Source organism: Methylomagnum ishizawai, assembly GCF_019670005.1.
Taxonomy (GTDB): Bacteria; Pseudomonadota; Gammaproteobacteria; order Methylococcales; family Methylococcaceae; genus Methylomagnum; species Methylomagnum ishizawai.
In genome coordinates this window covers 2,793,153-2,905,890 of record NZ_AP019783.1, presented here as the reverse complement: position 1 = coordinate 2,905,890, position 112,738 = coordinate 2,793,153, and the positions used below count along the sequence as shown (strand labels likewise).

114 protein-coding genes, 2 tRNA genes and 2 pseudogenes (2 of these 118 only partly in view) are annotated in these 112,738 nt (G+C 63.0%); 76 read left to right on the top strand and 42 right to left on the bottom strand.

From position 1 onward, the window contains the following. Both K5658_RS13230 and K5658_RS13225 read right to left on the bottom strand, forming a co-directional pair. Positions 1-201: the start of an ATP-binding protein gene (locus tag K5658_RS13230; protein WP_221063600.1), read on the bottom strand. It extends 1,155 nt beyond the left edge of the window; only the first 201 of its 1,356 coding nucleotides appear in the window; it begins with the start codon at positions 199-201; its stop codon lies beyond the left edge, outside the window. After that, on the bottom strand, positions 201-878 hold the full coding sequence (locus K5658_RS13225) for a response regulator transcription factor (protein ID WP_221063599.1): 678 nt from the start codon (positions 876-878) through the stop codon (positions 201-203). Before K5658_RS13225 ends, K5658_RS13230 begins: the two co-directional genes overlap by 1 nt. 176 nt (positions 879-1,054) lie before the next feature. Between K5658_RS13225 and K5658_RS13220 the strand changes: the two genes are divergently transcribed. Then, positions 1,055-2,659, top strand: coding sequence for a glycosyltransferase family 2 protein (locus K5658_RS13220; RefSeq protein WP_221063598.1), 1,605 nt, complete (start codon positions 1,055-1,057; stop codon positions 2,657-2,659). 11 nt (positions 2,660-2,670) lie between these two features. On the opposite strand, the gene K5658_RS13215 is transcribed toward K5658_RS13220, so the two are convergent. After that, entirely contained in the window at positions 2,671-3,093 is a 423-nt protein-coding gene (locus K5658_RS13215; protein ID WP_221063597.1) for a glycine zipper 2TM domain-containing protein, read from the bottom strand. Between the two features lie 286 nt (positions 3,094-3,379). Here K5658_RS13215 and K5658_RS13210 point away from each other — a divergent pair, with 286 nt between their 5' ends. Further along, complete coding sequence (locus K5658_RS13210; protein ID WP_221063596.1) at positions 3,380-4,615, top strand: amidohydrolase family protein; 1,236 nt, start codon at positions 3,380-3,382, stop codon at positions 4,613-4,615. A 149-nt stretch (positions 4,616-4,764) separates the two neighbouring features. On the opposite strand, the gene K5658_RS13205 is transcribed toward K5658_RS13210, so the two are convergent. The 4 genes from K5658_RS13205 to K5658_RS13190 form a co-directional block, all read right to left on the bottom strand. Continuing rightward, on the bottom strand, positions 4,765-7,554 hold the full coding sequence (locus K5658_RS13205) for an Hsp70 family protein (RefSeq protein ID WP_221063595.1): 2,790 nt from the start codon (positions 7,552-7,554) through the stop codon (positions 4,765-4,767). A gap of 227 nt (positions 7,555-7,781) precedes the next feature. After that, positions 7,782-10,883, bottom strand: coding sequence for an efflux RND transporter permease subunit (locus K5658_RS13200; protein ID WP_221063594.1), 3,102 nt, complete (start codon positions 10,881-10,883; stop codon positions 7,782-7,784). A 13-nt stretch (positions 10,884-10,896) separates the two neighbouring features. Beyond that, complete coding sequence (locus tag K5658_RS13195) at positions 10,897-11,955, bottom strand: efflux RND transporter periplasmic adaptor subunit (protein ID WP_221063593.1); 1,059 nt, start codon at positions 11,953-11,955, stop codon at positions 10,897-10,899. Between the two features lie 82 nt (positions 11,956-12,037). Continuing rightward, a complete protein-coding gene (locus K5658_RS13190; protein WP_221063592.1) occupies positions 12,038-12,601 on the bottom strand; it encodes a protoglobin domain-containing protein in 564 nt (187 codons plus the stop codon). 546 nt (positions 12,602-13,147) lie between these two features. On the opposite strand from K5658_RS13190, the gene K5658_RS13185 reads away from it, so the two are divergent. Beyond that, positions 13,148-14,728 (top strand): GMC oxidoreductase, encoded by a 1,581-nt coding sequence (locus K5658_RS13185; RefSeq protein WP_221063591.1) that lies wholly within the window; start codon positions 13,148-13,150, stop codon positions 14,726-14,728. 211 nt (positions 14,729-14,939) lie between these two features. Then, positions 14,940-15,455 carry an EF-hand domain-containing protein gene (locus K5658_RS13180; RefSeq protein WP_221063590.1) on the top strand — a complete coding sequence of 172 codons (516 nt, stop codon included), beginning with the start codon at positions 14,940-14,942 and terminating at the stop codon, positions 15,453-15,455. On the opposite strand, the gene K5658_RS13175 is transcribed toward K5658_RS13180, so the two are convergent. The 7 genes from K5658_RS13175 to K5658_RS13145 are packed head-to-tail and all read right to left on the bottom strand — an operon-like array spanning position 15,448 to position 20,173. Continuing rightward, positions 15,448-16,287 (bottom strand): F0F1 ATP synthase subunit gamma, encoded by an 840-nt coding sequence (locus tag K5658_RS13175; protein WP_221063589.1) that lies wholly within the window; start codon positions 16,285-16,287, stop codon positions 15,448-15,450. The two genes, K5658_RS13180 and K5658_RS13175, sit on opposite strands and share 8 nt — an antisense overlap. After that, positions 16,284-17,777, bottom strand: a complete 1,494-nt coding sequence (locus K5658_RS13170; protein ID WP_221063588.1) for a F0F1 ATP synthase subunit alpha — start codon at positions 17,775-17,777, stop codon at positions 16,284-16,286. The genes K5658_RS13175 and K5658_RS13170 overlap by 4 nt, the downstream gene beginning before the upstream one ends. Further along, positions 17,764-18,519 carry a F0F1 ATP synthase subunit delta gene (locus tag K5658_RS13165; RefSeq protein ID WP_221063587.1) on the bottom strand — a complete coding sequence of 252 codons (756 nt, stop codon included), beginning with the start codon at positions 18,517-18,519 and terminating at the stop codon, positions 17,764-17,766. The genes K5658_RS13170 and K5658_RS13165 overlap by 14 nt, the downstream gene beginning before the upstream one ends. A 16-nt stretch (positions 18,520-18,535) precedes the next feature. Then, positions 18,536-18,802, bottom strand: coding sequence for a F0F1 ATP synthase subunit C (locus K5658_RS13160; protein WP_085214484.1), 267 nt, complete (start codon positions 18,800-18,802; stop codon positions 18,536-18,538). Beyond that, on the bottom strand, positions 18,803-19,495 hold the full coding sequence (locus K5658_RS13155; protein ID WP_221063586.1) for a F0F1 ATP synthase subunit A: 693 nt from the start codon (positions 19,493-19,495) through the stop codon (positions 18,803-18,805). It abuts the gene before it with no gap. A gap of 3 nt (positions 19,496-19,498) precedes the next feature. Next, complete coding sequence (locus tag K5658_RS13150) at positions 19,499-19,771, bottom strand: AtpZ/AtpI family protein (protein WP_221063585.1); 273 nt, start codon at positions 19,769-19,771, stop codon at positions 19,499-19,501. Between the two features lie 3 nt (positions 19,772-19,774). Next, complete coding sequence (locus K5658_RS13145) at positions 19,775-20,173, bottom strand: F0F1 ATP synthase subunit delta/epsilon (protein ID WP_221063584.1); 399 nt, start codon at positions 20,171-20,173, stop codon at positions 19,775-19,777. A gap of 118 nt (positions 20,174-20,291) precedes the next feature. On the opposite strand from K5658_RS13145, the gene K5658_RS13140 reads away from it, so the two are divergent. From K5658_RS13140 to K5658_RS13115, 6 genes and pseudogenes are all read left to right on the top strand, one after another. Then, positions 20,292-21,491 carry a class I SAM-dependent rRNA methyltransferase gene (locus K5658_RS13140; RefSeq protein ID WP_221063583.1) on the top strand — a complete coding sequence of 400 codons (1,200 nt, stop codon included), beginning with the start codon at positions 20,292-20,294 and terminating at the stop codon, positions 21,489-21,491. A gap of 477 nt (positions 21,492-21,968) precedes the next feature. Continuing rightward, a complete protein-coding gene (locus K5658_RS13135) occupies positions 21,969-23,024 on the top strand; it encodes a transposase (protein WP_221063582.1) in 1,056 nt (351 codons plus the stop codon). Between the two features lie 860 nt (positions 23,025-23,884). Then, positions 23,885-25,461 (top strand): annotated as a pseudogene (locus tag K5658_RS13130) (IS3 family transposase). 58 nt (positions 25,462-25,519) lie between these two features. Continuing rightward, positions 25,520-26,098 carry an IS66 family transposase gene (locus K5658_RS13125; protein ID WP_221063581.1) on the top strand — a complete coding sequence of 193 codons (579 nt, stop codon included), beginning with the start codon at positions 25,520-25,522 and terminating at the stop codon, positions 26,096-26,098. Positions 26,099-26,306: 208 nt separating this feature from the next. Next, a complete protein-coding gene (locus tag K5658_RS13120) occupies positions 26,307-26,558 on the top strand; it encodes a hypothetical protein (RefSeq protein ID WP_221063580.1) in 252 nt (83 codons plus the stop codon). A gap of 83 nt (positions 26,559-26,641) precedes the next feature. Then, positions 26,642-27,838, top strand: a complete 1,197-nt coding sequence (locus K5658_RS13115; protein ID WP_221063579.1) for a transposase — start codon at positions 26,642-26,644, stop codon at positions 27,836-27,838. A gap of 347 nt (positions 27,839-28,185) precedes the next feature. Here K5658_RS13115 and K5658_RS13110 read toward each other — a convergent pair whose 3' ends face one another. After that, on the bottom strand, positions 28,186-28,497 hold the full coding sequence (locus tag K5658_RS13110) for a hypothetical protein (RefSeq protein WP_221063578.1): 312 nt from the start codon (positions 28,495-28,497) through the stop codon (positions 28,186-28,188). Positions 28,498-28,706: 209 nt separating this feature from the next. Between K5658_RS13110 and K5658_RS13105 the strand changes: the two genes are divergently transcribed. Genes K5658_RS13105 through K5658_RS13090 form a run of 4 tightly spaced genes read left to right on the top strand, consistent with a single transcriptional unit; the run spans position 28,707 to position 30,680 of the window. Next, entirely contained in the window at positions 28,707-29,381 is a 675-nt protein-coding gene (locus K5658_RS13105) for an AAA family ATPase (RefSeq protein WP_221063577.1), read from the top strand. Continuing rightward, positions 29,362-29,742: a hypothetical protein gene (locus K5658_RS13100; RefSeq protein ID WP_221063576.1), complete on the top strand. Its 381-nt coding sequence runs from the start codon at positions 29,362-29,364 to the stop codon at positions 29,740-29,742. Before K5658_RS13105 ends, K5658_RS13100 begins: the two co-directional genes overlap by 20 nt. Before the next feature lie 42 nt (positions 29,743-29,784). Beyond that, positions 29,785-30,270 carry a helix-turn-helix domain-containing protein gene (locus K5658_RS13095; RefSeq protein ID WP_221063575.1) on the top strand — a complete coding sequence of 162 codons (486 nt, stop codon included), beginning with the start codon at positions 29,785-29,787 and terminating at the stop codon, positions 30,268-30,270. A gap of 29 nt (positions 30,271-30,299) precedes the next feature. After that, a complete protein-coding gene (locus K5658_RS13090; protein ID WP_221063574.1) occupies positions 30,300-30,680 on the top strand; it encodes a transposase family protein in 381 nt (126 codons plus the stop codon). Between the two features lie 386 nt (positions 30,681-31,066). On the opposite strand, the gene K5658_RS13085 is transcribed toward K5658_RS13090, so the two are convergent. The 4 genes from K5658_RS13085 to K5658_RS13070 form a co-directional block, all read right to left on the bottom strand. Then, positions 31,067-32,230 carry a hypothetical protein gene (locus K5658_RS13085; RefSeq protein ID WP_221063573.1) on the bottom strand — a complete coding sequence of 388 codons (1,164 nt, stop codon included), beginning with the start codon at positions 32,228-32,230 and terminating at the stop codon, positions 31,067-31,069. Then, positions 32,214-32,609: a hypothetical protein gene (locus K5658_RS13080; RefSeq protein ID WP_221063572.1), complete on the bottom strand. Its 396-nt coding sequence runs from the start codon at positions 32,607-32,609 to the stop codon at positions 32,214-32,216. The genes K5658_RS13085 and K5658_RS13080 overlap by 17 nt, the downstream gene beginning before the upstream one ends. Before the next feature lie 293 nt (positions 32,610-32,902). Beyond that, positions 32,903-32,978: transfer RNA gene (locus K5658_RS13075), tRNA-Thr, on the bottom strand. Between the two features lie 83 nt (positions 32,979-33,061). Next, on the bottom strand, positions 33,062-34,072 hold the full coding sequence (locus tag K5658_RS13070) for a GGDEF domain-containing protein (RefSeq protein ID WP_221063571.1): 1,011 nt from the start codon (positions 34,070-34,072) through the stop codon (positions 33,062-33,064). A gap of 207 nt (positions 34,073-34,279) precedes the next feature. Between K5658_RS13070 and K5658_RS13065 the strand changes: the two genes are divergently transcribed. Both K5658_RS13065 and K5658_RS13060 read left to right on the top strand, forming a co-directional pair. Continuing rightward, positions 34,280-34,834, top strand: coding sequence for a DOMON-like domain-containing protein (locus K5658_RS13065; protein WP_221063570.1), 555 nt, complete (start codon positions 34,280-34,282; stop codon positions 34,832-34,834). Positions 34,835-34,852: 18 nt separating this feature from the next. After that, positions 34,853-36,058 carry an exo-beta-N-acetylmuramidase NamZ family protein gene (locus K5658_RS13060; protein ID WP_221063569.1) on the top strand — a complete coding sequence of 402 codons (1,206 nt, stop codon included), beginning with the start codon at positions 34,853-34,855 and terminating at the stop codon, positions 36,056-36,058. 21 nt (positions 36,059-36,079) lie between these two features. Here the strand turns inward: K5658_RS13060 and K5658_RS13055 are convergent, their stop codons facing one another. From K5658_RS13055 to K5658_RS13040, 4 genes are all read right to left on the bottom strand, one after another. Continuing rightward, positions 36,080-36,727: an SPOR domain-containing protein gene (locus tag K5658_RS13055; RefSeq protein ID WP_221063568.1), complete on the bottom strand. Its 648-nt coding sequence runs from the start codon at positions 36,725-36,727 to the stop codon at positions 36,080-36,082. A gap of 14 nt (positions 36,728-36,741) precedes the next feature. After that, positions 36,742-38,502 carry an arginine--tRNA ligase gene (argS, locus tag K5658_RS13050; RefSeq protein ID WP_221063567.1) on the bottom strand — a complete coding sequence of 587 codons (1,761 nt, stop codon included), beginning with the start codon at positions 38,500-38,502 and terminating at the stop codon, positions 36,742-36,744. A gap of 319 nt (positions 38,503-38,821) precedes the next feature. Continuing rightward, complete coding sequence (locus K5658_RS13045; protein ID WP_221063566.1) at positions 38,822-41,689, bottom strand: tetratricopeptide repeat protein; 2,868 nt, start codon at positions 41,687-41,689, stop codon at positions 38,822-38,824. A gap of 367 nt (positions 41,690-42,056) precedes the next feature. After that, complete coding sequence (locus K5658_RS13040; RefSeq protein WP_221063565.1) at positions 42,057-43,994, bottom strand: LamG-like jellyroll fold domain-containing protein; 1,938 nt, start codon at positions 43,992-43,994, stop codon at positions 42,057-42,059. 444 nt (positions 43,995-44,438) lie between these two features. Between K5658_RS13040 and K5658_RS13035 the strand changes: the two genes are divergently transcribed. From K5658_RS13035 to K5658_RS23575, 8 genes are all read left to right on the top strand, one after another. Continuing rightward, a complete protein-coding gene (locus K5658_RS13035) occupies positions 44,439-45,095 on the top strand; it encodes a riboflavin synthase (RefSeq protein WP_221063564.1) in 657 nt (218 codons plus the stop codon). 78 nt (positions 45,096-45,173) lie between these two features. Then, positions 45,174-46,286 carry a bifunctional 3,4-dihydroxy-2-butanone-4-phosphate synthase/GTP cyclohydrolase II gene (ribBA, locus tag K5658_RS13030; protein WP_221063563.1) on the top strand — a complete coding sequence of 371 codons (1,113 nt, stop codon included), beginning with the start codon at positions 45,174-45,176 and terminating at the stop codon, positions 46,284-46,286. Between the two features lie 60 nt (positions 46,287-46,346). After that, positions 46,347-46,826, top strand: coding sequence for a 6,7-dimethyl-8-ribityllumazine synthase (ribH, locus tag K5658_RS13025; protein ID WP_085213172.1), 480 nt, complete (start codon positions 46,347-46,349; stop codon positions 46,824-46,826). Next, positions 46,823-47,428 carry a transcription antitermination factor NusB gene (gene nusB, locus K5658_RS13020; RefSeq protein WP_221063562.1) on the top strand — a complete coding sequence of 202 codons (606 nt, stop codon included), beginning with the start codon at positions 46,823-46,825 and terminating at the stop codon, positions 47,426-47,428. The genes ribH and nusB overlap by 4 nt, the downstream gene beginning before the upstream one ends. Continuing rightward, positions 47,428-48,390: a thiamine-phosphate kinase gene (gene thiL / locus K5658_RS13015; protein WP_221063561.1), complete on the top strand. Its 963-nt coding sequence runs from the start codon at positions 47,428-47,430 to the stop codon at positions 48,388-48,390. Before nusB ends, thiL begins: the two co-directional genes overlap by 1 nt. Then, positions 48,368-48,892, top strand: coding sequence for a phosphatidylglycerophosphatase A family protein (locus K5658_RS13010; protein ID WP_221063560.1), 525 nt, complete (start codon positions 48,368-48,370; stop codon positions 48,890-48,892). Before thiL ends, K5658_RS13010 begins: the two co-directional genes overlap by 23 nt. Positions 48,893-48,968: 76 nt before the next feature. After that, positions 48,969-49,045, top strand: a tRNA-Met gene (locus K5658_RS13005). Positions 49,046-49,259: 214 nt separating this feature from the next. Next, positions 49,260-49,475: a hypothetical protein gene (locus tag K5658_RS23575; RefSeq protein ID WP_246628441.1), complete on the top strand. Its 216-nt coding sequence runs from the start codon at positions 49,260-49,262 to the stop codon at positions 49,473-49,475. 69 nt (positions 49,476-49,544) lie between these two features. Here the strand turns inward: K5658_RS23575 and K5658_RS24190 are convergent. The 10 genes and pseudogenes from K5658_RS24190 to K5658_RS12945 all read right to left on the bottom strand — a co-directional run. Beyond that, positions 49,545-50,672 (bottom strand): annotated as a pseudogene (locus K5658_RS24190) (recombinase family protein); the annotation flags it as partial. A gap of 94 nt (positions 50,673-50,766) precedes the next feature. Further along, positions 50,767-50,985 carry a hypothetical protein gene (locus K5658_RS12985; protein ID WP_221063558.1) on the bottom strand — a complete coding sequence of 73 codons (219 nt, stop codon included), beginning with the start codon at positions 50,983-50,985 and terminating at the stop codon, positions 50,767-50,769. Continuing rightward, the gene (locus K5658_RS12980; RefSeq protein WP_221063557.1) at positions 50,982-51,863 is read right to left on the bottom strand and encodes a DUF488 family protein; all 882 of its coding nucleotides are present in this window, start codon (positions 51,861-51,863) and stop codon (positions 50,982-50,984) included. Before K5658_RS12980 ends, K5658_RS12985 begins: the two co-directional genes overlap by 4 nt. After that, positions 51,860-52,780 (bottom strand): recombination-associated protein RdgC, encoded by a 921-nt coding sequence (gene rdgC, locus K5658_RS12975; protein WP_221063556.1) that lies wholly within the window; start codon positions 52,778-52,780, stop codon positions 51,860-51,862. Before rdgC ends, K5658_RS12980 begins: the two co-directional genes overlap by 4 nt. A gap of 47 nt (positions 52,781-52,827) precedes the next feature. Then, positions 52,828-54,036 carry a hypothetical protein gene (locus K5658_RS12970; RefSeq protein ID WP_221063555.1) on the bottom strand — a complete coding sequence of 403 codons (1,209 nt, stop codon included), beginning with the start codon at positions 54,034-54,036 and terminating at the stop codon, positions 52,828-52,830. A gap of 126 nt (positions 54,037-54,162) precedes the next feature. After that, positions 54,163-55,839, bottom strand: a complete 1,677-nt coding sequence (locus tag K5658_RS12965) for a DEAD/DEAH box helicase (protein ID WP_221063554.1) — start codon at positions 55,837-55,839, stop codon at positions 54,163-54,165. A gap of 75 nt (positions 55,840-55,914) precedes the next feature. Continuing rightward, positions 55,915-56,583 carry a DUF669 domain-containing protein gene (locus K5658_RS12960; protein ID WP_221063553.1) on the bottom strand — a complete coding sequence of 223 codons (669 nt, stop codon included), beginning with the start codon at positions 56,581-56,583 and terminating at the stop codon, positions 55,915-55,917. 93 nt (positions 56,584-56,676) lie between these two features. Further along, a complete protein-coding gene (locus K5658_RS12955; RefSeq protein WP_221063552.1) occupies positions 56,677-57,510 on the bottom strand; it encodes an ATP-binding protein in 834 nt (277 codons plus the stop codon). Continuing rightward, on the bottom strand, positions 57,507-57,716 hold the full coding sequence (locus K5658_RS12950; protein WP_221063551.1) for a hypothetical protein: 210 nt from the start codon (positions 57,714-57,716) through the stop codon (positions 57,507-57,509). The genes K5658_RS12955 and K5658_RS12950 overlap by 4 nt, the downstream gene beginning before the upstream one ends. Positions 57,717-57,776: 60 nt before the next feature. Next, positions 57,777-58,253: a hypothetical protein gene (locus K5658_RS12945; RefSeq protein ID WP_221063550.1), complete on the bottom strand. Its 477-nt coding sequence runs from the start codon at positions 58,251-58,253 to the stop codon at positions 57,777-57,779. A gap of 249 nt (positions 58,254-58,502) precedes the next feature. Between K5658_RS12945 and K5658_RS12940 the strand changes: the two genes are divergently transcribed. After that, on the top strand, positions 58,503-58,727 hold the full coding sequence (locus K5658_RS12940) for a DUF4197 domain-containing protein (protein ID WP_221063549.1): 225 nt from the start codon (positions 58,503-58,505) through the stop codon (positions 58,725-58,727). Continuing rightward, positions 58,724-58,930 (top strand): hypothetical protein, encoded by a 207-nt coding sequence (locus K5658_RS12935; RefSeq protein ID WP_221063548.1) that lies wholly within the window; start codon positions 58,724-58,726, stop codon positions 58,928-58,930. Before K5658_RS12940 ends, K5658_RS12935 begins: the two co-directional genes overlap by 4 nt. Here the strand turns inward: K5658_RS12935 and K5658_RS12930 are convergent. The 5 genes from K5658_RS12930 to K5658_RS12910 all read right to left on the bottom strand — a co-directional run bounded on the left by K5658_RS12930 (position 58,904) and on the right by K5658_RS12910 (position 60,962). Next, entirely contained in the window at positions 58,904-59,101 is a 198-nt protein-coding gene (locus K5658_RS12930; protein ID WP_221063547.1) for a hypothetical protein, read from the bottom strand. The genes K5658_RS12935 and K5658_RS12930 overlap by 27 nt on opposite strands. A 59-nt stretch (positions 59,102-59,160) precedes the next feature. Further along, positions 59,161-59,604, bottom strand: a complete 444-nt coding sequence (locus K5658_RS12925) for a hypothetical protein (RefSeq protein ID WP_221063546.1) — start codon at positions 59,602-59,604, stop codon at positions 59,161-59,163. A gap of 148 nt (positions 59,605-59,752) precedes the next feature. Next, complete coding sequence (locus tag K5658_RS24185; RefSeq protein WP_425515853.1) at positions 59,753-59,953, bottom strand: ECs_2282 family putative zinc-binding protein; 201 nt, start codon at positions 59,951-59,953, stop codon at positions 59,753-59,755. A 75-nt stretch (positions 59,954-60,028) separates the two neighbouring features. Then, the gene (locus tag K5658_RS12915; RefSeq protein ID WP_221063544.1) at positions 60,029-60,412 is read right to left on the bottom strand and encodes a helix-turn-helix domain-containing protein; all 384 of its coding nucleotides are present in this window, start codon (positions 60,410-60,412) and stop codon (positions 60,029-60,031) included. Positions 60,413-60,590: 178 nt separating this feature from the next. Then, complete coding sequence (locus tag K5658_RS12910) at positions 60,591-60,962, bottom strand: helix-turn-helix domain-containing protein (protein ID WP_281425889.1); 372 nt, start codon at positions 60,960-60,962, stop codon at positions 60,591-60,593. An 85-nt stretch (positions 60,963-61,047) separates the two neighbouring features. Here K5658_RS12910 and K5658_RS12905 point away from each other — a divergent pair, with 85 nt between their 5' ends. From K5658_RS12905 to K5658_RS12770, 28 genes are all read left to right on the top strand, one after another. After that, the gene (locus K5658_RS12905) at positions 61,048-61,281 is read left to right on the top strand and encodes a transcriptional regulator (RefSeq protein WP_221063542.1); all 234 of its coding nucleotides are present in this window, start codon (positions 61,048-61,050) and stop codon (positions 61,279-61,281) included. A gap of 11 nt (positions 61,282-61,292) precedes the next feature. Beyond that, on the top strand, positions 61,293-61,454 hold the full coding sequence (locus K5658_RS12900) for a hypothetical protein (RefSeq protein ID WP_221063541.1): 162 nt from the start codon (positions 61,293-61,295) through the stop codon (positions 61,452-61,454). Positions 61,455-61,581: 127 nt separating this feature from the next. Continuing rightward, positions 61,582-61,983 (top strand): hypothetical protein, encoded by a 402-nt coding sequence (locus tag K5658_RS12895; RefSeq protein ID WP_221063540.1) that lies wholly within the window; start codon positions 61,582-61,584, stop codon positions 61,981-61,983. Then, positions 61,980-62,450: an XF1762 family protein gene (locus K5658_RS12890; RefSeq protein ID WP_221063539.1), complete on the top strand. Its 471-nt coding sequence runs from the start codon at positions 61,980-61,982 to the stop codon at positions 62,448-62,450. The genes K5658_RS12895 and K5658_RS12890 overlap by 4 nt, the downstream gene beginning before the upstream one ends. A gap of 208 nt (positions 62,451-62,658) precedes the next feature. Then, positions 62,659-65,031: a bifunctional DNA primase/polymerase gene (locus K5658_RS12885; protein ID WP_221063538.1), complete on the top strand. Its 2,373-nt coding sequence runs from the start codon at positions 62,659-62,661 to the stop codon at positions 65,029-65,031. 291 nt (positions 65,032-65,322) lie between these two features. Next, a complete protein-coding gene (locus K5658_RS12880) occupies positions 65,323-65,601 on the top strand; it encodes a hypothetical protein (protein ID WP_221063537.1) in 279 nt (92 codons plus the stop codon). 60 nt (positions 65,602-65,661) lie between these two features. Further along, a complete protein-coding gene (locus tag K5658_RS12875; protein WP_221063536.1) occupies positions 65,662-66,684 on the top strand; it encodes a Rha family transcriptional regulator in 1,023 nt (340 codons plus the stop codon). A gap of 248 nt (positions 66,685-66,932) precedes the next feature. After that, entirely contained in the window at positions 66,933-68,516 is a 1,584-nt protein-coding gene (locus K5658_RS12870; protein WP_221063535.1) for an ATP-dependent DNA helicase, read from the top strand. Positions 68,517-68,562: 46 nt separating this feature from the next. Then, positions 68,563-69,894, top strand: a complete 1,332-nt coding sequence (locus K5658_RS12865; RefSeq protein WP_221063534.1) for a DNA cytosine methyltransferase — start codon at positions 68,563-68,565, stop codon at positions 69,892-69,894. 13 nt (positions 69,895-69,907) lie between these two features. Then, positions 69,908-70,351 (top strand): hypothetical protein, encoded by a 444-nt coding sequence (locus K5658_RS12860; protein ID WP_221063533.1) that lies wholly within the window; start codon positions 69,908-69,910, stop codon positions 70,349-70,351. A gap of 36 nt (positions 70,352-70,387) precedes the next feature. Then, positions 70,388-70,723: a PDDEXK family nuclease gene (locus K5658_RS12855; RefSeq protein WP_221063532.1), complete on the top strand. Its 336-nt coding sequence runs from the start codon at positions 70,388-70,390 to the stop codon at positions 70,721-70,723. 283 nt (positions 70,724-71,006) lie between these two features. Continuing rightward, positions 71,007-71,357, top strand: a complete 351-nt coding sequence (locus K5658_RS12850; protein ID WP_221063531.1) for an H-NS histone family protein — start codon at positions 71,007-71,009, stop codon at positions 71,355-71,357. Next, positions 71,354-71,623 (top strand): HU family DNA-binding protein, encoded by a 270-nt coding sequence (locus tag K5658_RS12845; RefSeq protein WP_221063530.1) that lies wholly within the window; start codon positions 71,354-71,356, stop codon positions 71,621-71,623. Before K5658_RS12850 ends, K5658_RS12845 begins: the two co-directional genes overlap by 4 nt. Beyond that, positions 71,623-72,222 carry a hypothetical protein gene (locus K5658_RS12840; protein ID WP_221063529.1) on the top strand — a complete coding sequence of 200 codons (600 nt, stop codon included), beginning with the start codon at positions 71,623-71,625 and terminating at the stop codon, positions 72,220-72,222. The genes K5658_RS12845 and K5658_RS12840 overlap by 1 nt, the downstream gene beginning before the upstream one ends. Next, positions 72,216-72,572: a hypothetical protein gene (locus K5658_RS12835; protein WP_221063528.1), complete on the top strand. Its 357-nt coding sequence runs from the start codon at positions 72,216-72,218 to the stop codon at positions 72,570-72,572. The genes K5658_RS12840 and K5658_RS12835 overlap by 7 nt, the downstream gene beginning before the upstream one ends. 15 nt (positions 72,573-72,587) lie before the next feature. Further along, positions 72,588-73,100, top strand: coding sequence for a putative metallopeptidase (locus K5658_RS12830; RefSeq protein WP_221063527.1), 513 nt, complete (start codon positions 72,588-72,590; stop codon positions 73,098-73,100). After that, entirely contained in the window at positions 73,097-73,588 is a 492-nt protein-coding gene (locus tag K5658_RS12825; protein ID WP_221063526.1) for a hypothetical protein, read from the top strand. Before K5658_RS12830 ends, K5658_RS12825 begins: the two co-directional genes overlap by 4 nt. After that, positions 73,585-75,666: a phage terminase large subunit family protein gene (locus K5658_RS12820; RefSeq protein WP_221063525.1), complete on the top strand. Its 2,082-nt coding sequence runs from the start codon at positions 73,585-73,587 to the stop codon at positions 75,664-75,666. Before K5658_RS12825 ends, K5658_RS12820 begins: the two co-directional genes overlap by 4 nt. Before the next feature lie 18 nt (positions 75,667-75,684). Beyond that, on the top strand, positions 75,685-75,936 hold the full coding sequence (locus tag K5658_RS12815; protein WP_221063524.1) for a hypothetical protein: 252 nt from the start codon (positions 75,685-75,687) through the stop codon (positions 75,934-75,936). Positions 75,937-76,151: 215 nt separating this feature from the next. Then, a complete protein-coding gene (locus K5658_RS12810; RefSeq protein ID WP_221063523.1) occupies positions 76,152-76,751 on the top strand; it encodes a BRO-N domain-containing protein in 600 nt (199 codons plus the stop codon). Between the two features lie 426 nt (positions 76,752-77,177). Further along, positions 77,178-77,570 (top strand): hypothetical protein, encoded by a 393-nt coding sequence (locus tag K5658_RS12805; protein ID WP_221063522.1) that lies wholly within the window; start codon positions 77,178-77,180, stop codon positions 77,568-77,570. A gap of 23 nt (positions 77,571-77,593) precedes the next feature. Then, complete coding sequence (locus K5658_RS12800; protein WP_221063521.1) at positions 77,594-78,238, top strand: hypothetical protein; 645 nt, start codon at positions 77,594-77,596, stop codon at positions 78,236-78,238. Between the two features lie 243 nt (positions 78,239-78,481). After that, positions 78,482-80,236, top strand: coding sequence for a phage portal protein (locus tag K5658_RS12795; protein ID WP_221063520.1), 1,755 nt, complete (start codon positions 78,482-78,484; stop codon positions 80,234-80,236). Beyond that, the gene (locus K5658_RS12790) at positions 80,233-81,813 is read left to right on the top strand and encodes a zeta toxin family protein (protein WP_221063519.1); all 1,581 of its coding nucleotides are present in this window, start codon (positions 80,233-80,235) and stop codon (positions 81,811-81,813) included. Before K5658_RS12795 ends, K5658_RS12790 begins: the two co-directional genes overlap by 4 nt. Further along, the gene (locus tag K5658_RS12785) at positions 81,743-81,937 is read left to right on the top strand and encodes a hypothetical protein (RefSeq protein ID WP_221063518.1); all 195 of its coding nucleotides are present in this window, start codon (positions 81,743-81,745) and stop codon (positions 81,935-81,937) included. Before K5658_RS12790 ends, K5658_RS12785 begins: the two co-directional genes overlap by 71 nt. 16 nt (positions 81,938-81,953) lie before the next feature. After that, positions 81,954-83,129, top strand: coding sequence for a hypothetical protein (locus K5658_RS12780; protein WP_221063517.1), 1,176 nt, complete (start codon positions 81,954-81,956; stop codon positions 83,127-83,129). After that, positions 83,126-84,508 carry a hypothetical protein gene (locus K5658_RS12775; RefSeq protein ID WP_221063516.1) on the top strand — a complete coding sequence of 461 codons (1,383 nt, stop codon included), beginning with the start codon at positions 83,126-83,128 and terminating at the stop codon, positions 84,506-84,508. Before K5658_RS12780 ends, K5658_RS12775 begins: the two co-directional genes overlap by 4 nt. Then, positions 84,505-85,212 (top strand): hypothetical protein, encoded by a 708-nt coding sequence (locus K5658_RS12770; RefSeq protein ID WP_221063515.1) that lies wholly within the window; start codon positions 84,505-84,507, stop codon positions 85,210-85,212. The genes K5658_RS12775 and K5658_RS12770 overlap by 4 nt, the downstream gene beginning before the upstream one ends. Before the next feature lie 49 nt (positions 85,213-85,261). On the opposite strand, the gene K5658_RS12765 is transcribed toward K5658_RS12770, so the two are convergent. Then, positions 85,262-85,906 (bottom strand): ORF6N domain-containing protein, encoded by a 645-nt coding sequence (locus K5658_RS12765; protein WP_246628439.1) that lies wholly within the window; start codon positions 85,904-85,906, stop codon positions 85,262-85,264. On the opposite strand from K5658_RS12765, the gene K5658_RS12760 reads away from it, so the two are divergent. Continuing rightward, entirely contained in the window at positions 85,835-86,065 is a 231-nt protein-coding gene (locus K5658_RS12760; RefSeq protein ID WP_221067063.1) for a hypothetical protein, read from the top strand. The two genes, K5658_RS12765 and K5658_RS12760, sit on opposite strands and share 72 nt — an antisense overlap. Positions 86,066-86,091: 26 nt before the next feature. On the opposite strand, the gene K5658_RS12755 is transcribed toward K5658_RS12760, so the two are convergent. Continuing rightward, the gene (locus tag K5658_RS12755; RefSeq protein WP_221063513.1) at positions 86,092-86,295 is read right to left on the bottom strand and encodes an Arc family DNA-binding protein; all 204 of its coding nucleotides are present in this window, start codon (positions 86,293-86,295) and stop codon (positions 86,092-86,094) included. A 67-nt stretch (positions 86,296-86,362) separates the two neighbouring features. Between K5658_RS12755 and K5658_RS12750 the strand changes: the two genes are divergently transcribed. Both K5658_RS12750 and K5658_RS12745 read left to right on the top strand, forming a co-directional pair. Beyond that, entirely contained in the window at positions 86,363-86,632 is a 270-nt protein-coding gene (locus K5658_RS12750) for an Arc family DNA-binding protein (protein ID WP_221063512.1), read from the top strand. 273 nt (positions 86,633-86,905) lie between these two features. Next, complete coding sequence (locus tag K5658_RS12745; protein WP_221063511.1) at positions 86,906-90,253, top strand: VPA1262 family protein; 3,348 nt, start codon at positions 86,906-86,908, stop codon at positions 90,251-90,253. A gap of 183 nt (positions 90,254-90,436) precedes the next feature. On the opposite strand, the gene K5658_RS12740 is transcribed toward K5658_RS12745, so the two are convergent. Together K5658_RS12740 and K5658_RS12735 are read right to left on the bottom strand one after the other, a co-directional pair. Then, positions 90,437-90,805 carry a helix-turn-helix domain-containing protein gene (locus K5658_RS12740; RefSeq protein ID WP_221063510.1) on the bottom strand — a complete coding sequence of 123 codons (369 nt, stop codon included), beginning with the start codon at positions 90,803-90,805 and terminating at the stop codon, positions 90,437-90,439. Then, positions 90,802-91,044, bottom strand: coding sequence for a VRR-NUC domain-containing protein (locus tag K5658_RS12735; RefSeq protein WP_221063509.1), 243 nt, complete (start codon positions 91,042-91,044; stop codon positions 90,802-90,804). The genes K5658_RS12740 and K5658_RS12735 overlap by 4 nt, the downstream gene beginning before the upstream one ends. A 61-nt stretch (positions 91,045-91,105) precedes the next feature. Here K5658_RS12735 and K5658_RS24075 point away from each other — a divergent pair, with 61 nt between their 5' ends. From K5658_RS24075 to K5658_RS12640, 19 genes are all read left to right on the top strand, one after another. Then, positions 91,106-95,947 carry an LPD1 domain-containing protein gene (locus tag K5658_RS24075; protein ID WP_221063508.1) on the top strand — a complete coding sequence of 1,614 codons (4,842 nt, stop codon included), beginning with the start codon at positions 91,106-91,108 and terminating at the stop codon, positions 95,945-95,947. A 49-nt stretch (positions 95,948-95,996) separates the two neighbouring features. Beyond that, positions 95,997-96,455 carry a hypothetical protein gene (locus K5658_RS12725; RefSeq protein ID WP_221063507.1) on the top strand — a complete coding sequence of 153 codons (459 nt, stop codon included), beginning with the start codon at positions 95,997-95,999 and terminating at the stop codon, positions 96,453-96,455. Next, positions 96,452-97,093, top strand: coding sequence for a hypothetical protein (locus tag K5658_RS12720; RefSeq protein WP_221063506.1), 642 nt, complete (start codon positions 96,452-96,454; stop codon positions 97,091-97,093). Before K5658_RS12725 ends, K5658_RS12720 begins: the two co-directional genes overlap by 4 nt. 5 nt (positions 97,094-97,098) lie before the next feature. Beyond that, on the top strand, positions 97,099-97,452 hold the full coding sequence (locus K5658_RS12715) for a hypothetical protein (RefSeq protein WP_221063505.1): 354 nt from the start codon (positions 97,099-97,101) through the stop codon (positions 97,450-97,452). A gap of 270 nt (positions 97,453-97,722) precedes the next feature. Further along, the gene (locus K5658_RS12710; protein ID WP_221063504.1) at positions 97,723-102,390 is read left to right on the top strand and encodes a helicase-related protein; all 4,668 of its coding nucleotides are present in this window, start codon (positions 97,723-97,725) and stop codon (positions 102,388-102,390) included. Positions 102,391-102,467: 77 nt separating this feature from the next. Further along, positions 102,468-102,686 carry a hypothetical protein gene (locus tag K5658_RS12705; RefSeq protein WP_221063503.1) on the top strand — a complete coding sequence of 73 codons (219 nt, stop codon included), beginning with the start codon at positions 102,468-102,470 and terminating at the stop codon, positions 102,684-102,686. Positions 102,687-102,721: 35 nt separating this feature from the next. Next, positions 102,722-103,612, top strand: a complete 891-nt coding sequence (locus tag K5658_RS12700) for a hypothetical protein (protein ID WP_221063502.1) — start codon at positions 102,722-102,724, stop codon at positions 103,610-103,612. Further along, a complete protein-coding gene (locus K5658_RS12695; RefSeq protein ID WP_221063501.1) occupies positions 103,609-104,229 on the top strand; it encodes a hypothetical protein in 621 nt (206 codons plus the stop codon). Before K5658_RS12700 ends, K5658_RS12695 begins: the two co-directional genes overlap by 4 nt. A gap of 33 nt (positions 104,230-104,262) precedes the next feature. Then, entirely contained in the window at positions 104,263-105,771 is a 1,509-nt protein-coding gene (locus K5658_RS12690; RefSeq protein ID WP_221063500.1) for a hypothetical protein, read from the top strand. Between the two features lie 76 nt (positions 105,772-105,847). Continuing rightward, complete coding sequence (locus K5658_RS12685) at positions 105,848-106,072, top strand: hypothetical protein (protein WP_221063499.1); 225 nt, start codon at positions 105,848-105,850, stop codon at positions 106,070-106,072. 11 nt (positions 106,073-106,083) lie between these two features. Beyond that, positions 106,084-106,689, top strand: a complete 606-nt coding sequence (locus K5658_RS12680) for a hypothetical protein (RefSeq protein WP_221063498.1) — start codon at positions 106,084-106,086, stop codon at positions 106,687-106,689. 19 nt (positions 106,690-106,708) lie between these two features. Then, entirely contained in the window at positions 106,709-107,476 is a 768-nt protein-coding gene (locus K5658_RS12675) for a hypothetical protein (protein WP_221063497.1), read from the top strand. 178 nt (positions 107,477-107,654) lie between these two features. Then, positions 107,655-108,383 carry a peptidoglycan-binding protein gene (locus tag K5658_RS12670; RefSeq protein WP_221063496.1) on the top strand — a complete coding sequence of 243 codons (729 nt, stop codon included), beginning with the start codon at positions 107,655-107,657 and terminating at the stop codon, positions 108,381-108,383. A 28-nt stretch (positions 108,384-108,411) separates the two neighbouring features. Then, the gene (locus K5658_RS12665) at positions 108,412-108,567 is read left to right on the top strand and encodes a hypothetical protein (protein WP_221063495.1); all 156 of its coding nucleotides are present in this window, start codon (positions 108,412-108,414) and stop codon (positions 108,565-108,567) included. 47 nt (positions 108,568-108,614) lie between these two features. Then, a complete protein-coding gene (locus tag K5658_RS12660; protein WP_221063494.1) occupies positions 108,615-109,247 on the top strand; it encodes a hypothetical protein in 633 nt (210 codons plus the stop codon). A gap of 4 nt (positions 109,248-109,251) precedes the next feature. Continuing rightward, entirely contained in the window at positions 109,252-110,094 is an 843-nt protein-coding gene (locus tag K5658_RS12655) for a hypothetical protein (RefSeq protein ID WP_221063493.1), read from the top strand. 98 nt (positions 110,095-110,192) lie between these two features. Beyond that, the gene (locus tag K5658_RS12650; protein WP_221063492.1) at positions 110,193-111,113 is read left to right on the top strand and encodes a hypothetical protein; all 921 of its coding nucleotides are present in this window, start codon (positions 110,193-110,195) and stop codon (positions 111,111-111,113) included. A gap of 14 nt (positions 111,114-111,127) precedes the next feature. Continuing rightward, positions 111,128-111,391, top strand: a complete 264-nt coding sequence (locus tag K5658_RS12645) for a hypothetical protein (RefSeq protein WP_221063491.1) — start codon at positions 111,128-111,130, stop codon at positions 111,389-111,391. 17 nt (positions 111,392-111,408) lie between these two features. After that, on the top strand, positions 111,409-112,738 hold the 5' portion of the coding sequence (locus tag K5658_RS12640; protein ID WP_221063490.1) for a hypothetical protein. It continues 662 nt past the right edge of the window; the window shows 1,330 of its 1,992 coding nt (coding positions 1-1,330); it begins with the start codon at positions 111,409-111,411; the stop codon falls past the right edge of the window.

Here is a 112,738-nt window from a genome sequence, read left to right as displayed (position 1 = left end):
CGGCAGGGTTTTGAGGGCGTCGAGGTGGTCTTTTTCGATGCTGGCCTTGAGCGGTTCGCCATAGCCGCGCAGCCGGTCGCGCATGACCGCCTCGGCGCTGTCGCCGAAGGCTTCGTCCAGCACCAAGCCCGTGAGTCCCAGGAACGCCGCCAGGGCCAGGCTGGCGAACAGCAAGGCCCGCGCTTGCAGCGAATAGCCCATCAGCCGCGGGCCAAGGTGAAGCGGTAGCCCCGGCCCCTGAGGGTTTCGATGGGCTTGAGGCGGTTGTCGGGGTCGAGCTTCTTGCGCAGCCGGGCCACGAACACTTCGATCACATTGCTATCGAGATCGAAATCCTGGTCGTAGAGATGTTCGGTCAGGGTGGTCTTGGACACCACTTCGCCGGTATGGAGCATCAGATATTCCAGCAGCTTGTATTCCTGGGCGGTGAGTTCGACCGGGTGGCCTTCGGATTCGACCCGCTGGCTCGCCAAATCCAGCGCGACGGGACCGCAGCGCAGGCTGGACTGGGCCACGCCCGCCGCCCGCCGCAGCAGCGCCTTGATCCGCGCCAGGAGTTCCTCGAACTGGAACGGCTTGACCAGATAATCGTCGGCCCCGGCGTTCAAGCCCTCGACCTTGTCTTGCCAACGGCCCTGGGCGGTGAGGATCAGGACCGGAAAGGCGATGCCCCGCGCCCGCCAGCGCCGGACCACTTCGATCCCCGGCAAGATCGGCAGGCCCAGATCGACGATGGCGAGATCGAAGGGGTATTCGGTGCCGAGATAATGGCCCTCCTGGCCGTCGGCGGCGGCGTCCACGGCGTAGCCCTGGGCTTGCAGCCCCGAGCGGAGTTGGGTGCGGAGTTCGGTTTCGTCTTCGATGATGAGGAGGCGCATGGGCGGTGGTCGGCAATGGGGAAGGAAAAACCCGGTGGGCCGGGATATGATAGATTATCCCGGCTGTTGTTATAAATGAAAACCCGGCGGCGGAGGTTTGGCCCAGGCTTCGATGAAGTAGTCGGTGGGCCTATCGCTGGCCGGTTGTATAATCGTCACCATAATAGGGGGTTGTGTTGGAAAAAGGGGTATTCGAGGGGATACATTCCCAAGGGGTGATTTATGGTTGGGTGGAGGGCTCTGGGGATGCCAAGGCACAAAAGACGATCTATCTCTACGCCGGGCAACGCTTGCTGGCAAGCGTTTCGGCGGTCCATCCCCGGCCCGATATAGAAAGCGCTGGCCGGTCCCGGCAAGCCCTGGGTTTTGGCTGGATTCCCCCGCTTAAAGTATTGGCCCAGTGGCGGCCCGGCGATAAGGTCCATGCCTATTTCGATGAACAAGGAACCCGCGAGTTGGAAAATAGCCCGGCTTGCTTGGATCAGGCCGCTATCGATGCCTTGCTGGGCAATGCCCGCGATTTGCGCTATCGGCGCTTGGCGGGACGGCTGGATGGTATTTCCCTCGACGGTAAAATCTGCGGCTGGGCGATGGACCCGGAAGAACTCGATAAGCCGGTGCCGGTATATCTCTATGTCGGTGCCCATCTTTTGGGCAAGGCCGATGCCGATATATTCCGCGAGGATTTGCGCAAGACCAAGATCGGGAATGGAAAACATGGTTTTTTCTACCAGGAATGGGCTTGGCCCCCTGCCATCGCCGTCCGCGAAGGGTTGGCCCTCCATGCCTATTTCGACCGGGAACGCCGATACGAACTGGGCACCAGTCCCCTGATACTCAAGCAGGAGGACGCCAACCGCCTGGATTGGTACCGCACCCTACAGGTCGATTTGCGCGGCAGGGATTTGCAACGGAAGCACGAGCTTCTATTCACGGCGGAACCGATCCCCTATATCGCTTGGGTATCCATGATCAAGGACGAAGAGGATATCATCGGCTTGAACCTGGATTGGCATTATGCGTTGGGATTTCGGAAATTCGTGCTGATCGATAATGGCTCCACCGATGGCAGCCGGGCGGCGGTCGAGGCATTCAAACAGCGGTTCGCCGATGCGGTGGTGATTATCATCGAAGACCCGGTGGTCGCGCATTTGCAATCGGAATTCACCACCGGGGCCTTCCGCTTGGCCTGCGCGGTCTGGCCGGAATTGCGCTGGGTATTTCCGGTGGACGCCGATGAGTTCCTCTGCCTGGAACGGCCTTTGGAGGCCATGCTGGCCGGCGTGCCCGAGGCGGTCGATGCCGTGGTTTTCCCCAAGAGTTTCTATATGCCGGTCCGGGGGGAGCCGGCGGTGGAAGGGACCCCATTGTTCGACTGGATGGGATATCGCACCCCGGTCAATCCGGTATCCGCCAAGGTGGCGCTCAGGGCCGACCCTAAATATATCATCTCCCAGGGCAACCATAGTCTCTCCGTGGCGGGGGGCGGGGCGGTGGCTTATTTGAGCGGTTATGGTTTGGGCGGGCATTATCGGGAGTTCCGAATCCGGTCCGCCGAGCATTTGCGGAAGAAAACCATCAATGGCGGCAAGGCGATCCTGGCCGCCGAGGCGCTAGGTAAGCAAGAAGTGGGCGGCAGCCATTGGATGGGTTGGTATCAGGGCTATTTGCAGAAAGGGGAGGGGTTTTTTGCCGGCCTGTTCCAATCCTGTTTCCAGGCGCGGGAAGGCATGGTGTGCGATCCCATGCCTTATCCGCCTACCCATCCCCGTCCGGACTAGCCCCGGCCCGCTCACTCGGCGGCCTCATGGCCGATGACCGTCCCCAGGACCGCGCCGCCGATGGTCGCCACCGGGTCGCCACGCCCCATTTGGTTGCCGATGGCGCCGCCGAGGATGCCGCCCGCGACCATGGGCACGGTTTCGGAGACCCGCCCATGATGGCGCGGATAGGCCATGGGCTGGCGGTAGACCGGCACTTCCCGGTAGATGACGCGGGGTGGCGGGGGCGCGTAATAGCGTTCGACGACCACCGGGGGCGGCGGATAGTAAGCCGGCGGTGGCGGGTAGTAGGCCCGGCCCCAGCCGTGGTGGTGGTGATGATGATGATGGTGGTGGTGAGGCTCGTGTTCCCAGCGCCAACCCTCGCCGTCGGCATGGGCCGTGGGAGCCGTGGCCAGGACGGCGAGGGTGGCCAGGACGATGAGTTCGCGCATGGGCTTGCTCCTTGGGTGGATGGACGGGGCATAGCTTAGGCGGAACTGGCTGAATGACGGCTGAATCCGGGGGCTGGGCAGGGGAACGCCGGGGTGTGTCTTATGGCGTATGTCCTGCCGCGATATCCGTTATATCGGAGGCCGGGACGGGGCGGATGGCCGTTGAATCCCGGCCTCCGGGGTTTGGCTTGGCGTGTGCTTAGACCCGTGTTCCGCCGGGCGGTCCCCATGATCGGCCCAGCGTTCCATCGTCGATACATCAATACACGAGTTTTAGGAGGATTCAATGGGTTCCAAGCATTGGGGGCGTGGTTTCAAGCGTTGGGCGGCGGCGGCGCTGCTGTGGCAGGGATTGGGCGGCGGGGCGGTGGCGGCGGAAAGCTGCATGATCGTGACCGCCGACCGGGTGTTCGACGGCTACGATTTGCTGATGGATACGGCGGTGTTGACGAAGGATGGGAAAGTCGCCCAGGTCGGCGCTTTCAATAGCCTCAAATCCCAGTGCGCGAAGCGGATCAGACTGGGCGATGCCACCTTGTTGCCCGGCATCATCGAATCGCACGCGCATCTGACCTATCAAAACGTCGATCCGCTGGTGGTGCTGAAGCATGGCGTCACCACCGTGCGCGACGTGGGCGGGCCGCTGTTGCCGCCGCAGGGCGGGGATGGCGCGCTCCGGCTGGTCAGCGCCGGTCCCATCATCCAGGCACCGGGCGGCTATCCGCTGAACATCTTCGGCGGGACCGGCGGGCTGGACAAGATCGGTATCGAGGTGGCTTCCACCAAGCAGGCCCGGACGGTGGTTCGGCAATTGGTGGCGGGCGGCGCGGCGGTCATCAAGATCGCGCTGGAACCGGGCGGCGAGCCGGGAGCGCCCTGGATGAACGACCATGGCGGCGGCGTCCCGGCGACCCCCTGGCCGGTGCTGGACGTGGCGACCGTGCGGGCGATCACCAGCGAGGCCCATAGGCTCGGCAAGCGGGTGGCGGCCCATGTCGGCGAGGCGGCGGGACTCAGGACCGCCATCGATGGCGGGGTCGATGAATTGGCCCATATCCCCTGCGCGGCCATCGACGAAACCACCCTGCACGACGCCGTCCATGCCGATATGCGGTTCGTGACCACCCTCGACACGCTCTCCTCCTGCGCGGGCATCTTCGCCAATGCCCACACCCTGACCCACGCCATGGAGGAACATGGATTGTACGACCGCTACATCTATGGCTCCGAGATCGGCCACGACAACGTGCCCTGGGGGGCGAACGGCGAGGAAATGCATCTCATGCTGCACCTGACCAGCGGCGATGGCATCGACTTCGCCGACGTGCTGAACGTGTTCAAGGCGGCGACCTCCAGGGCCGGCGAGAACCTCGGGATTGCCAAGCTGGGCACCCTGACGCCCGACGCGCCCGCCGATATGATCGCCGTGCGCGGCAACGCCTTCGAACGCTTCAAAATCCTGGAATACCCGGATTTGGTGATTTCCGGGGGCACGGTGGTGGTGAACAACTTCAAGAAGTGATCCGGCCCCGACCGGAACGCGACGCCCGCCGGGAAACCGCGGGCGTTTTTTGTGGGCGACCGGAGTCCGCAGGGTGGGCACGTATTCCGTGCCCACCGGGATGGCCCGGAAGCGGCGGGCATGGGTACATGCCCACCCTACGGCTGGGCCTAGCCGATCAGCTTCAAACCGGGTGGCAAGGCCTCGCCGAAAATCCGCTGCTCGTCGGCCTCGGTCAATTCCTTCACCTCGGACACCATCGCGATCCAGGATTCCGGTGCCTTGGCGGCGCGGAGCTTGTCGATCAGCCGTTGCCGGACGGCGGGGTCCAGGTCGCGTTCGCGGTCGCCGCTCATCCGGCCCAAGAGCGCCGCGGCGAAGCCGGGATGCGGTTCCTTCCTGAAATCGCGGCCCATGGTCGCCGCGAGCCAATGTTCCACCGTCGCCACCGGCACCACGTTGTGGGCGCTGCCGTGGAAGGGCACGCGGGCACCGATGCGGCCCAAGGCCCACCAGCTTTCCATGGGTTCGCTGGATTTTTCCAGCCGGTGCAGCAGCCAACCGCCGAGTTCGGCTTTGTTGGCGGCGGGCAGGCGTTCCAACACCGCCGCCAGCCGCACCATGTCCTCGTAGCCGCGCTTCTTCGCCAGGGTGGCGTTGTTGCCGCGCTTGGCGGTGTCCGGGTTGATGATCTCGGCCAGGTCGTGGAATACCGTGGTCTGCGCCGTTTCGTCCAGGCCGCCGGCGATGCGACGCCACAGGGTCCACCATTCGGCCCAGTTCTGCGGCTCGTTGACGAACTGCAAGCCCTGCCCGTAGACGGCGAACACCTGCTCCACCCGCCAATCGTCCAGCGGGTAGCCGAAGCCGGGCCGCAGGCAATAGCCCACCAGGCTGAGCCAGACCCGCTCGTGGTCGGCGCTGCGGCGGCGGTGCGGCAAACCTTCCAGCAGGGCGCCGAACAATTCCCGCAATAAAGGCGTCTCCCAATCGCCGCGACCGCCCAGACTTTTTTCCAGTTCGCCGCGCAAGCCCTTGATGGCCTTGGGATCGGCGGTCTTGGTCCTCTTGCCGAACACCAGCCGGATTTTTTCCAAGGCCTCGTCCAAGCGCGGATGGCGGCGGGCTTCCAGCACCGGCTGGGCCGCGCCCCGGCGCAGTTGGAATTCGATGTTCCAGCGCCGTTCGGGGTCGTCCACCGCCACGCATTGCAGGTCGAGGGTGCCGATTTCGGTCAGCGCGGCGGCGATGCGGACGGCTTGTTCCTTGTTACCTAAAGCGCTGTCGCGGTCGAAGGCCACGGCCAGCGGCGGGAGGTTCTGGAAGCGTTCCTCGTCGATCTCGGCCAATTCGCCCGGCTGATAGCGCATATCCCCGGCGGACGAGGCCAGATGGAACCGCACCGGCTGGCCCAGCCTTAACGAGAACGTGCGCTCGGCCAACACCACTTCGCGGCCTTCTTCGGTGCCACGCGGCAGGATGCAAACGCCGCGTTGGGCTTGGTCCGCGCCCGTATCCACCAACAGGAAATAACTGCGGGCCGAGCCGCCGCCGATGCGCTGGATGGCGTGGCCGCGCCGGGCCAAACCATAGGCCACCGCGCCATAGGCCACAGCTTGGTCGGGCCGTTCGTTGCGTAGGACTTTGGGCGCTGTGCCGCCCCATGCGGCCATTTGCTCGACGATGCGCCGCACGATGACCGGGCTGCGGAATACGCCGCCATTCAGTAGCAGGGCGTCGGGTACCGGCGTTGCGCTATCGGAACCCAGGGCTTCCGCCGCCGTGGTCCGGTGCTGGCTGAGGAAGGCGGCGAGGTGCTTGCTGATGGCGGGGTCGGCGGCGTAGGGCAGGCCGAATTCCACCACGCCGCTGCGCTTGCGGTCGGGATATTCGTGCAGCCCCACGCGGGGGAAAAAGCCGTCCAACACCAGGCGGTGGACCTCGTCGCGGTCGAGTTCGACCGAACGCGCCGCGCCGATCAGGCGGGAACCCGCGCCGAGCAGGGTGACGGTGGCGGTGTCCGGGGCGTCGTCGGCCAGGAGGCGTTCCTTGGCGAGGCGGCATTGCTCGACCAGTTGCGAGAGTTCGGCGGAGGACAGGCGTTTATCCCCGCCCAGCATCCGTTGTTCGGCGAGATGGGCGAGGGTCAGGTCGATGTTGTCGCCGCCCAGCATGAGATGGTTGCCGACCGCGATACGGGTCAGCTTGGGTTCGTCCTCGCCCGGTTCGACCTTGATGAGGGTCAGGTCGGTGGTGCCGCCGCCCACGTCGCAGACCAGCAGCAGCCGCACGCCGTCGAGTTCCTTTTTGAGGGTCTTGCGGTGTTGCCACAGCCAGTCGTAGCAGACGGCCTGGGGTTCTTCCAGCAGGCGCAGCTTGGGGAGACCGGCGAGCCGGGCGGCTTCCAGGGTCAGGGCGCGGGCGGCTTCGTCGAAGGAGGCGGGGACGGTGACGACCAGGTCTTGCCGTTCCAAGGGGGCTTCGGGGTGGCGGGAGTTCCAGGCCGAGCGGACATGGCGCAGATAGCTGGCGCTGGCGTCCACCGGGGAAATCTTGGCCACGTCTTCCGGTGCGCCCCAGGGCAGGATGGCGGCGGTGCGGTCGGCTCCGGCGTGGGATAGCCAGCTTTTGGCGCTCATGATGAGGCGGCCCCGGCTTTTGGCTCCCAGGAGCCGCGCCAGTTCGCCGACCACGGGGCGGTGGTCGGCGGGGGTTTCGGTGGGGGGCCAGGGCAGGGCGGTGTCGGTGTCCGACAGTTCGGCGGGCGCGGCGTGGTAGCGGGCCGAGGGCAGGAGCGGGCGGGCGGCGACTTGTCCGGGCTTGATGGATTGTTCGATGGGGAAGAGTTCGAGCTTGGCGGGCGTGCCGTGGGCCAGCTCCGCGTAGGCGGCCACGGTGTGGGTGGTGCCGAGGTCGATGCCGATGAGGTAGTGGGGGGCGGGGCTGGTGGGTGTGGACATAAGGAATGGGTTTGGATGGTTATTTAGGCATGGGTTACAAACCCAGTTGTCGGCGCTGCGTCAGATGTGGATATTGATCGGAAAAAGTCCTTACCAAACAATGGCATGGAAGGCTATTATCTCTTGATAAGCTCATTGCCTTTCACGTCGGGCTTTCCATATCGGTGAATTCAGAGGTGCGCGTCATCGGTCGGAAACCACGCGCCCGATTTCCGCCCGGACGCATTCTACACGCGCCGCCGCCCATCCCCCGCCTCCCCGAACCGCCCGAACCGCGCCAACACCACCGGCAACAACACCAGATTCAACACCGTCGAGGACACCAGCCCGCCGATAATCACCGCCGCCATCGGCCCCATGATCTCGCGCCCCGGATTATCGCTGTTCACCGCGATGGGCAGCATGGCGAGGGCCGTGACCAGGGCCGTCATCAGGATCGAGGGCAGGCGTTCCTGCGCGCCCCGGATGGCGGTGGCGGTATTCCAGGGATGGCCTTCCACCTCCACCAAGTGCCGGTAATGCGAGATCAGCATGATGGCGTTCCGCACCGTGATCCCGAACAGGGTCACGAAACCCACCATCGACCCCACCGACAAGGTGCCGCCCGTCCAAAGTGCCGCCGCCACCCCGCCCGCCAGCGAGAACGGCAGGTTGGCGAGGGTCAGCAGCGTCAGCCGCAAGTTCCCGAGGGCGGCCTGGATCAGCAGCAACACGCCCACGCCCGCCAACAACGCATGCAACACCAGTTCGTCCCGCGCCTGGGCCTGCTCGATGGCGGCCCCGGTGAATTCCGGGTAAATCTCCGGCGGCAGTTCCAACTCGCCCAAGGCTTTCGCCCGCAATTCCTCCATGAACGATACCACGTCGCGCCCCTCGACATGGGCGGTCACGGTCTGCACCCGCTGCCCGCCCCGGTGCAGGATGTTGTAGCGCCCGCCGACTTGCTGGATATCGGCGACCTGTCCCAGTTCCACCCACAGGCCCTCGGGGTTGCGCAAGGGGATGCGCGCCACGCTTTCGACCCGTTCCCGCGCCTCCGGTGGCAGGATGACGCTCACGTCGTAGGTCCGGTTGTCCAGGTAATAGCTGCCGACCGTCCGGCCCTGCATGGCCGTCCGCACGGCGTCGGCGGCGTCCAAGGGACGCAGGCCATGGGCGGCCAGCTTCTCCCGGTCCAGGCGGACTTGCAGGAGCGGCGTGCCGGGCGGTGAACGCACCTGCACATCGGTGGCTCCGGGCAAGGTTCGGATCAAGGCGGCGAGGCGGCGGGCCGCTGCGTCCAGTGGGTCCAGGTCGTGGCCATATAGGTTCACCACCACGGGCGAGGTATAGCCGGAAATGGTCTCGTCCACCCGCTCGGCGAGGAAGGTGTTGGCCTCGAACAGGATGCCGGGGAAGTGCTTCAATATCCGCCGCAGCCGCTCCAGCACCGCGCCTTGCTCACCGCCGGACAGGGGTTTCAGGTGGACTTCGTATTCGCTGTAATGGCTGCCATAGGTATCGGCCCCGCGCTCGGCCCGGCCCGCCCATTGCGAGACCGACACCACTTCGGGCAGTTCCGCGAACCGCCGCCGCAGTTGCCCGCCGATGCGGAGCGATTCCGCCAGGGAAGTGCCCGGCAGGCTGGCGGTGTGGACGATGTAATGCCCCTCCCGCAATTCGGGCAGGAATTCGCCGCCCAGCGTCGGCGACAGCGCCAAAGCCAGCCCGCACACCGCCAAGCCCCCCCACATCGCCCGAGCCGGATGCCGCGCCACCCCGCCGAGCAAAGCGCCATAGCGCGGTTGTAGCCAGCGGATCAGGGGCGGGGTGCCGCCCCCGGCGCGGTGTTCCAACAGGGAATAGCACAGCGCGGGCGTCACCGTGAGCGCCGTCAACAGCGACATCAAGATGGCGAGGATATAGGCATAGCCCAGGGGCGCGAACAGCCGCCCCGCCACCCCGCCCAAGCCCAGCAGCGGCAGGAACACCAAGGCCACGATGAAACTGGCGTAGACCACCGAGCCCCGCACTTCCATCGACGCGGCGTAGACCACCCGGAAGGCGGGTTTGGGCGGGTCGCGCAGGCGGTTTTCCCGCAGGCGGCGGAAGATGTTCTCGGTGTCGATGATGGCGTCGTCCACCACCTCGCCCAGGGCGATGGCCAGCCCGCCCAAGACCATGATGTTGAGGTTCACGCCCAGGGCCAGCAGCAACACCACGGCGGCGAGCAGCGACAGCGGGATCGCCACGGCGGAAATGAAGGCGGTGCGGGCATCGAACAAGAAGGCGTACAACACCAGGACCACCAGCGCCCCGCCGATCAGCAGATGCCCGGACAGGTTGCTCAAAGAACGTTCGATGTAATCCGCCGGCCGGAACAGCCGGGGGCGGAAATCGATCCCTTGCCGGGCGAACAGCGGGGCGACAGCCGCCAAGATGTTCTCTACGCCCCGCGACACGCTCAGGGTGTTGGCCCCGTATTGGCCGATGACCATGAGGACGATGGCGGGTTCGCCGTCGATGGCGGCGGCACCGATGGGCGGCTTGGCGGCGGTTTTGACGGTGGCGATATCGGCCAGGGTCACGTTGCCGCCGTCCTTGCGGGCCAAGACCACCTGCCCGAGCGCGGTGGCGTCGCTGGGCAATCCGGTCACGGCCAGGGCGATGCGCTGGTTGCCGTTCTCGACGAAGCCCGCGCCGGGCATGCCGGTGGCCTGCCGCGCCGCGTTCGCCACGTCCTCGATGCCGAGGCCGAAGCGGCGCAAACGATCCGGGTCGGGTTGGATTTGCAATTGGCGGACTTCGCCACCGAACACATTGACATCGGCCACGCCCGGCACCGCCAGCAGCCTGGGGGCCAGGGTCCAATCCACCAGGTCGCGCAATTCCATCAGGCTGTGGGTTTTGGATTTGAGTCCGAGGGTCAGCACCGTGGCCGAAGACGACGACAACGGCACGGCCACCGGCGGTCCCGTGCCGCTGGGCAATTCCCCGGCCAGGGCGGCGAGGCGTTCGCCCACCAATTGCCGGTCGCGGTAGATATCGCTGCCATCTTGGAAGATGGCCGTGACCACGGACAAGCCCTGGATGGATTCGGAGCGGAGGGTTTCGAGGCCGATCAGTCCGGCCAGATGCTTTTCGATACGCTGGGTGACCAGGGTTTCGGTTTGCTCGGCGGTGAGTCCGGGGGCTTCGGTCTGGACCACCACGCGGGGGGCGGAGAATTCCGGGAAGATATCCAGCCCGGCCCGGCTGAGGACGAAGCCGCCATAGGCCAGCAACACCAGGGCCAGGGCCAGCACCAGCCCGCGCCGATGCACGGAAAAGCGGACGATGGCGGAGAGCATCGCGGGCCGGGTCTCAGTCGTCGTCCTCGTCCGGGATGCCGCCGCGGAATTCCTCCGACAGCAAGCTCTGCGCCCCGGTCACGACGATCCTGTCGCCCGCCGCGAAGCCCCGTTCCACGAACCACGCCCCGCCATGCTCCCGGTAGCCCGCGACCTCCACCCGGCCAAAACGGCCCGGCCCGGTCTGGCGATAAACCCAAGGCTTCCCGCCCTGCCACACCACCGCCGTTAGCGGAAGCGCCACCCCGTTGAGCTGGGTGCCGGCCAAGGGTGCCCAGACCTGGACCCGCATCCCCGAACGCAAGGAGGCATCGGCGGCCTGATAGAACCAGGTTTCCCCCTGCACCAAGTCGTCGGTCTGGGTGGCGGGCGCGATTGGGTAGGCCCGCACCGCCTTGGCCCGTTCGGCGTCTTTGGCGATGAACAGCGGCGTTTCCCGCTGTGGCAGGACATAGCCCCGCGGCAGGGCGACCAGGAGCAACACCCGGCGGTGGCTCAACAACTCGTCGAACAGCGTCGAACCCTCGTCCAGGGCCAGCCGTGCCACGGCGGCCCCCCAGGCTTGCTCGGCTTGGTGGCGGATTTCGTCCAACAGGCGGAGGGCGGCCCCGGCTTTGGCGCGGTCGGATTGCCATTGCGCCTCGGCGTGGATCAACTCGCGCTCGGCGACGATGTCCTCCCGGTGCAAGGTGCCCAGGCGTTCGCGGTTGCGCCGGGCCAAGTCCAGCGCGGCGGCGGCGACTTCGGCCTCGGCCCGCGCCGCCCGGTGGCGTACCCGGAGTTCCAGTAAGGGCTGGATATCCAGCACCTTGCCATAGGCGGCGGTTTCCGGCTGGAAGGCCACGGCCCGTAGCGGCTCGACCACCAGCCCCGCAAGCTGGATTTGCCCGGCGTCCAGGTCCACCCCGCCGGTGGTCGGCGTCGCGCCACCCGCCCTGGCGGCGGGCTGGGCGGGGCCGGCCCCGTCGTCATCGTCGTCCCGGCCCCAGGCGGCGGGGTACAGGCCGACGGCCAGCGACAGGGTCAACCACGCGGCATGGCGCAGGATGTTCGGGGGAGGATCGGCGGACACGGTCGGGCGGCCTCGGGGAAAGGCCGCGCACTATAACCCAGCCTCCGGTGCCGGGACAGGGGTGGCGGGCCGATCCCGCCCGTCAGCCGCCTTTATAGGCCAGGGCCATGTTTTGATACAGCGCACGGGTGATGCCGGTGATTTTCAGGAATTTCTGCAACTGCTCCTCCATCGAGGATTGATAGGATTTTTGCATCACGATGAGGGAATATCCCAAGACCCCATTGATCGCCGCCATGGTGTCGCGGGATTGGCGATGGTCGCCGCCGTAGAGGGCGTTCAGCTTGGTGGAGAGGGCGTCCGCGATCAAGGTCATCCCCGCCGCCATGAATTCCACCGGCAAATCCACCCGGACATGGATGACACCCACCATGTACATATAGGCGGTATATTCATTGTCATAAGGTCCGGTGAATATTTTATCCAGCCAGGATAAATGGGTGTTTTTGAGGCGTTCGGTACGCCCTTGCAGGAATCTACGGGTTTCCGGGATGGCCAGCAGTTTGTCGTAGAAGGATTCGGTGACTTCGACCAAATGGGGTTTCAGCAATGCGCCCGATTCCATGACCACGCGCTCCTGTTCCGGGGTGAAATTCGCCAGCGCTTTCGCGTATTGGGTCAGTTCCGAATAATTCAAATTTTGCATAGCTCTTACTCATGTCTTATGGGTTTAATCCATCCCAGCTTTTGGCAAGCGTGGGGATCTGGGCGAATCCAGCGGGTCTATCCAGGGGTCAACGAGGGGTTGTAAGGGCGGGACGGCCAGCGCGGGTGGCTTTCCAAGCAATATCGGGTGGGATTGTTGGCGGGATTCAAGCACATTCGGTGCCATCCGCGTCGTTGAGGGGCGGGGCATTGATAGATCAAGCGTTTTGGGCTTTACGGTGGATGCCGTTGGAGCGTGATGGTGTGTCGGCTTACAGACAAAGATGCCACGATTCCAGCCTACGGTTCGCGGGCATGGGGTCCATCGGGGTGCGGCCTCGCGGCCCTTGATCCATTCCGGGTCGGACGCCGGACTCGCGGAGGGATGTTTTCCCGGAAAGAGGGCGGCAGGCCGCCAAAATCAGTGATATTCCCTATCGACGGGCCACGCGGGGGCTGCGATAACATGGCGCGGGATTCCGGGTCCATGCGGCGCGTGTTCACCGGAAATAGTCGATAACACATCCAAACGAGCAGAATAACACCCATGATGATCGATGCCAGGGATATGGACGACGATAGGCTGGTGGAAACGGATATCTGTATTATCGGGGCGGGGGCGGCGGGAATTATGATCGCCCTGGAATTCGCCCATAGCGGCATGAATATCTGTCTCTTGGAAAGCGGCGGACTACAGGTGGACAGGCGTACCCAGCGTCTACAGGCCATCCATAATGTGGGGCGCAGATATAATGGTTTGCGGTTTCTACGGCCCCGGTATTTCGGCGGGGCGACCAATCTTTGGGGCGGGCATTGCGTGCCGCTGCGGGCGCTCAATTTCGAGCGCGTGCCCTGGATTCCCTATAGTGGCTGGCCCTTCGGGATCGAGGAGATACGGCCCTATTATGCCCGCGCCCAGCGATACTTGGATTTGGGGGATAACGACCACGATCCGGCCCAGGTGGCCGGAGAACTGGGCTTGGGCTTGTTCCCGTTCGCGGCGGATAAGGTCGAGACCGTCATGTCGCGCTATATGGGCCAGACCAAATTCGATGCCCGGCGCTTCGGCAGCCATTATCGCGGGCAGATCGCGGACGCCGCCAATATCACCGCCTATATCTACGCCAATGTGGCCGCCATCAACCGGGACCGGGATGCGCCACGCATCCGGGATGTCGCGGTGCGGACCTTGACCGGTAGGCGCTTCGCGGTGCGGGCCAAGCATTATGTGCTGGCGGCGGGGGGCGTGGAAAATGCCCGGTTGTTGCTGCTCTCGAATCAAATCCAGGACAATGGGTTGGGGAACGACCATGATTTGATCGGGCGGTTTTTCATGGAGCATATCTGGTATCGCAGCGGGAAGATATTGCCCCATAACGGGCATCAGCCCTTGTGTATCTACGGGGCGCCGCAGCAATCCCGCGCCGGTTGGGTGCAATGCCATTTGGCCTTGCCCGAAGCCGTGGTCAGGCAATATCAAATTCCCGATTTCCGCGCGGAAATCACCATCAATACCCCGTCGGCATTCGATAAGCTGGTCGAATTGGCCCATGACGCCCGCAAGAACATCATGGATATCGATGCCCTCGATACCGTGGCGCTGATGGCCTTCCAGAAATACCGGAAACTGTTCAAGCAATTCGTGCAGGCCCACGCGCCGACCAAGTATCCGGTGGTCTATCGCTTATCCAATTTCGTGGAGCAAGTGCCCAATCCGGATAGCCGGATACGGCTTTCGGAACAACGGGATGCCTTGGGTTTGCGTAAAGCCACCATCGATTGGCGGATTTCGGCCTTGGATAAACAGGGGATCGGCGTGGCCCATCGCTTGATCGCCGCCGAGGTGGAGCATTCCGGGTTTGGCCGGATGGCGGTGGAAATCCCCGAGGACGAGCCGGAGATACTTTATGGCGCGAGCGGGGCCGGCCATCATATGGGCACGACGCGCATGAATGTGAATCCGCGCTGGGGCGTGGTGGATGAAAACTGCCGGATTCATGGTTTGGATAATATTTATATCGCGGGTTCTTCGGTGTTTCCGACCAGCGGTTTCGCCAATCCCACCTTGACCATTATCGCGCTGGCGCTGCGGTTGGCGGATCATTTGAAGGGGATGGCGCGGCGGTGATAGCCCCTGGATCGGGGCTTGGACCGCGCCGCCGTTGGTGGCCCGAACTGGCGGGCACCGGACCATCCGGTTAGAATCCCCCGCAACCATGCACAAGGCTGGCAGCCCCGCCATCCTCCATGATTCCGCCACAATCGGCCTTTACACTCATCCCGCCGGGCCGGCCCTCCGCATCCACCACCATCGCGCCCCAGCGATCCGAGAAACCGCCATGAACCTCCATCAACGCTTATCCGCCGGGCTGATCTTGCTGCTGTCGGTCGGCACCGTCTGCGCCAAACACCCGCCGGACACTTTCTTCCCCGCCGATTACGACACCAACCGCGACGGCACCATCACCCAGGACGAGGTCCAGGCCGGCCGGGCCTTGGAGTTCATGGGGATAGACACCGATGCCAGCGGCTATCTCGGCGTGGAGGAGGTCCAGGCTTGGCTGGAACAGCAGCAAAGCAAGCAGTTCGACCAATTGGATATCGACCACAACGGACTGCTGAGTCCCGAGGAATTCGTCGATGCCCGCACGGGCCGGGCCTTGCGCATCGCCAAGAAGACCTTCAAGTTCACCGACGCCAATACCGACGGGGCTTTGTCGCTGCCCGAATATAACGTGCTGAAGCCGGTGAACCTGGACCTGATCCGGCTGTTCAGCGTCCTCGACCTCGACGACGACGACCAGATTTCCCAGGGCGAATATTTGCAGGCGGTATCGGCGCGGAACGCTAATTGATCCCGCCCAGCCGCGCCTCCGCGCTCAATAGGATCATCTCGATTTCCTCGGTGATTTCCTCCTGCCGCAGGGCGTTGCGCGAGCGGCCCAGGTCTTCGAGTTTGCCTTGCATCCGGGCCAGCGCCCGTTCCATATGTTCCAGGCGGCGGCGGTTCTCGGCCAGCAGCGAGCCGTGGAGCAGGCAGGGCAGCTTGGCTTCCAGATAATGCCCGGTCAGCCCGGCGAAGAACTCCGCCGGGTCGAGGTTGAGCCGGGGCGGATAGGCGGGTCGGGGCGGCGGGGGCGGTGCCATCGGCAGCACCGGATACGGGACGACAACGCCTTCCGGGGCATGGGCCAGGACGCCGAGCCGGGCCCAAGCGGGCGGCCTTTCCCGCAAGGCGTGCAATTGGTCCAACAAGCGGTCCAGCATGGGCCGGACTTCCTCTGCGGTGTTGGGACCGTCCAGCCAGCCGACCAGGCGTGGGTGCCGTTCCAGCTTCCCGGCCAAGCGGCGGCCCACCACCAGCAGGCGCGGGCCGGGTTCCGGCATGGCCTCCAGCGCCGCCACCACCGCTTCGTTGAAATCCCCGCAAAACCCCCGCTCCGAGCCGATCGCAACCAACAGCCGCCCCGCGCCGCCGGTTTCCGTGGCCCCGTCCCGGAAATCGGGATGGAAGGCCAGGAAATCGGCGGCGGCGGTTTCGATGCTGGCGACCAGGGCCGATTGCCGGGCCATGTGGCGGGCGAATTTGTGGGTTTCGATGGAAGCCAGGGTTTTCATCGCGGCGAGGATGCCGGAAATTTCCATGAGCCGCGCCATGTGTTCCTCGACCTGGGCGCGGCGGCTCATGCGCCGTCCTTGCCGCCGGGGAACAGCTTCGCCAGCCAGCGGCTCCAGGCGGCGCGCTCGTCGTCCAGGCGCAGCGGCGCCGGCGCGTCGCGCAGGCCGAGTTCCAGCCGGTCCAGCGTGCGGCGGACGGCGGCGGGGTCGGGTTCCCCGAACAGGTCGGCCTGATAGGCCATCATCCAAGCCAGTTGCAGTTCGGCGGCGACCGGGGCCAGGCGTTCCTGTTTGAGGATTTCCCGGAGGATGCGGCCCTTGCGGATTTTTTCCTCCATCCCGGCGTCGAGTTTGGAGCCGAAGCGGGTGAAGGTTTCCAATTCCAGGAATTGCAGGTAATCCAGCTTCATGCGCCCGGCTTCCTCCTTGATGCGGGGATGCTGGGCTTGGCCGCCGATGCGCGAGACCGAGCGGGTGATATCGATGGCGGGTAGGAAGCCGGCGCTGAATAAACGGCGGTCCAGGTAAATCTGGCCGTCGGTGATGGAAATCAGGTTGGTGGGGATGTAGGCGGCGATTTCGCCCTGTTCGGTTTCGACCAGGGGTAGGGCGGTCAGGCTGCCGCCGCCGTGGCCGGGGGCGAGGCGGGTCGAGCGTTCCAGCAGGCGCGAGTGCAGATAGAAAATATCGCCGGGATAGGCTTCCCGGCCCGGCGGACGCCGCAGCAACAAGGAGAGTTCGCGGTAGGCGCGGGCGTGGGTGGAAAGATCGTCGTAGACCACCAGGGTATCCCGGCCCCGCCATAGCCAATGTTCGGCCACCGCGCAGCCCGCGAACGGGGCGAGGTATTTCAAGCCGGGGCTGTCGCTGGCCTCGGCCACGACCACGGTGGTGTGGTCGAGGGCGCCCTGGCGGCGCAAGAGGTCGATGACGCCGACCGTGTCGGAGCGTTTCTGGCCGATGAGGACGTAGACGCATAAAACGCCCTGGTCCTTTTGGCTCAGCACCATGTCGAGGGCCAGGGCGCTTTTCCCGGTGCCGTTGTCGCCGATGATGAGCTGGCGCTGGCCGCGTCCCAGGGGAATCAGGGCATCGACGATCTTGATGCCGCTGTGCAAAGGGCGGTTCACGAAATCCCGCGCCACGATGGGCGGGGAGGGCGGGTCCAGTTCGCGGCTTTGGCCCAGGTCCGGGGCGGGCAGTCCGTCCAAGGGGCGGCCCAAAGGATCGACGACCCGGCCCAGCAAGCCATCGCCCACGCCCAACGTGAGCCGCCGCCCGGTGGTATAGACCGGCGAGCCCGCGGCCAGCCGGGCATCCGCCCCCAACAGGATCGCGCCCAGCGCATCCCGGCCCAGATGGAACACCCAGCCCTGGCTGCCGTCTTCGAACCGCAAGAGTTCCTCCATCGCCGCCGAAGGCAAACCCCCGACCCAGGCGATGCCATCGCCCACCGCCAGCACCCGGCCTTGCTCCGACAGGCGCGGGCCGGGGCGGTAGCGGTCCACGTTCTCCGCGACCCGGTCCAGCCGGGGTGTGGGTGGATCAATCCGGTCCATGCCCGGATTCCCCGATTGTGTGGAAGAATTTCAGTTCGTCCCGCAGATTGGCCGCCAATACCCAGGCTCCGGCGTGGATGCGCAGTCCGGCCAGCACATCGGCGTCTTCCCGGAATGTGGGCTGGACCGGCCGCCCCGCCAGTTGCGCGAGCGCGGCGGTCAGCGCGGCGCGTTGCTCATCGGCCAGGGGAAAGGCGCTGACCACGTCCGGCCCGTCCCCGGCCAGCAGGGCGGCGCGGAGGGTCTCGGTTTGGTCGGCGGGCAAGCGCCCGAAATCGGCCAGCGCCAACGCGATCAAGCGGGTTTCGAGTTCCGGTCCGGCGGCGCGTTCCAACAGCTTTGTCACGAAGCGCCCGCCGAGTGCCAAGGCCCGCCGCTCCGTGGTCCGCGCCCAGTCTTGCCGCTCCCGTTCTTCCTGGGCTTGGAATTTGGCGCGGGTTTCGGCGGCTTCGTCGGCTACGCCGCGCAGCAGGCGTTCGCGCTCCTCGGCGATGCTCCGCGCCAAGCCGGCGCGGGCCTGGATTTGCTCCTCGGCCCAGGCCGCTTGCTGGTGTTCGCAAGCCTCGCGGGCGGCTTGGGCTTCGGCGCGGATGCGCTCGGCGTCGTGGAGTTGGTCCTCGATCTTGCGCTGGCGGGCGGCGATGACTTCCAGCACCGGTCCGTAGAGGAAACGCCGCAGTATCCACAGCAGGATGAGGAAGTTGAGGAATTCCAGGGCGAAGGTGGTCCAGTCGAAGTTCATGGGCGGGATACCGGACCTATTTCAGCAAATATTCGATCAAGGGATTCCTGAACAAGATAATCAACACCACCACCAGCACGTAGATCGCCAGGGATTCGATCATGGCGAGGCCGATGAACAAGGTGCGGGTGATGGCTTTCTCGGCCTCGGGCTGGCGGGCCAGGGCATCGAGCGCCTGGGCGATGGCCTTGCCCATGGCGAGCCCTGGGGCCAGGACGCCGATGGCGATGGCGAGCGCCGCGCCCACCGTGGACAGGATGACGAACCAGTGCATATCGCTCATTCAAAGCTCCTTAGCGGATGGGGGGGGCCGGGCCTGCGATTGCAAGGCCCCCGCGATATAGATCAAGGCCAACATGCCGAAAATATACGCCTGCACCAAGGCTTCCACGATATGTAGCAACAACAGCGGCACCGGGGCCAGGAAGCCCGCCACCAACAGCACCAGCAGCACCGCCAGTTCCAGGCTCATCATATTGCCGAACAAGCGCATGGCGAGGGCGAGGGTACGGGAGACCTCGCTCAATAGGTGGAAGGGCAACAGGATCGGGCTGGGCGCGAGGTAATGGCGGAAATAGCCGAGGCCGCCATCGCGGATGCCATACCAATGCACCGAGAGGAACACCAAGAGGGCGAGGGCGGCGGTTTCCGAGAGATCGGCGGTGGGCGAACCCAGGCCCGGTATCAAGCCGATCAGGTTGGCGGCGACGGTGTAGACCCACAGCGTGCCAATGAAGGGCAGGAGCCGCCGGGACGCGCTGGGCGCGACGGCGGCGATGGCGGTTTCCATCGAACCGACCGCGCCTTCCAGCAGCGTTTGCCAGCGGGAGGGCGTGTCCACGCTGAGCCGCCGGGTCGAGAGCCAAGCCCCGCCGCCGAGCAGGGCCATGATGAGCCAGGTGGTCAAAACGGTGGGGCCGATGTGCAAAGGGCCGAGGTCGAAGGCCAGGAAGGGGGCGAAGTCCAGTTGTTCCATGGCTCAATGCTCCCGGATGTACCAATACACATTGAACAGGCCGATCCCCAGCCCCGCGAGGATCAGGCCCACGGTCCAGCGCACCGAATAGCCCGCGCTCAGGGTGTCCAGCCAGCGCCCGAGATAAGCCCCCAGCACCACCGGCACCACCAACAGCAAAGCCAAAACGCCCAGGAACACGGTCTGGGCCAAAAGGGTGGGGCGTTCGCGCTCGGCCTGGGCCATGCGCCGGGCCTGGGTTTCGATGGCGCGGCGCAGTTTATCGGATTTGTCCATGGCTCAGCTCCCACGGTTCAGTTCCAAGAGTTGCCGCAACAAGGCCGTTTCCAGCCGTTCCAGGTTGCGTTTGAGTCCGGCCAGGGCTTGTTCTTCCCGCAGCATCTGCCCGGTCAGTTCGGCGCTGATCTGGGTGTAATCGGTGCCGCGCAGATAGTGGCGGGCGGCGATGGTCAGCCGGTTGTCGGCGAAGCGTAGCACGCCGCCGGGCAGGGCCAGATATTGCCAGGGTCCGCCCCGCGGGCGGTAGCGGGCCAGCCCGAACACCAGCACGGTCATGAAGCGCTCGTGCCGGGCTTCGAGGCCGAAGCTGCCGGAGGCGTCCTCGCCCACGAAGCTTGCCACGCCTTCGAGAGTTTCGGAGCGCAGGGCGCTGTGGAGGTGCAGGGTGAAGGTGTCCATCGGCTGCCGTGAATCTGGGCGGGGCCATCATCATGGCCGCTACGCCGATTTCGGACAACCGGGAACCGCCGGGCGGTGCGATAATCCCCGGTTTTCCCATCCGCCACCAGGACCGCCCATGACCGATTATCCCCGCCTGCGCCTCAAGAAAAACGAAGACCGCCGCCTCCGGGCCGGCCATGCCTGGATTTTCAGCAACGAGGTCGATATCGCCGCGACCCCGCTCAAAGCCTTCGCGGCGGGGGATTTGGCGGTGGTGGAGAACGCCAAGGGCGAATCCCTGGGGCTGGCCTATGTCAATCCCGATTCGCTGATTTCCGCCCGGCTGCTGTGCCGCGATGCCCACACGTCCATCGACCATCGGTTTTTCATCAAACGCCTGGAACGGGCGCGGGATTGGCGCGAGCGGGTCTATCCGGGGCCGTATTACCGGCTGGCCTATGGCGAGAGCGACGGCTTGCCGGGCGTGGTGATCGACCGCTTCGGCGATGTGTTCGCGGTGCAGACCAACACCGCCGGGATGGAAAAGCTGCAAGAACCCTTGCTGGCCGCGCTGGAAACGCTATTTTCGCCCCGCGCCGTGGTCTTGAAGAACACCTCCAGCCTGCGGGCCTTGGAAGGCTTGGGGAACGAAACCCGCATTCTGGCGGGGACGCTGGAAGGGCCGGTCGAAATCGTCGAGAACGGTGCCCGCTTCCGGGTCGATCCCGTCGAGGGGCAGAAGACCGGCTGGTTCTTCGACCACCGCGATAACCGGGCCAAGCTGGCGGAATTATGCCGGGGCAAACGGGTGCTGGATTTGTTCGCCTATGCCGGGGCTTGGGGCGTGCAGGCGGCTTGGGCCGGGGCGGCGCAGGTGGATTGCGTGGATGCTTCGCAGGCGGCCTTGGCGCTGGCGGCGGACAACGCCCGGCTCAACGGGGTGGCGGAGCGGATGGATTTCATCGCCGCCGATGCCTTCGAGTTCCTGAAGCAGGCCCGCGAGGAACGGCGGCATTACGATGTGGTGGTGCTGGACCCGCCCGCCTTCATCAAGCGCAAGAAGGATATGAACCCCGGTCTCGAAGCCTATCGGCGCTTGAACCAGGGCGCGATGCAGGTGTTGGCCTATGGTGGGGTGCTGGTGTCGGCGTCCTGTTCTTTCCATTTGCAGCGCGAGGTTTTGCACGATCTGTTGCGGGCCACGGCGCGGCATTTGGACCGGCACTTGGTATTGTTCGGGCGGGGCGGGCAGGCGGCGGACCATCCGGTGCATCCGGCCATCCCGGAGACCGATTATCTCAAGGCGTACTTCTGCTCGGTGGGGCAGGCGCTTTAATTTATGTTTTTAATCAATCGCTTACGTTGGCTTGTGGTAACTTCTCAAAAAGACCTGGCGAAGGGATGCCCAAAGTGCGGGGACTATGAAATGATCGGCCCATGAAAAAGCCTTCGCCGTTACCGGAAATCCCCACCGCCGACCTGAAACCCTGGGTGGTTGGCCTATTGAGGTGGTCGAGGAGTTGCGGGAACAGGTCCGGTTTCTGGAGGAGGAGAACGGTCGGTTAAGGGACGAAATCGCGGTTCTGAAGGGTGAGAAGGCGCGCCCCAATTCAAGCCGAGCCGGATGGAGCCGGAAGCGGGCGAGGACCGGAAGCCGGACGGAGAAGAGACGGGCGGGAAGCGCGCGGGTTCGGAGAAGCGGAGCAAGACGGCAGAACTGACGATCCATCGGGAAGTGAAGTGCCCGCCGCCTCATCACCTATCAATTTTCGGGTAGGCTTGAAGGCCGGAACGAATTTCGACTGACGAAGCGATGGGAACTGTAAAGAAACTGGCCGAGGAAGTAGGGCGTGGGCTGGAACAGGCCCTTCCTGGACTGCGCAAGACGGTGGTCGGGAAGCTGGCGCTGGCGGTGGGGGCGATGATCGAGGGGCGGACGCCGAACACGGTGGAGTTGGCGAACCTGCTGCCCTTGCCGACGGAGAGGCAGGACATGCGCGAGCAATGGCTGAGGCGCTTGTTGGAGAATCCGCTGCTGGGGTCGGCGGTGGTGATGGAGCCGTTCGCGCGGGCCGAACTCGCCCGGGCCGCGCGGAACGGCCAGACCGTGCAGTTGAGCCTGGACCAGACCGACCTCGGGGACCGGATGGCGGTGCTGATGGTGGGCGTGCGGGTCGGCGACCGGGCGCTGCCCTTGGCCTGGGTGGCGGGAGAGGGGCCGGCCAATATCGGTTTCGAGGGCCAGGAGCGGGTGTTGGAGCGGGTCCTGGCCTGGCTGCCGCCGGGGGCGGACGTATTGCTCTCGGCGGACCGGTTCTACCCCTCGGTGGCCTTGTTCGATGGGCTGGGCGCGCGGGGCTGGGGCTATCGGCTGCGGTTGAAAGGCAATGTGCTGGCGGACACCGGCGAAGGGGAGGAAACCACCACGGGCGGACTGGCGCGGGGCGCGGAGGAACGCTATCTGCCGGGAGTGCGGCTGTTCGCGCACGGGGTGATGACCCACGTGGGCATCCTCCACGAACCCGGCCATCCCGAGCCCTGGATCATCGCGATGGACTGCGCCCCCACGCGGGCGGCGGTGTTGGACTACGCGGCGCGCTGGTCCATCGAGCCCATGTTCTCGGATTTCAAGGGCCGGGGCTTCGGGTTGGAGGATTCGCAACTGGAACACGCCGACCGTTTGGAACGCCTGATCCTCGTCATGTCGCTGGCCATGTGGTGGTGCGTCCAGGTCGGGCGGGACGACGCCTCCAACCGCCCGACGCCGCTCGAAAAAAAGCCTGGTCGCAAACCGATGCCGGACACTGGAGCTTCAGGAAGCTCCGCCGCAGCTTGGTCTCCTGGTTCACCCGGGGCTTGCGCTACCTAAAGCGACGCCTACAAAACGACATGCCTTTGCCCGCCTTTTGCGCGGCCATGCGAAATTGATAGGTGATGAGTGCCCGCCGCAAGAGATTCCGGAGGGATCGCGGTTCAAGGGTTACGAGCCGTACGTGGTGCAGGAGTTGGAGATCGGGGCGCGGAACACGCGGTTCCTGGTGGAATGCTGGCGGACGCCGGAAGGCGGCTTGATCCGGGGGGAGTTGCCGGACTGGGTGGACGGGCATTACGGCCCCCGGCTGAGGGCGACGGCGCTGTACCTGCACCACCACGGGCGGATGACGCAGCCGCTGCTGCGGGAGATGCTGGTCGAGTTCGGGATCGACCTCTCGGCGGGGCAGGTCGACGCGCTGCTGATGCGGGGCCAGGAGGCCTTCCACGAGGAGAAGGCGGGGCTGCTGCCCGCGGGGCTTTCGGCAAGCACGGCGGTGACGGTGGACGACACCGGCGCGCGCCACCAGGGCAGGAACGGCTACGCCACCCACATCGGCAACGACTTCTTCGCCTGGTTCGGGAGCACGGAGCGGAAGAGCCGGATCAACTTCCTGCGCCTGTTGCGGGCGGGCCGCGAGGACGCCTGGCTGACCGGGGACGCGCTGGCCTACATGGAGCGGGAGGGCCTGCCCGAGGCCGCCCGGCGGGCGCTGGCCGAACACCCGGTCCGCCACTTCGGGAACCAAACCGAGTGGCAGGCCCACTTGCACGCCCTGGGCCTCCGGAGCGGGCGCCACGTCCGCATCGCCACCGAGGGATTCCTGGTGGGAAACCTCCTCCAAGACGCCCCCGGCGTCAGAATAGTTGTCGCCTCTAATTTTCCGAATGAAAGAGGAAAGAAGAGGACAATTGCCCATGATTACGACGTATTCCGCAGAGTTCAAAGAGCAAGCGCTTCGGAAGGTGTTTGCGCGTGGCCGCCGGTCGATAAAAGAGGTGGCCGAGGAACTGAACATGAACCACTTGACCTTGAAGGGCTGGATGAAAAAGAAATTACCCGAGGCGGTACGCGGCGCGGTGAAGCGGGAGAGGCGTCCCGGGGACTGGCGCCCGGAGGAACGGTTGGCGGCGTTGCAGGAGAGCCATGGCTTGGAAGGGGAAGCCCTGAACGCCTGGTGCCGGGAGCGCGGCCTGTTCGCCCACCAGCTGGACGGTTGGAAGCGGGACTTTTGCCGGGATCCAGGGGGCACGGGAGAGGCATCGACGAACGCCCGGGAACTGCGGGTCCTCAAGGAGCGCAACCAGAGCCTCGAACGGGAATTGGCGCGTAAGGACAAGGCGCTGGCGGAGGCGGCGGCGTTGCTGGTCCTTCAAAAAAAGTACCGGGCGCTCTTGGGGGGAGGGGAAGAATGACCCCGCCGCAAGAGCGCGAAACCGTGACCGCCCTGATCGACGAGGCCACCGCCGCCGGCGCGCGCCTGGAGCGGGCCTGCGGGGTGCTGGGGTTGTCCGCCCGCACCGTCCAGCGCTGGCGATCCGGGGACGGCGTCCAGGCCGACCGGCGGCCCGCGCGGGTGTACGTTCCACCCCACAAGCTGAGCGAGGCCGAGCGGGCCAAGGTGCTGGCGGTGGCCAACTCCCCCGAGTTCGGCCATTTGCCGCCGTGCCAGATCGTGCCCCGGCTGGCGGACCGGGGGGAATACCTGGCCTCGGAATCGACCTTCCACCGCATCCTCAAGGCCGAAAACCAGTTGGCGCACCGCCGGGCCGAACGGCCGGGACAGCCGCGCGGCAAGCCCAGGGCCCTGTGCGCCACGGCTCCCAATCAAGTCTACTGCTGGGACATCACCTATTTGCCCGCCGCGATCCGGGGCCAGTTCTTCTACCTCTATCTGTTCCTCGACCTGTTCAGCCGCAAGGTCGTGGGCTGGCAGGTCTACGGCGAGGAAAGCAGCGCCCTGGCCGGCGAACTCCTGCGCGACGTATGTCGGCGCGAGGGCGTGGCCCCGGGCCAGGTCGTCCTACATTCGGACAACGGCGGGCCCATGAAAGGCTCGACCATGCTCGCGACCTTGCAATCCCTCGGCGTCGCGGCGTCCTTCAGCCGGCCCGCCGTCAGCAACGACAACCCCTATGCCGAGGCGGTGTTCAAGACCCTGAAATACCGGCCCGACCATCCGGTCCGGCCGTTCGACGACCTGGCGGCGGCGCGCCGTTGGGCCGAAGGCCTGGTCCGGTGGTACAACCACGAGCACCGCCACGGCGCGATCCGCTTCGTCACCCCCGCCGAGCGGCATGCCGGCCAGGACGCCGACCTCCTGAAGCGGCGCCGAGCCGTCTATGAGGCCGCCCGCGCACGGCATCCGCAACGATGGACCGGTGGCCTCCGCAATTGGCGGCCGATCCCGGCCGTACACCTGAACCCGGAACGATCAGCCGCGCCAGCCAAGACCCAATCCGAGGTTCACGCCACGCCTCCAAAAGCGGCCTGAACCCACAACGGCGAGGCGACAACTACATTGAAATCTTCCGGACGGGCACTGGAAGCGCTTGGCCATCGTCAGCGACGACGCCGGGCAGTTCGCGGTACCGATGCTGGTCCATGGGCTGTGCTGGGTCCACGCCGAACGGATGATCCACAAGCTGATCCCCGGCGGCCCGCTCCAGCGGCAGGCCGTGGACACCGTGCGCGGGCAGGTCTGGGACCTGTACGCGGACCTCAAGCGCTACCGCCGCCAGCCGGACGAGGCCGCGAAGGCCGGACTGGCCGCCCGCTTCGACGCGATCTTCACCCAGCAGACCGGCTATGCCCGCCTGGACCTGACCCTCCAGCGAATCCGCCGCAACCGCGACGAACTGCTATTGATCCTGGACCGGCCCGACGTGCCCCTGCACACCAACGGCAGCGAACGGGATATCCGCGAACAGGTCATCCGGAAGAAGATCAGCGGCGGCACCCGCAGCGACCTGGGGCGACAATGCCGCGACACCTTCCTCAGCCTGAAGAAAACCTGCCGCAAGCTGGGCGTCTCCTTTTGGCATTATTTGCTGGACCGCATCCTGGACGGCCGGGCCATCCCCCCTTTGCCAACGCTCATCCGCCAGCGCGCCGAGGCCCTGTCGGTTTGAGGCCCGCCAGGACTTTTTGAGAAGTTACGGCTTATGATCCATGGGCCTCTCCCGGTTAGTGCCACAACCACAATGGAGCCACACTGCGCCTAGCTCGACTTTGGCCATTTTCACTTCCGCTGAAAGCGGGGGGCTGCCGCCGTAGACAATAGCCGTCCGAACGATGGCTTGGAAATGCTAGGCGATGTTGATTTTTCCCGATGAGGCGATGAAGGTTCTGGTCCTGTTCGCGCCGATGTTCACGCAGCCGGTATGGGGCCATGTCCAGGAATTGGTGGCGGGGGCGGTCCTGTGCCGTGGCCCGCGCACGGTGGCGGCGGCGTTGCGGACCCTGGGCTTGGCGGCGGAAAGGCAAACAGATCAAGGCCAAGGGCCGCTACCGGGATGCGGTGCGCTCGACGCGGGGCAAGGTGGTCAAGTGCCTGGGGTTGACTCGGAGTCAAGGGGCTTACAAGTGTAGGTTTTTGAAAAAACCGGAGGCGAGACAAAGGGTTAAGGTACATTGGTGAGTAACGACAAACACCTTGTACCGGAGGAACCGCCATGCCTCGCCCTCCAGAACTGTACCAATGGAACCGGGAGATCGCCATCCACTTTCCCGGCCTTTCGAAGCCGATGGTGATGGGCTTGGCCCTGTGGAGCCTGGGCATGGTCGTGGTCGGCGCTTGCAGCCTTTCGGCGCTGACCGACTGGTGGTCGTGTCGGCTGGGGCAGAAGGGCGACGCGGTGCGGGAGCGCCTGCGCGACGTCTACCGTGGGAAGGAGGCCAAGGCCGGGAAGGAGCGCCGCGAACTCGACGTGGAGGCGTGCCGGGCCCCCTGGCTGGGCTGGGTTTTGGAGGGCTGGGATGGAAACCAGTTGGCGGTCGCCTTGGACGCGACGAGCCTGGGGCAGCGGTTCGTGGTCCTGGCGGTCAGCGTACTTTACCGGGGCTGCGCGGTGCCGGTGGCCTGGAAGGTGCTGAGGGCGGAACGGAAGCATCCGTGGAAGCCCGAGTGGCTGGCCCTGCTGGAGCAATTCAAGGGCATCGCGCCGGCCGGCTGGACCGTCCTGGCGCTCGCGGACCGGGGACTGTACGCCAAGTGGCTGTTCGAGGGGATCCAGGCGCTGGGCTGGCACCCGATGCTGCGGGTGAACTCGGGTGGCACCTTCCGCCCCCGGGGATGGCGGCACTGGCGGCCGTTCACCCGCCTGGTGCCGAAGGTGGGCGACCGCTGGCAAGGCCGGGGGACGGCGTTCGGCGGCAAGCGGACCCGCCTGGACTGCACCCTGTTGGCCTATTGGGGGGAAGGCCACAAGGACCCCTGGCTCGTCCTGACGGACCTGCCGCCGGAAGCCGCCAACGCCTGCTGGTACGGATTGCGCGGTTGGATCGAGCAAAGCTTCAAGAAAATCAAGGGCGGCGGCTGGCAATGGCAGAACACCCGCATGGACGATCCCGAGCGGGCGGAGCGCCTCTGGTTGGCGATCGCCATCGCCACCTGGTGGCTGCTCTCGGTGGGCGGGGAGGCCGAGGCCGGAATGGCCGCCGCCACCTTCCCGGCCATTCCGGGCTCTCCCCGCCAACAGGCCCACCGCTGGCGGCTGGTGGGGATTTTCCGCCATGGCCGTTCCCTGATCCTGGCCGCCCTCTTCGAGCGCCGCGCCTTGCCGGTGGGGAAGGCCCGCCCAGAACCCTGGCCATCGGTGCCAATCCCAACCCCAGGGGCAACCGTGGCGATCCTCACGGGGGCGGTATGAATAAACCTACACCTGTAAGGAGTCAAGGGGGGGGTTGACTTTACATGATTTATTTTTGCCAGACAGCCTCTCAGGGCGGCGACGCTGTGAAAGCCTCATTCCCTTTCCTGCCGAAGCCAGTCGTCGCCTACACCTCCGGCGCTGAAACTCTGTGGGAAAGTCTCGAATGGCCGGTCTACCGCCCTGACCCTGAACAAGAGGCGCTGATTTCACTTGAAATTGAACGCCCACCCGGTTGGAACGTGAACTTGGAAAAGGCTGCGAAATTTTCTGGCAAGGTCTTCCTTGTCGATGTCGCTCTAACAGCGATGGGATTACAACGCGGTCAACCGGAAACTGATGGGGAACTACCCGTCAGCAAGAACAAAAATCCCGAACCTTGTTTCCGGGTTCGCGCTGCTGATTTGCGTCTCGCCGCCATCGCCCTGGCGCTTTGGCAGACCGCCCAGGAATTGCGCGGCAAAAACACCCAAGCCGACCGCGAAGCCCTGCGTGAGCATTTTCTCGAACAGAGAACCAAAGGCGAACCCGGCGAAGACGCCCGCCGGGTGTTCAACTCGCTGGATTGGTTTTGGCCCACCCACCTGAGCTTTTCCTATCACTACAGCGAAGAAAGGTTTCCCAGGGAGAAGAATAATCATAACCAGAACCAGCTTCACGAAAAGCTGCTTTGCCTCCTTGCCCTAGCCGATGAGGTCACCCAGCAACCCTTGAACCGTCATCGCGCCGTGATTTCCCTGGGGCCGGTCGAAGGGCTGGACCTGGAAGCCCGACTCAAGGAAGCCATGCCCTACGGTATCGCGAGCGATTCGCTCAAGGCCATAGCCGACCGGGGGGCGGGGGAAACACCACCGGCGCGGAAGCCGTCATGCGGGTGTTCAGCGAAAACCCGAACCTTGATACCACGCTGGAGGAGGTTTTCCAGACTTTGCGGGATTGGCAGGATTCCGGGCTGTTGGAAGACATCACCTTCACCATCAAGCGCCTGGGCCAAACCGATGGCGAACCCGACGACGCCCTCGTTACCTTCGACCAACTCAGCGACGGCGAGCAAATGCTGTTGGGCCGCGTAGCGCTGCTGTACCTCCTGCGCGGGCAACACGGCGCGTTGCTCTTGCTCGATGAACCGGAAACCCACTTCAACGACGTATGGAAGCGGGAAATCATCGACATGGTGGACGACGCCATCCTCAAAGAAACCGCCGCCCAGGTGGTGGTGGCGACGCATACGAGTATTGCGTTGACGGATGTTTTCTCGTCCGAAATTCTGCGCCTCGTCCGCCGCGATGGGAACGTCGAGGCCAATTCGCCTGCGTTTCCCACCTTCGGGGCCGACCCTGGCCGCATCCTGCTCCATGTGTTCGGCTCGCCGGATGTCATCGGCTCCCGCGCCGCCGAATTCCTGCGCGAAAAGCTGAGGAAGGAATGGACCCCTGAAAACCGGGAAGAACTGGAAAGGCTGGTCAACGAAATCGGCAGTGGATGGCTGAGAGCGAAACTATCGGAAATCCTCCTGAAACTCGATGCTGCACAAGATTCCTGATTCCAGTCAACGCCGTCGGCTTTTGCGGGTGGTGGTGCTTCAGCGCCGCTTGGTGCGGGCCTTGTGCGGCTTGGAAGCTGGTAGCAGCGTTAATCAAGCTTGGCTGGAATCGTTGCGGGGCTGGAAACGGCTTGACCCTGATTGGGTTCGGCGGTTTTGGGAAAATGACAATGGAAATCGGGCGCTCTGGATTAACCGGATTGCCAGCGCGTCAATCAAGGATAAACAAGCCATTCTTGCTATTGGAACAGAGCAACTACGCTTTCGTGAATTATGGCAGAATCCCCCATCCATCAGGATGAGGAAATTAAATTGGAAGGCCGAGCCTTTTCAATCATTAGACATTATTAAAAACCACTAACTTAGTTGGTATCATAAAAATAAATATTTTTAATTACGTGATATGTTTTCATACGAAACTGCAAAACAAGATGAAAGGACGTTTCTCAGCTTGACGAGTTTGACGGTCCAAGAGTTTTCTGAGCTATGCGTCTTATTCGGAAGGCATTGGAACGAGTTCACCAAGCAAAGCGAGAGGAATCCCGGCAAGGGAGGACGACCCCATGCGCTGAAAACCATGGAGGATCGCCTGCTTTTAATCCTTTTCTACCTGAAAACCTACCCGCTCCAGGAAGTCATTGCCTATTCCTTTGGTATTAGCCAGGGGGCCGCCAATATTCTGATCCATCAGTTCAGCCATATACTCAAACTTGCCTTGCAGGAAGGCGGTTTTGTCCCGCCAAGGTTAACCGATGAAATGTTGGAAAGACTCAACCAGGAACATCCTCAAGACTACGGCATAGACGGCACCGAAAGGCGTATTGTCCGGCCCTCCAACGCGGATGCGGAAAGGGGATTTTATAGCGGTAAAAAAAAGCCCACACCCTGAAGAACAACCTGGTTGCCGGTCTGGAAGATATGCAAATCAAGGGGTTGAGCGGAACCCACGAAGGGAAGAAGCATGATAAGAAAATCTGCGACGAGGAGGGTATCCTCTTGCCGGAAGGCAGCGATCTTTACCGGGACACCGGGTTTCAAGGCCACGAAATGGAAGGGGTGAATATCCATCAACCCAAGAAGAAACCGCGCGGCGGGGAACTCACGGATGAAGAAAAGGAAAACAACCGCCTGATTTCCAGTATCAGAGTCGTTGTTGAGCATGTGATCGCCGGGGTGAAACGTTGCCGGATTGTGAAGGACGTGTTCCGTAATACCTTGTCAGGATACGACGACGATGTGATGGAACTGGCCTGTGCGCTACATAACTTCAGGAGTTATCAGCGCCGCGTTTCCTACTGAGCGCCAGGAAACGGAATAATAGTCATATCGGCCTTTAGTCCGGTCATTCTTCGGCCATAGATAACCAGAATCTATGGGTTCACATCCTGATTCACAGATAGGCCATCTGATGATGGTTGAGACGTTTGCCATGCCGGATTTCAGCATGAGTTTGTGAATCTACGTAACAATTGGGTTTTTAATAATGTCTAGTCCGTAAGAAATTAATTGCCTGGGGGAAAAGAAGCAAGCTTGAGCAAGGAAGGCGTAGTCTTTCTATATGTTATGGTGCTTTGTATCAATATATAGCAGAAACTCCTTCTGCATTGAAGGATACGGTCGAGGAATGTTTAAGGAGACCCCAGTATTGATTGATTTGAGTGTATGTTTGGGCTATATCAAAAAGATCAGTTGCTTTTTATGTATGGCTTTTCAGCTTCGCGAGAAATCAAAGCCACCTCGATTTCCCCATTCTCCAAATTCTCCCGCCCCATCACGGCAATCCTCAAATCACCGCCGAACACCTCGTTAACCTCGTCATAGAGTTCCGGCAGGAAGGTGCAAAAATGCTCTTTTCCATCGTCGGTTTCCCGCAAGGTGAACGAGAAATTATCCTTGTCGAATTCCCGCACCAAGCCGCTGACCTGACAAAGCCGCTCGCGGGTAATCCGGGCTTGGCTCAAAGCACCCCGGACCTTCTTCGACGCCTCCCGCGTCAAGCGGTAGTGCCGCCGACCACCCCGGAATATCCTTCCCCTAAGCTCGACAGCCTTCACCACGCCTCGTTGAGGCGGCACCAGCTTTTCCAAGGCTTCCAGGGAAGCGATGTCCAAGCCGTGCGGCTTATCTTCAGCATCGGGAGCGGTTGCCCACTCCAAGGCTTGTTCCAGGGAGTTACCTATTTCCCCGAAACCCTTATTCCATTCATCCGCTTCGACTCCTTCGCTAATATCCCGCTGCTTTTGAATAGGCAGGCGGAAAGCCACCTCGAAACTGTTGTAGGCGAACCCTTGCGCCGGTAGGTCGTAAAACTGCCGGAAAATATTCGTCTTGCGCCCCTGTGTGCGGGCCGTATCGAAAATCTGGCTGGAAATCTTCTTGAGCGCCGTTATCGCGCCATCCACGACTTGGCGGATGACGCTGGCCGGGACTTGCCCCTCCACCAAATCATCGCCAATGGCCCGGAGCGCGAAAATGGGTTCCAATTCGGGCCATAACATCACGCCCGGTTGCGGCAGGGCATCGCCAGGAACATCGGCCAGCGTGCCTTTCCACGCCGCGACCGGAACGCCATCGTATCCGGCGTCCACTACCCAAACCCAAGGCTGGTCCAGGGCTTGCCGGACGGACAGCACGCCGCTTTTCAGCTTTTCTAGGATTCGTGGATTGGTGGGCGCGGCGACATGACGGCAAATCCCATCTTGCTCGTCGGCGAGATAAAACAGCAGTTCGCCCTGCGTGGTGTTGGCGGTGAAGATACGGGGACCGTCGAAGTCATAAAGAACCTCGTCCGGCTCGATGTCCCGGAATCCATCTATTCCGACCGATGCGCCGCTAACGGTCCAGTCCATTTAGCGCCTCCGTGAAAAAGGCGAACAATGCGGCGCGGTCCACGCCTTCACACGGCCACCACGTTGTATGCGTTGGACGCTCCTTGGCCGGGGTGAGCTGAGTCCTTCCGTGGTCGGCATTGAGTTCGCATTGCAAGATCAATTTGCCGAGTTTTGGGAAAAGCCGCGTCTGATGAACCGCATCATCCAGCGACCGCAATACCGACAACCCGGAGCGTAGGCAAGGGTCCGCGTTGGGCAAAGCGCCCCGCTCGGCGTGGGTCTTGAACTCGTCCGGGCCGGGCGGGTTGGCCTTGGCTACCCGAAAATGCGTGCCCATAGCTGATTCGGCGGTTAGCGGCGGGCAGTTGTTCGGCCAGTCTTTGGGGAATTGCGGCATAGCTTCCAATATGGTTCGGGCATAGCTGAAAACACGCGAATTATAGGTTCATGCGGATTTCTATTGACACCAGGAGCGGGAAAATAACGCGGGCTTGCTGCAATAATCGAACGGCGCGGATGGGAGATTCTTCGGCGTATGCGCAAATGAACGTTGCCATACAGGCACAAAAAAGCCCGGCGCTAAGTCGGGCTTTTTGCTGTTCCGAACCCTGGTTTTTCGTTCCAAGGTTTGACATGGGTTTGATGAGCTTCCGAAGAGTTCGGATTTTCTTTCGTAACCCTTTGATTTTATGGAGCCGGTGATAGGAATCGAACCTACGACCCGCACATTACGAATGTGCTGCTCTACCGACTGAGCTACACCGGCATCGGTTAGACAACAGATTATAGGAAACACCGCCCCTGGGCACAAGGCGGACCCGAAGGGCCGGGTCCGGACTACCCCCTCCGCTAGAAATATTCCACGGGATTCGAATCCACCAGATGCGGCTCGATAATGCCGTGTTCCACCAATTCCTCGTACAGGCACACTTGGTTGCGGCCGTTCTGCTTGGCGTAATAAAGCGCCCGGTCGGCCATGTCGAGCAGGGTGGGCGTGAGCGAATCGGGCATGATCTGGACCACCCCGACGCTGATGGTGACTTCGCCGATCTGTGGAAAGGGGTGGCCGGCCACGGAGGCGCGGAGGCGGTCGAAGGCGCTTCTCGCCCCTTCTTGGTCGGCCCCGGCGATGATCGCCACGAACTCCTCGCCGCCATAGCGGAACAACAAATCCCCGCCCCGGAAATGGCGTTGCATGAGCTGCGCGACCAGGAGCAAAACCTCGTCGCCGTAGAGGTGGCCGAAGGTATCGTTGATGCTCTTGAAGCGGTCGATATCGATGATCCCCAGCCAATACGGGGTCGCCCGGTCCGGGGTGGCGGCGGGGAGCGGGCGGTGCGGGATCAGGCCCAGGACTTTGTTGATGCTGTCCTCGAAGGTCTTGCGGTTGGGCAGCCCGGTCAGTGGGTCGCGCTGGGATTCGTCGAGCAGGGCGCAGAAGTTCTGGTAGATTTGCAAGAAGCAGGCGTACAGGCGCTTGGTGTCGTTGGCGGGCGGGTGGTCGGTAGTCACCAACAGGTAGCTATCGGCGGTCTGCGATTCGACCCCGAGGTAGACCGTCAGGAAATGGCCGTCTTCGTCGCGTCGGCTGTAGGGTTTGCGCGTGCGTTTCACCACCGGGAGCAGGTCCACGATCTCGGCCGGAAGCTCGATATCGCCGAGGTTGATCTCGTTCCGCCCTTCGCGCCGATAGTGCAGCATAGAGGTCGGATGGTCGCTCTTGTCGAGGCGGAGCAGGCTGATCGCCGTGGGCTGGGTCACTTCGCTCAGGGTTTTCAGCAGGCTGAATTCCAGGAGTTCGATATCCCGCATTCCGGTCAGCAGGGCGATTTGATCGAGCAAGCGGGGTGTATATGGCATGTTGGACGGCCCGGTTTTGGGTGGTTTTCTGATGTCGCGGGTCCGGCAGGGGGAGGTGGGGGTCCGGCGCTGATTAAATTAATAGCAGGATTTCCAGGATACTCCTGTGGATTTGTCCACACGGGGAGGGTGGGGCCGGGAGGCGCGGACCTTATACTATGCTGCCCGGCCACCGCCGCCCCGTTCCTCGCCCGGATGTTGATCGCCATGCCCGCTATCGTTTTGCAGCCCCATCCCGCCACGCCCTGTGCCGCCGTCCATCGTTGCCAGGTCCGGGCCGGGCTCGATCCTGCGGGGCGCTTGGCGCTGGAATACACGCTGGAGGGCGATATCGACGGCCTCCTTGTTCCCGCGCCCGCCGCCTTGGGCCGGACCGATGGCTTGTGGCGGCATACTTGCTGCGAGGCGTTCCTGGCCCGGCCCGGCCTCCCTGGTTATCTCGAATTCAATTTCTCGCCTTCCGGGGCCTGGGCGGCCTACCGTTTCCGGGCCTACCGCGAGGGCATGGCGCTGGCGGAACCCGCCCGGCCGCCGCTGGTCCAGGTCCGCCGCGCCGCCCATCGGTTCGTATTGAGCGCGACCGTCGAACTGCGGGGGCTGGTGCCCGAGCCCGCCGGGACGGCTTGCCGCATGGCCTTGTCCGCCGTGCTGGAGGACCGGGAGGGCGGGCTGTCCTACTGGGCCTTGGCCCATCCCCCGGGCCGGCCGGATTTCCACCACGGCCACGGTTTCGCCCTGGCCTTGTCCCCTTCCCATCCCTAGTTTGCGAGGAGAGACCCGATGCGATTCGGCATAGACCGCCTGCTCGAAGATGCCACCCTGCGCGCGCCCTTGAAGGGGCGGCGGGTGGCTTTGCTGGCCCACCCGGCCTCGGTGACGGCGGAGGGCGTCCACAGCCTGGACGCCCTGGCGGCGCTGGACGATATCCACCTGAGCGCCGCCTTCGGGCCCCAGCACGGTTTGCGCGGCGACAAGCAGGACAATATGGTCGAATCGCCCGATTTCCGCGATCCGGCCCACGGCATTCCGGTGTATAGCCTGTATGGCGCGGTGCGCCGCCCCACGGCGGCGATGATGGACGGCTTCGATGTGCTGCTGGTGGATTTGCAGGATTTGGGGTGCCGCATCTACACCTTCATCACCACCCTGCGCTATGTGCTGGAGGAAGCCGCCCGCCATGGCAAAGCGGTCTGGGTGCTGGACCGGCCCAATCCGGTGGGGCGTCCGGTCGAGGGTTCGATCCTCGAACCGGGGTGGGAGAGCTTCGTCGGGGCGGGACCGTTGCCGATGCGCCATGGCTTGACCCTGGGCGAGTTGGGCCATTGGTTCGTGGCGCGATTGGGCCTGGAGGTGGATTACCAAGTGGTGGCGATGGCGGGCTGGGAGCCGGAGCGGGCACCCGGCTACGGCTGGCCCCTGGGCGCGCGGGCCTGGATCAATCCCAGCCCCAACGCGCCCAACCTGTGGATGGCGCGGTGCTATGCGGGCACGGTGATGTTGGAGGGCACCACGCTGTCGGAAGGCCGCGGCACCACCCGCCCGCTGGAAGGTTTCGGTGCCCCCGATCTGGACGCGGAGCGGCTGGTCGCCACCATGCGCGGCCTGGCCCCGGACTGGCTGCGCGGCTGCCGTTTGCGGACCTGCTGGTTCGAGCCGACCTTCCACAAGCATGCGGGGCGGCTGTGCGCCGGGGTGCAAATCCAGGTCGAGGATGGCGCCTACGACCACGCCGCGTTCCGGCCCTGGCGCTTGCAGGCGCTGGCGTTCAAGGCCTTGCGCAAGCTCGATCCCGATTATCCCTTGTGGCGGGATTTCCCCTACGAATACGAATACGACCGGCTCGCCATCGATCTCATCAACGGCGGCGGGGACTTGCGCCTGTGGGTGGACGACGCCGCGGCGGAGCCGGGCGACCTCGAAGCCTGGGCCGGGCCGGACGAGGCGGCGTGGTTGGCGGAGCGGGAGGCGGTGTTGCTGTATCGCTGAGCCGTGGCGGCGGCGGGCGGCCTACTTGGTCGCCCGCTGCACCACGCTGTCGATCTTGTTGGCGCGGAGGTATTGCCGCACCTTGTCGGCGTCGGCGAGGCTGGCGTAGGGACCGATCTTGACCCGGAACCAGGCGGTGTTTTCCAGCTTGATCATTTCCAGCTTGGCCTTGATCTTGAGCAGGCCGAGCTGGGCCTTCAATTTCTCGGCGTCCTGCTGGTGGGTGAAGGAACCGGCCTGCACCATGTAGATGCCGCTCTGGGCCGGTTTGCCCAGGCTTTCCTCTTCCCGCTTGAGGGTCTTGATCTCGTTCTCGGGGATGATGACTTCCTTTTCCGGCAGCACCTTGTAGAAGCTGAAGCGCGGTTCGACCGGCGCGGGCGGTGCCGGGGCGGGTTCCGGGGGCTTGCCCGGCTTGGTGGCTTGGCCTTGGCTTGGCGGCGGCTTCTTGCCATCGCCCGGCTTGGGCTGGGTCGGCATGGGCATGTCCGTGGTTTCCGCCGCTGCCGTCGGTTCCCCGCCGCCCGCCCCGAAGAAATGCATGCCCAAGGCCGTCAATCCCCCGAGTCCGAGGAGCACCGCCCCGGCCCAGCCCCAGGCACGCGCCGGGCGGTTGCGCTTGTTTTCGCGGCGATAGGCGGGGATGCGGTTTTTATAGTCCTTGGACATGCGGGGTCCTCTGCTTACATGGCTTCGGGGGCCGATACGTCCAGTAGGCCCAGGCCGTTGGCGATCACCTGCCGGACGGCGGCGATCAGGTTGAGGCGGGCGTCGCGCAGGGCGGCGTCCTCCACCAGGAACTTGTGGGCGAAATAGTAGGTGTGGAATTCCGCCGCCAGTTCCCGCAGATAGTGCAGGAGATGGTGCGGGGCGTGTTGCAGGGCCGATTGCTCGACCACTTCCGGGTAGCGCGACAAGGTGCCGACCAGGGCGGTTTCATGCGGTTCGACCAGCTTGTCGAGGTGCGCCATGCCCAGCGCGAGGTCGCGGGCCCAGCCTTTCTCGTCCAGTTCGCGGAACACGCTGCACACGCGGGCGTGGGCGTATTGCACGTAGTAGACCGGGTTCTCGTTGGTGCGGGAGGTCGCCAGCTTGAGGTCGAAATCCATGTGCTGGTCGGATTTCCGCATCACGTAGAAGAACCGCGCCGCGTCCTTGCCGACTTCGTTGCGGAGTTGGCGCAGGGTCACGAACTCGCCGGAGCGGGTGGACATCTGCACTTTTTCCTCGCCCCGGTACAGCACGGCGAATTGCACCAGCAGCACGTCCAGCTTGGTGGGGTCGCCCCCCAAGGCCTGGATGGCGGCCTTCACTCTGGGGATATAGCCGTGGTGGTCCGCGCCCCAGATGTTGATGATCCGGTCGAAGCCGCGGTCCAGCTTGTCCATGTGGTAGGCGATATCGGAGGCGAAATAGGTCATCTGGCCGTTTTCGCGCACCACCACCCGGTCCTTCTCGTCGCCCAGGCGGCTGGACGCGAACCAGGTCGCCCCGTCCTTTTGATAGAGATAACCCGCCGTTTCCAGCTTTCGCAGGGCGCGTTCCACCGCCTGGGTTTCGGTCAGGCCGCGTTCGGAGAACCATTGGTCGTAGCGGACGCCGAATTCTTCCAAGTCCTGGCGGATATCGCCGAGGATGCTGTCGAGTCCGGCATCGAACACCGTGCGGTAGCCTTCCGGGCCGAGCAGGGCTTTGGCGCGGGCGACCAGGGCGTCGATGTGGATTTCCTTGTCGCCGCCTTGCGGTTCGTCGGCGGGGATATCGGCGAACACCACGGCGGCGGGATGACGGAAGCCCTCGCCGTGGCGCTGGTGCAGTTCCCTGGAAACGTCCCGCACATATTCGCCGCGATAGCCGTTGCTGGGGAAGACCAGGGTTTCGCCGCAGGCTTCCAGATAGCGCAGCCACACGCTGGCGGCGAGGATGTCCATCTGCCGCCCGGCGTCGTTCACATAATATTCGCGGTGGACCTCGAAGCCCGCCGCCGCCAACAAATTCGCCACCACCGCGCCATAGGCCGCGCCGCGCCCGTGGCCGACATGCAAGGGGCCGGTGGGATTGGCCGAGACGAATTCCACCTGGACCTTGATCCCGGCCCCGGCCTTGCCCAGGCCGTAGCCATGCCCCGCGTCGTGGATGGCGCGGATCACGCCGAACTGGGCTTGGGGGTCGAGGAAGAAATTGATGAAGCCCGGCCCCGCGATCTCCACCTTGACCACGGCGGGATCGGGGCCGAGCGCGGCGGCGATCTTCTCCGCCAATTGCCGGGGGTTGGCGCGGGCCGGTTTGGCGAGGGCCAGGGCGAGATTGGTGGCGAAATCGCCGTGCTGGGCATCGCGGGTGCGTTCCACCAGGACGGTAGGTTCCAAATCGGCGGCCAGCGCGCCCTCGGTTTGCAAACGGGCGACCGCGCCCCGCAACAGGGTTTCCAGGCGTTTTTTCATGGGGTGGGGGACGAAGGGAAAAATTAAGGCCCGCCATTATCCTAAAATCGCCGCCGCGCTGGCAATGCGGCGCGGCGCTTGGCGTCGGGCCGGGCGCGGGACGGGGCGGGAATGGCGGGACGAACGGGCGATTCGGGGTATATCCATGGGTGGATCGGGGAATCGGCGGGCGGGGAAATAGGTTATTTCGCGGGCGTGGAAATGCCCGGAATTAGGCCGGGGGAAGGTGACATGATAGGGTTATTGAATCATGCCCGCCGGGTTTGCGACAAACCTGGATGCGGTGGCGGACATGTTTCCCGGCCCGTCGCGGGGGAGCTCAAGCCGCCGACTGGGTTTTCTCCTGGGCGAGGCGCTGTTCCACCCAGGCCAATTCGCTGTGCAGGCTGTGATCGTCGGGCACCAATTCGGCCCATTGCGCGGCCCCGGCCAGCGCCTTGCGGTAATAGCCCAGGGCGGTGGGGCTATCCCCGGTCTGGTCGCACAACAGGCCCAGCTTGGCGTAGTTGACCGCGATTTCCCGCTGTAGCGCGGCGTCGGGGGGGCCTGGCGAGATTAGGCGCTTGAGCAGGTTGGTGCGGGCGCGGTAGTGCTTGATGGCTTCTTCCGGCTGGGATTGCGCCGCCGAGATTTCGCCCGCCCACCGATGGCATTGGGCCAGTTGGCGTTTCCAGTCCAGGTTGGCGGAATCCTGGCCCGAGAGCTGGGTGTAGGCGGCGATGGCCTGCCGGTAATGTTCCAGGGCGGGCTGGGTTTCGCCGCGCTCGCGCAGTATTTCGGCGAGCTGGCCATGGACCCGCGCCGGGGCCGGGGCGAATTTGGGATTCGAAGGCGGCGGCCCGGCCAGTTTTTGGTAAATCTCCAAAGCCGGTTTCAAGGCGTCCAGGGCCGCTTCGGCTTGTTTCTTTTTGCGGTATAGCCCGGCCAACCGCTCGAAGGCCGCCGCCAGGGCGTATTCCCGCTCGCCGTCGGCCAGGGCTGCCGGGGGCAGGGCCGAGCGCTGGGTCAGCCCGGCCCGGTAGCTGTTGCGGGCCTTGTCCAGGTCGCCGCCCTGGGCCAGGGCTTCCCCGGCCTTGAGATAAAGGCTCCATTGCCCGAGTTGCCAATCCTCGCGGCCGGGGTCTTGGGCGGTCAGGCGCTTGCGGATGCGGAGGCTTTTCAAATAGGTGTCGAGCGCGCCCGCCGCGTCGCCCCGCGCAGACAGGATATCGCCGGTGCATTCCCGCACCCGCGCCAGATCGGCCAGCCAGTCCCAGGCTTCGGCGTCCGCCGCCACCGCCCGCGCCAAACCCGCCCCGGCGTGGCGGTACATCTCCAGGGCGCGTTGCGGCAGGCCGTGCGCCATGTCCATATCGCCCAGGAACGCGGCCAGCCGGGCGCGGTGGGCGAGGTCGGCCTGGGTTTCCTGGGCGCTGTGTTCGCGGGGGTCCGCCGTCAAGGCGCGGGCGTGGGGGGCCAGCGCCGCCAAGCGCCGCCAATCGCCCGCCGCCGCGCAGGTTCCGGCCAAATCGTGCAGGACGCCGACCGCCGCCCGGTGCAGCGCCGCCAGCCGGCGCAGGTCGTGGTTGGCGATACGCATGGCGTGGATGGTGAGGGAATGCAGGTGCAGGCTACCACCGGCCACTTCGCCCAGGCCCAGCCGGTCCAGCGCGGCGATACCCGACCCGGCGTGGCGGTGGGCCAGTTCGGCGGCGCTGGGCTGTGGTATCCCCAGGAGTTCCAGGCAACGCGCCCGCAGCGGATGTTGGCGTTGTGGCTCCTCGCACAGGCCGCTGCCCGCGAGGCAGTCCACCACGAAATCCACCGGCAAGGGCGCATCGGCCAGGTTCGCCGCCAGCCGCAGCAAATCATGGCCCGCTTCGCCCATGGCGCTCATGGCCGCGAGCAGAGCGCCGGCCAGGGCGGTTTCCTGGGCCTTGGGCAGGCCGCTGTGCAGGTTGGAGGCGACGATCACGGCCCCGTGGGCCGGGTCGCCCAGCCGCCGCCGCAAGGCGGTGTAGGGGGCGTTGCGTTGGCGGCGGTTGCCACGGGCGGCGGCGTTGGCCGCCGTGATCGCCAGCGGTTGGCGGCCCAATTCGTCCAGCAGCCGGGCGGTCGCGGCCCGCTCGGGACCGCTGGTGGGCGGCAGGTTCCAGGTCAGCAGGTGCCACGCGGTTTCCTCGTCCAGGGGCGGGAGGTGGATGCATTCGACCTGTTCGTCGTAGCGCTGGCTGCGGGTGGTGAGGAGGGTGCGGCCCAGCGGGGCCGCCGGGGCCAGCCATTGCTGGAACGCCGGGCCGTTCAGTCCTTCGGGCAGGTCGTCCACGATCCACAGGAACGGTTGTCCGGCCTCGGCGAGGTGGCTGCCCAACCGGTCCAACAGGGTGGGGGTGTCGGCGGTGGGCGGGGTTGGGTCTTGCGGCGACAGGGCGTGCAGGAAGGCCAGGAGCTGCATCTTGAGCGGCGGATTCTCGGCCAGATCGGCCACGCTGGCGATGGGCTTGGCTTCCCGCGCCGTCAGCCAGAAAATGCCGCCGGGGAAGGCGGGGCCGAAACGGTGGGCGTATTCCCGCGCCAAGGTGGATTTGCCCTGGCCTTCGATGCCCGCCACCGCGACCACCGGGCCGGGTTCCGCCGTGGCGGGTGTGGGGGCGGGGTCCAGCAATGCGTGGATATCCCAGAGTTCCCGCTCGCGCCGCAGGAAGATCAAGGTCGGTTCGGGCCGCGCCTGATGGGCCGCGTACCAGGGCGGCGCGGTGGGCGGGCGGGTTTGGGCCAGGGGTTCGGCGAGTCCCGCGCAATGGGCGCGGAGGGCCGCGGCCAGCGCGGCATGGCCGGATGCGTCTTGCGGCTCCGGCGCGATGGCGTAGCGCCAGTCCCGGAGTGGCACCGGATAGATATGCCGGGTTCCGGCGGCGGCGTTGACCAGCAGGAGGCGGCGGGCGGCGGGGGCGGCGTCGCGGTCTTGGGCGAGGTAGGCCGCGGCCAATTGGGTTTGGGCGGCGCGGGATTGGAAATAGTCTTCCGAAGCCCAGACCAGGCAGGCTTTGGCCAGGCCGAAGCCGGGGGGCAACTCGGGGCATTCGCGGGCCGGCGCGGTGCGGTAGGAAACGCCCAGCGGGCGCAGGGCTTCGAGCAGCGGGCGCACCGCTGGGCTGTGGGCGGGGGTGTGGCTGATGAGCAGGTCGTAGCTGGGGGAGTCTGGCACGGTGGGGGTCGGGATGGGGTTGGGGGTGGCATCATTGTAGCGAGGTTCCGGGCTGTACCGCAGGCTTCGTTGGGTGGCGGCTTGTCCATCGGGGAAATGGCGAAGTTCCACCCGTATCGCGGCAACCGCCATCCATGGTGGAAATCCCGCCATTCCACCCAGGGAGGACGCCTCCCGCATCCGGGACAGGCTCTCCCGGACGCGGCAGCGCTTACTGTCCGTCCCTGCGGTGCCTCCGAGGCTGGAGAGACGCCTTCTGCGGCCGTTAGAGGCCCTCCCTCCGCGATGGGCGCGGCTTCCCTTCCACGGATAAGCCCCGTGGCTTGGGATATCCCCGCGCCCGGAGCGGGCCGGACCCCATCCCCCATCAACGTCCCACCACATAAGCCGCCATCTTCCCATTCGGCCAGACCCGGCCCGTGGTCCAGGCCTCCGGCAGGGCGTTGAGGCCGGTGTCGGCGCAGGATTCCATCGGTATCGTGGTGGACGGCGATACCCGGAAGGCGAGATCGCCCTGGACACCGAGGACGGCGATCCAATAGGGCCGGCCCGCGCCGACCTGGGCGGCAGGCAGCGCGACCGTGTTCCAAGCCCCGGCCTGGGGCGTGTTCAAGCGGCCTTGCGCGAGCAACCTGCCCGGATGCCCGCCTTGATCGTCATAGACGCCCGCGACCAAGTCCGTCGCGGTCGAGCCCGCGTCCAGGTAGAGCCGGAGCGTGCCGAGGGTGCCGGTTTGCTTGGCGACCGTTTGGAAGGCTTCCGCCTCGCCTTGCGGATCGCTGTCGGAGAGGTCGAACAAGGCATTGTCGCCAAGCAACGGCGCGGGGACCGGGCTGGCAATCGGGGTTTTGGCGTCGCGGGCGATTTCCGCCGGGGACAGGGCGCGGTTGTAAATCCGTAGCTCGTCCAGGATGCCCTGGAAAAAAGCCCCGTAGCCACCACCGGGCTGGCCGCCGATCAGCAATGCCCCGCCGGAAGTCAAGATCGGGCCGGACAGGGTCTGTGTGGACACGGCTTGGCCGTTGACGTATAGGGTTTCCTGCGCGCCATCATAGGTCATGGCCAGATGGGACCATTGCTGGGGGGGCAAGGGGGAGGTGCCCTCGGTCCGGAGTGGCCCGCCGCTTTGCTGGATGCCGCCTTCGGGATGGCCGGAGATATTGTTCGCCCGCAGCCAGTAGACCTTGCCGCCGCCGTTCGCCTTCACGGCCACGGTCTTGCTGCCGCTCATGGCGGTGGCCGGATAAACCCAGGCTTCCAGGGTCAGGGTGCCGTTCAAATCCAGCGAGGGGCTATCGCCGACGGTGACCCAGTTGTTGGCGCCGTTGAAGGACAAGGCTCCGCCGTAATGGCCTGCGGCGGTCCAGGTGGCCCCCGTGACCGCGCCAGGATTACCCTGCCCGGAGGCGTCCGCCGCCGTCGCGCCGCTGGTTTCGTCGAAGCCGTAGGCCGCCACCAAACCGCCGCCGCCGCTATTCCCGCTGGGCGCGGCGACTTGGATGTAGCCGGTTTTGGTGAGGGTCGCTACTCTGCCGACGGGGCCGCTGGTCTGGAGCGTCACGGTATAGGTGCCGGGCTGATAGGTGTGCTGCGGATTCCGTTCCATGCTGCCGGTGCCGTCGCCGAACTGCCAATTCCAGGCGGTCGCGCCGGTCGAGGCATCGCTGAAGCGCACGGTCAAAGGAGCCGTGCCCGAGGTCGGAGCGGCGCTGAAGGCGGCGGTCGACGGGGAGGCGACCGTGATCGTGCGCTGGGCGGTGCCGCTGCCGCCGTCGCTGGCCGTGACCTTCAGGGTCACGGTGTAGGTGCCGGGAGCCGCGTAGTTCTTGCTGACCGAGGCGGTGCTGGCGGTGGCGCCGTCCCCGAGGGCCCAGGCGCGTTGGACGATGTTGCCGATCGAGGTGTCCTGGAAGGTGAACGGGGTGCCGGTCGAACCCAGGGCGGAAGGCGGGTTTACCGAAAAACTGGCCACGGTGCCGGGGAGGGTGGCGCTGACCTCGTTGGAATAGGGGCTTTCCCCGCCGTTGGCATCGTAGGCGGTGACGGCGAAATAGTAGGTTTGGCCGGGATCGAGCGGGGCGGCGGTGGCCGTGGTGGCGTCGGCTTGCGCGGTGACCGCCAGTGGGGTGATACCGTAGTCCCGGCTATGGGTGCCGTAATAGAGTTTGTAGCCCGAGGCACCGGGGACCGCGTCCCAACTCAGGATGGTTTGGGCTGCCGAGGCCGGGTCGCTGCCGGATAGGAGGCCGGGCAGGATGAATAACGCGCGGGGAAAAACAAGTGGATGGCTGAGGGCGTGTCGCATCGGTGGGTTTCCATAATAGGGGCGCGGATAGGACGCTATCCGCGGGGCTTTCCTTGGTGCTGGACGGATCGGAAAATCACAGGCCGGGCGGGAAGGACCGGCCCGGAGCGGGATTTTTGTATCCGCCCCCTGATGAATGAGCCGGAAGGTTTCCGGCATAGGCCGTTATCAGCAAAGCCGGTGCCAGCGTCGGCTTATCCCCGCCCGGAAGCCCCGTAGCCCTGTGTTGATGGGGCGGGCCTTTAGCCCATGGCGACGGCGGACCGGACCTGGGCGTTGCCTCCGGGCGACAGCGGGCCGGGATGGCGCCGCCTGCGGAGGACCGGGCCAGACCGTTGCGGCCATGGAGCGGCGGGCCGGACGGACGACACACCCTTCCCCGATTCCGCGGCATAATCGCCCATCCTTATCCGGCCCACTCCCTTCGTTATCGAGGAAATCCCCATGTTCACCGGCATCATCCTGGCGGTAGGCACCCTGTCCCGCATCGAATCCAAGGGCGGCGATTGCCGCCTCACTATCGACACCGGCAAGCTGCCCCTGGCCGACGTGAAGCTCGGCGACAGTATCGCCGTCAGCGGCGTGTGCCTGACCGCCGTCGAACTCGGCCCCCGCCATTTCTGCGCCGATGTATCGAGGGAAACCCTGTCCCGCACCACCCTGGGCGCGGCCAAAACCGGCGCGCAGGTCAACCTAGAATTGGCCTTGCTCCCGACCACGCGGCTGGGCGGGCATTTGGTCAGCGGCCATGTCGATGGTGTGGGCGTGGTGGTGGACAAACGCGCCGACGCCCGTTCGGTGCGCTTCACCCTCGAAGCGCCCGCGCCGCTCGCCAAATACATCGCCGAAAAAGGCTCGGTCTGCGTCGATGGCATCAGCCTCACCGTCAACGAGGTGGACGGGGCGCGGTTCGGCCTCAATATCGTGCCGCACACCCTCCAGGAAACCACGCTGGGCGGTACCGAGGTCGGGCGGCGGGTCAATCTGGAAGTCGATATCCTGGCCCGTTATACCGAGCGCCTCCTGCTGGGCGACAAGGCGGCGGAGGGCGGTTCCGGCGTGACCTTGGAATTGCTGCGGACTTCGGGTTTCGTGGCCTGAGCCGAGGTTTCCGCCCCGCGGGCCCGACCGGCCCCCGGATGGTGTAAGCTACCGCCCCCCATTCCAGCGACGACGGCAATGAACACCAGCGAAGAAATCATCGAGGATATCCGCCAGGGCAAGATGGTGGTCCTCATGGACGACGAGGACCGCGAGAACGAGGGCGATTTGGTGATGGCGGCGGTCCATACCCGGCCCGAGGACATCAATTTCATGGCCCGCTACGGTCGCGGCCTGATCTGCCTGACCCTGACCCGCGAGCGTTGCCAGCAGCTCCGCCTGCCCTTGATGGTCAACGAGAACAAAACCCCGCATTCCACCAATTTCACCGTGTCCATCGAGGCCGCGACCGGGGTCACCACCGGCATCTCGGCGGCGGACCGCGCCCGCACCGTCCAATGCGCCGTGTCGGCCTACGCCAAGCCGGACGATCTGGTCCAGCCCGGCCATGTGTTCCCGCTCATGGCCCAGCCGGGCGGCGTCCTCAACCGGGCCGGCCACACCGAGGCCGGTTGCGACCTGGCGCGGCTGGCCGGCTTGGAAGCCGCCGCCGTGATCGTCGAAATCCTCAACGAGGACGGCAGCATGGCCCGCCGCGCCGACCTCGAACAGTTCGCCGAACTGCACGGGCTCAAGATCGGCACCATCGCCGACCTGATCCATTACCGCATACAGAACGAAAAGACCGTGGAGCGCATCTGCGAATGCGAATTCCCCACCGAGTACGCCAAGTTCCGCCTCTACGCCTATCAAGACCAAGTGGACCAGCGCCTGCATCTGGCCCTGACCCTGGGCCAGGTGTCGGGACCGGAGCCGGTGCTGGTGCGGGTGCATGGGCGTAACCTGCTGCGGGATTTACTCTGCGGCCGCCGCGGCGATGGCGGGCTGACCCTGAAGCGCGCCATGCAGCGCCTCGCCGAGGAAGGCCGGGGCGTCCTGGTGGTGATCCGCCGCGAAGAGGACGACAAATCCCTGGTCGAGCGCATCCACCATTACCAGATGCAAGACCATGGCATCGCCATCGCCCCGCCCGAGGAGCATTCCGAGGACTGGCGCACCACCGGCACCGGGGCGCAAATCCTGGCCGATTTGGGCGTGCGGAAGCTGCGGGTGCTGGGCAGTTCGCCCAAGAAATACCTGGGGCTGTCGGGCTACGGACTCGAAGTGGTCGAGTACGTCGCCGCGGAATAGGGCGCGGTGCCCGCCCTCCATAACCATTTCCCCAAGATTCACGACCCAAGGAAAACTCCCATGAACGACATCAAAACCTACGAAGGCCAACTCCTCATCCACGGCGCGAAATTCTGCATCGTGGCCTCGCGCTTCAATAGCTTCATCGTCGATCAACTGGTCGGCGGCGCGGTGGACGCCTTGCTGCGCCACGGGGCCAAGCACGCCGATATCGATCTGGTCAAAGCTCCCGGTGCCTATGAATTGCCGCTGGCGGTGCAGAAGGTCGCCGAAACCGGGCGCTACCACGCCATCGTCGCCGTGGGCGCGGTGATCCGGGGTTCGACCCCGCATTTCGACTACGTGGCGGGCGAATGCGTGAAGGGCATGGCGACCGTGTCCCTCAAGCACGGCCTGCCGGTGGCCTTCGGCGTCCTGACCGTGGACACCATCGAACAGGCCATCGAGCGGGCCGGCACCAAGGCCGGCAACAAAGGGGCCGAGGCGGCGCTGTCCGCCGTGGAAATGGTCAACCTGCTGCGCGAGATCGACGCCGGATGAGCAACCCACGCACCCTGGCCCGGCGCTGCGCTACCCAGGCCTTGTATCAATGGCAGATGGCCCAGGGCAATCTGGCCGACATCGAGGCGCAATTCCTGGAGGAACTGGCGGTGGCGCGGGAGTTGTCGCGCCGTTTCCACGCCGGGCAGGTCTTGACCGTGGCCGAACGCGACACGCTGGAAGAGTCCTTGGAAAAATATTGCCGCTCCCGGCCCGAGGAAGAAGGCGAGGGCGACGCCCTGGAATCCATCGCCCTGGAAGCCCTGCTGCCCCAGTGCTGCGCCCCGGATATCCATGAAGGCTATTTCAAGGAATTGCTGCACGAGGTGCCGGCCCGGATCGATGTCATCGACGCCGCGATAGGCGAATTCTCCGACCGCCCGGTCCACGAGCTCGGCCCGGTGGAACGGGCCATCTTGCGGCTGGGCGCGTATGAGCTGATGTTCAAGCCCGAATTGCCCTACCGGGTGGCGGTCAACGAAGGCATCAACCTCGCCAAGCAATTCGGGGCCAGCCAGAGCCACAAATTCGTGAACGGCCTGATGGACAAGCTGGCCCGTAAGCATCGGGCGGCGGAATTCGGTCGCCGGGTGCAACGCTAGTGGCCTTGGGCGAATTCGACCTGATCCGGCGTTTTTTCACCCGCCAGCCGGTCCGCCACGCGAGTACGGCGCTGGGCGTCGGCGACGATTGCGCCTTGCTGCGCTGCGCGGCGGGCGCGGAACTGGCGGTGACGGTGGATACCCTGGTGTCCGGGGTGCATTTCCTGCCGGAGGTCGAACCGGACAGCCTGGGTCACAAGGCGCTGGCGGTGAACCTCAGCGATTTGGCGGCGATGGGCGCGGAACCGCGCTGGGCCACCCTGGCCCTGACCTTGCCGGGGATTGACGAGGGGTGGCTGGCGGCGTTCGCGCGCGGTTTGTTCGCCCTGGCCGAACGGCATGGCGTCGAGATCGTCGGCGGCGACACCACCCGTGGACCGTTGTCCATCACGATCCAGGCCATGGGTTGGGTGCCGGAAGGGCGGGCCTTGCGCCGCTCCGGGGCGCGGCCCGGCGATGGCGTCTATGTGAGCGGACCTATCGGCTCGGCGGGATTGGGCCTCAAACAGCGCCTGGGCCAGACCGAGTTCCAAGACGCCGCGGCCCTGGCCCGGTTGGAACGGCCCGAACCACGGGTCGCGCTGGGCCTCCAACTGCGCGGGCTGGCTTCGGCCTGCATCGACGTCTCCGATGGACTCGCCGCCGACCTGGGCCATATCCTCGCGGCCAGCAATGTGGGCGCGACGCTCGACTGCGCCGCCCTGCCGTTGGCCGACGGGGTGGCGCGCTATATCGCCACGACTGGAGATTGGGCCATGCCCTTGGGCGCGGGCGACGATTACGAATTGTGCTTCACCGTCCCGGAGGACAGGCGGGACGAGCTGGCGCGGCGTCTGGCCGGGGCCGGCCTGGCCGCGTTCCCCATCGGGCGCATCGAAGCGGAACCGGGCTTGCGGCTCCTGAAGGAGGGCCGCCTTATCGATCTGAACCCAAGTGGCTATGAACATTTCTCCCGGACCTAGCACCCCCAAGGCCAAATCTCGCCTACGTATCCCGGCCCGGCAGGTGTTCGGCGATCCTTATTGCTTCCTAGCGTTCGGCTTCGGTTCGGGACTGGCCCCGGTCGCGCCCGGAACCTTCGGCACCTTGGCGGCGGTTCCGGTCTACGCGCTGGTGGCGGGCTTGGCGTTCCCGGCCTATGCGGGGCTGGTGCTGGGCTTGTTCGCGGCGGGCGTGCCGATTTGTCAGCGTTGCGAGCGGCGCTTGGGGATACACGATCATTCCGGCATCGTCTGGGACGAGATCGTGGGTTTTTTGATTACGATGGGCGGGGTACCGTTTTCATGGCCGGCGGTGGTGTTGGGTTTCGCGCTGTTCCGGTTGTTCGATGTGCTGAAACCCTGGCCGATTTCGCGGCTGGACCGGGAAGTGGCGGGCGGGTTCGGGGTGATGCTGGACGATGCGCTGGCCGGGGTGTTCGCGGCTGGCGGCTTGCACCTGCTATTGCCCTACGTAAACGCTTGAAGTGGAAGGATTTAGCGGATTTGTAAAATAAGGCTTGCTTAATTCCGAAGGGTTCTGGTATAGTATATGCAGTTGACGCGGGGTGGAGCAGTCTGGTAGCTCGTCGGGCTCATAACCCGAAGGTCGTAGGTTCAAATCCTGCCCCCGCTACCATTACCAGAGTAAGGCCGGACGCTAATTGGAGCGCTCCGGCCTTTTCTATTATGGCTTCCAGGCAATCCTTGCCTTGCCGTATTTCGATCCTGTCCCCCACCAAATCCCTGATCCTCTCGCGGGCCATGTCCACATCGCCCGCCGTCAGCGCGACCGCCATGTTGCCCAGGACTTCCTTGTACACGTCCACTGCCCTTGGCAGGAAATCCGGGATATGGGCCGCTTGGTCGGCCAATGCCTGGGTGGATGCGATCCTCGCCAGAATTTCGGCGCGTTGGGCTTCGGCGGCTTCGAGGGCGGATTGCAGGGCGGGGGAGAACGTCCCGGCGGCGATTGCGTTCACGATATTGCCGATCTTGCGTTCCAGCTCGGAAAGCGCGGCTTGATCCTGCCCGGTCGATCCGATGGCTTGTTCGGCGGCGGCTTGTAGCAACTGGCGGGCCTTGCGGGCGAACACCTCGAAACCTTCCTGGGTTGGAATGTCCTGGCGGATGTGTTCCAGCAACCGGTCTTCGACGATTTTCCGCCGGACCGACCTTGCCGTCCGGCATACCGCGCTGCCGCGGTATTTGTGGCCGGAACAACCGTAGTAGCCATTCCCCACGGTCACGAACGGATGGCCGCATTCGGCGCAGAACAGCAGGCCGCTGAACAGGTGGCGTACCGATGCTCCCCCTTGCCGCCGTGCCTGGATTCCCGCGCTGATGGCCGCGCCCCGCGCCTCGTTCCGTGCCAGCCGGGCCTGGACTTTCCGCCACAGGGCGTCCGGCACGATCCGCAGTTCCGGCATGTCCACCTCGACCAAGTCGGCGGTTGAACGCTCCCTGCGCTTCCGTTTGCGGGTATCCGGGTCGTGGACCCATTCCGACCGGTTCCAGGTATAGCGCCCCGCATAGATGGGGTTCCGCAGGATGCCGGTCGTTTTGCCGGGGCTGCCATAGATCGCGCTGCTGGCCCAGGTGCCGCCCCGTGGCGACGGTACGCCCTTGGCGTTGAGTATCGCGGCGATTTTTCCCGGCGACCATCCGGCGGCGTACCGCTCATAAATCCACCGTATCCACTCGCCCTGGTCAGGGTCGATTTCCCGCCTCACCGCGACCACCAGAGGACGGCCCAGGTGGTCGGTGCGTGTGGTGTCCTCGACCGGGACATGCCGGTAGCCGTAGCACCTTCCTCCAGCGTTGTTGCCGCGCCGGGCTTGCCCTTCGAGGCCGCGCCGGGTCTTTTCGCGCAGGTCGTCCAGATAAACCTCGTTCAGCAGCGACCGCACGCCCCGGTGGATTTTCCGGGCCGCGCTGCGGCTGTCGTAGCCGTCCGAGACGCCGACGATCACCACCCCGGCATGTTCCAAGCGGCGGATGGCCCGCTCGGCCTCTACCTGATCCCGCGACAGCCGGGACAGGTCGTCCACCAGCAGCGCCCCGAACTTGCCTGCCAAAGCATCGGCCAGCATGGCTTGATAACCGGCGCGGGCGACCTTGCTGCCGGAAATGGCGCGGTCCTCGTACCGCGCCACGATGGACCACCCCTCTATTTCGGCACGGCGCGCGCAGTTACGCCCCTGGTCCTCGATGGAGGTTTCGCGCTGGCGATCCGAGCTATAGCGGGCGTAGATGGCGGCAAGCATGAGGGCAAATCCTGTTGTTGGTTATGGCGGCTGGATAGATATTGCCTCACGGCGTTCTCGGCCAGCAATTCTATTAAGGCGGCTTGGGCCGGGGTCATGCCACGTCTCCCAGCAATCCAAATTCCACCCGCTCGACGCTGACCTTCCCCGGCAGGACAAACCCGGATGGATAGACCGTGGGGCGCGCATGCCGCCGGATCAGGAGGGTCCGGCACTGGCCGCACTCGAAATGATCGGTGGGCAGGTGGCGGGGCATGGCCGAAAGCGGGGTGTGGGCCCCGCAGGTGCAAGTCATGAAGGGTTCGGAGTTCATGCCATACGCTCCAACTCGATCTCACGGTAATTGGCCCGGACCAGGGCGGCGGCGATGGGGGCAAGGTCGGCCTCGCGCACCTCGAACAAGCCCAGCCGCCCTGTAAGCGGCAGGAACGGCAGGGGGCGGGGATCGGCCAGCACGAAGCCGAACCCGCCGCCGAACCAGGGCGATTCCGACCTGTCCACGCAATCCACGATGCGGGCCGCGCCGACGATGCCGCCGCGCTCCAAATCCTCATGGCGGGGCACGTCGAGGCGCGGTGCCATGATGCCGATGTCGAGGCAAGCGCCCGTGTACTCGGCCTGGGTCAAGGTTTTCGCCGCATGGATCAGGACCGGGCCGCGATAATCGGTTTTCCAGGAGCGGTTCTCGATGTCCTTGCCGCCGTGGAGGATGGCCCAGGCCCAGGGCTGGCGGATGGAGAGGCATTTCCAGCCGGGCGAGGCCGAGACGGGCGGTTCCAGGTGTTCGATGCGGAGGGCGAAGCGGTCCCCTAACCGCTCGGCGGCGAGTTCGGCGACCACCTTGCGGTGGCAGGTCCGCACGTCCCGGCAGCCGCACAGCAGGACCACGGCGTCGATGCCCGGTTCCGCCAGGCGGGCCGCGAGGCTTTCGATGCCTTCCCCGGCGTCGGCCAGTTCGACCGGCCCGCCCCTATAGTTGAGGTTGCCGAGCGCCTTGATGTGGACGTACCGGCGCGGGCCGAAATGGGCGGACAGGGCGTCGCGGCCCCATCCCGGCTTGCGGCTGAACGGCACCAGCCGGGTATCGACCAGGACGGCGTGCCGTTCCCGCATCGCGGCGTCCAGGGCTTCCACCGTCCAGCCCGCGCCGTAACCGGCGGTGTAGAGGGTTTTCCCGGTATCTGCGCTCATTTAACCCCCTCCACATTCGCCCCCCCGAACATCCCCGCCAGCGCCGGAAGGAACTCCGCCAGTTCCAGCGCCATTACCGCGAAATCGGCATCGAACCGTTCCGCCGGATCGTCCGTGTCCACCTCCGCCGCCTTCTCTTGCACCAGGTCGAGGAACCGCAGGCGCTTGATGGTCAAGCTTTCGTCCAGCACCAGGCTGAGGCGATCCTGATAGGTCAGGGCCAATTTCACGGCTTCCTTCCCGGCCTCAAGGTGGTTCTGGATTTCCGGTGCGCCCAGGTCGTGATTGCGGCAGCGCACGGTGCCGCCATCCTCTTCCGGGGAACGCAATTCGGCATCGGTGTCCAGGGTGACGCCGGTGGGTGGCCCGTCCTCGCCCAGCCAGCTTGTCATCAAGACGCTGGGCCGTTGCATCGTGGCGAACGGCACGATGGGCAGGCTGCCCAGGCATTGCCGCAACAGGCCGGTGAGCTCGTCGGCCTTCTTGGCGCTGGCGCTGTCCACCACCAACCACCCGCCCTTGGGATCGATGTAGGCGTAGGCCCGCTTGCTGTGGACGAAGGCCCGCGGCAGCAAGTCCTGCATCACCTCGTCGCGCAGCGCGTCCTTCTCCTTGCGCCGCACCGGGGTTCCACGCCGGGATTCGATCTCTTCCACCCGGTCGGCCAGCACCTCGTTCACCACGCTGGCCGGAAGGATCTTTTCCTCCCGGCGCAGGCAGACCATCAGGAAACCGTTGGTGGCGTGGACCAGGGGCGCGGAATCACCTTTCCCCACGGGCGGAACCCATCCGATATGGGAGAGTTCCAGGCTTCCGCAGCCTTGGAAACGGCGCTGTTGGAGGCGCTCTTCAAGGTCGGCAAGATTTGGGGATAAGGATTCGGTGAACAGAAATAACAGGAGGTTTTTGAAGAACATAGTGGGTTATCTCTTGAATTATTAGGACGGAATTCAGCAAGCGCCGGTTAGAACGGAATGTCGTCATCGTCATAATCATCCATCCCCCCGGCAGCCGACTTGGGTTCATCGACGATGACCGTTTCGCCCCCAATCGTGTATGCCCCCTGTTTAACCCCAGCCAACCCCGACCGCGCCTTGATCGATTCTTCGCATAGTCCATTGGCCACGACGTTGCCGCTCAGGGCGCATAATTCCTTGGAAGAAAACACGCCGGGATGCGTTTCGCCCACCATTTCCTCGGCGTTCCAGAACACGGTCCGGCCCACGCGGTACTCCACGCAATCGGGGTATTGCCGGACGACTTCCGCGAGTTCGGATAGCAGGGACGGCAGGTAGTTATGCCGGGGGCATCCGGCCCGCTGCTGGGAATAATCCAGGCGCGCGCCGGTCGCCGACGAGGTGGAATCGATCTGGCACAGCCAATCCCCGGAGGTGCCCTCGACCAGGGGAATGGCGAACCGGCAATTCCGGCAATGGGGACGGGGTAGTTCTATTCCCCAATAGATATGGGTGTTGTATTCCGGCTTGAAGGCCATGACGTCGTGCGGAACCCTGGACCGGGTTTCGTACATCGGGGCCGGGGGTTCTTCGGCCAGGACGATCCGCTCGGCGCGGGCCAGGCAGGCGCCGAACACGGTGTCGTCGAGCTTGATCCGTTCGGCGTGGACGGCCCCGGTGTCGCGGTCCTGGACGATGAACAGCGTCCGGTCGAGGCCCGCCGCCCCCATGTGGCATTGCACGTTCACCCAATACTCGGGGCGCCAGTTTTCGACGCCCCGCTTGATGGCCTCCTGGAAGGCCTTGTGGGAAACCCCCTTGATCTCCACCACATGCCAGGTCTTGGGGGCTTCCGGGAAACCCAGGCCCACCCCGTCCATCTTCCCGGCGAAATGCCCGCCCAGGAATGGGTGCTTGAACTGCTTGCCGGTGTTCGGATCGCGGTCCAGGAATTCCAGGCCCTGGATTTTGGAAAGGGTCCCCGCGATGTCCTTTTCGATGGCGTTGCCCATCATCATGGTGCGGCGGCGATCCGGCACCGGGGCATCGACGAACGACCAGCGGAACTTCAGCCACAGCAGCCTGTCGTCGGCTTCGCCGATGGCGCCGAACCCGATGCCGCCGCCCATGAACCGCTCGCTTTCCAGCACCTCGTCCATGCGGTGGACCGTGGTATCGAGGATCAGGTTTTCTTCATCTTCGGGGGTATTGTTCATAGGGTGTCTTGCGTCCCAAAAGCAAAAGGTTACGGGGGGGAGATAGGGGCCGGGATGCAGCAGGCATACCTTGCCGTTTCCGTTGCGGATTTCGATATCGGAGGGTTTGGGGGAGGGTTTCATCCATTACGCCGCCTCCGCTTCCCGCCGATAATTCACCTTGGCGATGTCCTTCCATTTGGAAACCATATCCACCGTGATCGATTCCACGTCCTTGAACCCCACTTCGCCGCGCCGGATCCGCTGGACGGCATCCACCACATCGCGGGGTTCGGTGGGGGGCGTGGTCAATTCCTTCCATTGCCCGATGGATTTATCCCGCGCATAGCCTTCGTGTTCCAGGAAGAGGTTGATGCGGAAATACGACAGGTCGCTTTGGAACAGGATTTGTAGATAGGGTTTGCCGTTTTTGTTGGAAACGAGGGATTGATAGGAAATGCCATCGACCGGGAAGGTTTCCAGGCGCGGGCCGGTCGCCGTCAGGATGGCGGCCTGGGAGGCCACGGTGTTGAGGGTGGGGGCGGGCGGCGGGAAGGCCGTGCCGCAGGTCTTGCAATGGGTCGCGCCCGCCGGGTTGACGGCCCCGCATCCGGGGCAGGGCTTGAGCGGTGCGCCGCGCTCTTCCGGGTTCTTTTTCTGCGGGGCCGGACGGCCCTTGATGTCGTCCACCGGGCCGAGCAGGGCCGTGGTGTCGGTGAAGTCGAGCCACAGGCAGTCGGCCTTGCCGTTGCGGATGGATTCCTCGATGTCCTTGCCCGCGATGCGCATCCCCCTGCCGCAGATTTGCACGTACAGCACGGGGGATTTGGTGTTGCGGACCAGGGCGATCAAATCCAGGTCGGGCACGTCGAAGCCGGTGGTGAGGCAGGCGACGTTGCACAGCGCCTTGACGCGCCCGAGCTTGAAGCCCTTGATGAGGGCTTCCCGTTCGGCCTTGGGGGTCTTCTCGCTGACGACGGCGGACACGATGCCGCGCCGCTTGAACTCGGCGGCCATGTGTTCGGCGTGGGCCACGGTGACGCAGAACACCAGCCATTTCTTGCGGTCCCGGCCCTGTTCCACGATCTCGCCGACGATTTTTTCCGTGAGTTCGTCGCGGTCCAGGCGCTGGGCCAGCTCCGACACCACGTAGTCGCCGCTCGCCGTGCGGAGGCCGTCGCCGGAAACCTGGGTGGCGGTGGCGCCGATCACCAGGGGCGCGAGGAATCCTTTCTTGAGCAATTCCTTCATGCCCACGCTGGCCGCGATGTCGGTGAACAGGGCTTCGTCGCCCTCGGTGAGCCAGATGCCATTGCCCCGGAACGCCGTCCCGGTCCAGCCCACCACCCGCAGGTAGTGGTTGTTGGTTTTCAGCTTGCGGATGATTTCCCGGTACATCCCCGCGTCCTTGGGGTTGATGAGGTGGGCCTCGTCGCACAGGATCAGGTCGAAGAACCCGAGCTTTTCCGCCACCTTGACGATAGTGCCGGGCGTGCCGATCACCACGTCGTCCCGGTGGCTGTATTGCTTGCGCCCCAGGCTGGCGGACAGCACGCCTATCCCCAGGTCCGGGCACAGTTCCACCAGCTTCTCCAGGTTTTGCTCCGCCAATTCCTTGGACGGGACGATCACCAGGATCCGGCTCCTGTTGCGGGAATCCCATTCCACGGCCTCCTGGCACAGGGCGGCGATGAGGATCGATTTGCCCGCGCCCACGCAGGCCGAAACGATGGGGTTTCCCTCCGGGTTGTCGGCGAACCATTCGTAGAGCTTATCCAGCGCCCAACGCTGGTAGTCGCGTAGCGTTATTTTTTTCTGGGTCATATTTCCCTCCGATACCCCGCTCCCCGTGGCCCACGCCGGGGCATGGGCCACGGGCCGATGGTTTATCCGGTCAGGTTATGCGCGGCGTTCCCAGGGCTTGCCGCCGGTGGGGCGGGGCGGAATGGCGGCTTGGGCGGGCTGGGGCTGTGGACTGGGCGCGGCCTGGCGGGGGTCCTGGTATTGCGCCGGGGCCGGGCGTTGTTGCTGGGGAGCCGGGGCGGGCCGCTGCTGCGGGGGGACCGGCGCGGGGCGCTGTTGGGGGGCGGGGGCCGGCCGGCTGGATTGCTGGGGGGCGTATCCGCCGGAGGGCTCGAACTGGCGGATGCGGTTGCGGTCGCCGTACTGCGGGTCGCGGCTTTTTTCGACGATGACGTGGGCCGTGAATTCGCGGCCTTCCAGGGTCTTCAACAGCCCGGCGGTGAGGCGTTCGTTGCCGGTATAGCCGCACGCCTTCATCCATTGCTTGACCGCCTGTTCGGCGATCCGCTTGGTGGTGTCGTTGGTATGCTGCAAGCAGTAGTTCTCGAAAATCTTGCGGTTGTTGGAGCCGTCCACCACTTGGAAGGTGACGGCCACCATCTTGCCGTTGCGCGGGTCTTTGCCGTCCTTGACCGCCACCTCGACGGCTTGCATCCCATACTTACCGGCTGGCATGGGGCCATAGCCGCCCCCCGCGTTTTCATCGACATCGGCCATATTGGTGCCGAAATCGAAATCGTCTTCATATTCTGGATAGTTGCTCATGGTATCGACCTATTGGGTTGTGACCGTTTGACTGGATGACCGTTGGTTTCCCGCTGGGATAATCAAGGGGCGGCGGGTTCGCCCCGTTGATCCTTATGGCCCCGGTATGGGCGGCTCGGTGATGCCGATCAGGTGCCCGAAGGCGCGGAAGCTGTTTCCCGGCGGTTCGTCCGGCGGCACGATGACTTTGGGGGGCAGGGCGTAGCCGTTGAGGGTGCGGGCCTTCGCGTCGAAGGCGGCGCTGCGCTTGAAGTGGAGTTCGTGCTTGTCGAAGGATTTGCCGCGGGCCTTGCCCTGGATTTCGCCCTGGCGGTTTTCCTTGGCCATGAGCGCGGTGTCGTAGTTGTAGAAGGCCACCACGTCGCAGGCTTCCCGCAGCCGGGCGGCGTTCACCTCGTCGAGCTTGATCCGGTAGCGGTCGTATCCGGCGGCGGTGGTGGGGTCCTCGAACTTCTTCACCTCGCAATGCCCGATGACGATGATGTTCATGTCCCGGTAGGTGCGGAGGTAGGCAAGGAAATCCAGGAAGCGGACGAATTGCTCGCGCAGGGCCACCGTGCCCTTGCCGAACCCCCCGCGCACATCCTCCAGCGATTCCACCCGGAACTGTTCGCACAGGTCCTGCCGGATCATGGTTTCCGCCCAGTCGATGCTGTCCAGCACCACGGTATTGAACCCGTGCTCCTCCCTCAGCAAGACGTTGATGGCCTCCTCGAGCTCGGCCTTGTTTTCCGCGCCGGGGAACCGCGCCACGTCGAGTTCGCTGCTGCCGTCCTCGGCGTTGATGAAAATGGGATGGGGGGCGCCGGCGGCGAGCGTCGATTTGCCCACCCCGTCCACGCCGTAGAGCGCCATCATGAACGGCCTTTGGATCCTGCCGCTGGTGACGTTCGCCAGCGACATCTTCTTTTGTTGTGGTTGGGTCATGGTTTCCACCTTGGGGTGTGGTTCGGCTGCGCCATCTCCGGTTGCACCGGCCCGCGCGGGGCGTTGGCCTCGCACTCGATGGCCGCATAGGCGGCGCGGTGCGCCCGTTCGGCCCGCCGCTGCGCGAAATACTGTTCATCGACCAGGGTGCGGGCGCGGCCTTGGGCCAGGAGTTGGCGGAGCCTGACGTGCTTCATGGTTGGCATGTTGGGGTTCTCCGAAAAAATCCCGGCGGAACCCACGTCGCCGCCGGGGAAGGGAGGTTTTCAGGTGGGCGGGATAATGGTGTCCACCCCCGCCTTGGCCCGGATGAATGCCCGGAACGCTTCCGGCCGGCCCCGGAATGTGGCCCTCAGCGTCCGGTAGGCGTCATGGACGCGGCATTCCAAGTGGCCTGGGCGATGCGCCGCCCTCGCGGCCCGTTGGATGGCTTCGGGGAGGTTGGATAAATCCCATCCCAGCCGGGCCGCGCCGTGGGCCTGTTTGAACAGGACGCGGGAGGGGCTGGGCGTCCGGGCGGGAGCCGGTTCCGGCGCGGGCTTCATGGCCGCCAGCATCCGGCGATATTCCACCGCCTGGGCCATGCAGGATTCCCAGAAGTGCGTGCGGAATTTCGGATTGTTGCGGGCGAATTCCAGTCCGCAGACCGGCACGCCGCACGGCTGGCCGGTGCGGTAGGCACGGGCGGCGGCGATGTGCTTGCGGATGCTGGCAATCAGGTTCTGGCGGGTTGGGGTCGGCATGTTCTTTCTCCCGTTGTTGTGGTGCCGCCCCCGTGTCGATGCTGTCCGTTAGAAGTCGGTGTTTCGTGGCGGGGGGGCGGCTTGGGGAGAACTATACAATTAAAATTGTTTGATCGTCAACAATAAAAATTGTACACTGCCCTCACGCCCACAAAAAAGCCCGGACTGGCCGGGCTTGGGGCATGAAAAAGCCCGCTCGGGGCGGGCTGGTGTTGAGGTTGAAACGGGCGCTTGTCTTACGGAGGGATTATGCGAACACCGAACGAGAACGAGACATTACGGAAGGCTGGCATTAGCCAGGAGCAATGGGAAGCCCTCAAACTCATCGTGGAAGCCGTGAAAGGCATGAGCGTGACCGAGGCGCAAGGCATCCTTGGATACGCTGGGCGCATGTTGCCGTGGTTTTCAGTCACTCCCAAAGCCCTGGACGAGCAGGCGCTGCTTGGGCTTATCCAGGACGGGGTTGAGTTTTGAAGGAAGAAGCGATGGATGCAGATAAATATAGGGAGCGGCTACTGATCGCTACCCAAGATGTATTGAAGATATTGCGGGGCTTCACGCGGAGCGAAGCCGATAAGATCATGGGAACAGTTGCGGCAGTTCGGCCCTCGATAGAGGTTTTATCTGCCGATGTGCCGGATATAAAAACCCTAGATGCTTTCTTTGAGCACCTTTAGGGTGGCGCTGTAGATGTCTACTACCTTGCGGATTTCCAAATCCATGTTGTCATGTGAAATGCTTGTAACTTTCCCATCAAGTTCAGGGTTTGGGTGTTTGATTTTCGTTTTGGCGTAGATCGCAGCGGCTAGGGTCGCCGCGACGATTTCTTTGCTGTCTGTGTTCGGCATATGTAATTTTACCTGTGATTCTCAGTGTAAATAACTCTATGAAACACCGGCCAGCTTGTTTAGGCGCTTTTTTTGATCCATACCTTTTCTTGGCATCGCTGGCATATCATAAAAAGCGGTATCGGCATTGGCTGGAGTTTGGAAAGCTTTTTGTTTTCCACGCAATTATTACAAAGATAGTGTGGTGGCTCGTTGTTCTCCATTCCTGGCTTGAGTATATATACAAGCGCTCCTGTTGCGAGCGTATGCAATGTGTAGCGTTCGATTTGTCTTTGAAAATCGTCGATATCAGCTATGTATTTTTCAAGCGCGGAAATTCTATCGGAGAGCGCCTTTTGCTTCTCCAGGCTAGAGACCAAAGCTTGGTTGGATGAAACAAGCTTGCTTGTTATATCTGCAATAGCTGATTCTAATTCATTATAGTTTCTGAGCGATTTATTAGCGGCAAGCCATTCGGATATAACTTTTGCGCTTTGCAGCGCCGCGTTTATTTCTGTGTACATGTTTGCTGGGGTTATCTATGTACGAATTTGACTTGCCAGGGTGTAGATTGGAGAATTAATCATGCCGGATCAAATATCGGTAACGGTCAAGGTGGACATTTCAACCGTACAAGCGCAGATAAATGAATCCGTGGCCGCGCCGCAAGAATTACCGGAGATTCTTGAACGCCTTGGAAACAACATCTTGAACCTGTCGTTTGAGCCAGGAGTCGATATCGTGCTTGGAGAGCCTTCGGTTACAACGCTCGCAGACGGCTCCGTCGAGATCGTCCAGCCGATTGGGCTTGGCGGAGACCTTGAACGTCTGGCAACCGCATTGAGGGCAAGGGATTTTGGGGTTTTGGCCCATTGATGGCTATGCCTCGGCCTAAGATTTTGTCAACGTAAATAGGTCACTGAAAAAGTGCGGCGGGGTTGGCAGTATTTAGGCTGCCCGCTCCTGTGGTTCGGGGGATGATGGCGATGAGGCTATTTGCCTTTCCCGCCAGAGTTTTTCCTTCTCAGCGTCTTCCCAAACAGCCCGCCTCCCTTCCGGGTCGAGGGAGTCAACGATTTCCGCCACCTTGCGGGCCTCCGGCGACCACTCGCGCTCATCCAAGGGTTTCAGCCCCGCAAGCTGGTCCAGCGTGATGTTCCAGAAGCGTGCGAACGCCAGCATGTTATCGAGATGGACCGCCGTGTGATGGCCGTTCAGGATGCGGCTGATGCTGGACTGCGGCACGCCGGTTGCTTCGGAGAGCCGTGCTTGGGTGATGGGCTTCCCATCGACAATCGTGCGCGAGATCAGTAGCGCAATCACTTCCGGCATATTCATCCCCGCTTTAATAGGCGAATTCGCATGATAAGCCCGCGTAGCTCCGATTAGCGCAGCGTAATCGGAGGAATTGAAACCGTGCGATTACCAGGTCTCTTAGCAAGAGATGGCTTTCGCCGTACTTGTCAACGTAAATAGTTCACAGAAAAAACTGTGACAGATTTGGCAGGATTTAGGCTGCCTGCTCTTGTGGCCTGTTATTATTGGCCGGAGCTTGGCTCATTCCTCCATCTTGCTTTTCGATTTCATAAACATTTTCAACAGCCCGCCTCGTCTTTGGGCTTGCCTCCCGGAATAGCTGTAAATGTTTGCGCTCTTCTTCCGTTAGTAATTTTTCATCCACCATCTCAGCGCTTTCGTCATATAGCCAAAATGGATGAACCCTGCAAACCTGGGCAATCCTAATCAAATAAGACGATCCATCCGCCTTGCCGGTTTCTAAGCGCGAAACCATTTGCTGGGAAATGCCCACCTTCTCGGCAAGCCCCTTCTGATCTAGCCCGGCGTATTCGCGGGCCATCTTAATTCGTTCTGAAAGATTCATTCGCGAAGGCTACAACCGTGATTGTTTTTGTTCAAACAACTTTCATGGTTGACCGTCGTACAATTTTTATTGTACGCTGAACCCCATGAACACCAAAAACACAATCATCGAAAAGGCAATCGCCGCCGTCGGCTCCCAAAAAGAGTTAGCTCGGCGTATTGGCGGAAAAGTCAAGCAGCAACACATTCATAGGTGGCTGTACCTCACGAAGCGCCTACCCGCCGAACGCGCCATCCAGATCGAAACCGCCACCAACGGCGCGGTCACGCGCCACGAACTGCGCCCCGACCTTTGGCCCCCCCAAGACCGCGCCGCATAGAGGAGCCACCCATGATCGACCTAGCCCTCCTCACCCTCGGCACCGCCCTGGTCGGGCATCGCGCCTACCGCGCCCTGGCCGACCTGGACGCCCTGTATCTGGTGCCCGCCTTGGTGGGCGGTATGGGCGCGGCGCTGGTGGTTGAGATTGCCGTGTGGGCGGTGTCGCCATGAACAAGAAAATTGATGATTTCGTATCGCATTTGTAGTACCCCTCCGATGTTCGGTGGGGAAATGATGCCGCCCGGACCGGCGTGCGTCTCTATCATCAAACATCAGCTATGACAGGGAATGTTCAGCTATGCCGTACCGCCCCAGGACCATGGAACTGAAACTCGACGTTCCGCCGGACATCACCTATCAATACCCCGACCTCATGTCCGTGGTGCGGGCCTCGGTGCGGGCGTCCGGCATCCCCCTCAAGGTGTTGGCCGACAAGCTCGGGGAACGCGACGAGAACGCGCTGAGCCGGAAGCTCTCGGCCAACGGCGCCGACAATGTGAATTTCCCGCTCAAGAAGCTTTCGCTGCTCATCGCGGCGCTCGGGGAGGAAGGGAAACCCATCCTGTATTGGTTGAACGCGACCCATCTGGTGGAGCCGGAGCAGAAGGCCGAGCAGGCCGCCAAAACCCTGCAAGGGATGATGCCGACGCTGATCCAGCTCGTGCGGGATGTCGGCTACCTGGTGGAGAAGGCTCCATGAGCCTGGAAATCCGCCCGGTGACATTCGGCGAGGCCAAGGCGTTCATCGCCCGCCACCACCGCCACCATGGGCCCACCCGCTCATGGAAGTTCGGCGTCGGCGCGGCGCTGGGGGATGCCCTGGTGGGCGTCATCGTGGTGGGCCGGCCCGTGGCCCGCGCCCTGGACGACGGATTCACCGCGGAAGTCACGCGCTGCTGCACCGACGGCACCCGCAACGCCTGCTCGAAACTGTATGGCACCGCCGCCCGGATCTGCCGGGCAATGGGCTACCGCCGGATCGTCACCTACACCCTGGACACCGAGGCCGGGACCAGCCTGGAAGCGGCGGGCTGGACCTTCGCGGCCATGACCCAAGGGCACCGGGAATGGTCGTGCCCCTCCCGCCCCAGGGCAACCAAGGCACCGACCTGCGCGAAGAAACGGTGGGAAAAGCCGCTGTTCCGGGTCGTGAGGATAGCTGAATGATTTCGCGGGATAGCTGATGAGCGCCGATGGAACCAGGGCGGCCGGAAGGCGGCTCAAGGCAACAAAAAACCCGGCCGCTGGTAGCACAGCGCCGGGTTCCACTTCAACCACCTAAAGAGGAGGTGATCGACATGCGGATCATACCACGAACCCCCCCGCGCGCCGGGACGCTCCAGCCGGCCCACCCCTGCGGAACGGAGGCGCGGACATGACGGCACCGGCCCAGCAACCCAACCTGTTCCAGGCCATCAACCGGCTCTGGCCCGTCGGCCTGGATTTGATCTGGCTCCGGGAGCGCGACAAGGCGCCCGTCCAGCACCAATGGACCACCCAGGACCGCAAGACCCTGTCCGAACTCAAGCAAAGCTGGCGGCAAGGCTACAACCTGGGGATCCGGCTGGGCGTCCGGTCGGTGCTGCGGGAGGGCGTGTGCTGCGTGGGCGTGGACATGGACGTGCGCTCGGACGAGGCCCGCCATTTCCAGGAAGCCTACGCCGCCGTCGAGGAACTGCTGGAAGACCCCGGCCAATACCCGACCGTGCTGTCCGGGCGCGGCAACGGCTCCCGCCACTACTACGCCGCCGTCGAGATCGAGCGGCTGCCCCACACCTGCCACTTCCGGCGCTCCAAGGACACGGTGTACGACCCGGCCCGGAAGAAGCGGGTACCGGCCTGGGAGGTGGACATCGGTTCCACCGGGCGGCAGTTCGTGGCCCCCGGTTCGGTCCATCCGTCGGGGGGCGTCTACACCGAGACCGTGCCCCTCGACCACATCCCGGACGTGCCGGAAGCCTTCTACGAGGCGCTGGAGACCGTCCCGGAAACCGAGATCCACCGCGCCGTCGTCATCCCCATCAGCGCCGCCGACGTGGACCTCGACGCCCTGCCGTTGCCGGAGGGCATCAAGGAAAAGATCAAGTCCGGCCCGGCCCCGGAGGACGCGGGGCGCTGGCCCAGCCGTTCCGAGTATTTCTTCGCCATGCTCTGCGCCCTGGCCGCCGCCGGCCTGGACGACGAGACGATGTGCAGCGTGGCGACATGCCCGGCCTACGCGATGAGCGGGAAGCCGCTGGGGAACCGCAAGGGCATCCGCGCCTCGGCCATGCAATGGGTGGCCCGGCAGATTCCCCGCGCCCGCGCCCAGGCGGAACGCTGGAGGTTGGAAAACCGGCTGGACGTGGACCTCTCCGACCCGGCCAACAATCCGGGCATCGACGAGTTCTTCGATCCCGAGAACATCGCGGAAATGAACCGGCAGAAGAAGTACGAGGTGGTGCCGGAAGCCCCGGCCCAACACAGGCCGTTCCCCTGCGAGACGCTGAACGAGGTGGCGGCGTGGCTGCAAGCGGAAGCCCCGGAAATCTGCTGGCAGACCGGCCAACTGGCCGCGATCGCCCTGGCCAGCGCCGCCGCGAGCCGCCGGTACCGGACGGAGTTCGGCGACCCGTTGAACCTCTACACCGGCATCGTCACCAATTCCATCGGCCTGGTGCGGCACTACAAACCGGCCCTGCACCGCGCCCTGGCCGAAGCCGGATGCGCGGGCATGATCGCCAATGGCCGGTTCTCGTCGCCGGGCGTGCTGTACAACATGCTGCACCGCTCGCCCGCCCTGCTCTACGTCTCGGACGACTATGGCTCCCAGCTCGCGTTCGCCAAGCGCCAGCCGTCGGGGGCGCATGAGCAAACCCTGTCGATCTTCGCCGACATCCACAACGCCAAGCCCATATACCTCAACAACGGGCAGGAGGCCGGGATTGGCAAGCAGGGCGAACGGGTGGTCATCCACCACCCCGCGCTGTCCATCCTGGCCATGATTTCGGCGGACCAACTCTCCACCGTGGTCCGCGCCTCCGAACTCGGGCGCGGCGCCCTCGAACAATTCCTGTTCGTCCTGGCCCCGGAAGATCCCGCCGCCTACACCATGAACGATCCCGAACCCGGCGACGTGCCGGGCTGGATCACCGCCCATATCCAGGCCATCCGCCTGGTCGAGCAAGGCGACGACACCGACCTGGTGAAGGACAACCCCGCGCAAGAGCCGGACCTGAGGACCGTGCGGTTCGACGCCAAGCTCGACGCGGCCTACGCGGCGCTCATGGCGATCTCCGACCGGCGCGAGGCCCGGCCCATCCTGCTGTCGGCACGGGCCATCCTGCGGCGGCTGTGCGCCGTCCTGGCGGTGTGGGCCAACCCGCCCCATCCGGTGGTGTCGCGGGAAATCCTGGCCTGGGCTTCCGATTACGTGGCCGCCAACGTCCGGGCGTTCCTGGAAGCCTTCAACATCCTCAGCACCGACGACGGGAAGCTGACCCAGTACCAGCAAATCCTGGACTACATCGCCCAGGGCGGCGCGGAGGGCCGGACCCCGAAAGACCTGAGCCAGCGCTGTTGGGCCTTCAAGAAGCTCTCCAAGGAAAAGCGGGCCGAGACGATGGACCTGCTGGTGGAGGACGGGGAGGTGGCGCAGTTGCCGAGGGGCCGGGGCGGGAAGCTCTATGTCGCGGCGCGGTTCGTCAAGGAGGCCGGGGCCGTGGAGGCATTCGCGGAGGAAGCCGGGGATGGAGGCGAAGCCGCATGAGCCGCTTGACGCGCCTTCCTGTCCGGGCCTATGCTTTTCCTCGCCGCTCCTCATTGGGCGGTGGGGACTTTAGCAGGTTCCCGTTCGCAAGTAGGCGCACAGCCCCTCATCTGCGCTCCGGGCTTTTTTCATGCCCGGAATCCGCCCAGATTTCAATGACGGCCTGTGCGGGGATACCCGCGAGGGTATGCCGGTGCCTACTTGCCGGTCTGCTAACCCCGTACAGTCCGTCCACCCATCTTTTAGCAGGGATGGCGACGGCTCCTCAAATATTGCAAGTAGGAGTCCACCATGGCTATTCAACAGCCGCGCCCAGATACCGCCCAAATCTTGCCCTTCCCGGCAATCCCTTCCCTACCCAACGCCCTGAAAGCCCTGGAACGCCACAACCGGAAGAAGCGTCCGCGCACCATGGACGGCAGGCTCATCCTGCTGCTCTTGGAGCATACCGTTTCCAGGCTCATAGCCTCCAAAGCCTTGGATCCGACCGTGGTCATACTGCTCTGCATGGCCCGCGAGCATCTGACCGCCGCGCTCAAAATCTCCGAAGTTCCCAAGACCGGGGAATAAGCCCGCCCTACAACCGTTCAGCCCGGTCGATTGGAGCCGGGCTTCATGAGGTTTTTCACCATGAATGATCTTATCCACACCCAAAATCCGTCCATCACCATGTCCAGTGTGGACATTTCCGAGTTGGTCGAATCACGTCATGACAAGGTTAAGCAAAGCATCGAAAGGCTTGCCGAGCGTGGCGTAATCTCACCCCCCCCATTGGGGGAAGTCAAAGTTCAGCGCGAGCGCCGAACCTCGAACGCCATCGTCTCCATAGTCGGCGGCGTCCCTAAGACCACCTCTCTGATCGTCGCCGAGACTTTTGAGAAATCCCATGCTCATGTCTTACGCGACATCGATAACCTGGAATGCTCACCTGGTTTTCGTGAATCCAATTTTGGATTGACGTTCCGCGACGTGCCCGGCCCCAACAACTCGATCCGCCGGGAACGCATGTACGAAATGACCCGCGACGGATTCACGATCCTCGCCATGGGCTTCACCGGCAAGAGCGCCATGGAATGGAAGGAGAAGTACATCGAAGCGTTCAACCGGCTTGAACTCCTGGCCCAGCAGCCAGCTACGCCATCCCCCGCCAGCAGTACGCGCATTTCCCTGGAAATCGACGGGGACCGCCTCACTTTCGAGGGCGATCCCAGAAGCCGGACGGCCTTTCATTTCAACGACTTAGTTATAAAAAGGCTTATGCCGGATGGCGCGAAACTTACCCCATTGGGGGAAGTTCCAAAATCCCCTCAGAGTGAGGAGGTTTCTCCCCGAACCGCCGCGCCCAAGCCCTCCCAGGACGCCGGGGAACTCATCCTGTACTTCATAGGCCAGGGCGGGCCGGAAGGCCGGACCCCCAAGGACTTGGCCCAGCGCTGTTGGGCCTTCAAGAAGCTTTCGCCGGACGTGCGCGAGTCGGTCATGGCGAGCCTACTGGACCGGGGCGAGATCGTCCAGGTTCCCCGAGGGCGCGGGGGCCGGGCCTACATCAGGGTAGAGGGTAGCACCGGGTTGGATGTTAGTGCCTCTCCCGTCAAAGCCACGCCCGGCATGGCTTCCGGCCTTCGGGTAGATGGGAGAGGCGAATCCCCTTAGGGCTTATGCCCCCCCTATATAAAGAATTAGACCTCTTTATATAAGCATCTACCTCGCTACCCGAACGCTGAAAGCCTTACGTAGCAAGGGATTGAATGGAAGAGGAAGGTTCATCTACTTCGCGTCTACCCCTCTCCCGAAACCGAAAACAACCGAATTGCCGGGCCTAGGGTCGCTCCCGAAAAGCGATAAGCCTGAATCGCATGGCCCGGCATCCCCATCAGGCGGATCAACGACAGGTGATTGATATGCAACAAGTGAAAGCCCTCGCGGCGACCCAGCACCCATTCCTCGCCAGCATCGGCACCGGCATCGAACCCCCGCGCCAGGAACCCACCACGGACGGCCTGACGCCCCAGCAGGCGCACGCCTACGCCGGGATGCTGGAGTTCTGCCGGGGCCAGACGGACGCGGCCCTGATGGTGCTGGAAGGCTTCGCCGGGGTGGGCAAGAGCCACGTCGTCGGCAAGCTGGTGGCCGACCTGCAAGCGGAGCGCGTGATCGGCGTCGCGGCCCCCACCAACAAGGCGGTGAAGGTGCTGGCGGCCAACCTCCGCAAGTTCGGCGTGGTCCGGTTCGGCAACAAGCGGCCGCGTGGTTCGCGGTTCGACCGGGACGAATGGGACGGCCAGGGCGGCAAGGTGTGCGTCGGCACCCTCCACAGCTTCCTGGGGCTGCAAATGCAGGAGCGGGACGACGGCACCCAGCAAATCACCCAGAAGCGCGACAGCACCATCCACGACCTGGATGTGCTGGTGGTGGACGAGGCCTCGATGGTCGGCACCGAGATGTTCAAGCTGCTGCTGCGCGTCCGCCGCGACTGCCTGATCCTGTTCGTCGGCGACCCGGCCCAGTTGCCGCCCGTCGAGAAGGCCGGCGTGGGCATGTCCCCGGTGTTCTCCCACGTCGAGCGCAAAGCCCGGCTGACCGAGGTGGTGCGGCAGGCCCAGGGCAATCCCATGATCGGGCTGTCGATGGTGATCCGCAAATTCATCGAGGCCGAGCAGCGGATGACGATGGCCGACATCATGGCCGCCATCCCGGTGGACGCCAAGGCCATCGGGGCGTTCTCCATGCGGCCCGAGGAAATCGCCGAGTGGGCGGTCTCGGAAATCCGGGAGGGCCGGGATTGCCGGGTGCTGGCGTTCCGCAACGCCGCCGTCGAGTTCTTCAACCGGGCCGTCCACGAGGCCCTGTACGGCCCGGTGCCGGACGGACGCACCCCGTTCGACGTGGGGGAGCCCGTCATCGTCCACAGCGCCTGCGACGCCGACAAGGTGCGCGAGCACATGGTGCGCGTGATCGACGGCGTGGAGGTGTCCACGCCGGTCACGGACCCCACCCAGCTCCACACCAGCCAGGAACTCGTCATCAAGCGCATCGAACGCGACGTCAGGCACCGCTACTACCCGGACGTGCCCGAGCGCCCGAGCCTCCGCGCCGACCTCCTGTACCTGGACGACGGCGACGACAACGGGATCATGGTCCACGTGGCCCACGACCCCGACCTGGTGGGGCGCTTGGTGTCCGAACTGTTCACGCAGGCGAACGACCTCAAGCGCCGGGCCAACGACGAAATGAACCCGAAGCTGAAGGAAGGCCTGCTGACGGATTCCAAGAGCGCGTCGGGCCGGGCCTGGGCCCTGAAGAACGCCTTCGCCCCCATCCGCCACGCCTACGCCATCACCGTCCACAAGAGCCAGGGCAGCACGTTCGACACCGCCTTGGTGGACTACCGCGACCTGAACCGGATGGTGGAGGCGTACCAGTTCAACCGGGCGCTGTACGTGGCCTGCACCCGCGCCTCCCAATTCCTGGCCATCTGCGCGTGAGGATCGGCGCGATGGGCAACCGGAGCGGTTGGCGTGGGGGAAAACCATGAATTACTACAACGAATTCAATCCCGAAGCCGCCGAATGGCTCCGGGAATTGATAAAGGCCGAATTGATACCGGACGGGGTGGTGGATGAGCGCAGCATCGTCGAAGTCGAGGCCCAGGATTTGGGGAGATTTGTCCAATGCCATTTCTTCGCGGGAATCGGGGGATGGCCCAGGGCGTTGCAAATCGCCGGATGGCCGGCAACTCGACCTGTTTGGACCGGAAGCCCACCCTGCCAGGGATTCTCCGTCGCCGGAAAGCGCAAGGGGTTCGCCGACGAGCGCCACCTCTGGCCCGTCTTTTTCGAACTTATTCGTCGATGCCGTCCGGCGGCGGTTATCGGCGAACAAGTCGATGCCGCCATCGGCCACGGCTGGCTCGATCTTGTTCAAGACGACCTGGAAGGAGAAGGCTACGCCTTCGGGGCGGTCGGTCTCCCTGCTGCGTGCGTCGGCGCGTGGCATATCCGTCAGCGACTTTTCTTCGTGGCCCACCGACGGGGTGGAACTGGGTGCCGGCCCTTGGCCGACACCCGCGGCGCGGGACTGGCGATCCGGGGAAAGCCATCTGCACGGCCAGAATGCCCGGCCCCTGAACGAGGTGGTCTTGCTGTTGTGCGGCTGGCGCTGCCCGGATGCCCACCGGCGGGGCGGCTGTTATGCGGACCCTGGGAAGGTGATGGCGCGGATGGAGGCGGGCCACCAGGTGAACCTGGAGGACCGGGCGGTGCTATCGGGCTGGCCCACGCCGAACACGCCCAGCGGGGGCCGTTCGGTATCGCCGGACAAGATGGACGCCACGGGCCGGACGGCGGACGGCAAGAAGCACACGGCGAGCCTGGAACACGCGGTGAAGTTCGTGGCGGCGCCCTGGAACACACCCAGGGCGACGGACGGGACGAACGGTGGGCCGAACCAGGCGGGCGGGGCGTTGCCGGCGGATGCGGCGATGCTGGTGGGGTGGGCGACGCCCCTGGTGAACGATGGGCGGGGTTCGACGCACTGCTACGGCCCGCCGGGGCCGGGGGGGATGCGGGCGCTGTGGCTGAAATTGCCGGGAGAGGCGCTCCTGGTTTTTGGTCCCGGTCCCTCTTTATCCCCTGCCGGGACGGAAAAGCCCGTCCGGTACCGCTTGAATCCGTATTTTGCGGCGTGGCTGATGGGCTACCCGGAGGCATGGACGGAATGCGGGCTGAGGGCGGCTTCCCGCTTACAGGGGAAAAAACCGAAGGCCGGGCGGCGCTCTTGCGGGGCTACGGAAACGCCATAGTGCCCCAGGCGGGGGCGCTGGTGATCGGATCGTTCATGGAAGTCCTGGATTCAGCGCAATAGAAAGGGTGGGATCATGAATTTAGCCAAGGCGATGGAAATATATGGGCAAAACCAAAATATCAAACAAATCGTCGATGACGATTTGAATATGAGGGGCATTTATATTTCCCAATTGAATTTCAATAAGCTAATCGATTTCAGGCGGATCATCCAGGAAGGCATAGACAGGGATCAATTTAAGGGGAAGGATAAACCCGAAAAGCGCAGGGGATACAGGATGATTAGACGCGCCGTGGATTGCGCGTCCCGCCTCGCCGTGTTCCATCTTGTCCTGACCGATGGCATCACCCGGATACCTTTGGGCGTATTCGCTTCCACCCATGGTTTCGAGAGCGCCGCCAGGGCCGCTTATAAGGTCCATTCCGCCGTTATGCGAAGCCTTACGCTACCCCAGTGGCGCATCACCGACGGCGAGAAGGATTTAGCGCTGGAATCTTGCAAAACGAAGCGGGCATAGCGATATAATATTGGCGCTATTAACGATTCATGAACCATGCCAACGAGCCCATTGGAACGGCTTTTTGAAAGCCAGTGTTTGACGCTCAAATTGCCGGTTCCGGTGCGCGAATGGGAGTTTTGTGTCGGTAGGAATTGGCGGGCCGATTTCGCTTGGCCCGAATACCGCCTGATCCTGGAAATAGAAGGGGGCATTCATTCCAGGGGGAGGCATACCCGCGCCAAGGGTTTCGCCAACGATGTCGAAAAATACAACGAGGCGGCGCTGGGCGGCTGGGTGGTATTGCGGGCCACCGGGGAAATGGTCCGGGATGGCCGCGCGATAGGCATCGTCGCGAGGTTTTTCGATAAATCACGCAAGGCAAGGCCATGAACGGAAACGAAGCGGAGTTGGCGATGGTGGGCCGATGAAATGATGGCACACACCAAGGCCGTGGCGCGGCCATTATGTCGATGCTGGCATCAAAGGGCATCGTTACCAAGTGCCTCAAGATTACCGGCAACGGTCAACCCGGCCATCCGCTCTACCTGAAAAAAGATTTGCAACCATTCTTGTATTGCCCCACGGAACTTTCTTAAAATGGGTTTGTCTGGATTGCATATCGGCTAGGCCGGTGTACTATTTTTAATTTTACGAACCCGAGCGAGTAAACGTTATGTCCGAAGAGTTGAAAGGTAAGAGCGAAGAAGAATTGGAAACGACCATCGCCGAGGCCAAAAAGGCGCTGGAAGCCAAGCGGCGCGAAGCTCGCGCAGGCACCATCGCGAAGATCAAGGAATTGGCCGCCAGTATCGGCGTCACCGTCACCATTTCCGAATCCAACGTCGTCCCCATGAAGGCTGGCCGGGGTGGTAAGGTGCCGGCGAAATACCGTGATCCGGCCACGGGCGATGTATGGTCCGGTCGGGGTGTGCAGCCGACTTGGCTGCGGAAAAAAATCGAAGCCGGTCATAGCCCCGAGGATTTCCTGTTGCCGGAATTCAAGCCGCAGCAGGCCGCCGCATGACCAGGGCTGAACTCATCGCCGCCTTTGCGGCGGAATCCGGCCTATCCAAAGCCAAGGCCAAAGTGGCCTTGGAAGATTTGGAACGGGCCATTGAAACCGGCCTACAGCAGGATGGAGAAGTGCCGTTCCTGGGTAAACTCAAGGTCGAGGACAAGCCGGAGCGGCAAGGCCGCAATCCCAGCACGGGTGCGGTGATTACCGTGCCCGCCAGCCGCAAGGTGAAGTTCAAGCCTTCCAAAACCCTGTTGGATTCGCTCAACGCCTGATGCCGCGCCATCCATCGGTCAACTACAGCACGCCCCCTGGCCTGTCCGGCGATTATTTCCGCTGCGACCGGCTGGCGGGATTCTGGTCGGTGGAATCCTGCGCCAAACGCTGGGCCGCCGCGACAAAGGGTGGTGAAACCGCCGCCTCGTATCTGTCCTGCCGGAACTGCCCCATCGGCGCGGCCCACGCCGGGCAGGCGTGCGACAATCCCGAATACCACCGCCGGGTGTGCGTGCGTTGCGATGGTCCCGCCGTGGCCCGGTTTGTTCATGGGCTCTACTGCCAGTCCTGCGTCAACCGCCAGTACGAGATCGCCAAGGGCCGTGACGGGCGCGGCCATCCACCCCACCCGTTGGATATCTTCTGGTCCCTGGACCGGGAGGCGGTCAAGAGCAAGCTGCTCCGGGTCCACAGCGGCTTGAGCCTCGGCATCGTGGTCGAGGGCGGCGTCGTGGTCCGGCACGGCATCGCCGCGGCGACTTCCCTCGAAGCGGTGCGGGTGGTCATGCACAAGGAGCCGCGCAAGGTGGCGTTCTGTTGGGTTCCCGCCCATCCAGTCCAATCGTTCGAACCGGATTTGTTCGCCGCCGCATGTTGAGCCCGGCCAAGCCGCGCAGGATCAACCACGAGGACGCAGGGTGGTTCCTGGTGGAGCACGCCTGCCGGATCTGCTCCGGGCGGCTCCTGTGGCGTCCCGGTCCGAATGGCGGGGGACAGGCCAGGTGTGCCGAGTGCGGGGCCAAGGCGGTGGGCGAGCCCCGGAACCTGTGCTGGTGTGGCGCGAAGACGGCGACGGGCAAGAACGCGGGGTTGCGCTGCGTGCGGAATCCGGAGCGGACGCCGCAGAACCCGAACGAGGTGATCGTGGTGCCGGTCGAGGAGGCGGATATGGTGGTGGAGAGGAAGGGGGTTGTGACCAGGTATGTTGGAGAGCCCGACGATGAATGATGGGATCGCGCTTCAATGATGGATTCCCCCTTCATCATCCTCGAACCCGGCCAGGACCATCCGGGGAATTGGTATCGCCGCTGCTTGGAATACCCCGAGCATGCCCATTTGAAGGAAGGCGAGCCGCACATGGCTTTCCTGCTGCGGGCCGATCCGTTGATTGAGTTCGACCGCAGAATATTAGGGACCGTCCATATTCCCCGTGTCCAGGGCAAGCTCAATAAGGTGTTCCTGTGGATGGTAGAGCGCATGTTCGATGGCTTGCCGGATTTCCTCGTCATTTTGGACGGGGAATATTGGACGGCGGCGGATGACCGGCACAGAGAAATCCTGATGTTCCACGAGTTGAGCCATTGCATCCATGCGACCGATGGAGATGGGGAACCCCGGTATGACGACGAGACCGGGCGGCCCATCTGGAAGCTTACCGGGCATAGCGTCGAAGAATTCACCTCGGTGGTGCGGCGGTATGGGGCTTGGAATGATGAACTCAGGGAGTTCGTGGGGGCGGCGGATGGTAAGGGTTGATCGTGGCTAAGGACGTTGAATGGGATTCGGTGGAGGTCCAGTTTAGGGCGGGGGTGCGCCCGCTGCGGGCGATTGCCGGGGACTTTGATATTACCGAAGCCGCTATCCGTCAGCGGGCTAAAAAACATGGATGGGTGAGGAATCCGGCCTCGCTCAAGCGGGAACGGGTTAATGCGCAGCTTGCCGCTGGTTCGCAGGAGGCTTCGCAAGAAACTTCGCAAAGGGTCGCGTGCGAAGTGGATCGCGAAGTCCAAGCCGATGTGGAGGATATGGAACGGGGTGTCCGGGTGAATCGCTTAATCCTGGAAAAGATCGAGGAGGATTTGCCGAAGGCCAAGGGATTCAAAACCTATAAAGCCGCTGCCGAAGCCAGTAAGACCGCGATTGAGAATATCCGCCGGATTCGCGGCTTGGATGCCCCGATGGACCTGGGCGCGATGACCGACGAACAACTCGCGGCCCTGGCCAAGGGCAAAGCCCCGGCATGAGGATTCCGCTTTCCGTCCGCGCCCAGGCCGAATTGGAACTGAGGCGGCGCAGGCGGGCGAGGATCGAGGGCGCGGACCTCGCCAAACCCATCCCCGAAGGCACGACCTTCCGCCAATGGTGCGAAGACCTCGCCGCCCAGGGCTTGAAGGTGGACGGCCACCCCTTCCGGCTGGACGACCGCCCCGCGATGGCCTGGATCTACGACCAGGTTCCCAGCGCCGAAGACGAGGCCTACCGGCTGGTCCTGGTCCTGATGAAATGCGCCCAGGTCGGGTTCACGGTCATGGAGATGCTGGCGACGATCTACCTCGGGCTGCGCTTCGGCCCGGCCACGGTGGGCCTGTTCCTGCCCGACATGAAGCTGGCCGGCCTGAAGTCGTCCGAGCGGTTCATGCCCCTGGTGCGCTCGGCCCCCGGCGTCCACAAGCTGATGACGATGGACGCCCTGGACGGTTCCGGGCGCAAAACCGGCGAAGGCAACGTCTACACCCGCCGCATCGGCGAGGCCATGTTCGTGTTCTCGTGGACCTCGGGCAAGGCCACCACGGAATCCATCCCCATGGATGTCCTGGCCTTCGACGAGGTGCAGGAAATGACCTTGGAGCAAATGGAAAAGACCCTGGAGCGCCTGTCCGCCTCCGAAGTGCGTTTCGTGCTGATGGGTTCCACGGCGAACTGGCCGGATGCCGATATCCACCATTGGTATAAGCGCGGATCGCAACACAGGTTCCACACCGAATGCCCGCGCTGCGGCACGGCCAGGCCGCTGGATGATTATTTCCCGGCCTGCATCCGGTGGGTGGAAGCCTTGGACGCATGGCGCTACGTGTGCGGCAACCCAGCCTGCGGGACGGTCATCGCGGACAGCCAACGTGGCGAGTGGATCGCGGAAAATCCCCTGGCCGATCCGCCGGTCGATTTGTCGGTGCCGAGGGCGGACAGGGCGCTCCGGATCCGCTCCATCCATTTCCCGCAATTCCTGAGCCCCACGATTTCGCCGGGCGACATCATGTTCGCCTACAACACGGCGACGGACCTGAAGAACTTCTTCAACCGCAAATTGGGGAAGCCCTACCTGGACCCGAGCCAAGTGCCGGTCACGCTGGAGCACCTGGAGCGGTGCGTCGAGGCGGGCCGCGCCGCGGGGGTGGCCTGGAAGGCGCGGGCGCGGGACACCTTCATGGGGATCGACCAGATGGGCAACTTCAATGTGGTGGTCGTCAAGGAGCGGATGCCCGACGGCCGCCAAGCGGTGGTCCATGTCGAGGAGATCTATTCCGCCGACCCGTTCGCCCGCTGCGACGAGTTGATGGAAGCCTACGGCGTGGCCGTGGCCGTGGCCGAGATCAACCCGAACTACAACGACGCCAAGCGCTTCGCCAACCGCTGGCCGCGCCGGGTGTTCATCTGCGATTCGTTCGGGCAGATCGCGGAAGGGATGATCGCCTGGGGTGATGCGGCCGGCCTGGATTCGTCCGACCGGCGTACGGACGAATCGGAGCGCGACCGCTATACCCTGCGGATGGACCAGTACAAGTGCATGCAGGTTTCCATGGCGCGGTTGACGGCCAAGACCCCGCTATGCCTGTTCCCGGACCCGCAAGGCTTGGTTCAAGAAGTGGTCGAGAAGGGTATCCGCCAGACCGTGGCGGTATTGCCGCGGGCGTTCCACCATTTCACCAAGACCGCCTTGGTGGCCGAGAAGGACGGGGAAACGAACAAGTACCGGCGGGTAGTCAAGAAGGTCGGCATCGACCCCCATTTCAGCTACGCCAACATGCTCTGCGACGTGGCCTGGGCCAGGAGCCACGGGACCGGCATGTTCATCCTGCCGGAGGCGGAACCGATGGGCGAGCAACCGAAGGGCCAAGTCCGGGAGGCCATGGACGCGATGTCGAATACCCTGCCACCGACCGTCCAGGCCATGTTGGGCCACCTGGACCTTCCGGCGGGCGATCTCTGCGGGCGTTGCGGGCACTACACCGACAAGACGCAGGAAAGCGCGGCGTGTGGCTGGCGGGGATTCCAGGTCCGGGCGCGGGACCGGGGCTGTGGTTTTTTTGTGAGAGATGAATAATGCACCGGAGGAGCAAGCATGAGCCATAACCGCCCAAGATACCGTCCCCCGTCCGAATCCGGCTTGGCCCGGCCCAAACCAATCTCCAAGGGGGCTACGGGGATTCCCGTGGACCCCACGCCCGAAACCCCCGTCCACGTCCAGATCGCCGCCCAGGTGCGGAGCTTGCGCCGCATCGGGTACGACCATGGGCGGATTGCGGAGCGGTTGGGGTTGGAGCGGGAGGAGGCGATTCGGCTGGGCATTGACGCCGGGCCGGTTCGGGGCTAGGCTGTTATTTGGAGCTAGACACTCCCATAGGCGGAAACGCCACCCGAAAGCCCTGGCGTTTTTTATTGCCCGCCGTTTGCCGTGGCCGCGAGTTTTTGCGGCTGTGGTGTTCCCGGAAATATCCAATACCGGGAGCCTGTCCTATGCAGGTGTCTAAGCTCCACAGTCGCGCCTATTTGGGCGTGCTTTTAGACAAAGCACATAGGAGTCCCACCATGAACGCACTCGCGTTGTCTTTTCACGAAACTCAATTCGATGTCATTGACCGCACCGGCCAGCCTTGGCTTCGTGGGTCACAAGTCGCTACGGCGCTTGGCTATGCCCGCCCGGACGCGCTCAACAAGATTTATGAGCGGAACCGGGATGAATTCACCGACGCGATGGTCGGGAACGTCAAATTGACGTTGTCGGGAAACCTCGAAACCGAAGTCCGCATCTTCTCCCTTCGTGGCTGCCACCTGTTGGCGATGTTCGCCCGCACCAGGATCGCCAAAGAATTTCGCAAATGGGTTCTTGATGTGCTGGACCGGCTCGCGGCGGAAGTGAAGTCCACTCACACCCACCCAGTCCAAACGGAAATTGCGTTCCTGCTACCCAACACCCGCTTGCTGGTGACGGTCGAGGGCGGGCGCGTCGTTCACGTCGAGGTGGTCGGCGAGGGCGCGGTGGTGGTCGATACGGCCAACGAGGATGAAATCACGCGCTTCCTCGACAAGCACGTCGCCCCCGACCTCCTCCCCTTCGCCGCCATCCATTGCATAGCCAGGATGGGGAAGATGATCAACAGAATAGAGGCCGGGAACCAAGCCTGCTGACCAACCCCCGCCGCAGGGACGCGACTCACGTCAAATACCCAGCCTGCCCCGAGCGGGCTGTTTAGTCTGGAGGCCGGGGCGAGGCTCCGGCGCTGGATTCGGTGACGGTGGTGGTGTTTTGAGTGCGTTATCCGATGGACGGCGGTTGTCGGCATCGTTGGACGGGTGTAGGATTGCACCGTGCCCAGGTAATTTGACATAACGCCCGTTATCGGTATAAAAGACGGAGAATAAGTGCTGGAACCGTGCTATCGTTAGTATCCATGCGAAGTCTGATACGTCGTGGAAGCTGTGCCAACCTAACATTGGACGAAAAAACTCCTTCCGTACGTATAACCTTCTGTTTGCCCCATGAACACCCTACTCATATACATAAGAGAATGAATAGAAATCTCTTGTCTATTACCAATTAACGAGAGGAACAATATGAGAAACGAAGAATATCTAGATCAAGAGGCTGATCGGCAAGAGCTAATTCATCAGCTATCTTTAAATACAATTCAGCTTCGCGACTTATTGGCAATGGAAAAAACAGATAGAATAAACATATACATATATGTAGCAATTTTATTATTACTAGTATCTATCTGTATTATTTTGTTTTCAACGCTAATATTTAATGGTTTTGATTTTATAATTAGAGGAGAGCTGCGAGAACTTTCTGGATCAATAATAATATTCATTATAGCTGGCGTATCAAAAATAATTAATGGCATTCACAATGCATGGACAAGAAGAGACGAGATAAAGTTCTTAATTCATCAACAGGAAGGAAGCATAGAACACGCAAAAAAGATACTTAATACTTATAGCTACTAAAACATCTCTACCGGTACATAGTAGTGATAAACAAATACGCTGAAGCAACAAATCAGTTAAAGAAAGTATCAAATAATACAAATGAATTTTTAAGGGGGTTATCTGGTACATCCGAAAATCTATCTAAAAAAGATTCTCAAACTTTAATTGGCACTGCTGGAGGAATAATTGGGACAATTATTGGAATAATAGCAAGCACATTCATACCAGGGTTTGCGCTAATTCCAATATCCACAGCGTTAACTGCGCTTGGAATGATTGTTGGAATTATTGGCTCCCGTGGATTCACGATAATTCGTATAGAGAGAAAATTAGAAGAAAGTCAAAAAATATACGATGATATAATAGACAAGATTAATAAGTTACCAAAAAATGAAACGGAAGAATCGCGAGAATTAAGATCGTTGCTATATAACCAATTGATTGATATAAGCAAAACAAATCATAATAACATAAAATCAATAATTGAGCATAAAGAAAAAGGAAACAACAAATTACCAAAAATCGCACCAATTCCTGAAGCTATAGTCCCACAGAAAATAGAAATTGATACAGAAGATACAGAGAAAATAGAAATTGATACAGAAGATACAGAAAAGATTCGTGAAATACATCCGATCAAAATTAAAGCCGATGGGAAAACTAGCGCCAAAAATCAAGAATTTTGACACAGCCAAGCCAGCCCGATAAATCAAGGGCTTGCCCGTGCCATAAATCGGGGACAAAACCCAGGGCGCATTCCGCGCCCTTTTGTTTATTTTTATCCGAGAAGGAGCGCACGGATGCGCGACGACCCCCGGTAGACCGTAGAAGCATCCGAGAGCCGATGTCCAGGAGCGGTTGTTCCACTGAGGGATTCCCACCGCAAGGACGCGGCCCCGCCCGCCAGGTCGTGACATGACACTGGGCGCATGACGCGCCCACCCGACCCCCCCCAATCCGTAGCCTTCGACGACCGCGCCCCGCCCGGCGAGCGGCGGGACGCCCTCGGCGAACTCCATCGAACCTACGCGCCCACCGTCGGCGACCTCGCCAAAGGGCTTTCCAGCCCCGACAGCATGCAAATCCTGGTGGACTACCTGCGCGAACAGGCGGTCCGGCAAGAATTGCTGAAAGCCGCCGCCCCCGTCCGCGTGCCGTTCCCGAGCGAGAACGCCCAGGGCGTGCGGATGAAGTCCGTCCGCCTCGACGACTGGCAAATCGGCATCCAGGGCGAGTATTACGACCGGCCCTCGCAACTCGGCTTCGACACCCTGCGGGCCATGGCCGCCCAGCCCCCGATCAGCCTCATCATCCAAACCCGGTTGAACCACGTCCGCCGCTTCGCCCGCCAGAACGACAGCGGGGAGGGGCCGGGCTTCGCCATCCGCCACCGCGACAAGGACCACAAGCTCACCGGCACCGAAAAGCAGAACATCGGGCTCCTATCCCGGTTCATAGCGAACTGCGGCTGGGAGTTCGATCCCCGCGCCCGCCAGCGCATGGGGCGCACATCGCTGGGCGATTTCATGGCGGTCAGCGTCCGGGATAGCCTGACCCTGGATTCCGCGCCCATCGAAACCGAGATGAAGCGCGATGCCCGCCTCGGCATGGATGGGTTCTACGCCATCGACGGGGCCACCATCCGGCTCTGCACGGAGGCGGGCTACCAGGGCCACGACGAAATCTTCGCCCTCCAAGTCATCCAATCCCGCATCCGCTGCGCCTACACCCGCGACGACCTGATCTATCAGGCCCGGAATCCGGTGTCGAACGTGGCTTCGGGCGGCTACGGCCTGTCGGAGGTGGATTTGTTGGTCCGGGTGGTGACGGGGTTCTTGAACGCGATGAACCTCAATATCACCGGGTTCACGGACAACGCGATTCCGAAGGGATTGCTGCAAATCTACGGGGATTTCGATAAGCAGGACATGCTGGCGTTCAAAACCTACTGGAACGCCATGGTCAAGGGGATCAACCAGAAATGGACCCTGCCAGTGCTGGCCGCCAAGGATAAGGAATCCGGCGCGACCTATACGCCGCTGAATGCCGATTTCAACGAGATGTACTTCTCGAAATGGATGACCTTCCTCACGGCCATATCGTGCGCGATCTTCGGCATGTCGCCGGACGAAATCAACTTCGAGTCGTTCAGCTCCCGCACTGGTGGTATCGGCAACGGCAACGATACCGGGGAAAAACTGGCCAACAGCCGGGACAAAGGGCTGATCCCGCTCCTGCGGTTCTACGAGGACACCTTTTCCGATTTCATCCTGCCGACCTTCGATGAGAAGTATGTGTTCCGCTGGACCGGCCTGGACGAGGAGGACCGGCAGGCCAAGCAGGAGCGGCAGAAGCTCTACCTGACCGTGGACGAGATGCGGGCGCAGGACGGCCAGGATAAGCACCCCGACCCGGCGATGGGCGCGGCCCCGGTGAATCCCAATCTGATAGGGCTGTATGTGCAGATGCAGCAAGTCCGGCAGCAGCAGGACTCCCAGGACTTCGGGGAAGGGTTCGATGAGGATGGGGAGGGCGAGCCGGACGAGGGCGCGGACGGTGGCAAACAGCCGCCCAGGCGGCCCGTGGCGGGCGACGAGGAAGGCGGCGAGGGTGGTGCCCAACAACCGCCGGGCGCGCCCATGGGCAAGAGTTTTGGCATGACAGTCTATCGGATCGAGGCATGAAGACGGCGCAAACCATCCCCGCCGCCATCCCCGGCGACGAACTCTACTTCCGCCATCCCAAGCACGGCGTCATGCCCGGCAAGGTGCTGGCCGCCGGGGCCGATGGCTGCGTGCTCCGGCACGCCCATGGCAAGCGCCGGGTGCCGTGGGGCGATGTCCACGGCTACAAATCCCGGGCGGAACACGCGCTCAGTGTCGTGGACCGGGGCGAGGATGGCTTCCTGGCCGAGGATAAGCGTGGGCGGCGGGTGTTCGTGCGGCGCGCGGAGGATGAACCTGAAAACAAGAGAACCAAGGGCAATAGCACCATGAGAAAAGCAATCCCGCTCCTATTCCTGAAATCCCACATCAAGGGCTACACCCGCCAGGACGGCACTTATGTCCGGGAACACGACGACAAGCGGCAGAAGAAGGCCGGGGAACCGCAAGGTTCCGGGCGTGGTTACGGCATGCACAACGTCGAACCGGGCGATGCCCTGCATTTCGGCGAAGGGGGCATGTCGGGCCGGGTGCATTCCGTCGACGAGCGCGGGGCCACGGTCCACGACGAACGGGGCGGCGTCCACAAGGTGGCGTGGGCCGACGTGAAGGGATTCAAGGCTGGTGGTGGCGGCGGTGGTGGCAAGAAACCGCCGCGTGGCGACCGTAAGCCGGTGCCTCCCGAAAAGTTCCGGGCCGCCGAATGGGCCAAGGGCCACGACGACGCCGGGGTCACCGTCGATAGCGTGTTATCCTCTTTCCCGCCCGACACGGCGGATAAGATCAGGGATGCGCAAGACCGGCTGGCGCGTTCCGAGCAAACCATCGACCGTTACCGCCGCAAGGATGGGGTTTACAGCGAGCAACGGCAAAAGCTGCACGAACACATCTATGACCATTTCCTTAGCCCGGAAAAAATCATCGCCTGTCGGCCAGAACCTGGGCAGAAGCCCACATTCACCATGCTGGGTGGGCGTGGCGGGTCTGGGAAGTCATGGTTCAAGGGGCAGATTTACGATCCAAACAAGGCCATCGTCCTCGATGCCGATGAAATCAAGGGGATGCTGCCCGAGTACGAGGGGTGGAACGCCGGGCAAGTCCACGAGGAAAGCAGTGATATTTTGGAAACTCTACTGGAACAAGCCCGCAAAGCGGGGGTGAATGTGGTGCTGGACGCTACCATGAAAACTGCCAAGAGCTCCATCGAAAAGGCGCGGAACTTCAAAAAGGCGGGGTTCCGGGTCGAGGCCCACTACATGCACCTGCCCCGCCAGGAAGCCGCCAAGCGGGCGGTGGCGCGGTTCCTTGGTGAGACGCAAAGGCTGGTCCCGCCGGAAGTGGTACTGTCCAATACCACGAATGAAGCCAGTTTCGACGAGGTCCGCAAACTCGCGGACGCATGGTCCTTCCGGGATAACAACGTGAAGCCCGGCGAACAACCTATACTCATATCGGAGTCCGGCGGTGAATCTGGTGGTTCCGGTTCGGTTATGGCAAAATCAATCCCGATCCTATGGAGGTTATACGATGGAAAACAATCCGGTTTTCGAGCAAATGATGCGGGAGCATCCCGAGCGGTTCGACTATTACGATATTAGGGAGCCACGGGAGTTGAAGGGGTCCGAGAAGGAAGCCTTCGACCGGCGTGCCGCCGAGATTCAGAAAATCCTGGCCCAGGCCGATAAGGCCCGCAACGACAAAGACGCCCCGTCCCGGTCGTGACCCTATCCTGTCGGGCATGATCCAGCCCGACAGCGCCACCCTGCTCGACATTTCCACGCTCACGCCCGCGCAGACCGACGCGGCGCTCGAGCACATCTACAAGGCCATCTCGGACGAGCCGCCCGGCGGCGATATCTGGGAGCCGCACCACTCGCCGTTCCTGCGCGATCTCATCGAGCGCTTCACCCGGCGCGGCCTGATGCAAATCGCCGGGCTACAGGCCGAACTCGACCGCTGGCTCAAGTTCGAGCCGCATCGGCCCGGCGCCCGCGCCCCGGCCGAACGGCCCGACATGATGGGGCGCTGGAGCCAAGCCGAACTATCCATCGCCAAGCTCTACCTCGAAACCCTGCCGCCCCGGCGCTTCGCTCTTGATGACTGGATGCTGGTGGTGGACTACCTGTTCCAGCGCTACCTGCCGCACGATCACCTCGTGGCCGAGGCCGACTGGCTGGCGACGCGGGCCACGCTCATGGGGCGGGTCCAGGCCAATATGGCGAACATCACCGAACGGCAAGCACAACGCCTCCTCGATGCCGACGCGGTGCGGCAGGCCCGACAGTTGGAAGCCACGAAGGTCCAGCGGGCCGTGCTGGACTATGGCCGGGCCAGGGCGGCGGAAAACATCGTCCAGTTGACCAACAACATGCGGAGCGCCATCCGCAAGGCGCTGATCGGGCACCAGGAGGCGGTCAGCCTGGGCAACAAGACGGACGACCTGCGGGGGGAACTGCTGGACCAATTCGGGCAGTGGAACCGGGATTGGCGGCGGATCGCCGTGACCGAAACGGCGGAGATGCAGAACCAGGGCATGGTTGCGGGATTCCCGCCCGGTGCCCGGCTCAAACGGGTGGAGATGTACCGGGGGGCTTGTAGCGCCTGCCGCCGCGTGGATGGTCGAATCATGAAGGTGGTATCGCCCGATACCGTTCCGCTGGACGGCGAGACCATGATATGGGCCGGAAAAACCAACATCGGGCGCTCGGCCTCGCCCCGCAAGCGGGTGGGTGGTGTGCTGATAGCACGGGAACCGGACGAACTTTGGTGGCTTGCTTCTGGCGTCATGCACCCCCATTGCCGCGGCACTTGGCTCAAGTTGCCGGACGCCAAGCCCAGCGACGACCCACAGTTCGCGGCTTATCTCGATAACCTGTTGAAGCGAAGCGGAAATAATAAGGAATCCAGGCCATGAAAATGCCTTTCCCCGATCGATCCCTACATCCGGGGGAATCGATGGCGATACCCGTTTTATTCCTCAAAACCCATGTGCGCGGATATTACCGCCAGAGTGGCGGGTATTGGTCGCCGCATGAGCGGCATGGCGGCGGCGGCGGTGGTGGTGGCGACAGCCATCCGTCGCCTCATCCACGGTTGGCCCCGAATGGAAAACCGTCCAACCTGAACGAGGCGCAATGGCATCTCGTTCGGACGCCCGAGTTCAAGGCTTGGTTCGGGGATTGGGAAAAGGCCGCCGTGAATAAGTTTTTAAACGGCGAGCCGGTCGCGGAGATGCATGGCGATGAGGTTCCAAAATTCCATCAAGTTCGCGACCTCGCTAAATGGGTTGCGGATGATTGGCATGTTCGCCATGGTAATGCGGTGAATAACCCACAGTTAGGTCGAATCATTATCGACCATCGTTCCGCTACCGCATCCATTGGACATGGCCTTAAAGCCATTAAGGCGCAGGGATTTTATCTTGTCCCCGATGGGATAAGGCAAGGGCGGGTACTCGGAAAACTTGAGAAAAAAAACGAGGCATCGCCGGATGCGTACTTGATTGGCGCTCCAGTGAAAATAGGGGGCGAGGTTTACAAGCTGTATATCGAGGTGCGGAAGGATGCCAACATGCAGCGTATGTATGTGCACGAGGTCGTTTTAAGAAAACCCCAGACCGCGTTCAAAATCGCCGCCGCATCTTCATCGGAGAAGGCAGAGCCGCACGCCGCTCATAAGCCTGGGGCGATTAGGAGTCTGGCCCAATCCATCGCCGCTGTCAACCCGGATTCCATATCCAAACCTGTCGATGAAAACGGCGAACCCACCCCAAAAGCCATTCAGGAATACATGAACCTGCACAAAGCCCAACCCACCCAAGCCCAAATCCAGGCCGGGAACTACAAAAAAGGCCACCGCCGGTTCCGTGGCCTGGACATCAGCATTGAGAATCCCGCCGGTTCCACCCGCAGCGGCACGGACCCGGACGGCCACGGGTGGTCGATCAAGATGAAGCACGACTATGGGTATATCCGGGGAAGCCTCGGCGTGGCCCCGGACGGCGATCATGTCGATGTCTACGTCGGCCCGGACGAGGACGCCGAGAGCGTCTATATCGTCCACCAGCGCAAGGCCGGGCACTGGAAGGATTGGGACGAGGATAAGTGCATGATCGGCTTCCCCGACAAGGAAAGCGCCGTCGCCGCCTATCTGGCCCACTACGACGACCCGCGCTTCCTCGGCCCCGTGACCACGCTGTCCTTCGCCGGGTTCAAGGACAAGGTGCTCGGCCATGCCGGGAAACCCAAGATGATCAAGTCGATTCCCCTCCTATTCGTCCGCGCCGCCGCATGAACCTCGAATACGCCCGCGTCATCGCCGTCCACCCCGAAGGCCCGTCCATCGACTGCGTGTCGCTGCGCGATGGCCGCCGCCTGATCGGGGTGCCCATCTACAGCCTGGACGCCGCGTCCGACGGTGGCACCGTCGATCTGCCCGCCCCCGTGCTGGGCCATGGCCAAGACCCCGCCACGGCCCCGCTCGGCCAGCGGGAACGGGTGGCGCTCATCGCCACCGACCAACACGGGATGCCCCATTGCCTGGGCTTCCGGTTCCCGCCGGTCTCGCAGATGGCCTTCAAGGAAAAGAACCTGCGGGTCCAGCGCCATGCGTCCGGCCTGTTCAGCGCCGTGGATGCCCAGGGCAACTACCAGTGGGAGCACCCGGCGGGAATCAAGGTGCTGGTGGGCGGGTCCACCGAATTCCGGGATTTCCAGGGCCAGGGCTTCGACAAGAACTGGCACGTCCCGGCCTCGTCCGCGCCGACCTACTTCCGGGTCCGGACGCCCGCCTTCGACCTTGTGGTGAACCCGGACGGCACGGCCACGATGACGCTGGGCGATACCCTGACCATCGCCGCCGATGTGCATATCACCAAGACGCTGACGGTGGACGAGGATGTCATTATCAACAACATCGCCTTCGGTACGCACAAGCACGAGGGCGTCCAGGCTGGAAGCGGCGATTCCGGCGGGCCCAAGTCGGGGGCCGGGCCCTGATGTGGGTGGGGGAGGGGCCGCGTCCCTGCGGCGGGGGTGGAGAGGCGGGTTAGGCGGGGAGTTCCATTTGACCGGCGGCGAGGTGGGGCAACGGCAATCCGGCGCACGAGTAGAGCGTCGTCATGGCGGAACGCTCGCGGCGGACGCCTTCCAGGTAATAGGCGTGCGCGTCATCCTGCATCCGTTGCAGGATTTCCAGTGCCAGGGGCAAATCCATGGCGTTCAGTTGTTCCATGCGGGAAATCTTGAAGCGCTGGAACAGCGGGGCGTAGATGGCCGCCGCGATGGCGGAACTGGAATGGAACCGGAAATAGCGGTCCACGCACGCCACCTTCTCCCGGCACTTCGCCAACTCGGGCCGGGTCAGGGGATAATGGACGGGGGGTTGCGGGCCGTCGGGTTTTGGCTCGGGTTGGGCTGCTTGGGCTTCCTGCTTGGCCCGGAAGTAGACCTTCACCAGTTGCCGCTGGATCTGCCACGCCAAGTCGTCGGTGAAGCTCTTCACCAGCATGAGGTAGCCGGTTTCGGTGATGAGGGTGACTTCGTTGGCGGCGTCACTGAGTATTTTAAAATCGCTAGAACCGCTAGAACGAATTTCGTCCAAGCCTTTAGAATCAGTGACATGGAAAAAGTCTTCATCGGCGATGAAGCGCTTTTTGTTGGTTCCGAAGTTTCTTTTCGCGGTGCCTTCCACCCTGCCGTGAACCTTATCCACAAGGGCGAAGGTAAGAACAGGTTGGCCCTTGTACAGGATCAAGGGAATTTCAACATCATGGGAGATTTTGACGAGCCGAGCGCCTGTCGATGGGGTTGGGGCGCTTGTGTTAGCATTCATAGGGTTGTTACCTCGTAGTCACTTTGGTTAACGGCATCAAAGCCTCAAGTGTTCTCAGCACTTGGGGCTTTCTCGCTTTGTGCCTCCCTGCTCTGTTTTAAGCGGAATACAATTTCGGCGTTTTGAGAGCGCTCGTTCCGCTCGGCTTCCATCGCAATCCACTCCTTCACATCCGCCGGAAGGCGAATCCTCATTTGATGATCCGTTTGCGCCGTAAGCGCCATGTTGGCCTCCTTCTGCTTGATCACGGTTTGGCCCAATTATAGGCCATTTTGGCCCATTGTCGCCAATGCCACAGTGGGGCATTATTGGGCCATGAGCAAAGAAGACCATCAGATGAGAATACGCTTGCCTAACGACCTCAAGGAAAGGATTGAGGCCGCTGCTCACCAAGGTCGGCGTAGCATGAATGCCGAGATCATCGCCCGGCTTGAGGCGTCGCTTAACGCGGAAGAGTCACGGCTTCCGCCAGCTATGGAGGAAGAACTTGCCGCGATGAGGCGTGCCTTTGAAAGGCAGGTTAACGAAGTCGTCGAAGATTTCAAAAAGCGGCGGCAAAAAATTGAGCAAGCCGGGGCTGGCTAGTTACAAGCAAGGAATAAGCGAAAAGCCCGGCTAGGCCGGGCTTTTTTGTAGGCAATTCTCAGTGCTATTCCCACCCATTCTACTTTCACCAATGAACCGAATCGTTCCTCCACCTCCACCTCCAGACCCCTGAACTCCAATGCTTACACCTACGAATTCCACAGTTTAGACGCCCGTAGTTCCACGATTCTGGGAGGTTGGTTATACATGGAAAGATTTTCTTCCGTTTAAATTGGAAAACACTAGAGCAAAAATAAATATTCTGGACAAAAAATGGCATTTTCATTAAATGATTTGGTAAATGACAGCAGGCTAGAAAGATTGTTTTCTAAGCATGAGCTTAGCTGTGCTCTACAACTTTGGATTTTACAGATAAAAGCGAATGGAGCGATTGAAAACAGGCTAATTTACGGACGATTATTGCCTTATAACTATTCAGATAATACTTGGCACGCAACAGATGATGATAACTTTAAACCAATTGAAGGATATCTGGCCCAAGCAATTCGACTCAATCTTTACATAAATAGCTCTAACACCGTTAATCTTATTAACTTTCTAATTAATAACTATGACTTAACATATATTAGCCAAATGTTGGGCTTAAAGATTAAACCAAAGCTAGCTGACCGGGTTGGGGCAACAAGAATAGCGAGTCCTCTTGTATATCGGCCCACCACCTATTTACCAAATAGGGATTCTTCCAACCGAAGCACACTACTAAGTCCACACGGCAGCGCTGGAGCATTAAGTGCATCAGTATCCCAAGTTAACAAACCTGCATTATTTTGTATTGATGGAGAATTTAGCCAAGCGCTCACAGCATTTATTGTCGAAGAGTTAAACTCTGATACTGGCATGGATTTTGGCCAAAAAGACCTTAGTCGAATGGGGGATTTAGAGTTCTTGGTTTTTCCAACACTCGATGACAACGAGCAGGAACTCCTAAATGTCTGCCGGGAAGGCGGGATTTTTACCGTAAAGCTGAACCCGATACGAATTCCACACTACAATGCATTTCACGTCAGGTTATGCATCACCAATGACAGCCAAGTTATTTACTCAAGCATAGCAACTGTCAACCATTTAAAAGAAGATAAAATTAACTGCGAGTTTAAAATACCCGGACAAATAGCTGAAATTTCAGATGGAATAGAGGTCGAGATATATGGATTCGAAATAGATAATATATGCACAAGCACACTGTGTTGCAAATGGAGCAATACTTTCTGGCGGGAAGTGCTTATTAATGTCCAATCAGGAAATAATAGCGGTGGCTCGGTCCAAATGGATTGGCTTGAACGAGTTACCAAATCGACCGCTTCTTTAGAGCGATTGAAGGCGGCTCAAACAATTAATCAAGGGAACCCTGTGTTTTCAAGCCGCGCCGGTGGCCGAAAAACTGACTTATGGGTTCCTATCAATAGGGAGATTAAAACCTTATTTGCTAAGCTATATCCCCCACGTTCAGAAGGACGCTTTTTTGAGCGATTAAATGATGGTAATGATCAAGGGCGATTAGAGTTCGTGGAATGGATTAAAGACCAGTTAGTTAGGCATCAAAATCATCAAGTCTTAATTTTTGATCCATATTTTGAAGATGCTGGAATTGGCCTAATTGTTCCGAATGCAGGCGCTCAAAGTGACTATATTGTTTTTACAACTTTACCCAAATCTCCTAAAAATGAGTCTTGGTATAATTCACTATTCCTAACTTTAAAAAGTTTTTTTTTACTAGAAACCCCACCCATTAACAAGGATCGAAGGAATCGCATCAATAATCTGCTCGCAGCTTGCAAGCAACTCAAACCGCTTTTAAAAAAAGTTAGATTGAGAGTTTATGGCTTGAAAAATGGCGCGCTTCATGACCGATATTTTATAATAATTGGAAAAGATGGATTACCAGTTTCTGGATTTAACTGGTCAAATTCTATTCAAAAAGCTAATGAGAACTATCCATTACTAATTACACCAATACCAGCAGATGTTTTATTAAAAGTATGTAAATACGCATCTGAACTTGTAAGACGGGCATCAGATGAATTATCTGATGATCCCAAAGATTTAAAGATAAGTCTAATTTTTGATTCAGAACAAACTCGCGAATCAGCTCGCAGGTACTTTGAGCCTTTAGGATTCCTCAAAAAGCCTCTTGCAGGGAGGGTTTTAGCTGAATGGACAGGTGAACGATCACTTAAAGGATTGAAAGATGAGGCATTAAAGCAACGAATGCGGGAATTAGGCTTATTAAATAAGGAGTCGCTTTTTCTAAAGGATTCACCTGGTCTTAAAGGCTGTATTGATCAGCAGCCGAACGACTTTGAAAATTTCAAAGCGAAATGGGATGTAATTGGTGAGGTTTTAGCAAATACTCCTGCTGGCGATATGTTAGACATAGCTGAGTTATCATCGGAAACAGTATTCCTAGATTCTTTGGCAGGCTTTTTATGCGAATCATTTAGCCGAATACATACCGAAGAAGTCGATGCACCAATTACGCACATCGCTACTTCTTATTTTCAGGAGACCTTTGACAACCTATTAACTAAACCAGACTCATCTCATAATTTCCTTCACCCAGTGAAGTATGCTGTTCTTACTTGGGCAGAGTATTTTGCCGTAAAAATTCTATGGCTATATAGCCCAAATACTTTGCTGTTTTTAACAGAAAACTGCGTGGTAACATTATCAGAGGAACCTCAACAAAAAGATGCAGTCAAGCTGTCTTTACTTAGCCAGATAATCAATGAAATTGCACTTACAATAGAATATGGCATTCGCGACGCGCAGAGAGATTATCTAATTTTAAATGCAAATGGATTTCTAAAGTGGATGGGGTTAAATGCACTTAAATCTCAACTCAAGAAGCCAGATGATGTGCATAATATTGTTGGATATCTGTCTCGTTTCAGCTATCGAGAGAAAATTCAATTTCTAGGGTGGATGATCAATAACCTAGCAAATCCCTCAGATAAAATAGATATTTACCGTAGTTTGATTGATTCACTCCATCAAACTCTGCCGCAGCAATTAAATTCAACTGATACAAACCTTTTAGTAGATTCCTTGCGCGGGCATATGGGCCAATTGGGTTATTGCGAGCCATGGCTTGTTCAGGATGTTATAAGCCCCCTTTTAGAGCAATCTCGAGTTTCGATAGACGATCTCTGTGAAATTTGGTTTAAAGATATGACCGCCTATTTCAAAGAAAGTTTGAATAGCCATGTCAGTATTTTTAACCGAGATAGGGAAGGTCGCGTCACTAAGACAACTGCATATTTTCTCGCCCATAGTGGCATTAAAAAACAAGAAACAATCCTCAAATTCCTTCGAAATATATTTAGTACCGCACGGAGAACAGTGCAACAACCGCTTGCTAGCACTCAAAACTGGGCAAAATGGGATTCATCATTCTTTGTAATTATATGGATTTTAGGCTTCTTAAAATGGGCATCTTATTTTGTCATTAGACCAAGCATGATTGAAGCAGAAATTGAATCCTTCGCAACTGAAGCGTATAATATCGTGCCAACCCGACCTTTAACAGAACGTAAATCAAATCCATCTATCGCTGAGCTTATCTTTTTTATTGAAGAATTAGATGAGGAGAAATCTAAATAGCATATGCTTTTAATCGCTGTTCTAGCCGAAATTTAACCATTTAAAGTTAGGGTAGAATCCGGCTTTTTAACTAAAAATCCGGTAGGCAGGGTTTCCGTTGATCCTATATGGCGTTGCGCTGGGATATCCCAAACCGCTGACAAACTGGATACAGCGGCATTTCCTACCCACCACCGCGCCCCGCTACCGCACCGACACCGCCCGGCGTACCGTGGCCTTGGACACCCCGAACCGCCGCGCCGCGTCCTGCCGCGAAACCCTGGCTGCGAGCAAGGCGCGGATACGCTCGCGCAAATCCGGCGGGCGCTTGCCCACCCACACGGCATCGTTGCCATATTCGGCCCGCATCCCCCGCTCCACCTCCCAGGACACCTCTGGCGGAATCTCCACGCCCCGCGCCCTGAGCCGCGCCAGCAGGTCCAGGATAATAATATCCGGCCCGCGGTCGCTCACCTTCCCACCCGGTCGATCATCGCGGCCAGCTTGGCCGATGGGGCGCAGGGGGGCCGTGGGCGGGTGTTTGGCTTGGGTCTGGGTCTGGGTCTGGGTCATGGTTTGCCTTCCAGGTAGTCGATGAGGGTTTCCCTCGCGGCCTCCCAGCCCCAGCGGGCCACGGCCTTGTAGCCATGGGCGTTGAGGGCGTCGAGCCAGTCGAGTTGTCCGGGTTCCAGCCTGCCGGGTTCCAGGCCCGGCCCTTTGGGTGCCTTGAGTTCGATCCACAGCCCGGTAGAGTGGGTCGGTATTATTCCCGGCCCACCAGGATGCCAGCCAGTGGTAGGTTCCCGCCGCAAGATGCGCCGGCCCCGGTCGTGACTTGAAAATCCCGACCCTCTATCCAGCCGCGCCACGCCCATGCTCTACCTGCTGTTCACGCCCGCCGACCTCCTGAAGGCCGAACAACTCGGCCTCTTCGACATGCCCACCCAGGTCCGCGCCCACACCCGCAAGGACGGCGCGGTCGTCGCGCCGCACATCCGCTTGCAGAAAAAGCGCCTGCATCCGCAAGGCGGACAGCACGACCTATTCGGCCATGCCGAGCCCAGGACCGAAGCCCACAAATTGGGGCGGCTGGGCCAGTTCGTCCACAAGCACGGCGGCTATCGGCGGCTGCTGTCGATCCTGGCGGGCCTGCCCGAGCCGCAGCGCGACAAGCTCTACGAGAGCATGGCCGAAGTCGCCCGCAAGCCGGTGGCGATGGTGCGGGAATTTCTGGTGCTGGGGGCGAAGCATGAAGCACCGGCGCAGCAGGGGGATTTGTTCGTGGCGGACAAACCACAGGGGGTGCAGGAGCGGCGTGAAGGTGCAGGTGATGCAAAAGGGGTAAGCACGTCAGCACCGCACATCGAAGAACCCGTCACCGTCCGCGAAGCCGGGGAACCCAACGGCTATGCCATCCCGCCCAAACCCGCCGATAGCCCCACCACACCGGCCTTGCCCGCCACCGATCAGCCGGAAACCATCGATCATGTCACCAAAAAGGGCAAAACCATCCGGGGTGTCATCCGCACGGACTTGACCTATCCACAGGCCAAAGCCATCGACGAATTCACCTTCAAGAAGGATGGCGGCTACTTCATCCGCGACAAGCATCTGGAAGCCCTGGCCGCGCTGGACCGGGGCAAGGCATCCGGGGCCATCACGCCCGAACAGCATGAGGAGGCCAAACAAGCCCTGGCGTCCGGCGGTCCGGCCGCGGCGATGGAATCCCTCCAAAAGACCGAGGCCGACAAGCGCAAGGCCCAGGCCGACAAGCTCCGCAAGGTGGCCGACGGCCTGATGGGCAAGGCCCAGGAGGCGCAAAGCCGGGACCGCCAAACCAACACCGCCCGGCGGGCGCGGATGGCCGCAGGCGCCATCGGCGATGCCCTGCGCGACGAAGCCATCGCCAGGACCATGCACAACATCGCCGACGCCATCGAGGCGGGCGAGGCCAATCGGCTTGCCGGGGTGAATAGCCGAACCATGGTGGAATTGCTGGACCGTATCCTGCGGAGCGCAATGTTCGAGCGCGACCGGAACCTGCCCTACCGCGAACAGGAAAAGCGCAAAGGCCGTCCCGCCGAGAATGCCGACCTCAACCATGTGCGCTATCCAGCCCCGGCCTTGAATATTGATGGGGCAAAAGAACGCCTGTTGCGGGCTATCAACGGTCAGCGTGGGTCGGTCGGCCTAGCGGCCATCGTCCGCCGCAGTGGTCACTACATCCAGCCCGACGACTTCGACAAGCTCGAAGCCGCCATTGGCAAGGACGCCATGAGAAACGCCGTGGGCTGGTATGCGGTGGAGCAGCAGGCCAACGCCAAGCGCCTCATCCGGGCGGGCATCGAAAACGCCGACGACCTCCGCGCCGCATTGGCCGAATATCTCGATGTCCGCGCCGGGAGGAAGGCCGAAGACCCGGTAAAGGTGGCGGAACGCGCCCTGGTCGGCCAGAAGGTCGGCATCGATTTCTTTCCCACCCCCAAGTCCCTCGCCGCGCGCATGGCCGCCCTGGCGGGCATCAAGCCCGGCATGAAGGTATTGGAACCTTCCGCCGGGAACGGGCACCTGGCCGACGCGGCGCGGGAGGCTGGCGGGGATGTGGATGTGGTCGAGGTTTCGGATGCCCTGCGGAATGTGTTGGAAGCCAAGAAACACAACCTCGTGGGCCGGGATTTCATGGACATGAAGCCACGGTCCTTCACGTTCGGCGACAAATTCAGGGCCAAGGACGGCACCGAGGGCATCATGCGCGGGAGCGGTGGCATAGGCAGCAACCGGGTGGGCCTCGTGAACGAAAGCGGCGATCCACTGGGTTGGTACAACCGCGATGAGTTGACCCCGTTGGAGAAGCGCGGCACCGATAGCGGTTACGACGCCATCGTAATGAATCCGCCCTTCTCCAACGGCCAAGACGCCGACCACATCCAACGCGCCTACGACCTGCTCAAACCCGGCGGCAAGCTGGTGGCGATAGCCGGGGAAGGCGTGTTCTTCCGGGGCGATAAAAAAGCCGCGGGCTTCCGGGAATGGCTGGACGAGCATGGTGCCGAGGTCGAGAAACTGCCCGAGGGCACGTTCCAGGATAAGGCCCTGGCCGCTACGACCGGGGCCAATGCGCGGTTGGTGGCGATCCAGAAGCCGGTGCTGACGGGCGAGGAATTGAACGGCGAAGCCAGCCCCCATGATGCTACGCCAAGCCGTGCCGGTGATGGCCCACAGGAAGGCGACACGAAGGAAGAAAGCGGCCGGCGCTACGTCCTGCGCGGCGGGCGTTGGCATCGGATCGACGAGGAATCTACGGATGAAGCTACTGGACCTACCCACGGTGATGAAGAACAAGGTGCATCGGCTGGTACGGGCGGAACTGCGGACGGGGTATCTGGCGTTCCATCGGAAGGTGGCGCGGGCGCAGAACCGGAAAGCACTGAACCAGCGCATGACCCAGTGGCCCACGCCGAAGCCAAGCAAGACCTCGCCGACGAACTCCTGACCAACCCCGACAGCGAACGGGCGGCGGAGTTGGCGCGGAAGGTGGCGGATGGGTTCGACGCCAAGAAAGGCAAGGTCCGCGCCCCCAAACCCAAGAACACCCTTGAGACCGGCGGCGACTTTTCCGACGACGATCCCAATTCGCCCAACTATCGTTTCCGCGATACCGGCTATATCGGCGGCAGCCGCAAGGAACTGGCCGCGCAGATGATCCGGCAGGCGGGTCGCGAGGGACGGCAACTCCGCGCCACCGATATTGATTGGCAGGAGATCGAACAAAACCCCCGCGAGGCCAAGGAACTCATCACCAAGAGCAACCTGTTCGGCGCCGTCGATTGGGATGCGCTCAAGGCGGGTGGCATGGAACCGGGGGCCGGGTTCCTTGTGGACCGCGTTTATGCCAGCCTTGCGCCCGAACCCCCCGAAGACAGCGCCCAGGCCCGGCGGGATTATGCCGTCGGCCTGGAAAGCCTCCGTACCCGCCTTGAAGCCTGCAAAACCCCCGACGCGGTGACGGATGCCCTCAACACCCTGCGCGACGAATACGAGGGTGCGATCCTGAATGCCCAGGAAGCGGCGGACTACCAGAAGGCGCAGGGGATTTACCGGGGGATCGCCGACCGGCGATGGGCGCTTTCCAAAGAGCGCGATGCGCTGGTGCAGGCCATGATCAACCCCGGCCACGAGGCCAGCGCCCTGGGGTATAAGCAACAACGCCGATTGGATAAGGGCTGGAAGGCCGACCCGGCCTTGGAGGGGCAAATCCGCCAACTCAAGGCCGCTGCCGAGCAAGCGCGGGCCGACCTGGAAGAGTGGGATGCCCGGCACCCCGAGGTGGCGAAGGGCCGCACCGACAGCCCGATGGCGCAGGCCGTGGGCCAAGCCTACGGTGTGATGCGCTCCATCGTCGAAAAGGCCAAGGCCCGCAACAGGGAAGAAAATCCGGTCCACCGCGCTTGGAAGCTCATGGGGCCGCGCTTCCTCGGCATCCTCAACTACCGGCGGCGCGACGGCGCGGACGCCTTCCGCGAACACCTGGCCGCAGCCAAAATCGGCAAGATCGAGGACTGGTCCTGGGCCGAAAAGGAGCGCAAGACGGTCGATGCGCCCAGGGCCACGAAGGGCCAAGTCCGGTTCCAGCTACAGGTCGCCGAAACCTTCGAGCGCAAGGGCGGCCAGCCGGTCAAGGTGGCTTCCACGGCGGCGCTCAAGGCGATGTTCAACCTGCGCGATGTGCAGTCCGGGAACTGGGTGTTGTCCGACCCGGCGGCGGCATCCTTCCATGTCCAGAAGTCGGCGGAAGCGCTGTCCGACTTGGCCGACCTGTTGGGCGTGGACCCCGGCCAGATCGCGATGAATGGCCGCGTGGCCCTGGCTTTCGGGGCTCGGGGGCATGGCAGCGCGGGCGGAATGGCGGCGCGGGCGCATTACGAGCCCATCTATCGCACCATCAACCTCACGAAGTTGGGGGGCGGCGGTTCGCTGGGCCACGAAATCTTCCACGCCATCGACAACCTCGTCGGCGAGGTCGAAACCGGGCAGGCCAGCGGCAAGGACGTATATGCCAGCGAAGACCCTGCGCTACTCCCAGAGGGGGAATTGCGCGATGCCATGATCGCATTCCGCCGGGCCATGCTGGACGGCCCGCACCGGCTGGGCGAGAAGATCAGGTACACCGACAAGGACGTGAAGACGGCCCGCTACAACATCGACCGATCCATCGCGCGGGGCGTGGCCGGGATCATCAAGGCCGCGGGCGATATCCACGCCGCCGTGCGGGCGGTGGATGCCCATTTCGCCGGGCGCACGGACAAGATGTCCGAGAAGAACCGCAAGGACTGGCGCAAGATGGCCGCCGCCTATTACGACGCCAAGCCCGCCGGAGGGGAAGCCCTGGTTGAGTCCGGGCCATCCATGTCGGAATTCGCCTTCGAGGCCGCCAGGCTGGATGGCGGCGACCACGGCAAATATTGGAGCAAGCCCCGCGAGATGGCGGCCAGGGCGTTCCAAGGATGGTGCGAGGACCGGCTGGCCGGGCAGGGCAGGCGCAACGATTACCTGTCCTCGATGGCGGATAACCGTTATTACCGCCTATTGGACCAACGGCCTTTCCCGGAAGGCGAGGAGCGCGAGCGCATCAATGCGGCGTTGGATGGATTGATGGCGGCGCTGCGGGATACCGGGACGCTGGCGAAGGCGTTTGGGCTGCTGAAAGCCGCCTAGCGGGTCGTGACATTACGCTGGCTCCAATTTCGCACGGGAGACCCTTCCAATGTCCGACTCGCCACGGGATAACGCTCCGCTGAACGGGGGGTTCAAGTTCGCCGCGAAGTTCGTGGCCGGTGTGATGCACCTACGGACCCTCTGCCAATTCGAGGGCGTGGACGGCACGGCCGACGTATCGGCTGATAATCCGTTGCCGGTGGCGCTGATGGGCGGCGGCGGCATTGCCACCTCGGGGGCCGTCGCCTCCACGCCCGTCGTGGTCGATGTGTCCGGCTCGCCCGGCCCGGTCACCGCCACCCTGATTCCAGGCGCGGGCAACACCAGCAAGGCCGAATATTCGACCACGCCGGGCGCGGCCACCCACCCCGGTGCCGCGAACTGGCAGGCGTGGCCCCCCGGCACCGTCTCCGCCATCGCCACCGATGTCTTCCTGGGGCGGCTGGCGGCGCTGCGGTTCACCCGCGTCACCGGGTCCGCCACCGACACCTACGAGGTGCTGGCATGAATGGGTGGGCTTCCAGGATGGCGGCGCTACCGGCCTTCGCGTGGGCCACCCGGCCCCCGGCCTCGCTTTACGCGGGACGGTTGATCCGCGTCACCGACTACGGCGTGGGCCACGGCTCCCTGTGGTTCTCCGATGGTTCGGCCTGGCGCTTGGTCGGCCCCACGGAGGTCTACAACACCACGACCGATGTCGTCGGCACCTACGCCGGGGCCACGCTGGTGGCCCAGGTCGTGTTCCCGGCGGGCCTGTTGCGGGTGGGCGATGCGCTGGGGCTGGTCATCCGCACGTTGAAATCGGGGACCGCCGATGCGTTCGCCCGGAATATCCGGTTCGGCGGCACCGGGGATATCGGCGTCGATAGCAGCGTCTTCTCGCTGGGGTATGGGTCCACCAATACCCATACCGCCGAGAACCCGCGCCTCAAGATCGCTTCGGCCACGGCTATCCGGGTCACGACCATCGGCTCGACGACCTCGTTCAGCGGCGGCACGTCCGCCGTGGGCGCGTCCGACACGACCATCCCGGACATCGCCGCGAATGCCAACTATCTCAGCATCACCTTCAACAAGAATTCCGGGTCGGCGGGGGAAACCCTGACCATCAAGGAATTGACGATCACCCACCACCCCGGACCCTAGCCGCCATGCAGAACGTCAAGACCCTCCAAGCCCGCGACGCCCTCACCCCGGTCCTGGCCGTCCATGTGGAGGCGGATGATTCCTGGGATTGCTATCTGCCAGGGGATGAATTGCCGCCCATGCCGCTCCCCGCGCCGGTAGCGGCCTGTTCGCCCTGGCAGTTGCGCCGCTACCTCAATCAGAGCGGGTTGAGGACCGCGGTGGACGCCTATGTGGCGGCGGCGGACCAGGACATCCAGGATGGGTGGGCGGCCGCTTCGGCCTTCCTCAACACCGATCCCTTTGTCGTGGCGGCGGCTGGTGCCCTCGATCTCGACCCCTACGCCATCATCAAGGCCGCGTCGGAAATCGAGGGCTGAACCGGTCGTGACTTGAGAATGCGGGCAGTTTCCCACGGACTGCCCGCGCATGAAGACCTTCACCCTGAGCGAAACCCGCGAACCCGGCACTTACAAACCCTGCCGCACCGGAAGCGGGCGTAAGACCGCATTCATTGTCTGCCCCGACTGTGAACGCAGAATCCACCTAAACCCCCATGTGGTTTCCGATGACGGTGCGGTAACGCCTAGCGTGGTTTGCGGTGGGCCATGCGCTTTCCATGAGTTTGTGCGGCTGGAAGGGTGGACGGCATGACCATCACGCTGGTTTTCCCCTCCGGCAACCGCTACGCCCTCCCACCCGAGCATTACCGCTTTGACGCCAACCTGACCAAAGGGGCGTATGGTTCAATCCCGGCGGGAAGTCGCTGGATCACCGTCCATCCCAATGGGCACGACGAAAAGGGCGTGCCCGTCCTCGTCCAGGAACACAAACCCGGCTCCGGCGTGTACCACGTCATCGGCGGCGCGGGCGGCAAACTCAATCACCTACGCCTGCGCGGCCTCAAGCCGCAGTCCGACTACAAGCAACAATCCCGCGAGCGCTTGAAGGAAAAGCAACTCGTCGCCAAGGAACAGCGCAAACGCGACCAGGAAAGCGGCATGGCCGAGGCCAAGAAAGCGGCCAAGGCCGGTGTCCTGGACCGCAAGCGACAGAAGCAGGGCGAGTTCATCAATACCGTGGCCCAGGCCATGGGCTGGAAGGACCACGAGTTCAACGAAGCCGACCACGCCGACCTACCCGAGGCCGCGCAGAAGAAGGCCCGCGAACAGCATCACCGGGAAATGCTCAAGCGCGCCCACGAAGCCGTGAACCTGCAACGCGACCGGCTGGTATCGGATCAGGAGGCCCGCGCCGAGGCCGGTCTGGGCGGTGTGCCGCTGACCACCGAGGACCCCGACAAACTATCCGTCGCCGACATCGACCCGGTGAAGCCCGAGGGCGCGGGGGGTCTGGGTTATTCCACCGATTTCAAGGCCCGCGCCGAGGCCATGGGGGCGACCGACGAAGCCGTAAAGACCGAAGCCGCCCAGGTCAAGGCCGAACGGGAAGCCGGGAAGCCCAGGAAGGCGGAAGAGGAGGGTGGTGGCAAGAAAACCGCCGCCGGTGGAGGTGGGGGTACCGCCAAACCCAAGGGGACCGCCGGGAAGATCGCCCAGGCGTTGGAAACCCTCCGCGAGGAACCCGACACGGCGCCCTTGAAGAAACTGGTGGACGCCAAGACCGCCGTGAAGCTGATGAAGGCGCAGAAGGCGCTCAAACTCACGGAAAAAGCCGCGGTCGACGCCAACAAGGACATCGACAAATCCGACCGCATCAAGGCGTACAACCTTGAAGTGTCCGCCGATGATCCCGACCTTGATACCAAGGTCGCCGAAGACCTGGAAAACAACCTGCGCACCGCCGCCACCCGTTCATTCTTGGCGGAAGTCGCCGACAAGGACGAACAACAACTCCGGCGGCATATCGGTGTCGGCGCGTTCAATTCGATCAATTCCCTGGCCCTGGCCGCCGGGGGCGATGCGCTGGTGGACCGCTCCGTGGTGGATGTGTTGGGCATCGCTGGTGCGGCGCAAGTCTTGGCCCGGCGGCTGCACGCCGATATGTCCAAGGCGGAAATCGAACAACTACAACAAGGCTTTGAGGATTGGCACGTAAACCATTACATGGAGACCAGCCGCGCCGCGTTGGATCAGGCCAAGGAACTACAAAAGCAGGCGGGGGAAACGACTCTGGATGAGGCCCATGATGGCCATGACCTCGCCGCCGGGAAGGAAGTCATGCGGCGCAAGCTGGCCGCCCTGGCCGAATCCGACAAGATACTCGGTACCGCCCTGGGCGAGATGGAGGCGAACGCCGCCCTGGTGATGGCGCTACGGCAGGGCCGGGCCGACAAGCCGTTCGAGGCGCCCTTGGGCGGCGTCGGCGACGAGGACGCCATCCGGCAAGCCCGCGCCATTGGGCTGAGGCCGGGCGACTACAGCATCGACAAGGTTGGCACCAACACCGTGTTGACGGTGATGCCGGCAGGGCTGGACCGGTTGTCGAAGCCGATGGCCCGTGACGAGTTGACCCGCGTCCGGCGGAACCTGGACATCATCGAGGGTAAGCACGACGAGGACGACTGGCTACCGATGGGGGTGGCCAACCGGCCCGACCTCGGGATGCCGGATTTGAAGCCGGGCATCGCGCCCACCTTGGCGGAACCTTTCCGGCCCGGCCCGGACCTTGCGCGGTCCATGCGCGACTACATCGGCGGGCGGATCGCTGATGGCGACAGCCCGGCGGATATCCTGGCGGACCTGCAATCGCAACCGATGATCGACAAGGCCGGGGCCGACCGCTACCGGGAATACCTGGATGCCCTGGACCGGGTGATGCCGCTCAAAGACCCGGAGACCGGCAAATTCCGGCCCGTGGAAGCACTCAAGCCGGAACTCGAAAAGATGGCCGACGAGTTCACGGCGTCGCGCCATGGCGGCACCCTGGCCCCACTGCACCGGCAACGGTTCGAGGTGGACCAGAAGGCGGTGGACGCCCTCCACCGGGCGCTGGCCGCGCATCCCGAAGGCGTGGCCGCCTACAAGCCCATCGGGGAACTCACAAATCAGGATCAGCGGGCGCTACGGGAATTCTTCCATGCCAACATCGCCAAGGAGGACGTGGACGCGGCGGACTTGCGGCACCAGTTGGAGCGAGTCCAGGGCGAAGAACCCGAAAAGGAAGTCGAGGATATGTTCGGGGAGATTTCCGAGAACCCCGACTGGAGGGAATGGAAAGCGCACCGGGACCAACTCGCCGAAAAGGTCAATGCGGCCTCCCTGACGTGGCACAAGTACGCCAAGATGATGCGCGGCCACACCCACGCCTATGCCTCGATCCAGGATTTGATCCGGTCGAACGTCGCGCAGAAGTTCGCCGAGGAACACAACCGCCTGCGCCCCGACGCGCCGCTCAAACTGGGTCGGGAGGTGATCCGCGGCAACCTGAACCACCTGGACGCCGTGGACCCGAAAGCCCGCGACGAGCGCATCCGGCAGGAACGCGCCCTGGTGGATTCCCTGCGGAACCGCGAGGGCGGCAAATACGCGGCGGGGTCGGTGGCCGACAAGCTGGATGCGGCGCGGGAACGGCAGGAGGCGTTCGGACAGGCGCAAATCGGCATGTTCGGCGGGGAGGACGACCTGTTCGGCGATACTTCGCCCGCGACGAAGGCGAAACCACTCGGGGCCGATGAGCGCCACAGCCTGGGCCATGCCGCCGAGTCGCAAATCGCCCGGATGATGTCGATTGTGGGCCCGAATTTTCGGCCAGGGAAGCCCACCAAGATTTGGCGGCCCGTGATGGGGAGCCGCGATGCGGAAGGTGGGAAGAACAAGGATTTCGTGCGGCAGCGGGCCATCAAGCACATCGTCGCGAACAAGCGCACGGTGCTGGCCGCCGGGGTGGGCACCGGCAAGACGCTCGTGGGCCTGGGCGCGTTCACCCATCTGCGCGGCCAGGGCAAGGCCAAGCGGGGACTTTTCCTCGTGCCGTCGGCGGTGCAGTCGCAGTTTTCCGGGGAAGCCCTGCGCTACCTCGAACCTGGCCGGTTCAATTGGCACATCGAACCCGGTGCCAGCCAGGCCGAACGCATCGCGGCCTACAAGGACCCCGATACCCATTTCGCCGTGATGACCCATGCCGGTTTCCGCGACGACATGATCCACCTGGGCGCGAAGCACGCCGGCATCGACGAAAAGGCCATGTCCGAGCGCTTGGGCGCGATGAAGTCGGTGGAACGGCGGGCTTGGGCCAAGGGCGTGATGGACAAGGAAGGGATCAATTTCGATTACCTGAACGTGGACGAGGGGGACAACCTCCTCAACCGGCGCGGGAAAGAAAATTCCGCCCTCGCCAACGTGGTGGACTCGGTGTCGGCGCACACCCCCTACTATGTATCGGCCTCGGCGGACCCGGTGAAGAACGACGTGTCGGAGTCGTTCGACTTGTTGGCGAAGATGGACCCCGAGCGCTACAACGACCGCGCCGCATTCCTGCGCCGCTACGGCCCGAACACGGAAGCCGCGCAGGAGGGCTTGAGGCGCGAGATGGCCCGCTACTGGTTCCCGGCCTCGGTGGAATCCGGCGTGAAGGCGGATAAGCGGGAAGAACAGGTCGAGTTGACGCCGGACCAGCATGCCGCCCTCAAGGACGTGTCGAAATTGGCGGCGCGGGCCAGGATCGCCCGTATGGAAGGCAAGGTGGATGTGGACGCGGTCAGGCGGTTATCGCCCAATTCGTTCGAAGGCGTGCCGGAGGACCGTCACGAGGCGCTTTCCAAGCAATTACAGGCCGGGCTGGGCATGGTGAAGTCGGCGGCCATGCGGCGGATCATCGACGCGCATCCCCAGGGGGCGAAGGTCGAGCGCATCGCGCAGTTGGCGAAGGAGCGCAAAGGCAAGCCGGGCGTGGTGTTCGCGCATAGCCTGGACGCCGTGAACGCCATCGCCGACCGGCTCAGGCGGGAAGGCCACCGCGTGGTGACGCTGACCGGGGCGGATTCCGGCAAGGACAAGGACGCCAAGCGCTTGGCGTTCCAACCGGAGGCCGGGGAGGCGAAAGTGGATATCCTGGTGGCGTCGGACGCGGCGGCGGCGGGGGTGAACTTGCAGCGCGGACAATGGCTCGTGCATAGCGACGTACCCGACACGGCCCGGACCCACGCGCAAAGGTCGGGCCGGATCGACCGGGTGGGCCAAAGGAACGATGTGGAGTTGATCGACCTCGTGGCGAACCACCCCGCGGAACGGGCGGCGCGGGAACGGCTCAAGACCAAGTATGGTTTGCGGGAGTTGATGACTTCGCCGATGGAGGGGCTGGATGATAGTGGCCTGGGCTATTTCCTCGGGCGGAGGCGGGCGGAGCAGGGCGGGTAAGTCCCATCCCGATAGTTCCCCACCCCCCAGGTCGTGACATCACCCTACCCGGAAACCAACCGCCATAGCTTCCGGCCATGACCCCCGACACCCTCCGCCAAGCCCTCGCCCAAAACGCCCACCACCGCGTCCATACCTCCACCACACTGGCGAAGATCGACCGTGCCGGACGGGATCGCCTCGCCGCCATCAACCAGCGCTTGGATGTCCTGCGCCCCATCGCCCTGGCCGACCCCGAAGCCGCCGACGAGTACCAAGCCCTGGTCTTCGAGCGTGGCCGCATCGCCGCGATGTAGTGTCCCGCCCCGGTCGTGACGCCAGAATCGGCGACATGTCAACCGCACAACAACTCCTTGCAGCCTGCCCCGATTTCTTGAGCATCGACCTGATGCTCAAGGCTGAACTCGCGACCGAAGGCGAAAAGCGCTTCGTGTACATCGAGGCTAGCAACGAGGCCATGGATCAACAGGGCGAGGTGGTGCTGCAAAAGGCTTTACGGGACTCATCGGACTGGTATTCCCGGTTCGGCAATCTCGACATCGACCACTACAGCCTGATCGGCGCGAAGGCCGGCATCCCCGATTACATGTTGTTCGAGATCGGCCAGCCCCGCGAGGTTTCGTTCCATGGCGTGAAAACCTTCGTCAAGGGCGAGATTTATTCCGGCCAGGGGCCGGCGGCGGAACGCGCCAATTATTTCTGGTCCAGCCTGACCGATATCAATCCCCCGGCCCGCTGGAAGCCCTCGGTCGGTGGCGCGGTACTGGAAAAATCCATCGCGGTGGACCCGGAAACCGGCATGAAGAAGGCGATGATCGGGAAAGTGCGCTGGACCAATATCGGGTTCTCTAAGAACCCCGTCAACCAGGATGTCCCCATGGTGTCCACGGTGCCCTTCGACACCCTGGCGAAAAGTTGGGTGCCGGGCCTCGGATACGACCTATCGAAAGCCCTGGATTCCACGGGCGCAACCACGAATACAGCCAGCCTGACCGGCGGCGCGGCCCTTGGGCGGCAGTCCTTGGACCGGAAGGCGCGCGGCTATTGGGACTTCCGGGACGCCTTCGCGGGCGACCTCGGCGAGGACCACCGCAGATTCAAGACCCACGCCGATATGGTGCGCCATGCGGCCCACAAGTACGGCCTCGACGACGACCTGGCTTCCGAGTTCGTTGAGCGCTTCATGCACGACTGGAAGACAGCGAGAGAGAAACGGCAATGAACTTCGATTTCAACGCGATGATGGAAGAACTGGACCTGCTCAAGTCCCGGCGCGGCGACGGCGACGGCAAGATCAAGAAAGCCGCCGAAGAAGGCCACGAGGAACTGGATGGCGACGAGGACGGCAGCTACGGCGATGGCAGCGGGGACGACGACCCCATGGGCAAGTCCTTCGAGTTCGAGGTGGACGGCGAAAAGGTCCGCGGCTTCGACGCCACCGCGCTCGTCAAGTCCTTGCAGGACCGGCAGGCGGGCATCGCCGACGAAATGCAGAAAGGCTTCGGCCAGGTCGCGGCCCTGCTCCAGGCGCAGACCGACCTCCTGAAGAGCCAGGGCGCGGAACTCGCGTCCCTCCGGGCGAAGGTCGCCGACCTGTCGGGCCAGGGCAAGGGGCGCAAGTCCGCCGTGGCCGTGCATGGGCGCGAGTCCGTGGACCCGCTCGCCAAGAGCCTGGGGGACGGGCAGTTGACCCTGGACGACGTGATGGCGAAGGCCGACGCGCTGTTCGAGGCGGGCAAGCTGGGTAGCCCGGAATACCGCCAGTTGGACGCCTGCGCCCGCAACGGCATCCAACCCGACGCCAAATTGCTCCGCAAGATCGTGGCCACCCCGCTTTAACCAGAACCGATCCCATAGAGAGGAACGACACTTATGAATCCTACCGTCATCGCCCAATTGCAGGGCTTGGCCGCCGGCTCGCTCGGCGGTATGGGGGGGCACGGATCGGCTTCCGGTTCGCTGTCCGATTTCGGCGACCTGTTCAAAGCGCTGGACTCCGCCTCGGCGCAGTCGGATGTGTCGCAGTTGACCGGCGGCGCGGCCCTGGGCATCCAATCGCTCGACCGCGTCATGAAGTCCACGGTGTTCGACCAGAAGCATATCGTGTTCTTCAAGGACTTGATGTCCACCAACGCCACCAACATCGTGGACGAATACACCCGCATGAACTCGGTGGGTGGATTTCCCGGCGGTAGCTTCAACGCGCAAATGGGTACGGTCCGCTCGGCGACCGGCGACTACCAGCGCGAGGTCGGCATGGTGAAGTTCATCATGCAGCTCCGCCAGGTCGGGTTCGTGACCAACATCACGAACAACATCGCCGACGCCATGTCGGTCGAGGAAAACAACGGCGCCCTGTCCATCTTGCAGGATTTGGAATACGCCCTGTTCTACGGTAATTCCGCCGCCTGTCCGGTGCAGTTCGATGGCATTTTCAAGCAGATCGACGATAGCATCGCCAGCGGCTACATCTCCGGCGAGCATGTCTACGACATGCAGGGCGCCAGCCTGACCGATGTGGAGGCGTTCAACGCCATCAACTCGGCCATCATCGGCTATGGCTCCTGGGGCACGCCCACCGACGTGTACCTGCCTTCCAGCGTCCAAGGCGACCTCAACAGTGGGTTGGACCCCTCCTACCGCTGGAACCCGGACAACCAGAACCAACCGATGATCGGCGGCCATGTGCCGGGCATCCGCTTGACCCATGGCGTGCTGAAAACCCACATCGACACGTTCCTGCACGACGCGAACATGCCGATGATCAAGCCATTCGAAGCGACCTACCCGGCCTACGCGAGCGCGTTGTCCGCGATCACCCCGCAAGGCGTGGCCGCCGCCTGCGCCTCCGATGCGTCCTCGCGCTTCACCGCGGGGCGCGCCGGCAATTACTACTACGCGGTCGAGGCCATCGACGCGCAGGGCCAGGGCTACAGCCCGGTGGTGAAGACCACGCAGACCGCCATTTCCGCCGGGCAGAAATGCACGTTGACCATCACGGCCAGCAGCGCCGGGACCGAAACCGGCTACCGCATCTTCCGGTCCCGCCAGGACGCCGCCAACACCACCAGCGATATGCGCCTCGTGGCCGTGGTCCCGAAAGCGGGCTCCACCACGGCCTACGCGGACCTGGACCGCGATATCCCCGGCACCTTCTCCGCGCCCATCGTGGATTTGGAGCGGGCCTCCGACGCCATCGGCTGGCGGCAATTCCAGCCGATGATCAAGATTCCGCTGCCGTTCGGTATCGGGCTGATGCCGGTCTATTCCTGGTTCCAATTCTTGTTCGGCTATCTGCGGATCACCAATCCGAAGCGGCACGGGTATATCAAGAACATACTCCCGGCCAACGCGGCTTGGCGCCCGCACACGGACGAGTAACCGGTTCTGGCCACCGTCGGACCTTGCGGGCGGGGCTTGCCCCCGCCCCCTCTTTAACCACCGGAAGGACCGCGCGATGCCCTACGTGCTGTGTACCCGTCCGAACGCCTCGGACAACATCAACGGATTCCCATTTGTCCCCCATCCGGGTGGTGGCATGGTCAGCGCCGACGATCTGCCGGAGGATGTGGCCGCCAATTTCCTGGCCATCCCAGGCTATTCGCTGGTGGCCCCGGCGGGTGGATCGGCCCCCGAGCCCGTGGCCGCCCCGTCGCCCCAGAAACCCGCTAAATCCAAGTAAGGTAAGCCAGCATGGGAAGCACCACCAAGCGGATTCCGCTCCTCATCCAGCAATTGAACCGCGCCATACTCGCCGCCCGCGACGTGCAACTCGGTACCCTGCTCAACGACATCATCACCCAGTTCAATGCGCTCCGGGCCGATGTGGCCGCGCTCCGCACGCGCATGAACACGGTTTCCCTGGTATCCGCCGGGCTGGCGATCAAGACATCCAGTTCCGCCGTGGTCAAGTACACCGGCACCATTTCCGCCATTGTCGCGGGCGTGCCGATCCGTAAGACCGCGGGCGACATGCCCGCCCTGGCCGGTACGCTGGCGACCGCCAAGAGCGCGGCCTGGGCGTTCTATATCGACGAGTCCGGCACGCTGTCGGTGTCCGCCAAGACCGCCAATGCCAACTCGCACGATGCGGCATTGGCCTTGCTCCCGGCCAACCCAGATAACAAGGCGCTGGTGGGCTTCGTGGTCATCGACAACGCCACCGGCTCCAATTTCGTGGGCGGCACCACGGCGCTGGACACCGCCAGCCTGACCGTGACCTATTACAACGCCATCGGCATGACGGCTTTCGCCGCCGCGCTGGCTTCGGCGGATTTGGCGGCATTGAACGAGCGTTGATCGCCGATCACACCGGGCCATGAGCATCTTCACCAACCCCGACGACGTGGCCAGCCTCCTGGCGATGTCGGTGTTCAAGACGCACCCGGCCTTTTCGGGCGTGTTGCCCTCCGAAGATGAAGTGTGGGCCGCGCTGCTGGCCGCCGAGGCCGACGCGCAGCGCCGTCTGCGCGTGTTCCTGGAACCCACGGTCATGGTGCCCTCGCAGGCGCCGCCGCCGGAAATCGACGCCTTGGAAAACGCCGGGACCAAGTACGCCTTGGAGGCCCCGAGCGAGTACGAGGCGGAAACCTTCTCCAACACGTTCTTCGGCTGCGTCGAAACCAAACAGCGGCCCATCGTCCGGGGCTCCATCACCTCGATCCGTTTCGTCTATCCCGGCCCCGGAACGGCGGTGTTCGAGGTGCCTGCCGAGTGGATCAGGCCGGAACTCAAGTACGGCTTGATCCACCTGATTCCCACGGGGCTGGCGTCCTACGGCCCCATGAACGCCTTCGTGCTGCAAGCCCTGACCGGGCGCAAGACGGTGCCCATGATGATCGAGGTCCGCTACACGGCGGGCCTCACGGACGCGCACGGCCTCTGGCCGGACGTGGTGGACACCGTGAAGAAGATGGCGGTGCTAAGGCTGATTGAGGGAGCCTTCCCGGCGCAATCGGCTTCGATCTCGGCGGATGGCCTGTCGCAATCGGCCTCGGTGGATACTTCGAAGTATTCGGACATGATCGACAAGAAAATCTCGACTTTGAAGGATGCCCTGTGGGGCGTCCGAGTGGGTGTTTTGTGATGTGCTGGTGTACCCCGGACCTCCGAACCCCATCCTGCGGCAAGCCAGAATGCCGCCCGCTGGGCAAGCAAAACAAAAAAGCGGCGAAACCCATGGAAACCCCGCTCATCAAGCGCTTCGGGAATGATGAGGGGCTGGGTGTGTTGCATCAATCGCCGCTTCCCGAAGGTCGCATTCCATGAATATCTCTCCCGAACAACTCGCCGCCGCCTGCGGTTGCCGCCTATCGGTCGCCCGGCGCTGGCTCGGCCCCCTCGTGCAGGCCATGGCCCGCTATGGCATCGACACGCCATCCCGGATGGCCGACTTCCTGGCCCAACTCGGCCATGAGAGCGGGTCGCTGGCCTACGTGGAGGAGATCGCCAGCGGCGCGGCCTACGAGGGGCGCAAGGACTTGGGCAACACCCGGCCCGGCGACGGCAAGCGCTTCAAGGGGCGCGGCCTGATCCAGATTACGGGCCGGGCCAATTACGCCGCCGCCGGATCGGCGCTGGGGATCGACCTGTTGGCGAATCCCGAGCGCCTGGAAGAACCCGAGTTCGCGGCGCTGTCGGCGGCGTGGTTCTGGCGTTCCAAGGGGCTGAACGAACTGTCCGACCTGGGCGACTTCGACCGGATCACCCGCCGGATCAACGGCGGCACGAACGGCGCGGCGGACCGCCTGGAGCGGCGCAAGGCGGCACGGACGGCGCTCGGGCTGGATTCGCCCCCGGTGTTGCGGCGCGGGGATTCCGGTCCCGGTGTGCTGGCCCTGCAAAAGGCGTTGGCGGCGCGGGGCGTGCGGGTGGATGTGGACGGCATTTTCGGCCCCGCCATCGAGGCGGCGTTGCGGGGCTTCCAGGCATCGCAGGGCTTGGTGGCGGATGGTATCGCCGGGCCGCAGACCATGCGGGCCTTGGGGCTATGATTTTTTGTTCAACGAACGGAGATCGACCATGAAAAGCGCTACTTCATTCTTACAGAACGCGGTCGCCTTCCTTTGGGAACGCCTGAAAGAAGCCAGCACTTGGGCCGGGCTGGCCGCCGCGTGCGCGGCGATTCCCGGATTGCAGGCGGGGCGCTCATTTGCGGCGCCGTGGCGGCGGGTCTGAAGGAAAAGAGCGTTGCCGATCAGGGGGCTGCCCATCCAGCTTAGGCCATGCTCCTCAATCCACTCCAATTCAACGCCTTCCTCGCCCGGATGGGCCAGAACTTCGGCTGGCGCAAGTCCTACGCCTGCCCCTGCCTGAACCCGAATAGCGGCGCGGCCCTGCCGACCTGTCCGCTGTGCGGCGGCAAGGGGCGCGCCTGGGATGATCCGGTCGAGGGCGTGGCGGGCATCTCCGGCCAACAACTCCAACTCCGGTGGGCCAAGATGGGCCTCTACGAACCGGGCGACGTGGTGCTGACCCTGCCGTCCGATTCGCCAATCTATGACATGGGCGAGTTCGACCGGGTGGCGATGCTGGATTCGTCCGCGCCGTTCTCGGACAAGTTCATCCGTGGGCGGGACGATGTGCTGCTGCGCTACCCGAATGTCAGCATCGAACGGGTGTTCTGGCTGGTGGATGGGGAGGTGGTCGAGGGCGGTATCCCGGATGTGGGCGACGATGGCGTGCCGGCGTGGCTGTCCGGCGGCGAACCTCCGCCGGGCATGGTCTACAGCATCACCGGGCGGCGCAGGCCGGAATATTTCTGCTGGGGACCGCTGCCGCAGGACCGGGCGCATCATGGGGGGCGGGATTTGCCGAGGAAGGTCGTGCTGCGGGCTTTCGATTTGTTCGGGCGGTGACGCGATGCCAACCTACGCTATCCGGGTGGACCTGTCCGCCCTAATCGAAGCCCTCCCCGGTGTCATCGATGAAAGCGTGCTGCCGCGCCTGGCCCTAGCCGTCCGTAAATTTGCCGAGCAAGCTGAACTGGACTGGAAAGAGGATGTTCTGCAAGCCCACGGCGTCTGGATCGGCCACAAAAAACAGTATGCCGCCTCCATCCAATCCCGCCAACTCGGGCCATTCTCCTACGAGGTGTTCAGCGACCTCAAACTGGCCGGGGAAATCGAAACCGGGCGTCCGGCCTACGACCTCAAGCGGATGCTGGATTCCTCGCCCAAGGTCCGCCGGACCAAGGACGGGCGGCGCTACCTCATCATCCCGTTCCGGCACAACACGCCGGGCAACGAAGCCCTGGCCCGCCCGATGCCCCAGGACATCTACAAAATCGTGGGGAAGAAGGGTTTTGGGAAGTCGCTCATCACGGGCGTCGGCTGGCGCAACTCCGGCACGGGGGCGCTCTCCACCCAAACGCGGCGCGGCCACAACCAGACGAAGGGCGAAGTGGTGCGCGTGGCGACCCGGAAATATGTGTGGGGAGACCGCCTGCCCGCCGGGCTGAAAGAGAAGATGAAGCCTCATCATGCCGTGGACATCTACGCCGGGATGGTGAGGATGGAAACCTCAAGCGGCAAGCAGCGATCCTCGAAATATTTGACCTTCCGCACCATGAGGGAAGGTTCCTCGAAGTGGATCATCCCGGCCCGGCCCGGCCTCAATATCGCCCAGGGCGTGGCGGACCGGTTGCGGCCTTTGGCGGAGGTGGCGTTCCGGGAGGCGATGGGCCGGTCGGTGGAGGAGGCGTAAGGCGTGGCCGCGTCCTTGCGGCGGGGGTGGGTCAGCGCTTGAATCCAGGGCGCACCGCCCGCAATCCCAATGCCGGGTCGTGACGCCATCCTAGGCGCATGAGCATCACCCGCGCCGAACCCCTCGCCATAGGCAACGCCATCCGCCTATACATCGCGCCCCCGGCGGGCGCGTGGCGCTGGATCGTCCTCCGCAAGACCACCGACGACTGGCTGGACCCGCCCGAAACCGGCGACTGGGGCGCGTCCAACACCTACGCCCCGAACGCCTTCTATGTCGGCGACCCGCTGCCCGTGGACCCCGCCGCCTCGGTCGTCTACGACGGCGACGAACGGGCCGCGCTGGACTACCAAGCCCTGCTGAACGGCGTCACCTATTACTACCGGGCCTACTACTGGAACGGCCTCCTGTGGACCCTGGACGCCGAAACCACCGTCGCCATCCCCCGCGCGACCTTCCGCGACACCTCGCCCGACCCCATCGCCCTGGTCCGCGACCGCCTGGACGAGGGCTTGGCCGTCTACGTGGCCCGCCATGAACTCCTGCCCCAGGCCGGGACGCTCCAAACCACCCATATCGACGTGCTGATCGGCCCCCCGCAATCCAAGGACACCCGCTGGCCGGTCGTGACGGTAAAACTCGCCTCGGAGACGCCCGCGGAATACGCCATCGGCTGCGACATGGGCTCCGAGTGGTACGCGGCGTCCGGCGAGGACGAATTCACCGGACGCACCGGCTGGCTTTCGAATATCGCCATCGAGGTCGGCGCGTGGAGCCTCAACCCGGATGAGCGCATGGCCCTGCACCGGGCCTTGCGGGCGCTGATGGTCGGCAACCTGCCGGTGTTCGAGGCCGCCGGATTACAGGGCGCGGCCTGGAGCCCCGCCGCCATCGAGTACCTGGAAGGCGAATACGACGCCCCGGTCTACACCATCGCCGGAACCCTGGGCGGCCTCGTGTTCTCGGGCATCGACGATCTCCGCGCCGGCACCGCCATCAACCACGTTTACACATCATGAGCGACGACCCAGATATGGCAAAGACCCCCCCACTTCCCGCGGCGCAACCCGCCGGGCCGACGGCGCCGCCCCCCGCGCCCGCGCCGCCGCCGTCCACGCCGGCGGTTCCGGCGCGGTTCGCCACGTCGCTGGAAGAGGCGTGCCGGGCGCTATCCCGCAGGCACGCCCCGGAGGCGGTGTCCGCCTTCTATGGCGTGGAAAAACGCGCGGGACGGCTGCGCGATACCGAAGCGGCGTATGGCGCCCGCTTCGATGCCTTCATGCAAACCCCGGCCTGAGCGAGAGGTAAGCCGACATGGCGCTTTTTTTTGACGGCCAGCTATACGAAACCCCTACCGTCGTTTCCAGGATCGACGATACGGCGCTGGCAAACCGCAACCTGACCGTCGGCAACGTGCTTGCCATCCTGGGATCGGCCCCGGCCCTCGAACCCAAGGCCGCCTATCGCTTCGGCGGCCCGCAGGACGCCATCGACGCGGGCGTGGATGGCGAGGCCCTGGTGGCGGTCACGGCCTGTTTCGACCCCAGCCCCGAAACCGGCGCTCCCGCGACCATCGTGTTCATGAGCCCGGCCCCGTCCACCCAGGCGGCGCTGACGCTGCTGGATGCCGGTTCGGGCAACGCCATCGCCCTGGCCGCCACCCGGTACGGGCTGGGCGGCAACGCCGACAAGGTGAAGGTCGAGTCCGGCACCCACAAGGGCAAGAAGATCACCACCCAGGTCGGGACCCGCTACTACACCCAGGACGACATCCACCGGGATGCGCTGTCGGTGCAGTACCACGGCATGATGGCCGACGCCCGGCTGTCGGTGACGGATACCCAGGTCACGCTGGAGGCCCCCATGGGCACGGCGGTGGCGACCATCGGCCTGAACGATTTCGGCACCGTGCAGGCGCTGGCCGACCGCATCAGCGTGACCCCGGGCTGGCTCGCCACCGTATTGGACGGCAACGAGGACAAGCCCGCCCTCAATGGTTTGGATGCCCTGACCAACCAAACCCTGGCCTCCGCCACGGTCGCCAACGTCCAGTTCACGGGAGGGGCGGCATCGGCGGCGATTACGATCACGGGCACGCAAATCGTGCTGGAAGCCCCGGTGGGCACCACGGTCGCCACCCTGGACCTCGTGGCCGACAACCCGACCATCGCCGATGTGGTGGCGGCCATCGACGCCCTGGGGGGCTGGACCGCCTCCGTATCGGGATCGCTCGGGGCGTTCACGGCCGCGTACCAACTCAGGGCAACCCTCCAGCACGATGTGAAAACCTTGGCCTACGCGATCGTCGGGTTCACCCCGGTGACCGTGACCGGCGACCTACAGGCGTGCGTGGATTGGTTCAATTCGGGCAGCGAGGGCTTCGTCAACGCCCGCCGCGCCGGCACGCTACCCCCCGCCAACCAGGATTGGACCTACCTGGCCGGCGGCTCGAACGGATCGGCCACCGTGCAGGACTGGACGGCGGCCTTCACCGCCCTGCAAGCGGAGGATGTGCAGTGGGTCGCGCCGCTGTCGTCCAACCCCGCGGTCTGGGATATGGCCGACGCGCATTGCGCCTACATGAGCAAGGTGGCGCGCAGCGAGCGCCGGAATTTCGTGGGTGCCGCCACGGGCACCACGGATG

Bases quoted from the DNA above. Each gene is read 5' to 3' on its own strand.
- K5658_RS13225 (WP_221063599.1), bottom strand. From the start codon at position 878: ATGCGCCTCCTCATCATCGAAGACGAAACCGAACTCCGCACCCAACTC.
- K5658_RS13215 (WP_221063597.1), bottom strand. From the start codon at position 3,093: ATGCGCGAACTCATCGTCCTGGCCACCCTCGCCGTCCTGGCCACGGCT.
- K5658_RS13210 (WP_221063596.1), top strand. From the start codon at position 3,380: ATGGGTTCCAAGCATTGGGGGCGTGGTTTCAAGCGTTGGGCGGCGGCG.
- K5658_RS13205 (WP_221063595.1), bottom strand. From the start codon at position 7,554: ATGTCCACACCCACCAGCCCCGCCCCCCACTACCTCATCGGCATCGAC.
- K5658_RS13200 (WP_221063594.1), bottom strand. From the start codon at position 10,883: ATGCTCTCCGCCATCGTCCGCTTTTCCGTGCATCGGCGCGGGCTGGTG.
- K5658_RS13190 (WP_221063592.1), bottom strand. From the start codon at position 12,601: ATGCAAAATTTGAATTATTCGGAACTGACCCAATACGCGAAAGCGCTG.
- K5658_RS13185 (WP_221063591.1), top strand. From the start codon at position 13,148: ATGATGATCGATGCCAGGGATATGGACGACGATAGGCTGGTGGAAACG.
- K5658_RS13180 (WP_221063590.1), top strand. From the start codon at position 14,940: ATGAACCTCCATCAACGCTTATCCGCCGGGCTGATCTTGCTGCTGTCG.
- K5658_RS13175 (WP_221063589.1), bottom strand. From the start codon at position 16,287: ATGAGCCGCCGCGCCCAGGTCGAGGAACACATGGCGCGGCTCATGGAA.
- K5658_RS13170 (WP_221063588.1), bottom strand. From the start codon at position 17,777: ATGGACCGGATTGATCCACCCACACCCCGGCTGGACCGGGTCGCGGAG.
- K5658_RS13165 (WP_221063587.1), bottom strand. From the start codon at position 18,519: ATGAACTTCGACTGGACCACCTTCGCCCTGGAATTCCTCAACTTCCTC.
- K5658_RS13160 (WP_085214484.1), bottom strand. From the start codon at position 18,802: ATGAGCGATATGCACTGGTTCGTCATCCTGTCCACGGTGGGCGCGGCG.
- K5658_RS13155 (WP_221063586.1), bottom strand. From the start codon at position 19,495: ATGGAACAACTGGACTTCGCCCCCTTCCTGGCCTTCGACCTCGGCCCT.
- K5658_RS13150 (WP_221063585.1), bottom strand. From the start codon at position 19,771: ATGGACAAATCCGATAAACTGCGCCGCGCCATCGAAACCCAGGCCCGG.
- K5658_RS13145 (WP_221063584.1), bottom strand. From the start codon at position 20,173: ATGGACACCTTCACCCTGCACCTCCACAGCGCCCTGCGCTCCGAAACT.
- K5658_RS13140 (WP_221063583.1), top strand. From the start codon at position 20,292: ATGACCGATTATCCCCGCCTGCGCCTCAAGAAAAACGAAGACCGCCGC.
- K5658_RS13135 (WP_221063582.1), top strand. From the start codon at position 21,969: ATGGGAACTGTAAAGAAACTGGCCGAGGAAGTAGGGCGTGGGCTGGAA.
- K5658_RS13120 (WP_221063580.1), top strand. From the start codon at position 26,307: ATGAAGGTTCTGGTCCTGTTCGCGCCGATGTTCACGCAGCCGGTATGG.
- K5658_RS13115 (WP_221063579.1), top strand. From the start codon at position 26,642: ATGCCTCGCCCTCCAGAACTGTACCAATGGAACCGGGAGATCGCCATC.
- K5658_RS13105 (WP_221063577.1), top strand. From the start codon at position 28,707: ATGCGGGTGTTCAGCGAAAACCCGAACCTTGATACCACGCTGGAGGAG.
- K5658_RS13100 (WP_221063576.1), top strand. From the start codon at position 29,362: ATGCTGCACAAGATTCCTGATTCCAGTCAACGCCGTCGGCTTTTGCGG.
- K5658_RS13095 (WP_221063575.1), top strand. From the start codon at position 29,785: ATGTTTTCATACGAAACTGCAAAACAAGATGAAAGGACGTTTCTCAGC.
- K5658_RS13090 (WP_221063574.1), top strand. From the start codon at position 30,300: ATGCAAATCAAGGGGTTGAGCGGAACCCACGAAGGGAAGAAGCATGAT.
- K5658_RS13085 (WP_221063573.1), bottom strand. From the start codon at position 32,230: ATGGACTGGACCGTTAGCGGCGCATCGGTCGGAATAGATGGATTCCGG.
- K5658_RS13080 (WP_221063572.1), bottom strand. From the start codon at position 32,609: ATGCCGCAATTCCCCAAAGACTGGCCGAACAACTGCCCGCCGCTAACC.
- K5658_RS13070 (WP_221063571.1), bottom strand. From the start codon at position 34,072: ATGCCATATACACCCCGCTTGCTCGATCAAATCGCCCTGCTGACCGGA.
- K5658_RS13065 (WP_221063570.1), top strand. From the start codon at position 34,280: ATGCCCGCTATCGTTTTGCAGCCCCATCCCGCCACGCCCTGTGCCGCC.
- K5658_RS13060 (WP_221063569.1), top strand. From the start codon at position 34,853: ATGCGATTCGGCATAGACCGCCTGCTCGAAGATGCCACCCTGCGCGCG.
- K5658_RS13055 (WP_221063568.1), bottom strand. From the start codon at position 36,727: ATGTCCAAGGACTATAAAAACCGCATCCCCGCCTATCGCCGCGAAAAC.
- argS (WP_221063567.1), bottom strand. From the start codon at position 38,502: ATGAAAAAACGCCTGGAAACCCTGTTGCGGGGCGCGGTCGCCCGTTTG.
- K5658_RS13040 (WP_221063565.1), bottom strand. From the start codon at position 43,994: ATGCGACACGCCCTCAGCCATCCACTTGTTTTTCCCCGCGCGTTATTC.
- K5658_RS13035 (WP_221063564.1), top strand. From the start codon at position 44,439: ATGTTCACCGGCATCATCCTGGCGGTAGGCACCCTGTCCCGCATCGAA.
- ribBA (WP_221063563.1), top strand. From the start codon at position 45,174: ATGAACACCAGCGAAGAAATCATCGAGGATATCCGCCAGGGCAAGATG.
- ribH (WP_085213172.1), top strand. From the start codon at position 46,347: ATGAACGACATCAAAACCTACGAAGGCCAACTCCTCATCCACGGCGCG.
- nusB (WP_221063562.1), top strand. From the start codon at position 46,823: ATGAGCAACCCACGCACCCTGGCCCGGCGCTGCGCTACCCAGGCCTTG.
- K5658_RS13010 (WP_221063560.1), top strand. From the start codon at position 48,368: ATGAACATTTCTCCCGGACCTAGCACCCCCAAGGCCAAATCTCGCCTA.
- K5658_RS23575 (WP_246628441.1), top strand. From the start codon at position 49,260: ATGGGCCGCTTGGTCGGCCAATGCCTGGGTGGATGCGATCCTCGCCAG.
- K5658_RS12985 (WP_221063558.1), bottom strand. From the start codon at position 50,985: ATGAACTCCGAACCCTTCATGACTTGCACCTGCGGGGCCCACACCCCG.
- K5658_RS12980 (WP_221063557.1), bottom strand. From the start codon at position 51,863: ATGAGCGCAGATACCGGGAAAACCCTCTACACCGCCGGTTACGGCGCG.
- rdgC (WP_221063556.1), bottom strand. From the start codon at position 52,780: ATGTTCTTCAAAAACCTCCTGTTATTTCTGTTCACCGAATCCTTATCC.
- K5658_RS12970 (WP_221063555.1), bottom strand. From the start codon at position 54,036: ATGAACAATACCCCCGAAGATGAAGAAAACCTGATCCTCGATACCACG.
- K5658_RS12965 (WP_221063554.1), bottom strand. From the start codon at position 55,839: ATGACCCAGAAAAAAATAACGCTACGCGACTACCAGCGTTGGGCGCTG.
- K5658_RS12960 (WP_221063553.1), bottom strand. From the start codon at position 56,583: ATGAGCAACTATCCAGAATATGAAGACGATTTCGATTTCGGCACCAAT.
- K5658_RS12955 (WP_221063552.1), bottom strand. From the start codon at position 57,510: ATGACCCAACCACAACAAAAGAAGATGTCGCTGGCGAACGTCACCAGC.
- K5658_RS12950 (WP_221063551.1), bottom strand. From the start codon at position 57,716: ATGCCAACCATGAAGCACGTCAGGCTCCGCCAACTCCTGGCCCAAGGC.
- K5658_RS12945 (WP_221063550.1), bottom strand. From the start codon at position 58,253: ATGCCGACCCCAACCCGCCAGAACCTGATTGCCAGCATCCGCAAGCAC.
- K5658_RS12940 (WP_221063549.1), top strand. From the start codon at position 58,503: ATGCGAACACCGAACGAGAACGAGACATTACGGAAGGCTGGCATTAGC.
- K5658_RS12930 (WP_221063547.1), bottom strand. From the start codon at position 59,101: ATGCCGAACACAGACAGCAAAGAAATCGTCGCGGCGACCCTAGCCGCT.
- K5658_RS12925 (WP_221063546.1), bottom strand. From the start codon at position 59,604: ATGTACACAGAAATAAACGCGGCGCTGCAAAGCGCAAAAGTTATATCC.
- K5658_RS24185 (WP_425515853.1), bottom strand. From the start codon at position 59,953: ATGGGCCAAAACCCCAAAATCCCTTGCCCTCAATGCGGTTGCCAGACG.
- K5658_RS12915 (WP_221063544.1), bottom strand. From the start codon at position 60,412: ATGCCGGAAGTGATTGCGCTACTGATCTCGCGCACGATTGTCGATGGG.
- K5658_RS12910 (WP_281425889.1), bottom strand. From the start codon at position 60,962: ATGAATCTTTCAGAACGAATTAAGATGGCCCGCGAATACGCCGGGCTA.
- K5658_RS12905 (WP_221063542.1), top strand. From the start codon at position 61,048: ATGAACACCAAAAACACAATCATCGAAAAGGCAATCGCCGCCGTCGGC.
- K5658_RS12900 (WP_221063541.1), top strand. From the start codon at position 61,293: ATGATCGACCTAGCCCTCCTCACCCTCGGCACCGCCCTGGTCGGGCAT.
- K5658_RS12895 (WP_221063540.1), top strand. From the start codon at position 61,582: ATGCCGTACCGCCCCAGGACCATGGAACTGAAACTCGACGTTCCGCCG.
- K5658_RS12890 (WP_221063539.1), top strand. From the start codon at position 61,980: ATGAGCCTGGAAATCCGCCCGGTGACATTCGGCGAGGCCAAGGCGTTC.
- K5658_RS12885 (WP_221063538.1), top strand. From the start codon at position 62,659: ATGACGGCACCGGCCCAGCAACCCAACCTGTTCCAGGCCATCAACCGG.
- K5658_RS12880 (WP_221063537.1), top strand. From the start codon at position 65,323: ATGGCTATTCAACAGCCGCGCCCAGATACCGCCCAAATCTTGCCCTTC.
- K5658_RS12875 (WP_221063536.1), top strand. From the start codon at position 65,662: ATGAATGATCTTATCCACACCCAAAATCCGTCCATCACCATGTCCAGT.
- K5658_RS12870 (WP_221063535.1), top strand. From the start codon at position 66,933: ATGCAACAAGTGAAAGCCCTCGCGGCGACCCAGCACCCATTCCTCGCC.
- K5658_RS12865 (WP_221063534.1), top strand. From the start codon at position 68,563: ATGAATTACTACAACGAATTCAATCCCGAAGCCGCCGAATGGCTCCGG.
- K5658_RS12860 (WP_221063533.1), top strand. From the start codon at position 69,908: ATGAATTTAGCCAAGGCGATGGAAATATATGGGCAAAACCAAAATATC.
- K5658_RS12855 (WP_221063532.1), top strand. From the start codon at position 70,388: ATGCCAACGAGCCCATTGGAACGGCTTTTTGAAAGCCAGTGTTTGACG.
- K5658_RS12850 (WP_221063531.1), top strand. From the start codon at position 71,007: ATGTCCGAAGAGTTGAAAGGTAAGAGCGAAGAAGAATTGGAAACGACC.
- K5658_RS12845 (WP_221063530.1), top strand. From the start codon at position 71,354: ATGACCAGGGCTGAACTCATCGCCGCCTTTGCGGCGGAATCCGGCCTA.
- K5658_RS12840 (WP_221063529.1), top strand. From the start codon at position 71,623: ATGCCGCGCCATCCATCGGTCAACTACAGCACGCCCCCTGGCCTGTCC.
- K5658_RS12835 (WP_221063528.1), top strand. From the start codon at position 72,216: ATGTTGAGCCCGGCCAAGCCGCGCAGGATCAACCACGAGGACGCAGGG.
- K5658_RS12830 (WP_221063527.1), top strand. From the start codon at position 72,588: ATGATGGATTCCCCCTTCATCATCCTCGAACCCGGCCAGGACCATCCG.
- K5658_RS12820 (WP_221063525.1), top strand. From the start codon at position 73,585: ATGAGGATTCCGCTTTCCGTCCGCGCCCAGGCCGAATTGGAACTGAGG.
- K5658_RS12815 (WP_221063524.1), top strand. From the start codon at position 75,685: ATGAGCCATAACCGCCCAAGATACCGTCCCCCGTCCGAATCCGGCTTG.
- K5658_RS12810 (WP_221063523.1), top strand. From the start codon at position 76,152: ATGAACGCACTCGCGTTGTCTTTTCACGAAACTCAATTCGATGTCATT.
- K5658_RS12805 (WP_221063522.1), top strand. From the start codon at position 77,178: ATGAGAAACGAAGAATATCTAGATCAAGAGGCTGATCGGCAAGAGCTA.
- K5658_RS12795 (WP_221063520.1), top strand. From the start codon at position 78,482: ATGACGCGCCCACCCGACCCCCCCCAATCCGTAGCCTTCGACGACCGC.
- K5658_RS12790 (WP_221063519.1), top strand. From the start codon at position 80,233: ATGAAGACGGCGCAAACCATCCCCGCCGCCATCCCCGGCGACGAACTC.
- K5658_RS12785 (WP_221063518.1), top strand. From the start codon at position 81,743: ATGGAAAACAATCCGGTTTTCGAGCAAATGATGCGGGAGCATCCCGAG.
- K5658_RS12780 (WP_221063517.1), top strand. From the start codon at position 81,954: ATGATCCAGCCCGACAGCGCCACCCTGCTCGACATTTCCACGCTCACG.
- K5658_RS12775 (WP_221063516.1), top strand. From the start codon at position 83,126: ATGAAAATGCCTTTCCCCGATCGATCCCTACATCCGGGGGAATCGATG.
- K5658_RS12770 (WP_221063515.1), top strand. From the start codon at position 84,505: ATGAACCTCGAATACGCCCGCGTCATCGCCGTCCACCCCGAAGGCCCG.
- K5658_RS12760 (WP_221067063.1), top strand. From the start codon at position 85,835: ATGGAAAAAGTCTTCATCGGCGATGAAGCGCTTTTTGTTGGTTCCGAA.
- K5658_RS12750 (WP_221063512.1), top strand. From the start codon at position 86,363: ATGAGCAAAGAAGACCATCAGATGAGAATACGCTTGCCTAACGACCTC.
- K5658_RS12745 (WP_221063511.1), top strand. From the start codon at position 86,906: ATGGCATTTTCATTAAATGATTTGGTAAATGACAGCAGGCTAGAAAGA.
- K5658_RS12740 (WP_221063510.1), bottom strand. From the start codon at position 90,805: ATGACCCAGACCCAGACCCAGACCCAAGCCAAACACCCGCCCACGGCC.
- K5658_RS24075 (WP_221063508.1), top strand. From the start codon at position 91,106: ATGCTCTACCTGCTGTTCACGCCCGCCGACCTCCTGAAGGCCGAACAA.
- K5658_RS12725 (WP_221063507.1), top strand. From the start codon at position 95,997: ATGTCCGACTCGCCACGGGATAACGCTCCGCTGAACGGGGGGTTCAAG.
- K5658_RS12720 (WP_221063506.1), top strand. From the start codon at position 96,452: ATGAATGGGTGGGCTTCCAGGATGGCGGCGCTACCGGCCTTCGCGTGG.
- K5658_RS12715 (WP_221063505.1), top strand. From the start codon at position 97,099: ATGCAGAACGTCAAGACCCTCCAAGCCCGCGACGCCCTCACCCCGGTC.
- K5658_RS12710 (WP_221063504.1), top strand. From the start codon at position 97,723: ATGACCATCACGCTGGTTTTCCCCTCCGGCAACCGCTACGCCCTCCCA.
- K5658_RS12705 (WP_221063503.1), top strand. From the start codon at position 102,468: ATGACCCCCGACACCCTCCGCCAAGCCCTCGCCCAAAACGCCCACCAC.
- K5658_RS12700 (WP_221063502.1), top strand. From the start codon at position 102,722: ATGTCAACCGCACAACAACTCCTTGCAGCCTGCCCCGATTTCTTGAGC.
- K5658_RS12695 (WP_221063501.1), top strand. From the start codon at position 103,609: ATGAACTTCGATTTCAACGCGATGATGGAAGAACTGGACCTGCTCAAG.
- K5658_RS12690 (WP_221063500.1), top strand. From the start codon at position 104,263: ATGAATCCTACCGTCATCGCCCAATTGCAGGGCTTGGCCGCCGGCTCG.
- K5658_RS12685 (WP_221063499.1), top strand. From the start codon at position 105,848: ATGCCCTACGTGCTGTGTACCCGTCCGAACGCCTCGGACAACATCAAC.
- K5658_RS12680 (WP_221063498.1), top strand. From the start codon at position 106,084: ATGGGAAGCACCACCAAGCGGATTCCGCTCCTCATCCAGCAATTGAAC.
- K5658_RS12675 (WP_221063497.1), top strand. From the start codon at position 106,709: ATGAGCATCTTCACCAACCCCGACGACGTGGCCAGCCTCCTGGCGATG.
- K5658_RS12670 (WP_221063496.1), top strand. From the start codon at position 107,655: ATGAATATCTCTCCCGAACAACTCGCCGCCGCCTGCGGTTGCCGCCTA.
- K5658_RS12665 (WP_221063495.1), top strand. From the start codon at position 108,412: ATGAAAAGCGCTACTTCATTCTTACAGAACGCGGTCGCCTTCCTTTGG.
- K5658_RS12660 (WP_221063494.1), top strand. From the start codon at position 108,615: ATGCTCCTCAATCCACTCCAATTCAACGCCTTCCTCGCCCGGATGGGC.
- K5658_RS12655 (WP_221063493.1), top strand. From the start codon at position 109,252: ATGCCAACCTACGCTATCCGGGTGGACCTGTCCGCCCTAATCGAAGCC.
- K5658_RS12650 (WP_221063492.1), top strand. From the start codon at position 110,193: ATGAGCATCACCCGCGCCGAACCCCTCGCCATAGGCAACGCCATCCGC.
- K5658_RS12645 (WP_221063491.1), top strand. From the start codon at position 111,128: ATGGCAAAGACCCCCCCACTTCCCGCGGCGCAACCCGCCGGGCCGACG.